Origin of the sequence: Acinetobacter sp. YH12095 (assembly GCF_013419245.1) — a bacterium.
GTDB classification, from domain to species: Bacteria; Pseudomonadota; Gammaproteobacteria; order Pseudomonadales; family Moraxellaceae; genus Acinetobacter; species Acinetobacter towneri.
Genome location: NZ_VPAL01000005.1, coordinates 1 through 115,343, shown reverse-complemented (window position 1 = coordinate 115,343; position 115,343 = coordinate 1). Strand labels below are relative to the sequence as shown.

99 protein-coding genes and 1 tRNA gene (1 of these 100 running past the window's edge) are annotated in these 115,343 nt (G+C 40.6%); 41 read left to right on the top strand and 59 right to left on the bottom strand.

Annotation, left to right across the window (positions count from 1 at the left end; genetic code table 11):
- Nucleotides 1–229 carry the start of an HAD-IB family hydrolase gene (locus FTU35_RS06080; protein WP_180064589.1) on the bottom strand. It extends 419 nt beyond the left edge of the window, so the window shows 229 of its 648 coding nt (coding positions 1–229); the start codon lies at nt 227–229; its stop codon lies off the left edge, out of view.
- Entirely contained in the window at nt 196–1,401 is a 1,206-nt protein-coding gene (locus FTU35_RS06075; RefSeq protein WP_179995146.1) for a DUF1615 family protein, read from the bottom strand. The genes FTU35_RS06080 and FTU35_RS06075 overlap by 34 nt, the downstream gene beginning before the upstream one ends.
- An 84-nt stretch (nt 1,402–1,485) precedes the next feature.
- Between FTU35_RS06075 and dusB the strand changes: the two genes are divergently transcribed.
- Nucleotides 1,486–2,511, top strand: a complete 1,026-nt coding sequence (dusB, locus tag FTU35_RS06070) for a tRNA dihydrouridine synthase DusB (RefSeq protein WP_004973043.1) — start codon at nt 1,486–1,488, stop codon at nt 2,509–2,511.
- A 42-nt stretch (nt 2,512–2,553) separates the two neighbouring features.
- Here the strand turns inward: dusB and FTU35_RS06065 are convergent, their stop codons facing one another.
- Complete coding sequence (locus FTU35_RS06065) at nt 2,554–3,600, bottom strand: nitronate monooxygenase family protein (RefSeq protein WP_004973046.1); 1,047 nt, start codon at nt 3,598–3,600, stop codon at nt 2,554–2,556.
- Nucleotides 3,601–3,759: 159 nt separating this feature from the next.
- Between FTU35_RS06065 and FTU35_RS06060 the strand changes: the two genes are divergently transcribed.
- The gene (locus FTU35_RS06060; protein WP_131260826.1) at nt 3,760–4,275 is read left to right on the top strand and encodes a hypothetical protein; all 516 of its coding nucleotides are present in this window, start codon (nt 3,760–3,762) and stop codon (nt 4,273–4,275) included.
- Nucleotides 4,276–4,678: 403 nt separating this feature from the next.
- Here FTU35_RS06060 and FTU35_RS06055 read toward each other — a convergent pair whose 3' ends face one another.
- Nucleotides 4,679–5,023 carry a hypothetical protein gene (locus FTU35_RS06055; RefSeq protein WP_179989569.1) on the bottom strand — a complete coding sequence of 115 codons (345 nt, stop codon included), beginning with the start codon at nt 5,021–5,023 and terminating at the stop codon, nt 4,679–4,681.
- A gap of 251 nt (nt 5,024–5,274) precedes the next feature.
- Between FTU35_RS06055 and FTU35_RS06050 the strand changes: the two genes are divergently transcribed.
- Nucleotides 5,275–5,493 carry a DUF1653 domain-containing protein gene (locus FTU35_RS06050; protein WP_180064588.1) on the top strand — a complete coding sequence of 73 codons (219 nt, stop codon included), beginning with the start codon at nt 5,275–5,277 and terminating at the stop codon, nt 5,491–5,493.
- An 87-nt stretch (nt 5,494–5,580) separates the two neighbouring features.
- On the opposite strand, the gene FTU35_RS06045 is transcribed toward FTU35_RS06050, so the two are convergent.
- The 3 genes from FTU35_RS06045 to ahpC form a co-directional block, all read right to left on the bottom strand.
- Nucleotides 5,581–5,787 (bottom strand): hypothetical protein, encoded by a 207-nt coding sequence (locus FTU35_RS06045; protein ID WP_004973053.1) that lies wholly within the window; start codon nt 5,785–5,787, stop codon nt 5,581–5,583.
- A gap of 249 nt (nt 5,788–6,036) precedes the next feature.
- Nucleotides 6,037–6,354: a hypothetical protein gene (locus FTU35_RS06040; RefSeq protein ID WP_225530638.1), complete on the bottom strand. Its 318-nt coding sequence runs from the start codon at nt 6,352–6,354 to the stop codon at nt 6,037–6,039.
- 345 nt (nt 6,355–6,699) lie between these two features.
- Nucleotides 6,700–7,263 (bottom strand): alkyl hydroperoxide reductase subunit C, encoded by a 564-nt coding sequence (gene ahpC, locus FTU35_RS06035; protein WP_004973058.1) that lies wholly within the window; start codon nt 7,261–7,263, stop codon nt 6,700–6,702.
- A 375-nt stretch (nt 7,264–7,638) separates the two neighbouring features.
- Between ahpC and FTU35_RS06030 the strand changes: the two genes are divergently transcribed.
- From FTU35_RS06030 to FTU35_RS05975, 12 genes are all read left to right on the top strand, one after another.
- The gene (locus FTU35_RS06030) at nt 7,639–11,598 is read left to right on the top strand and encodes a DUF3418 domain-containing protein (protein ID WP_180064587.1); all 3,960 of its coding nucleotides are present in this window, start codon (nt 7,639–7,641) and stop codon (nt 11,596–11,598) included.
- Between the two features lie 30 nt (nt 11,599–11,628).
- Nucleotides 11,629–12,741, top strand: coding sequence for a beta-ketoacyl-ACP synthase III (locus FTU35_RS06025; protein ID WP_154320667.1), 1,113 nt, complete (start codon nt 11,629–11,631; stop codon nt 12,739–12,741).
- 199 nt (nt 12,742–12,940) lie between these two features.
- Complete coding sequence (gene cysS / locus FTU35_RS06020; protein WP_154320668.1) at nt 12,941–14,362, top strand: cysteine--tRNA ligase; 1,422 nt, start codon at nt 12,941–12,943, stop codon at nt 14,360–14,362.
- Between the two features lie 65 nt (nt 14,363–14,427).
- Nucleotides 14,428–14,503: transfer RNA gene (locus tag FTU35_RS06015), tRNA-Gly, on the top strand.
- Nucleotides 14,504–14,906: 403 nt separating this feature from the next.
- Nucleotides 14,907–15,884 (top strand): KpsF/GutQ family sugar-phosphate isomerase, encoded by a 978-nt coding sequence (locus FTU35_RS06010; protein ID WP_004973067.1) that lies wholly within the window; start codon nt 14,907–14,909, stop codon nt 15,882–15,884.
- Between the two features lie 3 nt (nt 15,885–15,887).
- Entirely contained in the window at nt 15,888–16,427 is a 540-nt protein-coding gene (locus FTU35_RS06005) for an HAD family hydrolase (RefSeq protein ID WP_004973069.1), read from the top strand.
- Between the two features lie 40 nt (nt 16,428–16,467).
- Nucleotides 16,468–17,010, top strand: coding sequence for an LPS export ABC transporter periplasmic protein LptC (lptC, locus tag FTU35_RS06000; RefSeq protein WP_004973071.1), 543 nt, complete (start codon nt 16,468–16,470; stop codon nt 17,008–17,010).
- Nucleotides 17,000–17,566, top strand: coding sequence for a lipopolysaccharide transport periplasmic protein LptA (gene lptA / locus FTU35_RS05995; RefSeq protein WP_004973072.1), 567 nt, complete (start codon nt 17,000–17,002; stop codon nt 17,564–17,566). Before lptC ends, lptA begins: the two co-directional genes overlap by 11 nt.
- Nucleotides 17,566–18,333, top strand: a complete 768-nt coding sequence (gene lptB / locus FTU35_RS05990) for an LPS export ABC transporter ATP-binding protein (RefSeq protein ID WP_004973074.1) — start codon at nt 17,566–17,568, stop codon at nt 18,331–18,333. Before lptA ends, lptB begins: the two co-directional genes overlap by 1 nt.
- Before the next feature lie 222 nt (nt 18,334–18,555).
- Complete coding sequence (locus FTU35_RS05985; RefSeq protein ID WP_096900925.1) at nt 18,556–19,155, top strand: YigZ family protein; 600 nt, start codon at nt 18,556–18,558, stop codon at nt 19,153–19,155.
- Nucleotides 19,148–19,774, top strand: coding sequence for a DapH/DapD/GlmU-related protein (locus tag FTU35_RS05980; RefSeq protein ID WP_180064586.1), 627 nt, complete (start codon nt 19,148–19,150; stop codon nt 19,772–19,774). The genes FTU35_RS05985 and FTU35_RS05980 overlap by 8 nt, the downstream gene beginning before the upstream one ends.
- 126 nt (nt 19,775–19,900) lie before the next feature.
- Complete coding sequence (locus FTU35_RS05975; RefSeq protein WP_154320670.1) at nt 19,901–20,743, top strand: universal stress protein; 843 nt, start codon at nt 19,901–19,903, stop codon at nt 20,741–20,743.
- A 180-nt stretch (nt 20,744–20,923) separates the two neighbouring features.
- On the opposite strand, the gene FTU35_RS05970 is transcribed toward FTU35_RS05975, so the two are convergent.
- From FTU35_RS05970 to FTU35_RS05935, 8 genes are all read right to left on the bottom strand, one after another.
- Nucleotides 20,924–21,589: an O-methyltransferase gene (locus FTU35_RS05970; RefSeq protein WP_004973089.1), complete on the bottom strand. Its 666-nt coding sequence runs from the start codon at nt 21,587–21,589 to the stop codon at nt 20,924–20,926.
- 151 nt (nt 21,590–21,740) lie between these two features.
- On the bottom strand, nt 21,741–22,460 hold the full coding sequence (locus tag FTU35_RS05965) for a D-Ala-D-Ala carboxypeptidase family metallohydrolase (protein WP_004973092.1): 720 nt from the start codon (nt 22,458–22,460) through the stop codon (nt 21,741–21,743).
- Between the two features lie 142 nt (nt 22,461–22,602).
- Entirely contained in the window at nt 22,603–22,926 is a 324-nt protein-coding gene (fdxA, locus tag FTU35_RS05960; RefSeq protein WP_004973093.1) for a ferredoxin FdxA, read from the bottom strand.
- A 213-nt stretch (nt 22,927–23,139) separates the two neighbouring features.
- Complete coding sequence (gene mutS / locus FTU35_RS05955; RefSeq protein WP_180064585.1) at nt 23,140–25,779, bottom strand: DNA mismatch repair protein MutS; 2,640 nt, start codon at nt 25,777–25,779, stop codon at nt 23,140–23,142.
- Between the two features lie 549 nt (nt 25,780–26,328).
- Nucleotides 26,329–27,588: an OmpP1/FadL family transporter gene (locus tag FTU35_RS05950; RefSeq protein WP_136144655.1), complete on the bottom strand. Its 1,260-nt coding sequence runs from the start codon at nt 27,586–27,588 to the stop codon at nt 26,329–26,331.
- A 235-nt stretch (nt 27,589–27,823) separates the two neighbouring features.
- Nucleotides 27,824–28,081 (bottom strand): DNA-binding transcriptional regulator, encoded by a 258-nt coding sequence (locus FTU35_RS05945; RefSeq protein ID WP_004973099.1) that lies wholly within the window; start codon nt 28,079–28,081, stop codon nt 27,824–27,826.
- A gap of 145 nt (nt 28,082–28,226) precedes the next feature.
- Nucleotides 28,227–28,721: a DUF2946 domain-containing protein gene (locus tag FTU35_RS05940; RefSeq protein WP_171287380.1), complete on the bottom strand. Its 495-nt coding sequence runs from the start codon at nt 28,719–28,721 to the stop codon at nt 28,227–28,229.
- Nucleotides 28,722–28,885: 164 nt separating this feature from the next.
- Nucleotides 28,886–29,293 carry a rhodanese-like domain-containing protein gene (locus FTU35_RS05935; RefSeq protein ID WP_004973106.1) on the bottom strand — a complete coding sequence of 136 codons (408 nt, stop codon included), beginning with the start codon at nt 29,291–29,293 and terminating at the stop codon, nt 28,886–28,888.
- A 187-nt stretch (nt 29,294–29,480) separates the two neighbouring features.
- On the opposite strand from FTU35_RS05935, the gene FTU35_RS05930 reads away from it, so the two are divergent.
- From FTU35_RS05930 to FTU35_RS05920, 3 genes are all read left to right on the top strand, one after another.
- Nucleotides 29,481–29,837, top strand: a complete 357-nt coding sequence (locus FTU35_RS05930) for a rhodanese-like domain-containing protein (protein ID WP_178865795.1) — start codon at nt 29,481–29,483, stop codon at nt 29,835–29,837.
- A gap of 161 nt (nt 29,838–29,998) precedes the next feature.
- Entirely contained in the window at nt 29,999–30,178 is a 180-nt protein-coding gene (locus tag FTU35_RS05925; protein WP_096900920.1) for a hypothetical protein, read from the top strand.
- A 237-nt stretch (nt 30,179–30,415) separates the two neighbouring features.
- The gene (locus FTU35_RS05920) at nt 30,416–31,483 is read left to right on the top strand and encodes a maleylacetate reductase (protein ID WP_180064584.1); all 1,068 of its coding nucleotides are present in this window, start codon (nt 30,416–30,418) and stop codon (nt 31,481–31,483) included.
- A gap of 74 nt (nt 31,484–31,557) precedes the next feature.
- On the opposite strand, the gene FTU35_RS05915 is transcribed toward FTU35_RS05920, so the two are convergent.
- The 16 genes from FTU35_RS05915 to FTU35_RS05840 all read right to left on the bottom strand — a co-directional run bounded on the left by FTU35_RS05915 (nt 31,558) and on the right by FTU35_RS05840 (nt 51,908).
- Entirely contained in the window at nt 31,558–33,552 is a 1,995-nt protein-coding gene (locus tag FTU35_RS05915) for a triacylglycerol lipase (RefSeq protein WP_180064583.1), read from the bottom strand.
- Nucleotides 33,553–33,680: 128 nt separating this feature from the next.
- Nucleotides 33,681–34,583 (bottom strand): ABUW_2363 family tetratricopeptide repeat lipoprotein, encoded by a 903-nt coding sequence (locus tag FTU35_RS05910; RefSeq protein ID WP_004973117.1) that lies wholly within the window; start codon nt 34,581–34,583, stop codon nt 33,681–33,683.
- A gap of 174 nt (nt 34,584–34,757) precedes the next feature.
- Nucleotides 34,758–35,555, bottom strand: coding sequence for a serine O-acetyltransferase (cysE, locus tag FTU35_RS05905; protein WP_004973118.1), 798 nt, complete (start codon nt 35,553–35,555; stop codon nt 34,758–34,760).
- The gene (locus FTU35_RS05900; protein WP_004973119.1) at nt 35,548–36,396 is read right to left on the bottom strand and encodes an RNA methyltransferase; all 849 of its coding nucleotides are present in this window, start codon (nt 36,394–36,396) and stop codon (nt 35,548–35,550) included. Before FTU35_RS05900 ends, cysE begins: the two co-directional genes overlap by 8 nt.
- Nucleotides 36,397–36,424: 28 nt before the next feature.
- The gene (gene dnaE / locus FTU35_RS05895) at nt 36,425–39,988 is read right to left on the bottom strand and encodes a DNA polymerase III subunit alpha (protein ID WP_180064582.1); all 3,564 of its coding nucleotides are present in this window, start codon (nt 39,986–39,988) and stop codon (nt 36,425–36,427) included.
- Nucleotides 39,989–40,232: 244 nt separating this feature from the next.
- On the bottom strand, nt 40,233–40,928 hold the full coding sequence (locus FTU35_RS05890; protein WP_004973122.1) for a methionine ABC transporter permease: 696 nt from the start codon (nt 40,926–40,928) through the stop codon (nt 40,233–40,235).
- Nucleotides 40,925–41,950 (bottom strand): methionine ABC transporter ATP-binding protein, encoded by a 1,026-nt coding sequence (locus FTU35_RS05885; RefSeq protein WP_004973123.1) that lies wholly within the window; start codon nt 41,948–41,950, stop codon nt 40,925–40,927. The genes FTU35_RS05890 and FTU35_RS05885 overlap by 4 nt, the downstream gene beginning before the upstream one ends.
- Nucleotides 41,951–42,024: 74 nt before the next feature.
- Nucleotides 42,025–42,897: a MetQ/NlpA family ABC transporter substrate-binding protein gene (locus tag FTU35_RS05880; RefSeq protein WP_096900915.1), complete on the bottom strand. Its 873-nt coding sequence runs from the start codon at nt 42,895–42,897 to the stop codon at nt 42,025–42,027.
- Between the two features lie 784 nt (nt 42,898–43,681).
- Nucleotides 43,682–44,965, bottom strand: a complete 1,284-nt coding sequence (gene purD / locus FTU35_RS05875; protein WP_004973125.1) for a phosphoribosylamine--glycine ligase — start codon at nt 44,963–44,965, stop codon at nt 43,682–43,684.
- Nucleotides 44,966–45,136: 171 nt separating this feature from the next.
- Nucleotides 45,137–46,711, bottom strand: coding sequence for a bifunctional phosphoribosylaminoimidazolecarboxamide formyltransferase/IMP cyclohydrolase (purH, locus tag FTU35_RS05870; RefSeq protein ID WP_004973127.1), 1,575 nt, complete (start codon nt 46,709–46,711; stop codon nt 45,137–45,139).
- A 92-nt stretch (nt 46,712–46,803) separates the two neighbouring features.
- Entirely contained in the window at nt 46,804–47,073 is a 270-nt protein-coding gene (gene fis, locus FTU35_RS05865) for a DNA-binding transcriptional regulator Fis (protein ID WP_001086304.1), read from the bottom strand.
- Nucleotides 47,074–47,462: 389 nt separating this feature from the next.
- Complete coding sequence (locus tag FTU35_RS05860) at nt 47,463–48,317, bottom strand: DUF3426 domain-containing protein (RefSeq protein ID WP_180064581.1); 855 nt, start codon at nt 48,315–48,317, stop codon at nt 47,463–47,465.
- Nucleotides 48,318–48,333: 16 nt separating this feature from the next.
- Nucleotides 48,334–49,236, bottom strand: a complete 903-nt coding sequence (gene prmA, locus FTU35_RS05855; protein WP_004973131.1) for a 50S ribosomal protein L11 methyltransferase — start codon at nt 49,234–49,236, stop codon at nt 48,334–48,336.
- A 254-nt stretch (nt 49,237–49,490) separates the two neighbouring features.
- A complete protein-coding gene (locus tag FTU35_RS05850; protein WP_004973133.1) occupies nt 49,491–50,372 on the bottom strand; it encodes a bile acid:sodium symporter family protein in 882 nt (293 codons plus the stop codon).
- An 83-nt stretch (nt 50,373–50,455) separates the two neighbouring features.
- Nucleotides 50,456–51,367 carry a bile acid:sodium symporter family protein gene (locus FTU35_RS05845; RefSeq protein ID WP_179989550.1) on the bottom strand — a complete coding sequence of 304 codons (912 nt, stop codon included), beginning with the start codon at nt 51,365–51,367 and terminating at the stop codon, nt 50,456–50,458.
- Nucleotides 51,368–51,551: 184 nt separating this feature from the next.
- Nucleotides 51,552–51,908 carry a hypothetical protein gene (locus FTU35_RS05840; RefSeq protein WP_004973135.1) on the bottom strand — a complete coding sequence of 119 codons (357 nt, stop codon included), beginning with the start codon at nt 51,906–51,908 and terminating at the stop codon, nt 51,552–51,554.
- A 242-nt stretch (nt 51,909–52,150) separates the two neighbouring features.
- Here FTU35_RS05840 and mnmG point away from each other — a divergent pair, with 242 nt between their 5' ends.
- Nucleotides 52,151–54,031, top strand: a complete 1,881-nt coding sequence (mnmG, locus tag FTU35_RS05835; RefSeq protein ID WP_096900911.1) for a tRNA uridine-5-carboxymethylaminomethyl(34) synthesis enzyme MnmG — start codon at nt 52,151–52,153, stop codon at nt 54,029–54,031.
- Between the two features lie 347 nt (nt 54,032–54,378).
- On the opposite strand, the gene FTU35_RS13345 is transcribed toward mnmG, so the two are convergent.
- Nucleotides 54,379–55,377 (bottom strand): YafY family protein, encoded by a 999-nt coding sequence (locus tag FTU35_RS13345; RefSeq protein ID WP_004973137.1) that lies wholly within the window; start codon nt 55,375–55,377, stop codon nt 54,379–54,381.
- A gap of 398 nt (nt 55,378–55,775) precedes the next feature.
- On the opposite strand from FTU35_RS13345, the gene FTU35_RS05825 reads away from it, so the two are divergent.
- A complete protein-coding gene (locus tag FTU35_RS05825) occupies nt 55,776–56,375 on the top strand; it encodes a hypothetical protein (protein ID WP_179997417.1) in 600 nt (199 codons plus the stop codon).
- 168 nt (nt 56,376–56,543) lie between these two features.
- On the opposite strand, the gene FTU35_RS05820 is transcribed toward FTU35_RS05825, so the two are convergent.
- The 5 genes from FTU35_RS05820 to alr all read right to left on the bottom strand — a co-directional run bounded on the left by FTU35_RS05820 (nt 56,544) and on the right by alr (nt 62,452).
- Nucleotides 56,544–57,722 carry an acetyl-CoA C-acetyltransferase gene (locus FTU35_RS05820; protein WP_179988648.1) on the bottom strand — a complete coding sequence of 393 codons (1,179 nt, stop codon included), beginning with the start codon at nt 57,720–57,722 and terminating at the stop codon, nt 56,544–56,546.
- An 82-nt stretch (nt 57,723–57,804) separates the two neighbouring features.
- Nucleotides 57,805–59,577: a class I poly(R)-hydroxyalkanoic acid synthase gene (locus tag FTU35_RS05815; RefSeq protein WP_180064580.1), complete on the bottom strand. Its 1,773-nt coding sequence runs from the start codon at nt 59,575–59,577 to the stop codon at nt 57,805–57,807.
- A 125-nt stretch (nt 59,578–59,702) separates the two neighbouring features.
- Nucleotides 59,703–60,047 (bottom strand): phasin family protein, encoded by a 345-nt coding sequence (locus FTU35_RS05810; RefSeq protein ID WP_004973142.1) that lies wholly within the window; start codon nt 60,045–60,047, stop codon nt 59,703–59,705.
- Nucleotides 60,048–60,098: 51 nt separating this feature from the next.
- Nucleotides 60,099–60,845 (bottom strand): beta-ketoacyl-ACP reductase, encoded by a 747-nt coding sequence (locus FTU35_RS05805; protein WP_004973144.1) that lies wholly within the window; start codon nt 60,843–60,845, stop codon nt 60,099–60,101.
- Nucleotides 60,846–61,375: 530 nt separating this feature from the next.
- A complete protein-coding gene (alr, locus tag FTU35_RS05800; RefSeq protein ID WP_096900907.1) occupies nt 61,376–62,452 on the bottom strand; it encodes an alanine racemase in 1,077 nt (358 codons plus the stop codon).
- A 466-nt stretch (nt 62,453–62,918) separates the two neighbouring features.
- On the opposite strand from alr, the gene FTU35_RS05795 reads away from it, so the two are divergent.
- Nucleotides 62,919–63,485, top strand: a complete 567-nt coding sequence (locus FTU35_RS05795; RefSeq protein WP_180064594.1) for a hypothetical protein — start codon at nt 62,919–62,921, stop codon at nt 63,483–63,485.
- Nucleotides 63,486–63,505: 20 nt separating this feature from the next.
- Here FTU35_RS05795 and dnaB read toward each other — a convergent pair whose 3' ends face one another.
- From dnaB to ppsA, 11 genes are all read right to left on the bottom strand, one after another.
- Nucleotides 63,506–64,951: a replicative DNA helicase gene (gene dnaB / locus FTU35_RS05790; RefSeq protein ID WP_004973149.1), complete on the bottom strand. Its 1,446-nt coding sequence runs from the start codon at nt 64,949–64,951 to the stop codon at nt 63,506–63,508.
- Between the two features lie 232 nt (nt 64,952–65,183).
- Complete coding sequence (gene rplI / locus FTU35_RS05785) at nt 65,184–65,630, bottom strand: 50S ribosomal protein L9 (RefSeq protein ID WP_004973150.1); 447 nt, start codon at nt 65,628–65,630, stop codon at nt 65,184–65,186.
- A gap of 9 nt (nt 65,631–65,639) precedes the next feature.
- Nucleotides 65,640–65,867, bottom strand: coding sequence for a 30S ribosomal protein S18 (rpsR, locus tag FTU35_RS05780; RefSeq protein ID WP_004719336.1), 228 nt, complete (start codon nt 65,865–65,867; stop codon nt 65,640–65,642).
- Nucleotides 65,868–65,878: 11 nt separating this feature from the next.
- The gene (gene rpsF / locus FTU35_RS05775; RefSeq protein WP_004973153.1) at nt 65,879–66,268 is read right to left on the bottom strand and encodes a 30S ribosomal protein S6; all 390 of its coding nucleotides are present in this window, start codon (nt 66,266–66,268) and stop codon (nt 65,879–65,881) included.
- A 358-nt stretch (nt 66,269–66,626) separates the two neighbouring features.
- Complete coding sequence (cyoE, locus tag FTU35_RS05770; protein WP_167846069.1) at nt 66,627–67,505, bottom strand: heme o synthase; 879 nt, start codon at nt 67,503–67,505, stop codon at nt 66,627–66,629.
- A 10-nt stretch (nt 67,506–67,515) separates the two neighbouring features.
- Nucleotides 67,516–67,842, bottom strand: a complete 327-nt coding sequence (locus FTU35_RS05765; protein ID WP_004973158.1) for a cytochrome o ubiquinol oxidase subunit IV — start codon at nt 67,840–67,842, stop codon at nt 67,516–67,518.
- Complete coding sequence (cyoC, locus tag FTU35_RS05760; protein ID WP_096900905.1) at nt 67,842–68,459, bottom strand: cytochrome o ubiquinol oxidase subunit III; 618 nt, start codon at nt 68,457–68,459, stop codon at nt 67,842–67,844. Before cyoC ends, FTU35_RS05765 begins: the two co-directional genes overlap by 1 nt.
- Nucleotides 68,460–68,462: 3 nt before the next feature.
- Nucleotides 68,463–70,451: a cytochrome o ubiquinol oxidase subunit I gene (gene cyoB, locus FTU35_RS05755; RefSeq protein ID WP_096900904.1), complete on the bottom strand. Its 1,989-nt coding sequence runs from the start codon at nt 70,449–70,451 to the stop codon at nt 68,463–68,465.
- Nucleotides 70,452–70,454: 3 nt separating this feature from the next.
- Nucleotides 70,455–71,528 (bottom strand): ubiquinol oxidase subunit II, encoded by a 1,074-nt coding sequence (cyoA, locus tag FTU35_RS05750; RefSeq protein ID WP_180064579.1) that lies wholly within the window; start codon nt 71,526–71,528, stop codon nt 70,455–70,457.
- Between the two features lie 302 nt (nt 71,529–71,830).
- Complete coding sequence (locus FTU35_RS05745; RefSeq protein ID WP_180064578.1) at nt 71,831–72,628, bottom strand: RDD family protein; 798 nt, start codon at nt 72,626–72,628, stop codon at nt 71,831–71,833.
- A 74-nt stretch (nt 72,629–72,702) separates the two neighbouring features.
- Nucleotides 72,703–75,081: a phosphoenolpyruvate synthase gene (ppsA, locus tag FTU35_RS05740; protein ID WP_004973175.1), complete on the bottom strand. Its 2,379-nt coding sequence runs from the start codon at nt 75,079–75,081 to the stop codon at nt 72,703–72,705.
- A 155-nt stretch (nt 75,082–75,236) separates the two neighbouring features.
- Here ppsA and FTU35_RS05735 point away from each other — a divergent pair, with 155 nt between their 5' ends.
- Nucleotides 75,237–76,073 (top strand): pyruvate, water dikinase regulatory protein, encoded by an 837-nt coding sequence (locus tag FTU35_RS05735; protein WP_004973178.1) that lies wholly within the window; start codon nt 75,237–75,239, stop codon nt 76,071–76,073.
- A gap of 114 nt (nt 76,074–76,187) precedes the next feature.
- On the opposite strand, the gene FTU35_RS05730 is transcribed toward FTU35_RS05735, so the two are convergent.
- From FTU35_RS05730 to FTU35_RS05715, 4 genes are all read right to left on the bottom strand, one after another.
- Nucleotides 76,188–76,742, bottom strand: a complete 555-nt coding sequence (locus FTU35_RS05730; RefSeq protein ID WP_004973179.1) for a hypothetical protein — start codon at nt 76,740–76,742, stop codon at nt 76,188–76,190.
- 244 nt (nt 76,743–76,986) lie between these two features.
- On the bottom strand, nt 76,987–77,991 hold the full coding sequence (locus FTU35_RS05725) for an LLM class flavin-dependent oxidoreductase (RefSeq protein ID WP_004973182.1): 1,005 nt from the start codon (nt 77,989–77,991) through the stop codon (nt 76,987–76,989).
- A gap of 221 nt (nt 77,992–78,212) precedes the next feature.
- Entirely contained in the window at nt 78,213–78,737 is a 525-nt protein-coding gene (locus FTU35_RS05720; protein ID WP_179988644.1) for a hypothetical protein, read from the bottom strand.
- A 250-nt stretch (nt 78,738–78,987) separates the two neighbouring features.
- Nucleotides 78,988–79,413, bottom strand: a complete 426-nt coding sequence (locus tag FTU35_RS05715) for a glycine zipper 2TM domain-containing protein (RefSeq protein WP_154320690.1) — start codon at nt 79,411–79,413, stop codon at nt 78,988–78,990.
- Between the two features lie 385 nt (nt 79,414–79,798).
- Here FTU35_RS05715 and prfA point away from each other — a divergent pair, with 385 nt between their 5' ends.
- Together prfA and prmC are read left to right on the top strand one after the other, a co-directional pair.
- Nucleotides 79,799–80,887, top strand: coding sequence for a peptide chain release factor 1 (gene prfA / locus FTU35_RS05710; protein ID WP_004973192.1), 1,089 nt, complete (start codon nt 79,799–79,801; stop codon nt 80,885–80,887).
- Nucleotides 80,887–81,717 (top strand): peptide chain release factor N(5)-glutamine methyltransferase, encoded by an 831-nt coding sequence (prmC, locus tag FTU35_RS05705; protein WP_131260809.1) that lies wholly within the window; start codon nt 80,887–80,889, stop codon nt 81,715–81,717. Before prfA ends, prmC begins: the two co-directional genes overlap by 1 nt.
- A gap of 114 nt (nt 81,718–81,831) precedes the next feature.
- On the opposite strand, the gene FTU35_RS05700 is transcribed toward prmC, so the two are convergent.
- The 3 genes from FTU35_RS05700 to FTU35_RS05690 form a co-directional block, all read right to left on the bottom strand.
- On the bottom strand, nt 81,832–82,743 hold the full coding sequence (locus tag FTU35_RS05700; protein WP_004973196.1) for a bestrophin family protein: 912 nt from the start codon (nt 82,741–82,743) through the stop codon (nt 81,832–81,834).
- 204 nt (nt 82,744–82,947) lie between these two features.
- Nucleotides 82,948–83,298 (bottom strand): hypothetical protein, encoded by a 351-nt coding sequence (locus FTU35_RS05695; protein ID WP_180064577.1) that lies wholly within the window; start codon nt 83,296–83,298, stop codon nt 82,948–82,950.
- 260 nt (nt 83,299–83,558) lie between these two features.
- Nucleotides 83,559–84,584 (bottom strand): AraC family transcriptional regulator, encoded by a 1,026-nt coding sequence (locus tag FTU35_RS05690; protein ID WP_178865887.1) that lies wholly within the window; start codon nt 84,582–84,584, stop codon nt 83,559–83,561.
- Between the two features lie 142 nt (nt 84,585–84,726).
- On the opposite strand from FTU35_RS05690, the gene FTU35_RS05685 reads away from it, so the two are divergent.
- From FTU35_RS05685 to FTU35_RS05650, 8 genes are all read left to right on the top strand, one after another.
- Nucleotides 84,727–85,497, top strand: coding sequence for a 3-hydroxyacyl-CoA dehydrogenase (locus FTU35_RS05685; protein WP_004973201.1), 771 nt, complete (start codon nt 84,727–84,729; stop codon nt 85,495–85,497).
- A gap of 148 nt (nt 85,498–85,645) precedes the next feature.
- Nucleotides 85,646–86,782, top strand: coding sequence for an acyl-CoA dehydrogenase family protein (locus FTU35_RS05680; protein ID WP_004973203.1), 1,137 nt, complete (start codon nt 85,646–85,648; stop codon nt 86,780–86,782).
- Between the two features lie 276 nt (nt 86,783–87,058).
- Nucleotides 87,059–88,705: an AMP-binding protein gene (locus tag FTU35_RS05675; protein WP_131260808.1), complete on the top strand. Its 1,647-nt coding sequence runs from the start codon at nt 87,059–87,061 to the stop codon at nt 88,703–88,705.
- A gap of 255 nt (nt 88,706–88,960) precedes the next feature.
- A complete protein-coding gene (locus tag FTU35_RS05670) occupies nt 88,961–89,671 on the top strand; it encodes a hypothetical protein (RefSeq protein WP_004973205.1) in 711 nt (236 codons plus the stop codon).
- A 163-nt stretch (nt 89,672–89,834) separates the two neighbouring features.
- On the top strand, nt 89,835–90,563 hold the full coding sequence (locus FTU35_RS05665) for a HesA/MoeB/ThiF family protein (protein ID WP_180064593.1): 729 nt from the start codon (nt 89,835–89,837) through the stop codon (nt 90,561–90,563).
- A 58-nt stretch (nt 90,564–90,621) separates the two neighbouring features.
- Complete coding sequence (locus FTU35_RS05660) at nt 90,622–91,920, top strand: AarF/ABC1/UbiB kinase family protein (protein WP_096900942.1); 1,299 nt, start codon at nt 90,622–90,624, stop codon at nt 91,918–91,920.
- A gap of 152 nt (nt 91,921–92,072) precedes the next feature.
- Nucleotides 92,073–92,453, top strand: a complete 381-nt coding sequence (gene folB / locus FTU35_RS05655) for a dihydroneopterin aldolase (protein WP_004973210.1) — start codon at nt 92,073–92,075, stop codon at nt 92,451–92,453.
- The gene (locus FTU35_RS05650) at nt 92,410–92,847 is read left to right on the top strand and encodes a 2-amino-4-hydroxy-6-hydroxymethyldihydropteridine diphosphokinase (RefSeq protein ID WP_004973211.1); all 438 of its coding nucleotides are present in this window, start codon (nt 92,410–92,412) and stop codon (nt 92,845–92,847) included. Before folB ends, FTU35_RS05650 begins: the two co-directional genes overlap by 44 nt.
- A 315-nt stretch (nt 92,848–93,162) precedes the next feature.
- On the opposite strand, the gene coq7 is transcribed toward FTU35_RS05650, so the two are convergent.
- Together coq7 and FTU35_RS05640 are read right to left on the bottom strand one after the other, a co-directional pair.
- On the bottom strand, nt 93,163–93,798 hold the full coding sequence (gene coq7 / locus FTU35_RS05645; RefSeq protein WP_004973212.1) for a 2-polyprenyl-3-methyl-6-methoxy-1,4-benzoquinone monooxygenase: 636 nt from the start codon (nt 93,796–93,798) through the stop codon (nt 93,163–93,165).
- Between the two features lie 4 nt (nt 93,799–93,802).
- Nucleotides 93,803–95,122, bottom strand: coding sequence for an MFS transporter (locus tag FTU35_RS05640; RefSeq protein ID WP_180064576.1), 1,320 nt, complete (start codon nt 95,120–95,122; stop codon nt 93,803–93,805).
- A 175-nt stretch (nt 95,123–95,297) separates the two neighbouring features.
- On the opposite strand from FTU35_RS05640, the gene FTU35_RS05635 reads away from it, so the two are divergent.
- The 7 genes from FTU35_RS05635 to FTU35_RS05605 all read left to right on the top strand — a co-directional run bounded on the left by FTU35_RS05635 (nt 95,298) and on the right by FTU35_RS05605 (nt 108,844).
- Nucleotides 95,298–98,102, top strand: a complete 2,805-nt coding sequence (locus FTU35_RS05635; RefSeq protein ID WP_167846058.1) for an autotransporter assembly complex family protein — start codon at nt 95,298–95,300, stop codon at nt 98,100–98,102.
- A gap of 21 nt (nt 98,103–98,123) precedes the next feature.
- Nucleotides 98,124–102,635 carry a translocation/assembly module TamB domain-containing protein gene (locus FTU35_RS05630; RefSeq protein WP_180064575.1) on the top strand — a complete coding sequence of 1,504 codons (4,512 nt, stop codon included), beginning with the start codon at nt 98,124–98,126 and terminating at the stop codon, nt 102,633–102,635.
- 114 nt (nt 102,636–102,749) lie between these two features.
- Nucleotides 102,750–103,109: a hypothetical protein gene (locus tag FTU35_RS05625; RefSeq protein ID WP_104852111.1), complete on the top strand. Its 360-nt coding sequence runs from the start codon at nt 102,750–102,752 to the stop codon at nt 103,107–103,109.
- 200 nt (nt 103,110–103,309) lie between these two features.
- Nucleotides 103,310–103,579: a hypothetical protein gene (locus tag FTU35_RS05620; protein WP_004973220.1), complete on the top strand. Its 270-nt coding sequence runs from the start codon at nt 103,310–103,312 to the stop codon at nt 103,577–103,579.
- 296 nt (nt 103,580–103,875) lie between these two features.
- Entirely contained in the window at nt 103,876–106,515 is a 2,640-nt protein-coding gene (locus FTU35_RS05615) for a bifunctional aconitate hydratase 2/2-methylisocitrate dehydratase (protein ID WP_180064574.1), read from the top strand.
- A 416-nt stretch (nt 106,516–106,931) separates the two neighbouring features.
- Nucleotides 106,932–107,900 (top strand): IS30 family transposase, encoded by a 969-nt coding sequence (locus FTU35_RS05610; RefSeq protein ID WP_230245640.1) that lies wholly within the window; start codon nt 106,932–106,934, stop codon nt 107,898–107,900.
- Between the two features lie 212 nt (nt 107,901–108,112).
- Nucleotides 108,113–108,844, top strand: a complete 732-nt coding sequence (locus FTU35_RS05605; RefSeq protein ID WP_004973230.1) for a hypothetical protein — start codon at nt 108,113–108,115, stop codon at nt 108,842–108,844.
- A 114-nt stretch (nt 108,845–108,958) separates the two neighbouring features.
- Here the strand turns inward: FTU35_RS05605 and FTU35_RS05600 are convergent, their stop codons facing one another.
- Complete coding sequence (locus FTU35_RS05600; protein WP_004973232.1) at nt 108,959–110,116, bottom strand: hypothetical protein; 1,158 nt, start codon at nt 110,114–110,116, stop codon at nt 108,959–108,961.
- A gap of 371 nt (nt 110,117–110,487) precedes the next feature.
- Between FTU35_RS05600 and pepN the strand changes: the two genes are divergently transcribed.
- A complete protein-coding gene (gene pepN, locus FTU35_RS05595) occupies nt 110,488–113,097 on the top strand; it encodes an aminopeptidase N (RefSeq protein WP_179988639.1) in 2,610 nt (869 codons plus the stop codon).
- Between the two features lie 78 nt (nt 113,098–113,175).
- Here pepN and FTU35_RS05590 read toward each other — a convergent pair whose 3' ends face one another.
- Complete coding sequence (locus tag FTU35_RS05590) at nt 113,176–113,430, bottom strand: hypothetical protein (protein WP_180064573.1); 255 nt, start codon at nt 113,428–113,430, stop codon at nt 113,176–113,178.
- Nucleotides 113,431–113,759: 329 nt separating this feature from the next.
- Between FTU35_RS05590 and gorA the strand changes: the two genes are divergently transcribed.
- Entirely contained in the window at nt 113,760–115,112 is a 1,353-nt protein-coding gene (gorA, locus tag FTU35_RS05585) for a glutathione-disulfide reductase (RefSeq protein ID WP_096900890.1), read from the top strand.
- Nucleotides 115,113–115,343: the final 231 nt, after the last annotated feature.

Here is a 115,343-nt window from a genome sequence, read left to right as displayed (position 1 = left end):
TACTCGCATCTTTAAACATGGCACTAAACAATTTAGGGCGCATGGCATGCGCAGGATAGACTTTTAAATAATAGGCCTGAATCCACGGTAAGGTTTTTAAACCTTGTTTGATAATGTGTCGTTTAGACAAGGCATAGAAAATGAACCCTGTAAAACTGTCTTTGCTACACAGAGTCCCATCAAAATCAAATAAGGCTAGATTTTTATATTTTTGGCTTTTTGCATGCATGTTTTATAACGTCCATTGACTCGTGTTGCGAACCAATTGGTGTTGTAATCTCGACTGAGTTTAGGCCCTGAAATCACCACTTGTGGCATCATGGCATAAAATGGCTCTTTGCCCGTTTGAGCTTTATACAGTTTAGTTACAGCCAGATAGGTCGCGGTATCTTCAAATTTCTTTTCTTTTTCTTTTTTTAAGTCTGCACGAATTTGTCGTGGTGTAACCAAAATATTATGTTTGGCAAAAACAGCAATTAATTCACGTTCAGATTCACTCTTTGCATTACGCACGCCGCCATCTTTAGCGTAAAGAAGTAAATCACCATCTAAATCGAGTTCAGCTTCGGTTAAATCATTCAGCATACTTTGGAATGCTGCATTGCGACTTGAATACATGCCCGAGTTATAGTCAGCAAAGCGGTATAGCGGTTGATCATAGTCGGCAGGGTACATCATTAAACGATGAATCCCATAATATAAGCCACCATACTGGGTATATAGATCACTGCGTAACTCTGCGATGTTACCGCTTTGGCGTTTATGCTCTTTGGCATAGCTAATATGTACTTGCATCGAGCCTAAAGTAGTAATTGGATTAAGTTTTTCGCCAATATTTTGTCCAAACAGTTTGGCAGCACCTGTTAGCGCAGACACGTGATAATGTTTGGCCATATAGTCAAAAATTTCACGATACAATTCATCCAGTTCACGTTCGGTTTTCACACGACGCATTTGGCTTAAATAGTTATCTTCAGGGCTTGGGTGGTTTTTCAGTACATCCTGAAAATAGCCTGCAACCGTACCACCAATGGCTTCGCCCAGTTTATCTTTAAATTTCTCATCCAAACGGTCTTGCACTTCTTTAACTGCTTTTTCACCCAGACCATAGACTTGAGGGTCGGCTACAAAGTTCGATTCCTGATCCACCACGGCAATGATGGTGCACATATTTTCTTTGGTTTGTGGGATGCCCAATTGCTCTGAAATATCGTAAATATCTTTTGCCCAAGCACTACGCTCACTGACCCTATTCGGAATGAGTTTGCGGATTTGTTCTGCTTCAAGGGTTGGCTCATTGTCCTTAGACCACCATGCGCTATCTCCACAGGCAGCCAAGCTTAATGATAAAGCAAGCACGCTGAAGGGTTTCATCAAAGAAGTGAATACAGTGTCTTTCATAGTATAGGGAAAACTCGTTCCAAATGGATGAGCCCAAAGGGCAGATGCAGTATACTATGCCAATCGTTAAAGTTAAGAATATATATGTATATTGGTCCCTATCAACTGTCAAATAATTTGATCGTTGCCCCGATGGCAGGTGTCACTGATAGACCCTTTCGCTCACTGTGCAAGTACTTTGGTGCAGGGCATGCGGTCAGTGAAATGATGACCTCTGACAAAACTTTGCGCATGAGTAAAAAGAGTTTGTATCGTGCCAACTTTGATGGGGAACTTGCACCAATTTCTGCACAAATTGCTGGTTCAGACCCGCATGATTTGGCCGAAGCCGCACGTTATCAAGTCGCCAATGGTGCACAAATTGTTGATATCAATATGGGATGTCCTGCCAAAAAAGTCTGCAATAAGTTGGCTGGTTCGGCTTTATTGCAAGATGAAGATTTGGTGGCACGCATTTTAGATACTGTGGTTGCCGCGGTGAATGTGCCTGTGACACTGAAAACTCGCTTAGGTTTTTTGAATGGGCAGGAAAATATTTTACGGGTTGCCAAACGCGCAGAACAAGCAGGCATTGCTGCATTGGCATTGCATGGGCGTACCCGTGAAGATATGTATTTAAACCGTGCACGCTATTCACTGATTAAAGAAGTGAAAAGCATGCTCAATATTCCTGTGATTGCCAATGGTGATATTGATAGTCCTGAAAAAGCCAAATATGTCTTGGACTATACAGGCGCAGATGCGATTATGATTGGACGTGCTGCGCAAGGACGTCCGTGGATTTTTCGGGAAATCGCACATTATTTAGCAACAGGTGAGCTGTTAGCAGCACCGAGCATTGCAGAAGTTCAAAAAGTATTACTTGGACATTTAGCTGAGCTGTATGAATTTTATGGTGAATATTCAGGTTGTCGTATTTCACGTAAACATATTGCTTGGTACACCAAAGGTTTACGTTCAAGTAATGAATTCCGTCAAAGTATGTATCAAGTAGAAAGTACTGCAGAACAATATAAAGTGGTGGAAGATTACTTTAATCAGCTACTTGCGCATGGTGAAATCATGAGTGATGTGCAGGTTGAAGCGGTGAACTTATTAGATACAAAATAAAAACCCAACCGTGATACACAGTTGAGTTTTTCGTACGTAAACTTAGCGTGCGTGAATCATTTCCAAAACCAACTGATTAATTAAATCTGCGGCCTCTAATTCACGAATCTGACTGACATTACTGCCTGCCCAAAAAGGGGCATAACCTTGCTCGCCTTGTGTGACGGCTGCTGAATGCAACTGTTTTGCAAGATCATACGTATATGGATAGGTGGGCACAGTTAAACGATTTGGTGTATCTACCTGTGTATGCCAATGATTAATTAAACCACGGGCAGAGCGTCCAGAGATGCTGTCGGTAATTTGAGTAATGTTTTGCTGAAATAAAGCTTGTCGATAAGCTGGATTGGCATTGGAACTTTTACATTGCACAAAAGCTGTACCCAGCTGTACCGCAGAAGCGCCCAATTTCAGCATTAACTGTGCTTGCTGACCATTCATAATGCCACCTGCTGCAACCACTGGCAGGGTACAATGTTCACGAATTAGTTGTACTAAATCGCTGGTTTTAATTGCACTATCAAAGGTTTGGTTAAAGATACCCCGATGTCCACCTGCCTCAATGCCTTGGGCGATAATGACATCAATTCCCGCTGCTTCAATGGCTTGAGCTTCGGCTAAGTTGGTTGCTGAAACCATAGTAATGATTCCTGCATCTTTTAAAGCCTGAATTTGATGCGCATGCGGAATCCCGAAGTGAAAACTGACGGCTTGTGGTTTAGTTTCTAGTACAAGATCTAAATATCCATCATGGTCTTTAAAACTTGGATAAATACAATTTAGTTGACTCGGTGCAGTTGCGCCATAGCGTTCAAAGATTGGCTGAAAATGTGCAATCCACGCTTGTGCAGCGACTTCATCTAGTGGACTTGATTCATGGCAAAAGAAATTGACCTGAAATGGAAAATCAGTCAGTTCTTGAGTGCGTAAAATTTGCTCACGTGCAGCATCTACCGTGTTTGCACCTAAACCGAGTGAGCCAAAACCACCTTGATTAGAAACCTCGGCTGCAAGTTCGGGAGTAGAAACGCCAGCCATTGGAGCAAGAAAAATAGGATGCTTTATATTCAGTTGTTCTAATAAGGTCATATTATTTACTCCATGTTTTTATCTACTTTGCCCAACTCTAGGTAGATTGGCAAATCATATCCGTCATTTCTTTATGAAATATTAAGATGAGCGATATCATTAAATTTGCAGATGCTTTCAGGCATAATAAGCCTGATGTATGAATTGATGAGTAAATTAATGAAGCCTTTCGTTTATGGTGGTTTGCTTGTGGTGTGTGGATTAAGTGCGTGTAGCAATCCACAGCAAACTCAAGTAAAAATTGATCCAAAGCAATATCAGGTTCAGGATGCGACTGCATTACAACAGCGTATAGATGCTTTAAATGTCAAATTGGCGCAAGACTTCAAACAATTTAAACAAGTCGAAAATATCGCATTTGCGCATCAATTCCCTTTAGATGTAAATAACTTACAAACTTTGAATCAGCATTTGGTCGCCAGTACTGCTTTAAAGCCGACTAAAATTGCTTATTGCGATATGATGAATGGTTATTTTGCTGAGTTATATCGCTTAGGACATAACAATCTAGATTTTCTTAAAGATGTAAAATTACCGCGTGCAGAGCAGGAAAATTTGGCTGAAAATTTTGCCAATGCAGAATCTTATTATGATTTTATTTTGAATCGTTACACCAGTTACCGCCAAGTACAACAGACCATGGGCTATGGTTGTAATTTAAAAGCGGCGTTATAGTTGCGGCAGGATTTAGGTTTACTAGGGTCTGTTGATATTTCATAAATGGCTTGCGCTGTAGGCTAAAACTGAGCAGATTAGGCATGAAACGCAGGGAATAACGGGTTTATTTTCAAGTTTTATAACGCAATCTGTGAAAGTTTTAGCCACATGAGCAAAAACAAAGCACTGCTTTGTTTGCTGCGCAAGGATACAAGCATATTTTTTGCTGCTATTACGTTATGTGCCAGTCATTTAGAATGAGTAAATTTCCTGTCCCATGCCTTATATCAGCTAAAAAACCTTGCGAGATATATCTCTCATGTCGCAAACATAGACGAATTGTCAACAGACCCTAATTAAATCGTGCTGAATAAAAAACTCCTGAGAACTTGCTCAGGAGTTTTTGTTTTATACAATCAAATTATTGTTGTGCTTTTTCTTTCACATTTGCAGCACCTTGTTCAACCGCACCTGCAGTCGCAGCAGTTGCATCTTTAGCAGCTTGTACAGTCGTATCAGCTGCGTTTTCTGTTGCTGTTGCAACATTGTGTGCAGCATTTTCAGTTGCTTGCGCTGCGTTATCTACCGCAGTTGCTGTAGCAGTAGCAGCTTCATGTGTTGCATCTTTGGCATCATGTGCAGCTTGAGCCGCAGCGTTTTCTAAGTGTTCACCCGTAGTTGCCCCTGTTTCTGGTGCTTTTTCTTTTGCACAACCTACAAGTGCTACAGTGGCAGCAAGACCTAAAGCAATAAGAAGTTTATTCATTATCATGTTTCCTTTTTTTACATCCACTTAAGATGGGATAATGCGAATATAACCAAAAAACAATCAATTTGAAGCTTAAAATTGTTCAAATAATGTAATGGGTTTAGATATTTTTTTGTTGTGTAGATTAGAACGATAAATTAGAGAAAAATATGCCGATGCGATTCATTTTTTCTGATAAGGTGAAATCTTGAGAATGGTTACAGTTTTTATTGTACAGTAATGCCATTCTGTAAGATTGGGATTGTAAAATGCTTAAAAAAGGGATTTATCAACATTATAAAGGGCAATTGTATCAAGTGCTGCATGTGGCTACACACAGTGAAACCCAAGAGAAATTGGTGGTTTATCAATGCTTATATGGCGATTATTCTATTTGGGTCAGACCGCTTGATATGTTCACGGAGAGTATTACTTTGGATGATGACCGTGAACAGGAACGCTTTAAATTGATTCAGGAAGTGCATTAAATATTTAAAATCATTTGCTTGTTTAAAACGATCCAATCTATTTTAGATTGGATCGTTATGTGGGTGATCAAAGTTTAATCAGATCAATTATTGAATGGAAATACGGTTAAAGCTTAAATCGTATGCTAAATATTTACTCACAAAAGCTGCTTTATCACTGCGTCTTAATAAGTTGTCATAAATAAATTGTGGTACAGGATGGAATAAATCCCCAGAGCCATTTTCGTAAAATATTTTTAAATAACGTGAAGATGCACTGTATGTCCAGGATGTCACGGCAAGTGTTTTACCCATAAGCAACTCCTTTATTTTTTATATTATTTTTCACAGAATAAATCTGCTTATTTTGAACATAAGTGAAGTGCTTACTAAAAAGTATTACAGAATTGTAACTTTTGAATATAAGTTTTTTGCGCAACCTATACGTGCCAAAAACGACAAAACTATTATGAAGCGAAATAAAACACCACATTTAGGATGTGGTGTTTATGCTTTGCACATGAATAGTCATTCATTTAAATAAAATGATTGAAAGACTAGATTTTATAGATGACGACATTGATCTTCTTTGTCACCAGAAACACGGTTTGTGCCGCCAGTCGGTTTTACGCGGTTATCTTCACATTCTAAATTGCCATTCACGCGGTTATTTTTTACAACGATTGAGCCTGAATTATCTTTAAGTTGAATATTGCCATTTACACGGTTTGACGTGAGTTGGATGTTACGCCCATCTTCGAGTTGGATATTGCCATCAATGCGGTTGGCATGTGCATTAACCTGACTAAAGTTTCCTTTAGATTCTAAATTGCCATCAATCGTACTATTTTTAATTGCCGTATGTGAGTTGGAATGCAACATTAGGTTGCCCTTAATAGTCACATGATCAAGAACACATTGTTTATGCACTTTGACATTATCATCAATAGTTCGATTTTTAATGCTGCCATTACAGTTGAAATCAGCTAAAGCTGGCACTGAAAATGCTATTAATGTTGAAAGTAAAAATAATTTTTTCATAGAACAGCCCTCAAAAATAAATCTCACAACTGTTACCGGTACAGATTCGATTGTAGTGTTGTAATGTTTTTACATTTTCTATTCTAGAGATGAAATATGAATAAATAAGGTAGAAAAGGGTGATGTTCTGATTAAAAAAAACCACGCAAAATATGCGTGGTTTTTTTGAGTGGTTTAATCTAAAACTTAGATTTTACCTACTAGGTCGATAGATGGGGCTAAAGTTGCATCACCTTCTTTCCATTTAGCTGGGCATACTTCACCTGGGTGAGCGTGAACGTATTGAGCTGCTTTAACTTTACGAAGAAGTTCTTGAGCATCACGGCCAATACCGCCAGCATTGATTTCGATGATTTGGATTTTACCTTCTGGATCAATTACGAAAGTACCACGGTCAGCAAGACCAGCAGATTCGATTAATACTTCGAAGTTTTTAGAAAGCGTCCAAGTTGGGTCGCCAACCATTACGTATTGGATTTTTTTGATTTCTTCTGAAGAATCGTGCCAAGCTTTGTGCGTGAAGTGAGTGTCAGTAGAAACTGCATAGATTTCAACGCCTAATTTTTGGAATTCTGCGTAGTTGTCTGCAAGGTCACCAAGCTCAGTTGGGCAAACGAAAGTGAAGTCAGCAGGGTAGAAGAATACTACAGACCATTTGCCTTTAAGATCAGCTTCAGTTACTTCAATGAATTGACCGTTGTGGTATGCATTTGCTTTAAATGGTTTAACTTCAGTATTAATTAAGCTCATCATTGTCTCCATGATTAAGGTTTGTATTTCGTTGGCAATAGAGTATCTAATTTTGTTTTATTGCTGAAATGGTATTTTTACATTACTAGCATCGGAAAAACAAATGAGTATGTAAAAAGCGTACACTTTCATCACAGCATTATTGAGTCTTTATTAGGCCTCAAAATGATGATGATTGCATGACAACCTATTTTTCAGGTTCAAATACAACCCATTTCAAGCAATTGGTGAACATACATCTATATGGGGATGCTATTTTGAAATTCAAGGGGGGATTTAAAACTTTTTAAATACGCATTCTAAATCACTGTTCTTTCGCTTAAAGGCATTACAGCGTAAAATACGCGTTTGTGTTTTGGTTAGGAAGCGTATTCTGTGCAGAGTCATTTAAATGTAGACCACCTCGTTTTGGCGCGTGATCGTCATCGTTTAAATCGACTACGAAAAGGCAAAGATGCCAATCCAAAGCAATATCAGGAATTATTTGAAAAATCTAATTTAAAAGTGTTGGAGCGTGCACAGCGCATTCCCAACATTAAGTTGAATCCAGATTTACCTGTGACTCAATCTGCCGAACAGTTGATTACTGCAATTCAGCAACATCAGGTCATTATTGTGGCGGGTGAAACAGGTTCAGGGAAAACTACACAGTTACCACAAATTGCAATGTTGGCAGGTCGTGGTTTAACGGGGTTAATTGGTCATACTCAGCCACGACGTCTTGCTGCGCGTAGTGTATCGCAGCGTATTGCCGAAGAAGTTGGCGAAAAGTTAGGTGAGTCCATCAGCTTTAAAGTTCGTTTTAATGAACAGGGTTCGCAAGATTCAATTGTCCGTTTAATGACCGATGGTATTTTGTTAGCAGAGCTTGCCAATGATCGTTATTTAAATAAATACGACACCATTATTATAGATGAAGCGCATGAGCGTTCTTTAAATATTGACTTCATTATGGGTTATTTAAAGCAACTTTTGCCACGTCGCCCTGATTTAAAAGTCATCATCACTTCTGCAACTTTAGATGTGCAGCGTTTTAGTAACTATTTTAACGGCGCACCTATTTTTGAGGTCGAAGGTCGAAGCTATCCTGTCGAAGTACGTTATCGTCCAATTTCTGAATTAAGCATTGGTGGTAGTGATGATGATGAGTTTGATGACTTTGAAGAAAACTTGCCACGCGCAGTGGTGCAAGCGGTAGAAGAATGCTTTGCCGATGCACAGGAAAAAGGTCATCCTGAACATGCCGATATTCTAATTTTTGCCAGTACCGAACAGGAAATTCGGGAACTGCAAGAAACCTTGCATAAGCATGGGCCGCGTCATACTGAAATTTTACCGTTGTATGCGCGTTTGGCTTTGGCGGAACAACAAAAAATCTTTAATCCTTCTGGTGGCGGGCGCCGTATTATTATTGCCACCAACGTCGCTGAAACTGCACTTACTGTACCCAATATTCGCTATGTGATTGATAGCGGTTTTGCACGTATTTCACGCTATAACTATCGCTCCCGCGTGCAGCGTTTACCGATTGAAGCAGTATCTCAGGCAGCAGCGAATCAGCGTAAAGGACGTTGTGGTCGTATTGCGCCAGGCGTTTGTATTCGCCTGTATTCAGAAGAAGATTTTTTAAGTCGCCTAGAGTTTACTGAACCTGAAATTAAACGCACCAACTTGGCATCGGTCATTTTACAAATGCAAAGTTTGGGCTTGGGTACGCTCGAAGATTTTGATTTTATTGAGCCGCCAGATCATCGTTTAGTCAATGATGGTCGTAAGCTGTTGATTGAACTGGGTGCGATGATTGAGAAGGGTAAAGCCCCTCTTTTAGACGGAATGAGCAGCTCTGCGACGCAAAAGGGAGACAATCATCCGAATAATTCCACTAAATCCACCGCTAATAAAGGCGAGCTTCAAGGCAGCAGCTTAACCAAAATTGGTCAGCAAATGGCAAAAATGCCGATTGATCCACGATTGGCACGTATGATTTTAGGCGGTGCACATTTTGGGGTGTTAAATGAAGTCCTGATTATTGTAGCGGCATTGGCGGTACAAGACCCGCGTGAACGTCCTGCAGACAAACAAATGCAAGCCGATCAAAAACATGCACTGTTCCGTGAAGCAGATTCTGACTTTTTATTCTATTTAAAACTGTGGGAAACTTTACACGAAAACCGTGATGGCATGAGTGAAAACAAACGTCGTACTTTTGCCCGTCAGCATTTTTTAAGTTGGTTGCGTTTACGTGAATGGAAGAAAACTCATGAACAATTGGTGGATTTGGCGCGTGGCTTAAAACTGTCGTTTAATGAGAAAAAAGCCAGTTATGAAAATCTGCATCGGGCGTTATTAACAGGGTTGCTTTCTTTTATTGCCAATAAAACCGATGAGCGCAATGTGTTTATGGCAGTACGCCAACAAAAAGCACGAATTTTCCCTGCATCGACTTTGCATAAAACCAATACACCGTGGGTCATGGCATTTGAGATGGTAGAAACTTCGCAAGTGTATCTACGCACCTTGGCAAAAATTGAACCTGAATGGATTTTATTGGCTGCACGTGATTTGCTGAAGCATCACTATTTTGAACCACATTGGTCTAAAAAAGCAGGCGTGGTGAATGCCTATGATCAAATTTCGCTGTTTGGTCTAATTATCGAGCCGAAACGTCCTGTCAATTACGAAAAGGTCGATCAGGAAGCCGCCCATGAAATATTCTTACGTGATGCTTTAACCACAGGCAACTTGGGCATTACCCCACCATTTTTAAAACACAACCTGCTTAAACTGGAAGAAGTGGAACGGGTTGAAGATAAATTACGTCGTCGTGATTTAGTTGTTGATGAAGAAACTATTTATCAATTTTATGCCGCCAAAGTACCTGCAGAAGTTGCAAGCCGTCGTTCCTTTGAAGATTGGCGTGCCACAGTAGAGCCGCAAAATCCACGTTATTTATTTGTGGAAGATGATGCACTTTGGCTGAATGATCGTCCGACCACGCAGCAATTTCCTGACTATTTGCGTAATGGTGAGCTGCGCTTGGCGGCCAGTTACCGTTTTGACCCCAGCCATGATGAAGATGGCGCAACCGTTAAAATTCCAGTGCAAGCGTTGGCACAGGTCGATGAAAATATCTGGTCGTGGGGTGTTCTGGGTTGGCGTGAAAATTTAATTGAAGCCTTGCTCAAGACTTTGCCTAAAGATAAGCGTCGTCATTTGGTGCCTATTCCAGACACAGCTCGAAAGTTGCTACAACGTGTTGATGCGGTAAATTTACGCGAGCACATTTTTAGCTTTTTGGCATTTCAATTACGTGCTGAACACATCACCGAAAAAGACTTTAGCTTTGAGCGGGTAGATGCGTATTTATTGCCGTTCATTAAAGTGCTAGATGAAAAAGGGCGGGTGATTGAGCAAGGTCGTGATTTATCTGAATTAAAAGCGCGTTGCCATACCGAAACGCATAGTCCTGTAAAGCAGGTGCACGGAGAATTTCAAACTTTTCCTGAACGATTTGTATTTGAAGCTTCGCAAAAAGTTACGGGCGTAGTGGTTAAGCAATATCAGGCGTTGGTACCAAGCAAAACATTTGCAGAGCTTTTACCAAAAGATGAATCGGGTGTGGTGATTCAAACCTTTAATGATCAGAGTGAGGCGATTCGTCAGCACCGTGAAGGCGTGATTCGTTTGCTATATGTGCAATTGGGTGATTTATCACGCCAATTGAAAAAACAAATTGATAAACCCTTGGCTTTGGCGTATTCGCCTTTGGGTGATAAAGCTCAACTTGAGCAAATGTTGATCTATGCAACATTGCAAAGCATTATTGGTGACTTACCAGTCAACTTGGAAGAGTTTCAAAAGTTGCAGCTTGAGGTAAAAAAGACTTTCCTCAGTCATGGTCAAACCACGCTGCGTATCTTTAATGAAATTTATATTGCATGGCAAGACATCCGCCGTCAGCTCCTTATGCTAGATGAAGCCGTGTTTGCCAAAAATATGGATGATATAGAAGATCAGCTGGACTTAATGCATCTGGCAGACTTTGTGTATAGCAAGCCTGTAGAGGTGTGGAGCGAATATCCGCGCTATTTGAAAGCGTTGTTATTACGTTTAGACCGCTTACCCAACAACTTGCAAAGAGACGATGCTGCCATCGCCCAAATTGACCCTTGGATGGACAAATTGTTTAAACACAAACAAGATGCCCGACTCAAGGAATTGTACTTTATGGTGGAAGAATTACGCATATCGCTGTTCTCTCAACCCATGAAAACCAAAATACCAATTTCTGCAACTCGGCTGCAAAAAGTATGGGAAAAGCTCGGAATCAGTTAAGATATTAGTAATTTCTAGAAGGAGTTTTACATGGGCATTCGCATTATAGGTACTGGTCTTTATCACCCAGAAGATGTTATTACCAATGAAGAGTTGGTCGAAAGTTTAAATGCTTATGTGGAACAGTATAATCAGCTCAATGCTGACAAAATTGCAGCAGGTGAGCTTGAAGAACGTCGTGGCTCAAGTGCTGACTTTATCGAAAAAGCCTCTGGGGTAAAACGCCGTTACGTGTCAGAAAAAACAGGTATTCTGGACATTAACCGTTTACGTCCAAATTTGCGTGAACGCGGGGATGATGAAATTTCGCTACAAGCAGAATGGGGTGTAATTGCTGCAAAACAAGCCATGCAAAATGCAGGCGTGACCGCAGAAGATATTGATGTGGTGATTTTGTCTTGCTCAAACTTGCAGCGTGCTTATCCTGCGGTGGCGATTGAAATTCAAACTGCGCTTGGTATTCAAGGTTATGCCTATGACATGAACGTGGCATGTTCTGCTGCGACTTTCGGCATTAAGCAAGCGCATGATGCGATTAAAGCAGGTGCGCGCCGCGTACTGTTGGTGAATGTCGAAATTACCTCAGGTCATAACGATTTCCGTTCACGTGACTGCCACTTTATTTTTGGTGATGTAGCAACCGCTTCAATTTTGGAAGACACTGAAACCAAAGCAGGTTTTGAAATTTTGGACATGAACCTGTTTACTCAGTTCTCGAATAATATCCGTAATAATTTCGGTTTTTTAAACTTAAGTGAAAATGCAGATATTGACGATAAACGCTTCCATCAAGATGGTCGCAAAGTCTTTAAAGAAGTTTGCCCCTTAGTTGCCAAAATGATTACTGCGCAATTAGAAAAGAATCAGATTGCGCCAACCGAGGTGAAGCGTTTCTGGTTGCACCAAGCCAATGCCAGCATGAACGAACTCATTTTGAAATTGGTGGTTGGTAAAGAAGCAGCACAACCAGGTTTAGTACCTATTATTTTAGATGAGTTTGCCAATACTTCTTCGGCAGGGGTAATTATCGCTTTACACCGTACTGCACACGAAGTCGAAAACGGTGAATATGGTGTCTTGTGTTCATTTGGCGCAGGCTATTCAGTTGGCGCGATTTTGGTACAAAAACGTGATGCTGCATAAGCTTTGCCAAACCGTATAAGATCAGCAAACGCCTAAGTACAGGTATTAAAAAGTTCCTTCTCCTTCGGGAGAAGGCTTGGATCATCCGCGATATTCTCTTTACACAGACACATACAGAATAAAAACATCGAAAAACTTTATGAAAAATAATGCTTAGGTTAAGATGGAGCATCTTTTAATAGACCTATTTTGAAAACCTATGCAACCATTTGTTCTATATAACTCAGAGCAACGAAAAAAAGTTGAATTTGTTCCGCGTAAAGAAGGACATATCGACATGTATGTCTGTGGCATGACGGTTTATGATTACTGTCATATCGGGCATGCGCGGGTTATGGTTGCATTTGACTACATCATTCGCTTTTTGCGCAGTCAAGGTTGGAATGTGAAATATGTCCGCAACATTACCGACATTGACGACAAAATTATTAAACGTGCCAATGAAAATGGCGAGAGCATTCAAGCTTTAACAGATCGTTTTATTCAAGCCATGAATGAAGATGCGGCAAACTTAGGCTGTGTTGAACCTGATGCTGCACCACGTGCCACTGAATATATTGATCAAATGCAAAATATGATTGGTAATTTGGTCAATAAAGGCACAGCTTATCCTGCAAGTAATGGCGATGTTTATTTTCAGGTTGAAAAATTTGACAAATATGGCCGTCTTTCAGGTCGCAAGCTAGAAGACATGCAGGCGGGCGCGTCTGAGCGTGTTGATGTTGAAGTCGACAAAAAGCATCCATTTGACTTTGTTTTGTGGAAACATGCCAAAGAAAATGAACCATCTTGGGCTTCGCCGTGGGGCAATGGACGTCCGGGTTGGCACATTGAATGTTCTGCGATGTCGACTTGCTGCTTAGGTAATCATTTTGATATTCATGGTGGTGGTTCAGACTTAATGTTCCCACACCATGAAAATGAAATTGCCCAGTCTGAAGCATCAACAGGTGAGCAGTATGTAAATTACTGGATGCACGTTGGCTTTATTAATGTCGATGGCGAAAAAATGTCGAAGTCATTGGGTAACTTCTTCACCATTCGTGATGTGATGGAAAAATTCCATCCTGAAGTGATCCGCTACTTTATTGTGTCATCGCATTATCGTAGCCCTGTAAACTTCTCCGATGTAGCACTCAAAGAAGCCAAAACCGCATTATCACGTTTCTATCACTCATTTAAAGCTTATCAACAAGCGTACGGTACGCAAACAGTTGAGCAGTTAGATGAGGCTTTGGTGGAACGTTTTAATGCCGCAATGCGAGACGACTTTAATACAGCCGAAGCAATTGCAGTTCTGTTTGAAGTCAATAAAGAGCTGAACCGTTCAGTAAAAGAGCAGCAGGCAGATCAGGCGGCGGTGTACTATTCGACTTTGCGTCATTTGACCAATATTTTAGGTTTGGTGCAGCATGATGTTGACGAATTCCTGAAGTCTGATATTGGTCAGGACGCTTTAGGTTTATCTGAACAAGCCATTGCAGACTTCATTCAGCAACGTCAGGATGCTAAAAAAGCCAAAGATTTCGCCCGTGCTGATGAAATTCGTCAGTCTTTGCTCGATCAAGGTGTGGTCTTGGAAGATACCCGTCAAGGTACAGTATGGCGTCGTGCTGATTAATTGAGCACTTGGGAGCATAGAGAGTTGACAGTTGTATGAAATTCTCTATAATTCACTTCAATATTGCGGGAATAGCTCAGTTGGTAGAGCACAACCTTGCCAAGGTTGGGGTCGCGAGTTCGAGTCTCGTTTCCCGCTCCAAAATTTTAAAAAACGCTTATCGAAAGATAAGCGTTTTTTTATGGCTGTTTGTTACAGCTTGCTTGCAGTCAGCTTTATAGATGGGTTTGATCCATAATTTTTAGAGCATTTTCGTTGAAATATGCTTCTGAGCTAGTTCTATCTTTAGCTTTATCTGCAACTTTGAATCAATAAAATAAATAGCCTAAGCTCAAATATGATTGTTTTTCATTTGAAACTCGAGTCAAAAAGCGAGTTAATTAAAACAGCATACAAAAATGCGTTAAAACAAAAAACACACGCAGAATCAAAGTGTAGAATTGCATAGATATGCTAAAATTGCGAAAATTAAATGTGCTTCAATAAATCACTTTTATTGAGGTGTAGAAAATACTCAATTTAAGTTGAACGTTGAATGCCAAACATGTCAAATACCATTGATTTCCAATCTGTAGCCTTAGACACTTTAAGAATAGAAGAACAAGCATTACAAGTCTTGGCGACGCAAATTGATCAGCGTTTTAGCCGTGCCTGCGAAATCATGTTGCATTGCAAAGGGCGTGTTGTGGTCACAGGTATGGGAAAATCAGGTCATATTGGTCGTAAAATGGCTGCGACGTTTGCCTCTACAGGCACGCCGTCTTTCTTTATGCACCCGGGTGAAGCAGGGCATGGTGATTTGGGAATGTTGGTACGGGGTGATGTTTTAATTGCCATTTCCAACTCCGGCAAAAGTGATGAAATTATGATGTTGATGCCACTCATCAAACATCTGGAAGTTCCTCTAATCACAATTAGCGGTGATGATCGCGGGCCGATGCCACAAAATGCTGATGTCGCTTTAACATTAGGCAATATTCAGGAAGCTTGTCCACTTGGTTTAGCACCAACCTCAAGTACGACTGCAACCTTGGCATTAGGTGATGCATTGGCTGTAGCGTTACTTGATGCACGTGGTTTTACTGCCGATGATTTTGCTCGTTCACATCCTGCAGGCGCTTTGGGTAAGCGCCTGTTATTGCATGTGAAACATTTGATGCATACCGGTACAGAATTACCTAAAGTTGCACCAGATACACCAATGAACAAAGTGTTATACGAAATTTCAAACAAACGTCTAGGTTTAACCACAATTGTCGATGAAAATGACGTCTTGTTAGGCATTTTCACCGATGGTGATTTACGACGTTTAATTGATAAACAACAGGGCTTTGATGTGAATTTACAAGTTGGGCAAGTGATGACTCAACATCCTGCAACGATTTCACAAGAAGCACGTGCAGTTGAAGCTTTAGAGCAATTACGTGACCGTAAAATCAATCAGTTTGTGGTGGTGGATGATGCCAATAAAGTCATTGGTGTGATCAGTATGCATGACTTGATTCAAGCAGGGGTAAACTAAACAATGGCATCTTATATTTTATTAGAGCAAGCGCGTCATATTGAAGCTTTGGTTTTAGATGTCGATGGAATTCTAAGTGATGGTTTTGTCACCTTAACCAACAGCGGTGATGAAATTAAATCATTCGATATTCGTGATGGTTTAGGTATGAAACTGGTGCAACAAGCAGGTGTTAAAGTCATTATCATCACGGGTCGTAAAAGTAATATTGTCGAAAAACGCATGTCCGATTTAGGTGTAGATTTGGTCTACCAAGGACGTGAAGATAAAGGCACTGCATTGCAGGAAGCCTGTGCCAAGTTAGGTTTATCACCTGCAGATTGTCTCTATATGGGCGATGACTGGCCTGATCTTTCAGCGTTTTCGATTGCAGGGATGAAAGTCACAGTGCCAAATGGACATATTGAAGTGCGTCGTCGTGCCGATTTAGTCACACAGGCCATGGGTGGGCGCGGTGCGGTACGTGAAATCTGCGATATGATTTTAACCGCCAAAGGTGTGTACCAAAGCTTACTTGAAAAATATCTCAGCATCCCTCATTAATTAAGTCATACATTCAAAGGTTTGAGTTACAGCCCCACTTATGGATACTAAAGTTTTATACGTTACTGCGATTGCAATTGCAGCTGTAAGTGGTGGTTATTACTATTACAGCGGTAAAGGCAAAAAACTGGAAACTGACGCTGCTCGCTCTATGACTTATAGTGCAGAGCAAATTCATCTGACCCAAACAGATGAGCAGGGCAATTTATATGTGCGTGCGCAAATTGACCGTTTAGAGCAAGACATGCAGCAAAAAACCTCTAAGCTGGAAAATTTGAATGCCTCTATGTATAAAGCGGGCGCGGTGGATGCCACTTTTTTTGCTAAACAGGCACAAGGTTTTAATGACAATGAAAAGGTTGTGTTGTCAGATCAAGTGCTAGCAACCAAGTTACTCGCTCAAGGCAAACTGACGCTTGAAACAGTCGAGTTGAATGTGTTTCCTAAAACACGTGAAATCAGTACCGAAAAACAAGTGACTGTACAATCTCCACAGGCTGATTTTATCAGTCAGGGCTTAAAAGCCAATTTAAATGATGGGCAATACGAATTTTTTAATATTCGAGGAAAGTATGAACCATAAATCTAAGCTTACAGCTCCTAAAGCGTTGATAAAACAAGCAGCACTTGTGGGCTTGGCGGTGCTTTCATCGGCAGGTGCATGGGCAATTCCGTCAGACCGCAGTCAGCCTATTACTTTATTGGCAGACCGTGCGACCTTTAGTGAACGTACTGGCGTCACCACTTATACAGGCAATGTGGTGATTGAACAGGGCACCATGAAACTGCAGGCAGATTCGATTGTTGCTAATCTGAACAGCAAAAAAGAAATTAGTGTCATTACGGCAACGGGCAGACCTGCGCAATTCCAGCAAAAGACTGATCCAGCCAAAGGGCTTGCCAAAGGTCAGGCGCAAAAGATTGTTTACAATGCTGAAACAGGCATTATCACCTTAACGGGTGGCGCACTTTTAGAGCAAGATGGAGCCAGTATTCGTGGTAATACCTTGCGTTATAGTATGAACAAAGGCGATGTTGAAGCGATTGGTACACCGAACAAAACTGGTTCTGAAGCGGGTCGTGTAAAAATTGTGATTCCACCATCAAGTTCAAAATCATTCCCGGGAGCGCGTGATTAATGGATCAAACGAGCGCAGCACAGGACAGCGTCCAGCACGGTCAGCAGACTTTGTGTATTAAGCATTTAGCCAAAAACTATAATAAGCGCTGGGTGGTTAAAGACGTTTCATTTGAAATGAAAAGTGGTGAAATTGTCGGGTTACTTGGGCCGAACGGTGCGGGTAAAACCACCAGTTTCTACATGGTTGTGGGTTTGGTGCGCATGGATAAAGGCGAAATCCATTTAGATCAACTGGATTTATCTGACCTTGCCATGCATGAACGTGCGCGTAAGGGGATTGGTTATTTACCGCAAGAAGCCTCTATTTTCAGAAAGCTGACCATCGCTGAAAATATTATGGCTATTTTAGAAACCCGCAAAGATTTAAATAAACAGCAACGTCAGCAGCGTTTATCAGAATTGCTGGCAGATTTTAAAATCACGCATATTAAAGATTCATTAGGGATGAGTGTGTCGGGTGGCGAACGCCGTCGTGCAGAAATTGCCCGTGCTTTGGCAGCAGACCCTAAATTTATGTTGTTAGATGAGCCTTTTGCAGGGGTCGATCCTATTTCTGTCGGTGATATTAAAGATATCATTCGTACCTTAAAAGATCGTGACATTGGCGTATTAATTACCGACCATAACGTCCGTGATACTTTAGCCATTTGTGAACGTGCTTATATTGTTAGCGAAGGTTCAGTCATTGCAGAGGGTACACCGCAAGAAATTCTGGAAAATGAAATTGTGCGTGAAGTTTATTTGGGTGAAGACTTTTTTGTTTAAAGCTTGAATGTTCTAACCGTTATTGGTTTTCGTATGCTTACTGCATAAGTTGTAGAACAGAAAGTCGTGTAAACATTATTTAACCTTCTATACCTTTGAGGATAGAAGGTTTTTTCATGGTGGTTATCAGTCCAAATAAGCTATAACTCTAAATACGTTAGAGCGCTAAACACGTTATAATTATCAAGTTTTTATTTAACTGGTTGATTGATCTGGAGTGTTATGCCATTTACCATTGCTGCGCCCATCACTTTTGAAGAAGAAATTAAAAAAAGTCGATTTCAGGCAATTGCTGTGCCTGTAGATAATGAGCAAGCGGTAAAAACTTTTTTGGAACAGCAGCGTGATTCATCTACCACACATCAATGTTGGGCATGGAAAATCGGGCATCAATTACGTTTTAATGATGATGGCGAACCTTCAGGTACGGCAGGACGTCCTATTTTAGCCACGATTGAAGGCAATGAGTTGACTAATGTTTTGGTCTTGGTAAATCGTTGGTACGGCGGCATTAAATTGGGCACAGGCGGCTTGGTACGTGCCTATGGGGGATGTGCAGGGCAATGTTTGGCTCTAGCAGAAAAAATAGAACTGATTGAAAAAAAGACCGTGCAATTTTCCTGTCATTTTAATGAGTGGGCAATTTTACAATACGAGCTAAATAGTCAGCAGATTGAGTACAGCGAAGACTACACCGCCGAAGGCGTGTTGGTAAAGGCATTCATGCAAGTCGATCAAATAGACCCTTTAAAACTAAAATTACAAGATATTAGCCGTGGGCGTGAACAACTCAAAATCCTTGAGGATGATCAAGATGACTGAAGCAAATTCACCTGATCCATTATCGAAGTACCGTGAGCAGCATAAACACCGTTTAAACTACATGCCGTGGTTATATTGGTCATTAAAAGCTAAACATCGTGTATGGGCAGAAGCTTGGCAGCAGGAATATCAAGCTTATTTAATGGCAATGGAAACGGTAGAGATTGGCAAAAACTGTTTTATTTCACCATTGGCACATATTTTTGCAGAACCAGGACGTAAAATCAGTATTGGCGATAATACCTTTATTGCAGCCGATTGTACTTTGCATGGCCCTTTAGAAATTGGCAATGAAGTCGCGATTAATCACCACTGTATTTTAGATGGTGGCAGAGTTGGAATTAAGCTTCATGATCAGGTGCGTATCGCAGCATATTGTCATTTATATGCATTTGATCATGGCATGGCTTTGGATCAGCCCATTTATCAGCAAGCGGTGCGTTCACAGGGCATTGAAGTTGGTAAGGATGTTTGGTTAGGTGCGCATGTTGGTGTTAAAGATGGGGTGAAGATTGCGGCACATGCAGTCGTTGGTATGAATAGCATGGTCACCAAAGATGTTCAGGAGCGGGAAATTGTGGTAGGAAACCCTGCCAAATTGATTCGTTATCGTGAGTAAATACGATGCAGCAAGGCTAAATCTTTAAACTTCATTACATTTTTTCATGTCCCTGCAACACGAGTTGTGTTAAGTTAAAAATAACAACTAAAAAATAGCCTGCAAAAGGCAGTAAGAGAGGCAATAATGAAACGTGTAATTGCTTGTATTGATTCTTCGCCTTGTATTAATGCGCTTGCTGAAGCTGCTGCGTGGATTGCAACACAAACTCAACGTGAATTGGTGTTATTACAAGTTTTGGATTATTACCCCGCCAGTTATCATTTGGGGGAAATTAGTGGCGTGATTGGTTTTGAAAGTAATGCGATGTTACTCAAAGAATTAGCTGAGTTGGAACAAAAACAAAGTGAATTAGCACTCGACTATAGCAACAATTTATTGCAGCACATTTCCAATATGATTCAGGAAAAATATGAAATTGTACCTACTCAAATTCAAGAAAAAGGCGATTTTCTAGAACAAAGCTTCAGTGTGTTGAATGAAGACGATATTGTGGTGATTGGACGCGTGGGCGAAAAATCTGCTGAACGCAATAAGGCTTTAGGGAGTAATGTCGAAAACTTTATTCGTGGTGCAAATTGTACCGTGATGACTGTGGGAGAGCATTTTAAAGCACCAACCCGCTTTATTTTTGCTTATGAATATTCCCCAACTTGCATCAAAATGATGAAGCGAATTGCACAAAGTGATTTGCTTAAATTACTGCAATGTCATTTGCTTTATGTGGGCGATCATCCTGAAGTTTTAAATGAACCTGCAGATTTTTTAACAGCAGCGGGTTTAGATGTGGTGGTTGAATATCGTTATGGTGATGTAGCTGAAAATATTTTAGATTATCAACGTGAACATGGTATCCAGTTGATTGTACTAGGGGCATTTAGCCACAGTAAAATTCATCAATTTTTCTTGGGAAGCATTACCACCAATATTTTCCGTAACTCAACTGTTCCTTTGTTGGTGGCAAAGTAAAAATCGTAAATGATTCAAAAAAGATCATTTCAAAAGATTGTTTAGTTGAACTGATGTAAATGCTTGCTGACTGTCCATGGTTATCCGCATAATTTGTGGATAACTGTATGGACAGTATATGTAACATTATAATATATAATGTAAAATTGCTTTAGGTTGTTTTTTAACCTTGTGTGGACTTTACTTTACAATCGCTAAAGCAAAGCCATCATGTCCTTTGCTGCCTACAGTTTGTAATGCTGTGCACGATAAAATTCGCGAATGATTTTGCATGGCTTTGAACATGTCACGAATCCCTTCAATGCTTGGTTTGTGATTGTCAGGATTTAAAATTTCCCCTGCACGAATTACATTGTCTAAAAAGATAATTGTACCTGAGCGTGAAAGTTTAAGACTCAGTTCCAAATATTCAGGATAGCTTTGTTTGTCGGCATCAATAAAAATAAAATCAAAAGCTTCAGTATCTTCTGGCAGAGCTTTTAGAATTTCTGCAGCACGACCAACTTTTAATTCAACCTTTTGTTTTAATTGAGCGCGGTCAATATTTTCCTGTCCCAAAGCTGCATGGGTATCACGTCCTTCAATCGTGAGTATATAACCATCTTCAGGCAGCGCACGTGCTAGCCACATTGTGCTATAAGCTGCGAATGTGCCCAATTCCAACACACGTTTGCATTGATTCATTTGAATGAGCATTTGTAGCAACATGCCCTGATTTGCCGCAACTGCAAGGTGATCTGGAAAACCTTTGGCATCGGTATTTTCTAAAGTTTGCGTCAAAATTGGGTCTTCGGGAATTAAATGTGATTCGATATAGTGATCGATATCCGTCCACATTTGTTGCATAGCGTGCTCACCTTTGTTGCGATGTGTGCATTGTAAACTTTTCTGCTCAGAGTGCAATTTATTCGCGGAATGGAGCCGGTGATAATCTATTTCGCAATAAAAAAAGAGGTCAATTTGACCTCTTTAGGATTTAATTCTAAACAACACTGAATTAGAAATTACACATAGATGAATGGCGGCTTAAATCTGGCCCCCAAGTTCGATAACCTTGTGTATCAATATGAATTTGTCCTGAAGCGTATAAGCCTAAGCCCATGTTTAAACTTTGACCATATTGCTGCCAGAACTGACACAGTCTGTATTTGGTACTTTCAATATAGGCATAGTCTTCGGCATTCGGGAATTGTGGCCCAATTCTAAAATCAATGGCTGAGTTAAATAAGTGACGCGATGAGTTCGCACCACCTGCACATTGATTCAGTGGTAAATCTCGATAGACAGAAGTGACTTCAAAATCAGTTAAGACTTTAGAGGCGACCAAATATTTAAATACACGCAAGGTAGGCACCTGATTTTGCCACAATTCACGACTTGGAATCATAAATTGCGAACGTCCACAGCGTTGCCAGTCACGTGCGGTACGCATTAATTCAAAACTTGGAATAATATTGCCAACACCGTTGTGTTCCAAGAAGCGTTCATATTCACGAACTTGGCGTAAATTGTCACTCACTGCCACCCATGCATTATACGAATAAGGCACAATTTTAGGTGCTACCTGACGCTCATAGGTGATTTTTTCTTGAGGAATGAAAATTCGTTTTCCATCGGGCGTGGTGATCGTTGTTGTTCTGTTTGGGGTTGAACTACAGGCAACCAAGATAACGGGAACAATGCTGAACGAAAACAGCGCCTTGAAAAATTTCTTCATTAGGCAAATCAGATATTTATTTAAAGTGGCAGTATTCTAATCGAAAATGCTGGTTAAAATTTGAAAATATTGCAATCAAATGTGTGTTTTAGGTATAAAAAAAGATCAGCACAGGACTGATCTTTTTCACAACAAGACGAACTTACTTTTCTAAGTATTGTAATTTGTCTGGTTTGCCATTCCATTCTTCACGATCAGCAGGTTGATCGCCAATTTGTGTAATGTTTGGCCAAGTCTGTGAAAGTTCAGCATTTAGCTCGATAAACACTTCCTGACCTTCTGGTAATTCATCTTCAGAGAAAATAGCGTTGGCAGGACACTCTGGTTCACATAATGCACAGTCGATACATTCGTCTGGATTAATGACAAGGAAGTTCGGACCCTCGTAGAAGCAGTCTACAGGACAAACTTCAACGCAGTCTTGATATTTACATTTAATACAGTTTTCAGTGACAACAAATGTCATGGCGACAGCTACCTAAAAATATGGTTCTAATTCAGAATAGTCTATTTTAGGCAAAAATCACTACAACTAACAATCGCTTTTACTGATATTTGATATAGACAGTGCTGCTAAATTTGATAAAAGGGGGATAAAATCATCAAAAAAACTTATAAATGACAAAGACTCTCAATTGAGAGTCTTTGTTTAGCTCAAATATTTTAGAAATAACAGCGGCTAAGCGTTCAATTGTTCCTTTAAAGCATACAATTGTTCCAGCGCTTGTCGTGGCGTTAAATTATCGACATCTATACTGCGTAATAAATCTAAAGCAGGTGATGGTTTTTCTACCTCTATTACACGTTCAATCACTTCTGGTTCAGCTGAGCTTGTTGCTGGTGCAAATAGGTCATCTTGAACGGCTAAATTGACATTTTTGTGCTGCTGTTTTTCTAAAATTCTTAAACGGTTTTGCGCTTCTTTAATCACATTGGCTGGAATGCCTGCCAATTTTGCCACTTGCAAACCGTGACTTTGGCTTGCAGGACCTTGTTGAACTTTGTGCAAGAGAATCAGGTTGCCATTCATTTCTTTGGCGGTTACGTGGTAGTTATCCACCCCAGATTCTTTGTTTAATTCGGTCAATTCAAAATAATGCGTTGCAAATAGGCATAAACATTTGATGCGTTTGCTTAAATCCAACACACATGCCCATGCCAAAGATAAGCCATCGTAGGTACTGGTTCCGCGACCAACTTCATCCATCAGCACCAAAGACTGTGAGGTTGCATGGTGTAAAATTTGTGAAGTCTCAGTCATTTCGACCATAAAGGTCGATTTACCTGTCGATAAATCATCGGCAGAACCAATACGGGTAAACACGCGATCAATAGGACCTAATACGGCTGTTTGGGCAGGCACATAACTACCACAATAGCCAAGTAGGGCAATGAGTGCGGTTTGACGCATATACGTTGATTTACCGCCCATATTCGGGCCAGTAATAATTGCCAAACGATGATTGTAGTCGAGTAAAGTATCATTCGGTGTAAAGGCGGTTTTACTCAAGGCCTCAACAACAGGATGACGTCCTGCAGTAATTTTAATTCCAATTTCAGGGCTATATTCAGGGCGTGCCCAATTGCGTAAACGTGCTTGATGGGCAAAGTTTGCCAATAGATCAATTTGTGCAATCGCGCTGCTCATCATTTGTAATTGAGCAATGTCTTGGCGTAATTCATCCAATAGCATTTCAAATAGCATCTTTTCACGGGCTAAAGCACGGGACTCGCTAGACAGGACTTTATCTTCAAAACTTTTTAGCTCTGGGGTGATGTAGCGTTCTGCATTTTTTAAAGTTTGACGACGGATATAGTGTTCAGGTGCTTGCTCGGCTTGGGCGCGAGTGAGTTCAATGTAGTAACCACTGACACGGTTGTAGCCAATTTTTAACGTTGGGATACCGCTTTCTTGGCGCTCTTTGACTTCTAAATCAATCAGGAATTGCCCCGCATGATCACGGATTTTGCGTAGTTCATCGAGTTCACTGTCAAAACCCTCTGCAATGACATTGCCATCACGCAATAGTACAGGTGGGTTTTCTACAATTGCCTGCATCAGCCGTTGATGCAGTCCATGAAAATCGCCCAGTTCTTCATTCAGGTTTTGAATGAGTGCGGATTGTTGTGCAGAAACAATGGGCTGTAAGGCATGACGCAAATAGGGAATTTGCGCACAGGCCTGACGTAGTTGTACCAAATCACGTGGGCGTGCGCTACCGAGTGCGACACGACTCAGCACACGTTCAATATCACTAATTTCTTTCAGTACCAAACGCACAGGCGACTCATGGTAACCTTGTATTAAGGCTTGAATTGCATCCAGTCTTGCATCTAACAATGCCGTGTCACGCAAAGGTTGCATCAAGGTACGACTCAGTAAACGGCTACCCATGGCAGTTTGGCAATCGTTAATCAGTTGGAATAAAGAAGTGCCGTGTTCAAATAATGGTTCAACCAATTCCAAATTACGTCGGGTCACAGGATCAAGCGCAATAAAATTGCTGCTTTGTTCTAATTGAATACTGCGAATATGTGGTAAAGCCGTTTTTTGGGTTTCTTTGGCGTAGTGTATTAACGCTGCCGCTGCTGCTTTGGCTAAGGGCAAATGATCAATACCAAAACCTGAAAGTGTCGATACAGCAAACTGATCACAAAGCGTTTTTTGCGCATTGTTTAGGTTGAAATCGACATTTGGGCGTTTGGTCACAGGGCAGTCAAGTTGCTTTTTAACCTGTTCAATAATATTCGGATCGACAATATCTTCATCGACCACAATTTCGCTTGGCATTAAACGAGAAAGTTCAATCGCGAGTTGTTCAGACAAATAATCCATTTGCTGAACTTTAAAAATCCCTGCACTTAAATCCAGCAACGCGATACCAATTTGGTTTTGCTGTAAGCATAAAGAGACCAAGTTGGAAGATTGATGACTGTTGAGCAGGGCATCATCGGTGAGCGTACCAGGGGTGATAATCCGTACCACTCCACGCTCTACAGGACCTTTGCCTGTTACCTCGCCAATTTGCTCACAAATTACCACGGTTTCGCCTTTTTTAACCAAGCGAGCGAGATAACCTTCGGCAGCATGATACGGTACGCCTGCCATTGGGATAGGTTTGCCGCTGGTTTTACCTCGATGGGTGAGGGTAATGCCTAAGAGTTTGGCGGCTTTGTGTGCATCATCAAAAAATAATTCGTAGAAATCGCCCATGCGATAGAACATTAAAGAATGTGGATGTTCCATCTTCACCCGTAAGTATTGCTGCATCATTGGAGTGTGTGAAGATAGATCAGCCATGATTTCTGTCATGTTCATGCAGTTGAAGTCCTTTAATTTGAAGCGTAATTTAAGTGTAAGTATGTGACTAGCTTATTTTACGCCATCTTAGTCAAATTAGTGAACCTGCATGTCATTGTTGCTCGCTCTCTAACGAGTCGAACATCGAGCGGTTTAAGCTTTTAAATGGATAATATTCAATTGATCTGGTGTGTTAGTGAGCACACAGCCATAAAAAATATCGCCCATAAAATCTAAACCGACAGTTTCAAAAATGATATCGCATAGCTCAAAGAGCTTAGCTGTTGAAAATGTATGATTTGCGAAGTTAAAAGTGAAAATTATTGTGTCATTTGGCTGAATTTTACTGAGTTTTTCGTGTAATTCATCGTTATAAAAAGCATCGAAATTTGATTGTTTTCTATGGATTCATTTAGAAAGTAGTGCATGTTGTAACATTATGCTTTGCATGGTCTTATTTCTAGCTAAAGCCGTACTTTGGAAAAACTTCATCACAATCAAAGTAAAAAAAGCCATCATCTTTTCAGATCATGGCAAGCTATTATTCAAACTCAAGCTATGTAGAATTTAAAAATTCAAACTATATGACACGCCCAAAATATTTTGGCTCATGCTTAAATTGGCTTCGCCACCACCAAAATCAGCGGGGATAGAGTTGTTACCTTGCACTGTTTCTTTGAGTGCGTGTGTATAAGCCACACTTACATTTTGTTGATCATCGAGTCGCCAAGTTGCACCAACACTTAAATGCTCTTGTACCACACCTGGTGCCAAAATATTTAGGAAGGTTTGATCATTTTTAACAGGCTGATCGTTATAGCTATAACCCGCACGTAAAGTCAGTTTTTCTGAGGCTTGATAAGTCGCTGAAATTTTATAGACATTGATGTCATCCCATCCAAAACCAGGACCTTGTGTTGTGCCAAATTTATTGTTTGCGAATAATTGATCCAGTTTATTGCCAACAGAATCTACATCTGAATAATTAATGCGTAAGTAATCTGTCGCGACTGATAAAGCAGGGGTAAGTTGATAATTTAAACCTACACCATAGCTTTCAGGTACGTCAAAATCACCTTGTTTGGCAAATAAACCTTCATATTTCTTAAAGCGGCTGGCATTAATTTTAGATGAATAGCTTGCACCAAGGGTCAGTTTATCATTTGGTTTTGCCGACCAGCCAATACGTGCACCTACGCCGTATGAATCGTCATTGCCACGATCGCTAATTGCCGCACCGTTTGACGAAGCACCACCAAAGACATCACCAGCAAAACCTTGTGCACTAAAACGTTGATATAAAATATTTGCAGCCAAGGCTATAGATTGATTTTCTGCATATTTCCAAGATAAAGCAGGTGAAATAAAGGCTTGGGTTAATGAAATACCTGCGCTTCCTGTATTATCATAAACTGCATAAGGATTATTTTTATAATTGGTATTCATGCCACCATTGCCATAAACCGCAATACCCGCAGTGACTTGTTCATTCACTGGGTGAACATAACCTACATCTGGAATTACAAAGTATTTACGGCTATTGCCATCATACTGACCATTTGCTCCATAACCATTTCCTGTAATTTCAGACTCACGATCTGGAGAGAAAATAGTTAAACCTGCATCAACACGCTTATCTAACCAGCTCAAACCCGCTGGGTTGCTTGCAATAGTCAGACTGTCCTGAAAATTGGCAATGGCTGTGCCTGCGTTTCCTTGAGATTTCACACTATATGCATGCATGAAATATCCTGTTGTTGCAAAAGCAGATGTTGAAAACAAAGGTGCGATAACAGCAATTGAGATAAAAGAAGATAGATATTTCATGAGAATATAGATCGAGTAAAAACAATATATGCGGCAGTATATTGAAAAGTTGTATTCTTGTATTTGAATATAAATTCATATCTTTATTCTATTTTTGAATATATAGCTATGAAACAGCAAGGGTATTCATTCTATATGTATATCAAAATGATGCTTCAACTCTTTTGACCAAAGAAGCTCCCTTGGGAGCTTCTTTATTGTTTTTCATTGCTTTAATTCATCATCATAAAGTGCTTTATGCCAAGTTTTCTAACACAAATTGTGGCGATTTAATAAATAATCGAATCAATGCTTGAGCAGAACTCGACGGTTGACGGACACCACGTTCCCAACTTTCTAAAGTTCGGGCAGAGATACACAATTTTGCCGCAAGTTCAGTTTGTGAAATATTCATTTTTTGTCGAACTTTAATGATCTGTTGTGCTAAATCCAAACAAGCCGTTTGCTCTACAGTATGATTCACATGATTATGACTGTGTTGAAGCAGATGCATAGTTATCTCCTCCTTAGGGTCGAATAAACAAGTCAATGAGTTATTAAAATAAGTATTGTCCTACAGCTGCATAAATTTGATACTGCAAAATTTACACTTTAGAGTGAAGCAAAGATGGCAACACTGTAAGAAATGATAAGAAAATTCAAAAGTCAAAACGAGGCGGAGCACGACCTTGTGGTAGAATAAAAAGCGGCTCAGTTTGAAATAGTGTTGGTGTAAACGATGTTTTAAAAGACAAAATCCGAATTTGTGTTCGGATTAACACGTATCTAAGCTTGGTATCTAGTAAGGGAAGTGCAAAGCTATAGACTAAACAATATTCACATTCATGGTTTTCATGTGCATCTTGTTTGGATGATTCATGCGCATGTTGAGCTGAATGCCGTGTGTCAACTTTGTCTGTATGCGGTGAATGAGCCGTATGACTTAGATGAGATTCAGACGTAGATGTGCTGGCTGTGCGTTGTAGAAGATTTGCAGACAGCTGATTTGCAGAGCTTGGCTGATCAAAAAATAATGCTTGGGCAACAGTTTTACAGACAGAGGAAAAATGTTGTTTCTCTGGCAATAAAGGCTGTAGGAATACAGCGACTTGTAACAAGATTGCTGTTAATCCGAGCAATCTTCCCCACATCATCAACACTGCATACGTCTTTTATTGAATTTTCATGTAACACTATAACAAAAAATTTAACTGTTTAATGATAAAGCTTTGTTTATCACATGAACTGTGTAGTAAAAATACTGCTTTACTCAAGTGGTTTTGGGCTAAAGCAATGGATCGTTTCGTAATTTAGTCAATTAAGCTGTAATTGAGATTGTGGGTAAACCAGCTTCAATCCAAGCCTGCATGCCGCCTTGTACAGAAAATATTTTTTCAAAGCCCATACGCTGCAAAGATTGAGTTGCCAAAGCTGAGCGTGCACCTGTACCACAGATCAAATAAATATCTTTTTCAGCTAAATCGGCAAGTGCGCGTTCAACTTCACAGTAATGATTGACAACAGGGTGTTGTGCAATTTTCATTTCGAGCATGCCACGCGGAAAGTTCACAGCACGATCAATTGCACAGGCTTGATGTTCTTCTGGTTCACGTACATCAATCAAAATAATATCAGGATGTTTGCTATACACCTCATAGACATCTTGAACACTCATTTCGGTAATTTGGCTTTTCGCTTCGGTAATCAGTTGATCTGGTGTTTTCATGAAATCACTCACATTTTTTTTGATCCTATATAATATAAACTAATATATTAATTAAGTTTTGATTATTGTTAGCAAATGTGTCTATATGATTTCTCTTTGGAAATAGCCACAGCTAGATAAAATTAGACATGCTATGGTTTAAATCATTTGTTGGAATTTTCAAGTTTTATTTGCTTTGGAGTGTGCAATGTTTAATTTGATGATGTATCTGCCGTGGGGTAAAGTGCCTGAAATAAACGCACAGGATTTGTTACAACAACAGCAAGATGTGCAAATTGTAGATGTACGTACCCGAAAAGAATTTTGTGACAGCCATATTCAAGGTGCGTTGCATTTGCCTTTGAGTCAAATGAATGAATCTAATGTCAAAGCATTATCTTTAGCTCCTACAAAGCCTGTAGTGACTATTTGTCTATCTGCACATCGCAGTATTCCTGCAACCAGAAGATTGGCTAAAATGGGTTATCAGGCATCGCAGTTGCAAGGTGGCATGAAAGCATGGTGGAAACAACAAATGCCATGCGTGTCCTCTCAGGTCAAATAAACAAGTGCATTGAGACTATACTTCAATATGCGCAATGTTGACATTTCTAATGCAGCTGATTGTATAGCTTTGTTAATCTTTGCTTAAAAAATAATATCTTATTTAATTATAAGGTATATACTAGATTTAACACTTTTGTTCGATTGTTCAGGGGACGTAAAATGCCTGCAAGATTTTTTGGAATTTTTCTGGGTTTAATTGCAGCGGTATTAATCATTGGTGGATTATTCATCAATATGATCAGTGGTGAAGCTACCGTCGTGGAATACTGGATTTTATTGTTGCTTCCATGTTTCGGTGTGCCAATTTTATCTGCAGTGTGCCTAAAAGAAATTGATTAAGCACAAAAGTACAAGTTTTCTTTACATTAAAATTGATAGCTGATTGATTCATCGCATTTGATTTTAATGATACAAAAACCCATGAGATCATGGGTTTTTGTTTTTTATAGCAAAAATAGTTGGTCTTGAATCTTTATTTGAATATTTGCAAAGCAGCGTTGCAGAATTGGGCTGTTCAGCAGCCTAGTCATAGTTATATGCTATTAAAATCTAACGACAATATTTAAGCTCAATAACATGCAAGCATTCCATTATCAGGCATTGCCAATCGATGTTCACTTTGGCGTAGGTCATCTGCAAAAAATCCAAGAGATTTTACGTCCTTATGCCTATCAGCGTATTTTAATTATTACTACTGCAGGGCAACAAGCCGCAGGCGAGCGTTTATTGGCACAAATCCAAGACATGGCTGTAGCGGTCTATCCTCATGCGGTGATGCATGTGCCAAAAGAGGTTGCAGATCAGGCCATTCAAGATGTGCAGCGTTTAGGAGTAGATTGCTGTTTGGCACTCGGCGGTGGCTCTGCGATTGGTTTAGCCAAAGCGATTGCCTTAGAAACTCATTTGCCGATTATTGCAATTCCGACCACTTATGCAGGTAGTGAAATGACAGCGGTGTATGGCATCACCGAAAACCAGCTGAAAACCACAGGCAAAGCAGCTCAAGTTTTGCCTAAAGTAGTGATTTATGATCCTGAATTGACACTCAACTTACCCACTGAAATTTCGGCATGTTCGGGCATGAATGCGATGGCACATGCAGTTGAGGCATTATATGCACAGGATAAAAATCCCATTGTAAGTTTAATGGCGCTAGAGGCGATTACTCAACTGGCACAGGCTTTACCTGAAATTGTGCAAGCGCCTCATAATATGCAGGCACGTGAACACGCTTTATATGGTGCATGGTTGGCTGGTGTGTGTTTGGGTTCGGTGGGTATGGCAATTCATCATAAAATTTGCCATAGCTTGGGCGGACGCTATCAGTTACCACATGCGCAAACCCACGCCATTGTGTTGGCGTATTCAGTGCATTACAACCGACATGCAGATATTGCTGCAATGAATCAACTGGCAGCGGCTTTAAATGTGTCAGATCGGGAACAGTTAGGCTTGGCGATTTATCAGCTTAACCAAAAATTGAATATTCCAATGGCACTTAAAGATTTAGGATTACCCGAAACAGCACCTGCCCAAGTGGCACGTATTATCTGTGATAGTCCATATTATAATCCACGTGAATATGACTATGCCGAATTAGAGGCTTTATTGACCAAAGCCTATTGGGGACAAGCACCGCTATAATGCTGCTAAAAAATAGCATGATAGATAAAAAACCGAAGCCACTTAGACTTCGGTTTTTTATTTGCCGTGACGGATTACGGTTTATACAAGCCTAAATCTTGCAAATGTAATCTAAGAATACGTCGCAGTTCCAATACAGCTTCTGGCGTTTCCTGAATGGAATGTCCGCCTTTAATAATTTTTTCTGAAACAGCGCCATCTAAGTGGGCACTGTTGTAATGCACCACATCGTCATTCATTAACAGATGCTCAGTGCTGTCGGTATTATTGCCAATAATACTGTGATATTTAAATCCTTTGACAGGCAAAATATCTTCAGTTAATTCCGTAAATTTGGAATTTTTACTTAAATCACTCGGTCCATTTTGAATGACGCCATGCCCAATTTCTTTGGTTAGATTTTTTAAATCGACTTCATGTTGCTGCAAGGTATCCGCAAACGCGCTTAAAAATGCAGTCGGTAAGCGAATGACTTTACGTGCTGCAAGGGTGAACCAGCGGTCTGCAAACTCTGTACCTTTATGCGGTGCAGCCAAGAATATTGCACGGTTAAAATTGGTGATGGGTTTAAGGCGCAAACGTGCTTGCAACAAAGGATCAGATTTAAAGCGTTCCAGACGTCGGTTTTTAAGCATTTGCATGGCAGGTTGAGTTAAATCAGTATCGCTGACCAACAAACGTGCCAAAATACCACCCATGCTGTGTCCAATTACTACAGCATCTTTTTTGGCTGCAGCAGAAGGACTGACCTGTTTAAAGCCTTGTTGAAGCAAGGCATAAATTTGGAAACGGCTTTCTAAAATTGGCATATTGGTCGAGTAAAACACTTGCCAGACTTGAAAGTTTTCCCGCAATACAGGATCGCCCATAATATCGTTGGTTAAGCGAATCCACGCTTCGGGGCTACTGGCCAAACCATGAATGAGGACAATGACTTTTTTATTCGGATTATACGGCTCAAGTAAGTACAAATGCGGCATACTGAGTCGTTCTTCACGATCAATTAAGGATAAATAAGCCGATTTACCTAAATTATTTTGCGCTAACCACAAGCCATAAGGTGCAGAAAAGTTAGCTGCAAGCGGGTAGTTCTTTTGTGCAATTTGGGCAGATTCATATTTATACGGATCATAAGCCTTGAGCTTAAAATGCGGCCGATTCAAAATATCTTCAATGGAATTGGCGCTATGTGGTTCTGCAGTGATTGTCGCGGCTAAATAGCGAGCTTGGTGAATATTTGGATTTTTTCCTGCAGGATAATCATATTTTAGCGGATCAATAATATATTTGCTTTTGCTCAGATCATCGTTTGGATTTTCAGGCAATACCACCAGAAATTCAGACCCAAAACCATCACGGCGCGTGACCGAGCGCAAACCCGAAAAGTTCAGGTTATAGGTTGACATCAACTGCTGAATTTTTTGTTGTTTCAGCTGCGGGTAGTACTCAAAATTAATGTCATAAATGCTGTTGCCAACACGAATTTGTTGTTGCAATTCATCGTGTTTATAGCGCAGCGCATAGCTGCTGACCAATTTGGCAATCGCCTGATTATAAAAATCCCGAATTTGGACTTGTCTGTTATCAAAAAGACGGTCTTGCGGCGCACGTTTGGTTTTAAACATGTAGGCGTAACTATAACGAATACTTTGATCGAGCATGTGCAATTGCTGATCTAAACATTGTTCATAATTGGCCTGATGAATTTTTTGTTGTTCTTCCGATCTTTTGCTGTTCAGAATACTGATTTTACAGGACGATGAATTTTCCAGTTCAATCGCTTTCGCTAAATATAATTCACTGGCGGTTGAGAGCAGTTGTTCATCCTGAATTTGTGGGATTTGTTTGAGTGCACTTACACATTCTTCAGGTTTTTCGGCACAAATATTGGCTTCACGTCCTGTCATCGACAAGACATTTAAACTGGCTTCACTCAGTTTTTTGCGCGATAAAATACTATCACGTTCATTGGCAATACTAACTTTTAACGCCTGATTTTTAACACTGACCACCTGACAACCAGACAGCAGTGTTGTACTGAGCAATGCAGCAATCACAATTTTATTCATGGAAAGTCTGGCTTAATTTTTAAGATTTTTTTCCATCATACGTTTTTTTAAAGCTTTTTCAATTGCGTAGAAAGCAAAATAGACCGTCGAAACGGTCTATTTTTAGGTATTTTTGTATCGATTTTTTATTAAGTGCGTGGTGCGATCACTTGCCACACATTCCAGCGACCTTGCTTTTCAATTTCAGCAATCAAACGGTCAGCCACTTCGGCTTCTTGCGGGTATTTGATTTTATAGTTTTTCAAAGTTTGTACTGCATTTTTCTTTTGTTCCATGGCAATATAATTGTTTGCCGCAGACAAATAAGCTTCCTGCACACCTGCTTTCATGGCTTTGTCTAAATAAGGAATGGCTTCACGATGACCGCCACCTTCAGACAGACCGAAACCAAACCAGAAATTCGCTTCGGCATCTTCCTGATTAATTTTTAAGATACGCTGCGCATAGTTAAGTGAGCGTGTGGTGTAAACAGAGCCTAAGTCTAGGTTACGTGCCATAACACTGGCTTTAAATGCACGCATCAAAATATCAAAAGAGGCATTTTCATTGGCTGCCAAAGTGTCTAATTGTTGAGTCACTTCTTTGAGCTTTGCCTCGAAACCACGACGTTCCTGACGTTCGCTAAAACGTGGTGGATAGTGACGTGCTTTGCCTTCGACCAATTGTAAGAAGTCATCAATTTCGGTGATGTCAATTTCGTTTTCACCTGCCAAAACTGCAAACTTCAAGCTACGGGCATTGTTATTGACCGTAGGTACAATCAATTTGTTTTGATCTAAGGTAATGCTTTTGCTTGGATCATTTGGGTTAGTAACCACCATTTTAGTCACAGGCTGTGCTGCTGCTTTTTGTAGGTTAATTTCAAATGGTGGTGGGGCATCATAATTAAATGGATTTAAGGCATAGAATGGTGCACTTAATTCAGGTTCGGTAAATACGATAGGTGGTTTTACTTCTTGTTTTGGTGGTGCAACACAGGCGCTAACGAGCGTTGCGGCTAGAATACTGAGTGCCAAAGGCTTAAGAGTCATGGTGTTCTTCCGTTCAATTTATTTTAAAAGTGAGAGGTGATTGTGTCGGATTAAAATATTGCATGTCGGTCAGTCTAAGAAATCTGTTCCGAACATGCAATACAATTGAGGGGGCTTAGTTACACAGTGATACGAAGTTTTTTTAAGTATGTAGGATTGATCAAATAAACAGCCCTATTTACTTTGTGCTTCACACTCACGTCTAACATCTTCAATTATTTTTAATTCTTCTGCACTATAAGGTTGTTCATTTTGCTGTGGGTTTTTAAAGCTTGGGTCAAGTAAAGAGAGACGCTGACATAATAAATTCATACGTTTTTCATTTTGTTCCAAGCGATCTAGTAATACTCGCATGCCGTCCAATACTGGGTCAGATTGGTCCTGCGTTGCTGCATAAGGTTGGAAACCAATACTGGCAGCATAATCACGACGACGTGCTTCCTGATCATCGGCAGGTTTATTTTTCATAATAAAGCGCGCAGGGTTACCCACAGCAGTTGCGCCTTCAGGTACTTCTTTGGTCACAACCGCATTAGAGCCAACTTTGGCATTTTTATGTACGGTGAATGGGCCTAGAATTTTCGCGCCTGCACCGACTACTACGCCATCTTCCAAAGTTGGATGACGTTTGCCTTTATTCCACGTTGTGCCGCCTAAAGTCACGCCATGATATAAGGTGACATCATCACCAATTTCAGCAGTTTCACCAATCACCACGCCCATGCCATGGTCAATAAAAAAGCGACGACCAATTTTTGCACCGGGATGAATTTCAATTCCTGTAGCAAAACGGCTAAATGACGAGAGTAGACGTGCCGACCCCTTGCAGTCTTTGTTCCATAATTCATGCGCCACACGATGCATAATTAAAGCGTGAATTCCTGGATAAGTGGTTAAGACTTCAAGTGTATTTCGAGCAGCAGGATCGCGCGCGAAGACAGCTTGAATGTCTTCTTTGAGCTGTTTAAGCATTAGTTTGATCCTCGTCCTGTGTTGATGTAGATTTTTTCCATGAACCGTTATTCATTGCTTGTACGCGGCTAAAAATACCGCGAAGTAAATGGTATTCCATACGATCTAATTGTATACGTCCGAAAAGCCGACGCAAGCGCAAAGGCAATAATCGTGGATTTTTTGGATCCATAAATTCAATTTCTGCCAGCATTTTTTCTAAATGTGGATAGAACTGTTGCATTTGTTCATGGTTGACCAAAGGTTCATCCCATTGCATCGCTTCAGAATCTGTCACTTGCATCGTCGCTGCAGGATCGGCAATTTTTCCGACAATATCGATGGCAGCCATACGCATTTCATAGCAAATCACTTGAATGGCTTGAGCAACATTGAGCACACCATATTCTTCATTGACAGGAATCGTCACGTGATAATTCGCCAAAGCCAGCTCTTCATTGGTTAAACCACGATCTTCACGTCCAAAAATAATGGCAACATTTTGCCCATGCTGTGCCACAGCATTTAACGACTTTTCTGCCGCAGGGCGTGCATCTAAGAGTGGCCAAGGAATAGTACGACTACGTGCACTGGTGCCAAAGACCAAATGGCAGTCGGCAATTGCATCTTCGAGCTGTTCAACCACTTCAATCTGTTCAATTAAATCGGTTGCACCTGCCGCCAAAGCATCAATATCTGGATGCGGATAGGTTTTTGGATCAACCAAAACCAATTTACATAGCCCCATGGTTTTCATGGCGCGTAAGGCGCTACCGATGTTGGCAGGCAGGGTGGTATTCACCATGACAATACGCACGTGGGAGAGGTGTGCGGCAACAGCTGCATTGTCGGTTTGACTCATAACAAATCCAGATGGGTTAAATTTTTAATTAAGAATATTGATCAACTTCGGTATGGTATAAATCCATAGCATCATCCATGCTCATATCAGCAGGTGGTGGAGCAATCGATGCAGGTTTCGCCACATCGACAGCTTTCGCGGCTTTGGATTTCACTTGATATTCGATATGCAGGCTTTCTTTACCAAAATAGTCACGCAATTTGACCAAGGCTTCATCTAAGGGTGCGATTTTCCACTGAATGCCCAAATGTAATTCTGCAGTGGCATAAGCATAGTCAAGGTGCAATAAAACAGGAATATGCGTGCATAAATCCACATTACAATAAGGCAGCAACATATTTTGTAAGTCTTGACTCAAGGTCTTGCTTAAATGTTCTGCATGCAAGTGAATTTGAATACTATTGGCGCGTTTTTGACGAATTTCATTCAAGCTAAACGCTTTGGTTAAGCGTCCCATTGGGCGGTCAAAACCTTCACGTTCGTAAATTTCGCCTTCAATCACCACCACTTTTTCAGTTTGTACAATATCTTTAAAGCGTTGGAAGCGCTCATGGTTGGCAGATACTTCAATACGTGCCGTACCATCATCTAAAGTGACCACCATCCGATTTGGGAAGTTGGCGACATCCACCACCAAGCCTGCAAAGACGGTGGTCACGCCACGACGGGTTGGCGTCAGTTCATTAATTTTACTTGGAATAAAGGCTTTTAATTCATTGCGATAGACATCAATCGGGTGACCAGTGAGGTAAAGTCCAAGTGTGTCTTTTTCACCTTTAAGTCGGACTTCATCTGACCATGGTTTTACAGGTTTGGCAGGCTTACGTTGTACTTCTTCAACTTCACCAAATAAATCCATGATGCCTGTTTCACGGTTGGAACGTGCTTGTTCCGCCGCTTGTACCGCTTCTGGCAATTGTGCCATTAAACTTGAGCGTTCGATGCCTAAACAGTCTAATGCACCCGCACGAATTAAGGCTTCAAGGGTTCGTTTGTTGATTTTTTTCAAATCAATACGATGACAGAAGTCAAATAAATCGCGGTATGGGCCTTCTTTTTGGCGAGAATCAATCACCGATTGCATGGCTTGTTCGCCCACGCCTTTAATTGCGCCAAGTCCGTAGACAATGGTGCGTTCATCGCTGGCGTGGAAATGATACAAAGACATATTTACCGAAGGTGGTAAAACTTCCAGACCATTGTGGCGACAGTCATCAATCAGGAACACCACGTTATCGGTGTTTTGCATTTCCGACGACATTACCGCAGCCAAGAATTCGGCAGGGTAATGTGCTTTCAGCCATGCCGTCTGATAGGCAACGAGGGCATAAGCAGCCGCGTGGGATTTGTTAAAACCGTAGCCTGCGAACTTTTCCATATAGTCGAAAATATGGTTGGCTGTGGCGGCATCAATGTCTTTTTTCGCAGCACCTTCAATAAAGATTTGGCGCTGTTTCACCATTTCTTCAGGTTTTTTCTTACCCATAGCACGACGTAGTAAGTCCGCACCACCGAGGGTATAGCCTGCACAATACTGTGCCGCCTGCATTACCTGTTCCTGATAAACCATAATGCCGTAGGTTGGTTCAAGCACACCTTCTAGCAAAGGATGCAGATACTCAAACTCGCCACCGTGCATACGGTGAATAAAGTCTGGAATGAGATCCATCGGGCCGGGACGATACAAGGACACGAAAGCAATAATTTCTTCAAATTTGCTTGGACGTGCTTCTTTCAGCATCTTTTTCATGCCCACGGATTCAAACTGGAATACCGCTGTGGTGTTGGCATTGGCAAAGACTAAATAGGCATCTTTATCGTCCAGTGGAATATGTGCAATATCTAGCGGTGTATCGGCTTGGATGCGTTTATTGATATTTTGTACAGCATCTTCAATAACTGTCAGGTTACGTAAACCCAAGAAGTCAAATTTGACCAAACCTGCCGATTCAACATCGTCTTTATCGTATTGTGCAACACGGGCGGTTCCATCAGCATCGCACATAACCGCAGAAAAGTCGGTGATTTTGGTGGGTGCAATCACCACACCACCTGCGTGTTTGCCTGTGTTGCGGGTAATGCCTTCAAGTTTTAAAGCCATTTCCCAAATTTCTGAAGCATCGTCATAGTCTGGGTTAGATGGATTGGTCACCACATCTTTCAGCTGTGGTTCGGCTTCAATTGATTCTTCCAAACTAAGCCCTAAGGGTTTAGTTGGAATCAGTTTAGAAATACGGTCTGCCAAACCATAAGACTTGCCCAAAACCCGTGCGACATCTCGAATCGCACCTTTGGCGGCCATAGTACCGAAAGTGGCAATTTGTGATACCGCATCACGTCCATAGGTGCGTGCCACATAATCAATGACTTTATCGCGTCCTGCAATACAGAAATCGACGTCAAAGTCGGGCATGGATACACGTTCTGGGTTTAAGAAACGTTCAAAGAGTAGTTCATAACGCAATGGGTCTAAGTCGGTAATTTTTAAGCTATAAGCGACCAATGAGCCTGCGCCTGAACCACGACCCGGCCCAACAGGTACGCCATTATTTTTAGACCATTGAATAAAGTCCATGACGATGAGGAAGTAACCCGGGAAGCCCATCGAGTTAATAATATTAATTTCGTATTCAATTCGTTCATCATAAGGTTTGCGAATTTCTGCCCAGTCTTCATCGCGCTGTGTGACAGGATAGAGCACATTTAGACGTTCTTCTAAACCTTGTTTGGATAGGTGCGCGAAGTAGGTATCAATGGTGTGTCCGTCTGGAATTGGATAATCTGGAAGGAAATATTTACCCAATTGCAGCGTGACGTTACAGCGTTTGGAAATATGATAGCTGTTTTCAATAGCACTTGGAATGTCGGAAAATAATTCCGTCATTTCTGCAGTAGTTTTAAAATATTGCTCAGGACTATACGTTTTAGGACGACGGTTATCCCCTAAAACATAACCATCGGCAATACAAACTCGCGCTTCGTGCGCTTCATAATCTTCACGGCGGACAAAGTGCACATCATTATGTGCCACCACGCCAATATTATATTTTTTAGCTAATTTAACCGCTTCGGCAATAAAAGCATCTTCATCGGGACGATCTGTACGGGTCAGCGCCAAATAGACCCGATTACCAAATTTTTCTATCCATTCTTCTAGCAACGGTTCGGCTTTTTGTGGATTGGACGTGATCAGCATTTTGCCGACATCACTTTGAATGCCGAGTAACAGAATCAGATCATCGGCTTGTTCTAAAATCCATGCTTTATTGACGCAAGGGATATTGAGTTGCTGACCTTCAATATAGCCACGCGACACCAGTTCGGTCAGATTGCGCCAGCCGTGATTGTTCATCGACAATAGCGTCACACGATGATCGGCATCATTTAAACGCAGCACTGAACCTAAAATCGGTTTGATGCCTTGCCCCAAACATTTGCCATAAAACTTTACGGCAGCGTGCAGGTTAGAGAGATCGGTCAATGCCAAAGCAGGCATTTCTTCATTGACTGCAGCTTTAATCAAGTCAGGTACGCGTACAATCGACTCGGTAATCGAAAATTCTGTATGTATACCTAAATGAACAAAGCGCATGAATCAGTCCCTTAAAAAATCACGGGTTAGTTTAGCATGCTCTGCTCAAGACAAAACATGCTGCAAAGTTTTTCCTACGGTTTTCGATGATCTTGACCGTATATCAAAATTTCAGTTTTTTGGATGTTGATATGGCGTGAATCACGTATGCATGGAGAAGGAGTGTGGTTTTAACCCCTTACACACTCATACGAGTAGCAAGGAGTTAAATGGTGAATCTATTTCTGATGTGTAGATGAAAGATTTATCTGAGTTTAGATAACCAATCGCCTAAACTTTGCACCAATTGCACTAAAATTAATAAGACCACCACGGTTAGCATCACGACACTACTATCAAAGCGTTGATAACCATAAGAAATAGCAAGGTCACCAATGCCGCCTGCACCGACTGCGCCTGCCATAGCAGTTGCGCCAATTAAGCTAATGGTGGCTGTGGTTAGGTTCAAAATGAGTGAGCTACGTGCTTCAGGTAAAATAAATTTGAAGATAATCTGTAAGGGTGTAGCACCCATTGCCTGTGCAGATTCGACAATCCCTTCATTGACTTCAAGCAGTGAAGTTTCTACCAAACGACCAATATACGGGCCGACATAAATGGTCAGTGGAACAATGGCTGCCCAAGTTCCGATGGATGTACCCACTAACAATTTAGTCAGCGGAATCACCGCAATCAATAAAATAATAAAGGGTAGGGAGCGCAGTGCGTTTACAATCGGGTTAAGCCCGTGATAAATCACACGGTTTGGCAAAATACCTGTCGGACGAGTCACTACAAGGGTAATGCCCTGAATAAAGCCCCAGATACAACCAAACAACATGGCAAAGAACACCATGTGAAAGGTTTCTTGTAAGGCTGTAACAAACTGGTCAATAGATAAAGAGCTTTTCCAGAAAGGCGCAGTTACTGAGGTCAGCCACTGTACAATTAAATCTCTCATGCTTGTACTCCTGACTGTTCAACTTCAACACCATTGGCTTGCAGAAATTCAAGTGCTTGTTGAATGACGCTTGCATCACCGAGCAATTGTATAAACATTTGCCCAATCACAGCGCCATCAATTTCGGTCATATTGGCAAATAAAATATTCAGGCTGATATCAAACTGTTTAATGACGGCTTGAATTACGGTTTCCTGAGCTGATTTACCTAAAAACTTCAGACAATAAATGCTGTGCTGATTTTGATTTTCCAGATTATTCAAAATATTGATAGGCAATTGCTGCTGCAACACGGTTTGAATAAAGCTTTTGGTGGTCGGATGTTGCGGTTGACTAAATATTTCTAGGGTTGAACCTGTTTCAATGACTTTGCCTTGTTCCATCACCGCCACATAATCACAAACCGATTCAATCACATCCATTTCATGTGTGACCATTACAATGGTAATGCCTTGTTCGCGGTTAATTTTTTTCAGTAATTCCAGCACAGATTTGGTGGTTTGTGGATCAAGTGCTGAAGTTGCTTCATCGCAGAGTAAAATTTTAGGATGATTGGCTAGCGCACGCGCAATACCGACACGTTGTTTTTGTCCGCCTGAAAGTTCATCAGGGTAGGCGTCTTTTTTATGTTTTAAATCAATAAACTCAAGTAATTCATTTAAACGCTTTTCGCGTTCGGCTTTGTTCCAGCCTAACAGTTTCATCGGCATTTCAATATTGGCAGCCACAGTTTTGGTCTGCAATAAATTGAAGTGCTGAAAAATCATTCCAATATGGGCACGTTCTTGACGTAATTCGCGGGCATTGAGTGCAGTAAAATCTTTTTGATGAATGATGACTTGCCCAGCATTTGGACGCTCCAACAAATTGATCAAGCGGATTAACGTACTTTTACCTGCACCACTATAGCCAATAATGCCAAAAATACTGCCTGTTGGAATTTGTAGATTAATTTGATCCAACGCACGCAGTGTTTGACCTTTGAGCTGATAGTGCTTTGAAATGTTTTTAAATTCAATCATATCGTCAAGAAATGTCCATAAATGAAAAAACAGGCAAAGTTCGCTTTGCCTGTTTTGTTTAACGCATTATATTACTATTTTGCTGCTTCAGTGAAATAGCTGACAGGTTTATTTACCGCAACTTTTGTTCCGCCAAAGTGCTGATCAATATATTGCTTCACCGCTTCGGTATGATACAACGCACCTACTTTTTGCAAGATTGGGTCATTTTGACGATCTGCAGCAGTCGCGAGAATATTGACATTCATTTTTGTGCTTTGGTCAATTGGTTCGTAATAAATTGAATCTTTCAGTACGTTCAAACCACCTTCCATTGCAAGGGTGTTGCCCAAGACAATTGCATCGACTTCATCTTTTACACGTACAGCCGTTGCCATTTGAATTGGTTTGATTTGAATTTGCTTAGCATTTTCTACGATGTCTGCAGGCGTGCCTTGAACATTGTCAAAACCATCTTTCAGTTTAACCAAACCAGCCGATTGAAGTAATAACAGTGCACGTGATTCATTGGCACCATCATTTGGAATAGCAATGGTTGCACCTGTTTTGAACTCATCCAACTTTTTCACTTTGCTTGAGTAAATACCCATTGGCTCTAAGTAAGTTGTCGCTACTGGTGCAATTTGATCTTTATTGTTGGCATTAAATGCCACCATATAGGCATAAGATTGGAATGCGTTAAGATCAATTTCTTTATTTGCTACCGCCGTGTTCATTGACACGTAATCGGTGAAGTTTTTCACTTCAAGTTGAATACCTGCTGCTTTGGTTTCAGGTAAGTCGGCAATAAAACGCCAAATATCTGCATCTGAACCAGTCGATGCCATAGTGACAGTGTGTAGAGCAGAAGAATCTTTTTGTGCCGCGTCAGTCGCAGGCGCTTCTTGTTTGCCACAGCCAGCCAAGCCAACTGAAAGACCAAGTACAAGACCAAGGAGCTTTTTCATGAATATATCCCGAGCAAGTTTAAGCAGTGCCTAAAGTTGCCAATGATTGAGAAGAATCAAATCAGCACGATGGATGGAATCGCATGATGATGATTTTGTATGTTTCTCAAATATGTTGTAGGTATTGTTTGAGTACTGAAAAAGTCAGCCCACAGCTCAATCAATAATTTTGAGATGGATGGGCAATTCACTTTTTCAAAAGATGCACCATCATAACAATAAAAAATAATTCTATATAGTGCTGTGTATGTTATGCATATCACTGTTTTACAACAGAAAGCGAATAAGTCAAAATAAGTTCTTATAAATAAATATATTCTGTAAAGATTAAGGATTTGAACAAGTGTTTAAATATTTAGGTGCTTTAAAATTTATTCTGCAATCGATAGTAAAAAACGAGATATGAAATTGTCGGTATGAAATCGGCTTAGTTACAAGAATCAGAACATGGCTGTAAATACATAAAAGAAGTTATGAATGATTTTTCCAACGATAATATATCGCCCATATATAAGGCAAACAGAGTAACAATGAACCTATCCCTATAAAAACATAAGCCAAATATATTAATCCTGCAAAAATAAAAAGTATTTGCAATGTAAACTCAACGAATATTGAAATTAAAAATTCTTTGAAGCTTTTTATTTTTTGCATGTTTATTGATCTAAAGTATTTTATAAACGTAGATCATCACAATGTACATGGGTTACAACCTGATAAACAAAAAGCTCGTACAGTGACGAGCTTTTTTATGGACTTAAATTTTTAGGCTAAACTAAAAATTTTAAGCATTTTCACGAGCAATGGCACGATAGCCAATATCTTTACGATATTGCACACCATCAAAGGTAACTTTTTCGCACAGTTCAAGGGCTTTAGCTTGCGCTTCGCCAATGGTATTACCGAGCGCAGTTACACACAGTACACGACCACCATTGGTCACAATCTCACCATCGGCATTGCTTGCTGTACCTGCGTGGAATACTTTCGCATCTGCCATTTGTGTTTCTAAACCAGAAATCACATCACCTTTGCCTGAAGTTTCAGGGTAACCCGCAGTCGCCAATACAATCCCGACAGTTTTGCGTTCATCCCAGTCTGCTTCGGCAGGTAAGTTGCCAGCAATACCTGCTTCAACCAAATCTACCAAAGATGACTTTAAGCGCATCATAATTGGTTGTGTTTCTGGGTCACCAAAACGGCAGTTAAACTCGATCACTTTTGGTTGACCTTTGTCGTCAATCATTAAGCCTGCGTATAAGAAACCTGTATAAACATGACCGTCTTTTTTCATACCTTCAACAGTAGGACGCATCACTTCATTCATGGTTTTTTCAAATACGTCTGCAGTCACGACAGGGGCAGGAGAGTATGCACCCATACCACCAGTATTTGGACCTTGGTCGCCTTCAAAAATACGCTTGTGGTCTTGTGAAGTTGCCATAGGAAGGATGTTGTCGCCATCAATCATACAAATGAAAGAAGCTTCTTCACCTGCAAGGAATTCTTCAATGACTACACGTGAACCTGCATCACCAAATTTGTTGCCTGCTAGCATGTCATCAATTGCATCAAATGCTTCTTGATTGGTCATCGCCACGATCACGCCTTTACCTGCAGCAAGACCGTCCGCCTTGATCACGATTGGAGCACCATTTTTTTCAACAAATGCTTTTGCCGCATCAACTTCGGTGAATACGTCATAGAATGCAGTTGGAATGTTGTGACGTTTTAAAAAGTGCTTGGCAAAGGCTTTAGAACCTTCAAGCTGTGCAGCAAACTGGGTTGGGCCCCAAATTTTTAAACCCGCTTCACGGCAGGCATCTACTACACCATTGACCAGTGGTGCTTCAGGGCCAACAATGATTAAATCAACAGCATTATTTTTGGCAAAGTCGATGATTGCAGGGTTATTTTGAATATCTAACGCTACATTCTCGCATTTGTTTTCTGTTGCCGTACCTGCATTACCCGGTGCAACGAAGACTTTAGCGACTTTGTCATCTTGTGCGATTTTCCATGCCAACGCATGTTCACGACCGCCGCTACCTAAAACTAAAATATTCATCTAAAAATCCCTCAAAGAATAAAATCCCCCTAGCGAAGCTATGCTTTTCACCCTTGAAAAGGAAGGAGATTGTGCATAAAAACACAGTTCCCTTACGTGAAAAGTCCCCCTTTTATAAAAAAGGGGGATTTCGGAGGATTATTAAATACGACTTCTAATTAATGAGTTTAATTAGTGACGGAAATGACGCATGCCAGTGAAGACCATTGCAATACCAGCTTCATCTGCTGCTGCAATCGTTTCTTCATCACGCATAGAACCACCCGGTTGAATAATGCATTTGATACCAGCTTTAGCTGCGTTATCAATACCATCACGGAATGGGAAGAATGCGTCAGATGCCATTACTGCACCTTCAACCACTAAACCTGCATGTTCTGCTTTAATGGCAGCAATACGAGCAGAGTTTACACGGCTCATTTGACCTGCACCAACACCAATGGTCTGACGGTTTTTTGCATAAACAATTGCGTTCGATTTTACGTATTTCGCAACTTTCCAAGCAAAGATCATGTCGTCAATTTCTTGTTCAGTTGGTGCACGTTTGGTCACAACTTTTAAGTCATCTTTAGTGATCATGCCCAAGTCTTGATCTTGAACCAATAAACCGCCGTTGACACGTTTGTAATCCATTTGTGGAGCGCGTGCATCAATCGCAGGAAGCTCACCACATACCAGTACACGTACGTTTTTCTTCGCGCCAGTCACTTCAAGTACGCCATCAGCAATGCTTGGTGCAATGATCACTTCAACGAATTGACGGTCTACAATCGCTTGTGCAGTCGCAACGTCTAACTCACGGTTAAACGCAATGATGCCACCAAATGCAGATTCAGGGTCAGTTGCATAAGCAAGGTCATAAGCTGCTTGAATACCGTCTAAAGAGACAGCAACACCACATGGGTTCGCGTGTTTTACGATCACACAAGCAGGTTTTGCAAATGATTTCACACATTCAAGTGCGGCATCAGTATCTGCAATGTTGTTATAAGATAATTCTTTACCTTGAAGCTGTTTCGCTGTAGAAACAGAAGCTTCAGTTGCAGCAGGGTCTACATAGAACGCTGCAGATTGATGCGGGTTTTCGCCATAACGTAAATCTTGCGCTTTGTTCAATTGTGTATTGAATGTACGTGCAAATTGGTCAGCAGTACCTTCTTCTTTACCTACACGTGCACCTAAGTAAGAGGCGATCATGCCGTCATATTGTGCAGTGTGTTCAAATGCTTTCACTGCCAAATCAAAACGAGTTTCGTAAGACAATGCACCGTTGCTTTTCATTTCTGCAATAACAGTCGCATAGTCAGAAGCATTTACTACAATACCTACAGAAGCATGGTTTTTCGCTGCAGCGCGAACCATAGTAGGGCCACCAATGTCGATGTTCTCAATCGCATCTGCAAGTGAACAATTTGGTTTTGCAACAGTCGCAGCAAATGGATAAAGGTTAACAACAACCAAGTCGATGGCATCAATATTGTGTTCTGCCATGACTGCTTCGTCTAGACCACGACGAGCCAAGATACCGCCATGAATTTTTGGGTGTAACGTTTTTACACGACCATCCATCATTTCAGGGAAACCAGTATGCTCTGATACTTCTACGACAGCAATATTGTTGTCTTTAAGCAACTTATAAGTACCGCCAGTAGATAAAATTTCTACCCCAAGAGCAGCAAGGTCTTGTGCAAATTCAACAATACCTGTTTTGTCAGAAACAGAGATTAAAGCGCGTTTAATAGTCATGATCTTCGTCACAGTTTTCAATTACAGATTAAAACAAACTAGCAAAATGCAGGTAAAAAAAATGCCTGCGGAGGTCGCAAGCATTTTATCACTTATTCACTCATTAAACCGTGAGCTTTTAACTTTTTACGTAAAGTACCACGGTTTAGTCCAAGAATTTCAGCAGCGCGTGTTTGGTTACCGCGAGTGTATTCAAGAACAACAGATAAAAGAGGTTTCTCCATTTCTGCTAACACCATGTCATACACTTGTGAAGGTTGTTCACCTTGTAGTTGTGCAAAATAATGGCGAACTGCGCGATCTACGTGAATACGTAAAGCAACATCAGATTGTGCAGTAAAAATAGGAGATTTGCTATTCATGCGAATTAATCCGAAAATCAGATATCACTGGGATAAAGTGATATATCAATGTGGTCTATAAATTAAATGAACTCCGTTTTAGATCCTAAAACGGGAAGTTCTAAAACTGGAACATTTAGCTTGCCACAACTCTAGGCATTGGTCGAAATTTAAGCGTAACAATACATTAATAATTGTTACAGACCAAAATCAAAACAAAAAATCTACTCTGTACGCGATATATAAAAATAAAGCGCATTAGACAGATCTATATTTGTTGTGAATCTTGCGAGGAGTTTGCAGCACAAAGCTTTCGTGGCGCGTATGATACCATTGTATGAGAAAAAGTGAGCAAGAAAACTGCAATTTTTTTAATTTTTTTCGCTATTTTTTCACTATTTTTTTGTGAATTAAGGCTTGATAATTTCTAAAGTATAGGCATCGAAGTCGTTTCGTGATATTGGAACTAAAATGTCAAACTTAAATGGACTGTTTTTAGGAATACGTTGAATGCTCGAAAGACTTTCGACCAAATACTCCTGTGGGGAATAGATGTAAGTCGATAATGTTTGTTGTTTTTCTTTTAAAGTGACTTTGATATTAGGCAAAGCCAAGCTTTTATCATAGTAATTGATCAGCTCACCCGTAAATTGTGTATTCATACGATCTACACGTTTAACCTTCACGCGATTTGCTGAAATTAAGCTATAGCGTTCTTCTAAACTGCTACAGTTAAAAAATTGACAGACTTGGGTAAACACAGAATTCAGTGCAGGGCTGCTGTTTAAAAACTTTGGGTTAAACCACAAAATTTGGAAGATCAACAAGCCAATCAATAAAAGATTAATAATTCCCCAAAGTAAGTAGTAACCATTGCCATGCTTTTTTTCACTTTCAAGATCAGGCGCAGACAACTTCATGGCAGGAATGTTGCCAATCGGTTCAGTACTGAAATAATTGAGGTTATTCAGATAGGTTTTCAGATCAATATTGGAATGTTCAACTTTACGCTGAAAAATATCTAAAATATGTTGCGGTTGCGCAAGTTCAGCAGTTGCCTGCATAAAACTGCGGTTTTGAATGTGATGTAATTGTGATGTGACTGAGTTTTTATTTTGAGGAAAGACAAATACCAAATGCGAAAGAGCATTAAAGGTATTGTCGCATTTAGGACAACAAACCATCCCTTGCGCAACGGTCAGCTGCGCAACGGATACTTTATAAACAGTTTGGCATTCAGGGCACTTGGTTTGCTTGTCACTCATAACTCAAAAATTACAGTTAGTGGGGATGGCGTTTCCCAGAAATTCGACACCAGTTTTCTTCACGTTTTTCGACTTGTACTATATCAAAAAATTCAGAATAAACACTAGAAACTTCAGCAACTTGCTCTTCAATTACACCTGCAAGTGCGAACTCGCCCTCAGATTTAATTAAAGTTGCAAACTCTGGCGCAAGCATCATCAATGGGCCTGCCAAAATATTGGCAACTAAAATGTCTGCTTTTTCATTACCGATGGTTTCATTGAACTCTTCTGGAAGTCCCACATATAAGTTTTTAAGTACACCGTTGAGTTCTGCATTTTGTTTGGTCGCTAAAACTGCTTGCGGGTCAATATCAGTCGCATAGACTTTTTTTGCACCGAGCAACAAAGCCGCTACTCCTAAAATACCTGAACCACAACCGTAGTCGATCACGACTTTATCTTTTACATTGGTTTTACCTAACCATTGCAGGCACAGGAACGTACTGGCATGGTTACCTGTACCAAAAGCCAAACCTGGGTCAAGTTTAATATTGACTGCATCTGCCTCAGGTGGTTCTAACCATTCAGGTACAATCCAGAATTTCTCTGCAATCTGGATTGGCTCGTAGTAATCCATCCATGAGCGTTCCCAAACCTGATCTTCCAAAAATTCACTGCGTAAAGGGGCATCTGGCATTTGCGCACGAATAAAGGTTTCTAAGGCTGCAACATCAATTTCTTCACCTTCGTCTTGTGCATAAATACCTGTCACAATGACTTTGTTCCAAAGTGGTGTTTCACCTGGCAGTGGCTCAAGTAAGTCCTGATTTTCCGCATCATCTAAGGTTACGCTGACTGCACCCAATGAACTGAGCAGGGTTTCAGTAAAATCGACTTGCGCTTGATCAACAGTAATATGTATTTGTAACCACTTCACGGAGATAACCTAAAATTTAATGCGTAAGCGCTATTGTAACTGAACTGCTGCAGGCGCTGTTATTTTTTATTAGGATTGCGAAAGGGAAAACTCTATACGATTGGAAGTTTCAAATTCGCTTTATGCTTATAGTCGAATAATGTGACAAAAATATAACTCTAAAAAATATAAGTTAAGAATTTGTTTGAACCATCATCGCTCAATCATCCCCAAAACAGTCAAATTGCTGGATTGGGGATGATTGAGAGACTTGTTTAGGATGCAGATTGCTCCGATGCAGGTGTCGGCACAAATTTATTTAGTAATGTGCCTAAAATTGCGGCAAAAATATACATGAAAATAGAATAAACCGCAGCAGGCATGGCAATGGTTGAGCTTGACATAACGGTTAGGGCGATAGTCATTGCAAGGGTACTGTTGTGAATGCCAATTTCAAAGGCGCAGGCTCGGGCTTGTTGGCTATTTACGCCAAAGAAACGCGGGACAAAATAACCAATCAATAAACTGCAGGCACAGAACAGGGCAGTGGCAAGTCCTACATCTGCCAAATAAAGCATGATGTTGTTTCGCTCTTTGGCAATTGCGCCAATAATAATCACAATTAGAAAAACCACAGCAAAAATACGCACAGGTTTGTTTAAGCGGTCTGCCGTTTGAGGGCTAAAATGGCGTACTAACATCCCTAAAGTGACAGGGATAATAATAATTAAAAACACCTGCAATACTTTGGCAAATTGTAAGCCAACTTGTTGCCCATCCTGCATAAAATGTTGAATGGCAAAGTTGACAATCAGGGGCAAGGTAAATGCTGCAATCACGGAATTCACGGCAGTGAGGGTGATGTTTAGTGCAATATCACCTTTATATAAGTAGCTAAATAAGTTGGCTGTTGGCCCACCTGGAGATGCTGCTAGTAGCATGAGTCCGACTGCAAGCAGTGGTGGTAAATTCAGCAGTTTACAAATAAAGAATGCAATTGCTGTCAGGACGACCAATTGACAAAATAAAGCAATAAACACTGCTTTGGGGTGTTTGCTCACCCGTTTAAAGTCGTTAGGAGTGAGTTCTAAGCCAAGTCCAGCCATGACCACGGCCAAAGCCAGCGGCAAAAATATTGTGATTAATCCTGAATCCATAAACACTCCTTTGTTTTTACATCTACAATAATTTATTTGATATTTAACTGTTTGTTTAATATGTAGTTAATTTTGCTCACGTTTTAAATTGTATTTTTATTGTGGTTTAAACTCTGCTCCTGTTTGTGTTGATGGGCAAGTTTGGCAGATTGTCTAGCTAACATACTCCCTAAAATAAAGCTGAACATATACATAAAAATGGTGTAAATCGCAGAAGGAATGGCAATTTCAGTGCTTTGCAAAACTGATAGTGCAATGGTTAAAGCAACGGCAGTGTTATGAATGCCAATTTCAAAACAACAGGAGCGTGCTTGTTGATCAGGCACACCCGCCAAATACGGCACCAGATAACCAATAAGTAAACTTAAAAAGCAAAATAGTGCAGTTGCGATGCCAATTGCACTGAAATAGTCAAAGACATTGGCGCGTTCGCGGAAAAGCGCATAAAAGAATAAAGCGAAAATGAAATAAATGGACATCAAACGCATAGGTTTGCCCAACTGTAATGCAATTTGTGGCATCGCATTACGCACCGCCATTCCTACACATACAGGCACAATAATCAGTAAAAAAACCTGTGCCATTTTTTCAATAGGCATGCCAATTTGTTGTTGATCGGTCATAAAATATAGAAAAGACAAATTAACAATAAAAGGCAGGGTAAAGGTTGCCATCACAGAGTTCATTGCGGTTAGGGTAATATTTAGGGCAACGTCACCTTTATAGACATAGCTAAATAAGTTCGCAGTAGGCCCCCCTGGTGAGGCAGCAAGCAGCATTAAGCCAATTGCCAATAGCGGTGGCAATTCTAAAAATAAACAAATTGAAAATGCTAAAACAGGCAAAATGACCAATTGTGAAAAAAGCGTTAAAAAAATGACTTTAGGAAATTGATTGACCCGAATAAAGTCTTTAGGCGTGAGTTGTAAGCCTAAGCCCATCATCATCACAGCCAAGGTCAGTGGTAGAAAAAAGGTAAAAAAGCCTGAATCCATAGCACATCCTTTATTTTTTTCTTATGGGTATAATTTTCCCTCTCTTTGCAGTGTAATTGTTTTTTGAGCTTGTGCAATAAACAAAGCAGTCACTTCTTATAAATGACTGCTTTGGTGTTATTTTCATGCTTTCAGTTTGAATGAATACCCGATCTGTTCATGAAAATATAGATTAAGTGATTGATCACATGGCAGCAGGGCGTGGTGGCGTAAAGCCTAAGGCACATTTGCCTTTTAACTCAGTACCATTGACTGTAATGACGGTACTTTGCGCATCTGCCATACAAGAACGGTATAATTCAGGCTCATTGCCTTGTAATTGCACTGCTTTAGATGAACTAAAGAATTGTGGTTCACAGGTACCATTCCAGATAATCCCACGATAAGCAAAGCTTACAGGTGCGCCCTGAGTTTTACCTTTACAGACTTGCTGGAATTTTTGCGCGTTATAGACGGTTTCTACTTTATCATTTGCCTGCACTGCAAATGGACTGAAAAATAAGCCACAAAGCATAGAGGACAGCAAAATTTTCTTATTCATGATGTTTCCCTTTGTTTCTCATATCTGTGCTATTAGGATAAAAAATAGACAAATTAAAACAACGGTGATCTGGTTAATTTTTAGGTCTAAATGTTTTTATGTACAGTAAAAATGCAAATTTGGATTACAAAATATTAATTTTGTAGCGCGGTTAAGCCAATAAAATCGACTGAATCTGTCAACTTATGCCACAAGTTTTGCTATAATATTCCGTCTTTATTTTTTATCTCTCATTGACCATTATGCACTATCCTAAAGTTTACGATGTCATTGTTATTGGTGGCGGTCACGCAGGCACCGAAGCGGCGCTTGCAGCAGCACGTATGGGTCGTCAAACCTTACTCTTAACTCATAACATTGAGACTTTAGGGCAGATGAGCTGTAACCCTGCAATTGGCGGGATTGGTAAGTCACATTTGGTACGTGAGATTGATGCCTTAGGCGGCGCAATGGCATTGGCTGCCGATAAAAGCGGGATTCAATTCCGTATTTTAAACTCGCGTAAAGGTGCTGCTGTTCGTGCAACACGTGCGCAGGCAGACCGAGTTCGCTTTAAAGCTGCGATTCGCGCCACTTTAGAAAACCAAGCCAATTTAGATATTTTCCAACAAGCAGCCGATGACCTGATTGTAGAAGGCGATACTGTAAAAGGTGTAGTCACTCAAATGGGGATTCGTTTTGATGCGAAAACCGTGGTATTGACCACAGGTACATTCTTGGGTGGTGTGATTCACATCGGTTTAGAAAAATCGAGCGGTGGTCGTGCAGGCGATCCTCCATCAATTGCTTTGGCGGCACGTTTACGTGAATTAAATTTGCCTGTTGGGCGTTTAAAAACAGGTACGCCACCACGTATTGATGCACGCTCAGTCGATTTTTCGGTCATGATTCCGCAGCCAGGTGATTTCCCATCACCAACCATGTCATTCATGGGTGATGTGTCGATGCACCCTGAACAAGTGAACTGCTATATCACCCATACCAATGAACGTACTCACGAAATTATTCGTGGTGGTTTAGATCGTTCACCGATGTATACAGGTGTGATTGAAGGTGTTGGCCCACGTTACTGCCCATCGATTGAAGATAAAATTCACCGTTTTTCTGATAAAGACTCGCATCAGGTATTTTTGGAGCCTGAAGGTTTAGATACACATGAATTGTATCCAAACGGGATTTCAACCTCTTTACCGTTTGATGTGCAGTTCGAGTTAGTTCGTTCAATTCGTGGTATGGAAAATGCGCATATTTTGCGTCCAGGTTATGCGATTGAATATGATTACTTCAATCCACAAGCCTTAAAATTCACTTTGGAAACCAAAGCCATTAATAACTTGTATTTTGCAGGTCAAATTAATGGTACGACTGGCTATGAAGAAGCGGGTGCGCAAGGTGTGTTAGCTGGTTTGAATGCGGCACGTCGCGCTTGGGATCAGGAACAATGGACACCAAAACGTGACGAAGCTTATATTGGTGTATTGGTTGATGACCTGATCACACTAGGTACCAAAGAACCGTACCGCATGTTTACCTCACGTGCGGAATACCGTTTGATGTTGCGTGAAGATAATGCCGATCAGCGTTTGACGCCAATTGGTCGTGAGCTTGGTTTGGTGGATGACACTCGTTGGGCAGCTTACTGTGAAAAAATGGAAGCAGTAGAACGTGAAACAGGGCGTTTACAACATTTGTGGGCTGCACCAAACAATCCAATGGGTAAAAAATTTGTTGAAATGACAGGTGCAGATTTATCCAAAGAATGTTCTGCGATTGATCTGTTAAAACGTCCAAATATCAGTTTTGCGCAAATCGCAGAATTAACGGGTTCAGACGTTTCTGCACAAGTGGGCGATCAAATTGAAATTGCAGTGAAATATGCAGGTTATATCAACCGTCAGCATGAAGATGTCGCACAATTAAAACGCTTGGAAGAAACCAAAATCCCTGCCGATTTTGATTATGATGCAGTGTCAGGTTTATCGCGTGAAATCACGCTAAAATTGAAGCATGTTTTGCCTGAAACTTTGGCACAAGCCAGTCGTATTCCAGGTGTGACACCTGCCGCAGTTCAATTGGTGATGATCACCATTCGTAAAAATGCACAGTCACGTAAATCTGCTTAAGGTTTGATGGATTGATGAAGAAGCCCACAATTTAAATTGCGGGCTTTTTTATGCGCCAAAGTAAATCAGATGCTAAGCAAAGAAGAAGTTGCGTATAAGAATAAATCTGATTTCGACTGCATATCTTATGATTTCACAGCTAGATCAGGAGCATTTAAAGTGACACTTATCAACATAGATAGGAGCAAAATATGACTTTAAAAAGCATTCGTTATAGTACAGCTGAACTGGCATGCCCACGCTGAACGATGCCGAGTCAATTTTAATTTTAACTTCAATCAGCAATCACAATAATTTGATTTAAAAGAGAACGATAATGCTATCGCCCCAATATATTTGGGGCTTTTTTATTCCTGAGTTTGATGCACCGCATTGGCAACTTCTACAGGTTCAATCTGAATTAGCTTTTTACCAAAACTACGCAACCACCAAACCAATTGTGAGGTAAACGGCACAGTGGCAGTCACCAACACATTACCATTTTCCAGTGTTTCCATAGTTTGATCTTTGCTTAATTGGCTTTCATCGAAGTATATGGCATCAGCTTTTTGCATGGTAAGTTTGAGCTGAATATTTTCAGTAGCTTTACTGAAATCGACTCTAAAACCTAATTCGCCAGATTCAATATAGGCATCAATATCAAAATTAACAGGATGCAAGGCGCGTGAATCTAAAACTTTGGCTGCTTTAAAACGATGCAGGGCAAAGGTTTGAATGTCGGTTTTGTCAAATCGAGTACAGATTAAATAAATCACCGCACCTTTTTGCACCAAAGCCAAAGGATTCAGCACATAAGTTTTTTCTTCGCCTGAATTGCTGCGTGATTGATAAATACATTCTAGTTGTTTGTCTTGGAGCAAGCCTTCATATATCGCCTGTTGTGCATTGCGGTCTACGACTGGTGGAATTAAAGGTTGTGTTGCAGGCACAATTCGCACACGATTAATCCATTGGCGGACATTGTTTTGGGTCGATAGACTGCGTCGTGCCAAATCAAACCATGGGTTCATTTCTTCAATCAAACTTGGCGGCAGCAGATGTTTTAAATGTTCCTCGACCATCATAAACGTTACCGCTTGAGAGCTGGTCATGTGCGGTAAACTTTGAATCGGTGCATCTGAACGCCAGCGCCAACCTTGTGGTACGGTACCATTACTTTCAATTGGAAAGCGCTGAGAAATTTGATTTAAGTCACGTTGAATCGTACGCAAACTAATGTCGATACCTTCACGTTGCAGGACATCGTGTAATTCACGTGTGCCCATCCATTTACCTGTAGAAAGGCGCGATAAAATTTGCCATTGGCGATATAAACTATTCGATGTTTCTTTTTCTTGTATAGACATATTCAATATTTACTAGGTCAATTCATACGGATGAAAACTTGTTCTTCCACACAATAAGAAAACTCGGAATGATTAGCAAGTTTTTTACTGAAAAAGGGCAAAATATAACCGCAGATTTTGCAGTAAATATCACAAAATTTGGACGGGCAAAGTTAATCAAATAATAGAAGTGAATCAGAAACTATGACCTCAAGCCATACTTGGATCAATTAGAAAAGCAAGATTGAATAGTTGTGTTTAAGTGAAAACCCGTCATTGTTTTGTATGGTAGATACAGGTTTATGTAAATAAAAGCGATCTGAGTGGATGAGTGCTGTAGGTTAATTGGGCAAGGCGATTGAGGTGCTTTATCGCGATGAATTATCAACAGACCTTAGAGTTAGGAGGATGAAACAACCGTGAATTTATCTAGCAGCGATGCGCGAGAAATTTTTTGGTTAGCCCGATATTTAACCCGTATTCAATATGTATGTCAGCAATTTCCATTTAAACAAAATGATGCTGCTTTGACTTATGCACATGCCTTTTGTTTGCCTGCATTTGATGCAGCTTCTTTAAATGAATTGATTTTAAACGAAGAACAGCCTGCTTCATTTGCGATGCAGTTTGAGCAAATACGGACAAAAATTCAAAACTTGGCACAGGTTTTCTCTAAAGCCACTTATGTTGAATTACAGCAATGTATTCAAAATGCGTGCGATAACGCGAGTTATATTTGTGATGTAGTACAAGACTGTGAAGCATTATTAGATGCTGAACCACAGCAGATATATTTATTTTTCCAGTTGGGGCAAAAAATTGAACAATTAGACCGACAAATTCGGTTAAAACAATCGACTGAAAAGACTTTGTCGCAATTGGAAATGATTGTGCAATGCCTAAAAGATTTAGGTTGGACGTCGCTTGTAGATGCATGGCAACAACTGAAACAGCAACCCGATACTATGCATTTTTATCACTTTAGTGATCATATTCAGCACTTGCTTTCGGTGGATTAAGTCGTACTTGTCATATAAAACTGATCGGCAACAATGTTATTTATAAGCTCTGCGTAGCTAAAAAATAATGGAAGCCGAAGCTCCCATTAGGTCTAAAATTTATTGCTGGCATTGAGTAGCTGCCAAATTTTACAGATTTGACTCGTGCAGTACTTTCGGCTCGGTTACTTAGTCGCGTTCAACCGCAAGTGCAACCCCCATGCCACCGCCTACGCAAAGCGTTGCGATGCCTTTTTTCGCATCACGGCGTTGCATTTCGTGTAGTAACGTCACGAGGATACGGCAACCTGAAGCACCAATCGGGTGACCGAGAGCAATTGCGCCACCATTCACGTTTACTTTATCTAGGTCTAAGCCTAATTCTTTGGCAACACCTAGTGCTTGTGCGGCAAAGGCTTCGTTGGCTTCAATTAAATCGACCTGATCTAAGCTCCAGCCTGCTTTATTTAAGGTTTTCTTAACCGCTTCAACAGGGCCAAGACCCATAATTTCAGGCTCAATACCCGACATTGCATAGGCTTTAATACGTGCTAAAGGTTGTAGGCCTAATGCTGCAGCTTTGTCTGCGCTCATCATTAACACTGCTGCTGCACCATCGTTGATACCAGAAGCATTACCTGCGGTTACGCTGCCATCTTTTTTGAACGCAGGGCGCAATTTATTCAAGCTTTCAAGGGTGGTATTGGCTTTGATGTATTCATCTTCAGCAAATACAATTGGGTCGCCTTTACGCTGTGGAATGCTTACAGCTGCAATTTCATCTTTAAATTTACCAGCCGCTTGTGCTGCAGCCGCGCGTTGTTGTGAAGTCAGTGCCAATTGGTCTTGTTCTTCACGGTTTAAACCAAGCTTTTCTACAATATTTTCTGCAGTAATACCCATGTGATATTGGTTATAAGCATCGGTTAAACCATCAGCCACCATACTGTCGATCAACTGGGCATTCCCCATTTTTTGACCGTTACGCAACTGCATATAGTGTGCGCTTTGTGACATTGATTCTTGACCACCAGCAACTACAATTTCTGCTTCATCACACTGAATCGCTTGTGCAGCCAAATGTACGGCACGTAATCCCGAACCACACACCACGTTTAGCGTTGATGCAGGCACTTGTACAGGAATACCTGCAGCAATTGCGGCTTGACGTGCAGGGTTTTGTCCTACACCTGTAGTGAGTACGTTACCCATAATCACCTGATCGACTTGTTCAGGCTGTACTTTAGCACTGTCTAAGACTGCACGAATTGCTGTTTGCCCCAATTGTGGTGCAGATAAAGAAGCGAGACTACCTAAAAAGCTACCAATTGCAGTACGTTTTGCAGCAACAATGACAACATCTTTCATTTTATATCCTTAAATTTTATGTTTACGTTTCTGTGGATGCACATGATATATAGCATGTGCATTGCTGTTGTTATATGACTGATTAAAATAAATTTACCAAAACATAGCGACCTGGTGCTGCTTCTATTGTTGGATATTGTGCATTACCTAAGGCACGGGCAGGGACTTGTTCGCCTGCATACGGTGTGACCCAAGCCTGCCAGCGTAGCCACCAAGATTCAGGATGATACTCTGCACCATCAAGCCATTGCTTGGTATTTTCAAACTTGGCAGTATTGGTATAGCAACCGTATTTATTACGACTTGGCGGATTCACAATGCCTGCCACGTGTCCAGATTCACCAAGTACCAGTGTAGATTCACTACCTAAGTAATCTGCACCACGGAAGCAGGTATCCCAAAGCGCGATATGATCTTCCTGCGTAGCAATAAAGAAGCTTGGAGTTTTGACACGAGAAAGGTTGAGTCCAACACCGTTCACTTTTACTGCATTTGGTGAAATCAATTCATTATTCAAATACAAATTACGCAATAAGAAATTATGAATTTTGGCAGGAATATTGGTGCCGTCGCTGTTCCAATACAAAATATCGAAATCTGAAGGCTCTTTGCCTTTTAAATAGTTCTCGATGTAGTAGTTCCAGTACAGGGTATTTTCACGTAACAAACTGAACGTGACTGCCAACTGGCGACCATCAAAATAACCCAATTGATTATTTAAGGTTTCTAAACCACTAATCACAGGTTCATTAATAAATACGCCTAAGCTGCCTGGGTTTTCAAAGTCGATAATGGTTGCCATATACGTGGCAGATTTCACATGACTTTTCAGGCGTTTTGCCAGGTAATAAGCCTGCGTTGCAGCAAGTAAAGTACCACCAATACAATAGCCGATACAGTTGGCTTCTTTTTCGCCTGTAATTTCTTCAATAACACGCAAAGCTTCAACTGCACCTGCGGTAATCAGATCTGCGAAAGTGAGTTCTTTTTGTTCAGCATTTGGGTTACGCCAAGACATTAAAAAGACCGTATGACCTTGCTGACGTAACCAGTTCACCAACGAGTTTTGTTCGCGTAAATCCAGCACATAATATTTATTAATAAATGGCGGCACGATTAGAATCGGAGTTTGATATACATTTTCTGTGGTTGCTTCATATTGCAACAACTGGAAAATTTCATTTTCAAATACCACTGCACCTGGCGTGTAGGCTAAATCTTTACCCAAGCTAAAAGAGTCACTATTGACCATGCGAATAGATAAATATTTTCCGCTATTGACCACATCATCATGGAAAATTTGCATGCCACGGACAAGGTTTTCACCTTGTTCGGTAATGGTTTGCTGAATCACTTCAGGGTTAGTCCAAAGAAAATTGCTTGGTGATAAAGCATTAATCATTTGGCGGGTAAAAAAGTGAAGGCGGTAACGCACTTTGTCTGGAATGCCTTCTACGACATCCACCATATTTTGTACCAGTTGGCTAAACAACAAATATGACTGCGATAACAGGTCAAAATTGGGTTGTTCTTGCCATAATGGGCTGTTAAAACGACGATCACCACTTTCAGGTTGAATGAATGGTTCGATGTCTTTTGCCACACTGCGCATCATCACATTTTGGTAGATTTGCATTTGACCTTGCCACCAGCTCCATTGCATTTCCATCAAGCGTGCTGGATTTTTAGACAAAGCTTCAAAGAACATCGACATATCTTCTTTGTTGAGCTGTGTTAAGGCGTCATTAATAGGGCTTTGCCCATAATAAAATTCTTGTAGTTTTTTCCAGATATCATCGTGGCTAGAGAAAAATTGTAATATATTTTCTTTGAATTGAAATGAGTTCTGTTTCATTTCATCGCTCCATAGCACATGGCTTTTAGCAATCAAATTGAGTGCAAGGCTGAAACTAAAACGGGGAAATTTTCACACTTCCCCGTAACATTCGTCCTGATAACGCATGGTTTTCAGAGCAGTGTTTATTTATTATTTGGCATTGAATCGCTGACTAACTTTTCAAATTCTGCTTTGACTTCTGAAGTCAGTGTTGCTAATTTTTTGCCATCTTCAATCATTTGCTGACTGAGTTTGTTCATAGTTTCTAATTGCTTGGTGGTGCAGTTCACCATGCTTTGCATGTCTTTCACTTCGCTATTGGCAAACATTTGTGCTAAACCAATGTTGGCATAGTTGCGTGCTGCTTCTAATTGTAGGTTGGTTAAGTTAGCAAAATTTTTTGCAACTATACTGTTGAATTTGGTGTACGGTTCAAACACGTTTTTGTATTGAGCATTCATGTTTGAAAATAAGTCGCCGTATAGCATGGGTGTCACTCCAGTAAATAAACTTGTAGATTAAAATGAGGTGTTACACGCTTAGTGCATGTATAAGCCGCCGTTGATTGATAAGGTTTCGCCTGTTACGTATGCAGCATGATCACTCACTAAATACATAACTGCTGCCGCAATTTCGGTAGGGGCGGCAAGACGTTGCAGAGGAATTTGTGCTTCAATGCTTTTAATTACTTCTTCGCGCATGGCTGTGACCATCGGGGTTGCGGTATAACCTGGTGCAACGACGTTCACGCAGATATTTGAACGTGCGCCTTCTTGCGCCAAAGCTTTGCTAAAGCCGATGATGCCTGCCTTAGTTGCAGAGTAGTTGGCTTGACCAAATTGACCTTTTAAACCGTTCACCGAACTAATGTTCACAATGCGACCAGACTTTTGTTCTAACATTTTGTTAAATACAGGCTGAGTCACGGTAAAAAGTGTTTTTAAGTTGGTTTCAATCACTTCAGACCACTGCGTATAGCTCATTTTTTTGAAAGTTGCATCGCGGGTAATACCAGCATTGTTGACCAACACATCTACACGACCTTCAGCATCAATTGCTTCTTGAATGGCTGCTGTAGCCGCTTCATGCTCATTTAAGTTGGTTAAAACAAAGCGCACATCACTTTCTGTAAAGCCTTCGTCTTTAAGCCATTGCTTTTCGCGATCTTCTTCTCTTGGTACAACCGTTGCAATAATTTTATAGCCTGCTGTAACCAGTTGACGGCAAATCTCACTGCCAATACCACCTAATGCACCCGTCACTAAAGCTACTTTTTGTTCAGACATATTCTTTTCCTAAGCAGAATAAGGTTATAAAAATTAAGGAGTTTTTCCTCTTTATTCTTGTTTAGAAATTAAGCGTTTTATATTTCAAAGAGGCTGCAGTTTGATGATGCTTTGAAGTCAAAAGTAAACAAATATTGGTAATAGATTATTTTCTTATCATGTGGATGCTTTTATAAATGGCTTAAATAGTCGTGAAGTCATTGATTCATCGTAGCGCGCAGCACAAACTTCTGAGAACTGGTGAAATGTGATTAATCCATGAATTTGAAGCGATGTGGCAGTTTAAAGACAGTGCGCGAGCATATTGTTTTTTCTTGAGATTTTGAGTGTGATTTTCAGCTAAATATTTGGATGACTGTAAAGCGCTAAATGCAAATGTGGGTGACCACAAATTTTTATCAATATGAATGGAAATAAAGTGAATTTAAGAAAATAAAAAGCGAAAAGAAAAATATAAGAAAGAAAAAGAGAATGGCTTAGACGATTGCATGCAGCAAAACTGCTACATGCAACAGATCGAAAAAAGAAAGTTAAATGCTGGTTGCCTTGCGCTGTGGGCGAGGGCTTAAACGACACAACAACTCATAGCCAATGGTACCATTGGCTGTGGCAACATCATCCACCAAACGGTGTTTGCCCCATAGTTCAACTTGTGTGCCTAATTCAACGTCTAAACCTGTGACATCAATGGCAATCATATCCATAGACACACGACCAAGCACAGGCGTTAATTTTGCACCAATCGCAACAAAATTTGGCTGAACAAATGTACGTGGATAACCATCGCCATAGCCAATTGAAACAATCGCAATTTGCATGGCTTGTTCTGCAGTAAAGGTTGAACCGTAGCCGACGTGTTCGCCTGCATCAATTTCATTTAGTGCGATCACTTCTGCGCTTAAAGTCATCACAGGCTTTAAGTCGAGTGTATGCACATTATGTGCGGCAAAAGGCGTTGCACCGTAAAGCATAATGCCTGGGCGTACATAATCAAAATGCAATTCGGGATAACGATAGATTGCAGCAGAGTTGCAGCAAGAAGCAAGAATAGGGCTGCAATTGTCTTTGACATGCAAAAATTGTGCGACTTGTTGATCATTCAAAGCATGGTCGCCATCGGCATTGGCAAAATGCATGGTCAACACACAGGTAAAACCTTCGGCTTTGAGCATGTGAATCACATCAATAATTTCAGGAATTTTAAAACCTAAACGATTCATGCCACTGTTGAGTTTGACCCAGACTTTTAAGCCTTGTGTGATGTAATCAGCTTTATGTTGTAGCAGCCAGTCGAGCTGTGCTTGATGATGCACCACACATTCTAATTTGTGTGCTAACACACTTTGCATTTCATCGGCAGAAAAAACACCTTCAATCAGGGTGATGGGCTGCGTATATCCCAATTCACGAATTTCTAAGGCTTCTTCAACGCAAGCGACACCAAAGGCATCGCTGTCTTTTAAGGCTGCTAAGCAGTCTTTTACACCATGTCCGTAAGCATTGGCCTTGACCATGCTAACAATTTTCGCTGTTGGGGCAAGTTGTTTGACACGGTTTAAATTATATTGCAGTGCCTGACTGTCAATATAAACTGTTGCTTGGCGCACCCTCGTTACTCCTTGGGAATGACAATTGGTAATTTGTGTTAGATACACTGTGGAGTGATAAATAAATACTAAAAATAGTTCTATTTAAAAATATTCACTATTGTAGACCTATCAACCTCAAATAGACATGAACATTTAAGTTTTTGATCATAAATTAACTTAAGATCGAAAAATCTATTAGGTTATTGATTGCAAATAATTTGTAAAAGTTTCAGACTTTATTTTTCATATAAAACTATACGTTCTAAAAGCTATTATGGTGTTAGATGCTCTCACTCAGGAAATTCTAAACTGTACGAGTTATGGCAAGATTCAGATGATTGTGGAGAGTGGGTTCGTAATTTAAATGAACTCAAAGAGAGATTAAACAATGCATTTTAAACTTGGATATGTTGAATAAATAATGAAAATATTTTGTTATCTGGGATGGAGTACTTTATTTTTTTGTCAGTCAGTTATGGCTTGTATGCCACATTCACCCAATGACGTATTTATTGCCCGTTACCAAGGTTCACTGGCAGTACAGGGGAGTTCAGACTTCATCTTTCAACTTAGTTCAGGTCAATTTATTTTTCGCTCAATACTAGATGAAGTTAAATATAAAAAGCCCACCCAATGGTACAGTGGATTTTCAGGTAAAAGTACAGCTAAAAACCAATTAATTATTGGTTTAGCTTATGCACCAGATGGTGCTAAACCCCAGCAATATCGAGTAATTTCATTTGCAGCATTAAACTGTAAGAATGACCAGTTTGTTTTATCTAAACCGATTGCCCCATTTTTAGCTTGGAATAAGCAGACCTCAAATTGTTCTACAGGCGATAGAGCAGAGGTTGGGATTTTAGATGGTTTTATAGACTATGATCAGACACATTATTTGGCGCAACTGCAACAAAAGTATCCGACATGCGAGCAACTAAATAAAGCATTTCCATCATTTGAAATGGAAAAAAATAGTCAAGATTATAATTTACTCTCAAGTTGGAAACTATGGTGGGCAAAGTTAATAAGTCAGATTAAAACATGGTTTTAATAAAAAGAGCAATGCAAGCATTACTCTTCATCATCATACTGAGCATAATACTCAGGAGATAAATTACTAAAACGGGTATATTGCCCTTCAAAAGCAAGACGTACCGTACCAATTGGGCCGTTACGCTGTTTACCAATAATAATTTCGGCAGTACCTGCTTCTTTAGATTCTTTATTGTAAACTTCGTCGCGGTAAATAAACATGATTAAATCCGCATCCTGCTCAATTGCACCAGATTCACGCAAGTCAGACATCACAGGGCGTTTATTAGGTCGGTTCTCTAATGAGCGGTTGAGCTGTGACAAAGCAATCACAGGGCAGTTCATCTCTTTGGCCAAGGCTTTTAAGCTACGTGAAATTTCTGAGATTTCGCCGACACGGTTATCGCCCATGCCTGGAACTTTCATTAACTGCAAGTAATCGACCATGATGCAGCCAATTTTACCGCCATGTTGTTTGGCAATGCGTCGTGCACGTGCACGTACTTCCGTAGGTGGTAGGGCAGATGAGTCATCAATATACAAATGCTTTTCTTGCAGTTGTAAAATCGTGCCTGTGACTTTTGACCATTCATCGCCACTGAGTTTACCTGAACGTAAGTTCCCTTGATGCACTTTGCCGTATGCAGAAATCAAACGCATTGCAATTGAGTCTGCAGGCATTTCCATAGAGTAGACAAGGGCCGGTAAGTCATTGTTAAACAAAACACTTTCAACCAAATTCATGGCAAAGGTGGTTTTACCCATAGATGGACGCGCAGCGACAATAATCAAGTCACCCGCTTGCATGCCCGAAGTTTTATTATCTAACTCCACAAAGCCTGTGGTTAAGCCTGTGATGTTACCTTCCATTTTAGAAAGTTCATCAAGTTTGTCGAATACATCGGCAACCACGCTCGAAATGGCTTTTGGGCCTTGTGCTTTGGCATTGTTATTATGTTGTTCGGCAATTTGGAAAATATTGGTTTCGGCCAAGTCTAAAATTTCACTTACGCTACGACCTTTGGTGTCATAGGCATTTTGTAAAATTTCAGAACTGACTTTAATCATGTTTCTGAGGGTCGAGAATTCTTTAATTTTCGTGGCATAGGTTTCTAGGTTATAAAAACTAGAAGGCGAGTCTGCCATGAGCTGCATTAAGTATTCTTCCCCGCCTGCAGCTTCAAGTAAATTTTGTTTAATCAGCCAGTCATTCACCAATACGGCATCATAAGGTGAGTTTTCTTTAGACAAAGAATCAATGGCGCGGAAAATATATTTGTGGCGTGTCGCGTAAAAATCAGATTCTTGTAGCACATCACCCACTTGTTCAAAAGATTCGGCCACAGTCATTAACGCAGCCAAAACAGCTTGTTCGATGGCTAAGTTATGCGGTGGGGTACGAAACTCTTTAAGCGGGCTGTTCTCATTTGGTTTTAGATCAGACTTTGCAGTATGTTGCTTTGCGCTAGCAGTCGCCTGTGACATATAAATCCCTGATTTTTAAAACAGTAAATGCTGAATAATGCACGGGGATAGAATTTGAAACTCATATTCTTTCCACTTCCCGATGATACGCCCTCTAGAAAAAAAAGCGAGTAGATTTTGGCGAAGGATAAGTCAAAGCGTGCAGGACGATTTAGGAAAATTGTACTAATCGTATATTCTAAAGACAAAAAAAGAGCATGCGATTAGGCATGCTCTTTTCTTTTGCAGCAAATTACTCAGATACGATAGTAACGAGAACTTCAGCAACAACATCATGGTGCAATTGGATTGCGATGTTGAATTCACCAGTGTGACGAAGCGCACCGTTTGGTAAACGAACTTCTGCACGGTCAACTTCAAGACCAGCATTCGTTAACGCGTCAGCGATGTCACGAGTACCGATAGAACCGAAAAGTTTACCTTCATCACCAGCTTTAGCAGTGATTACGATGTTAACTTCGTTCAATTGGTCAGCACGTGCTTGAGCAGCAGCTAAAATTTCAGCTTCTTGCTTCTCAAGTTCAGCACGACGAGCTTCAAATGCAGCAGTGTTTGCTTCAGTTGCAGCAACTGCTTTACCTTGAGGGATCAAGTAGTTACGGCCGTAACCAGCTTTAACTGAAACTTTATCGCCTAATTTACCAAGGTTCTTAATGCGTTGTAATAAGATAATATCCACAGCTCAACCTCACTTATGATTGTCAGTGTAAGGGATCAACGCTAAGTAGCGAGCTTGTTTAATAGCAAGCGCTAATTGACGTTGGTAACGAGCTTTAGTACCTGTAATACGGCTAGGAACAATCTTGCCATTTTCAGTGATGTACTGTTTTAGTGTATCGATATCTTTGTAGTCGATGTACGTAACGTTCTCAGCTGTAAAGCGGCAGAACTTGCGACGACGGTAAAAACGTGCCATTGATGTTCTCCTTAAGCTTCAGCAGAGTCTTGGTTAGCGTGTTGTGCTTCTTCACGTTGAGCTTTACGCGCACGTTTTTCTTCAGCACTCTTAGCCAATAATGACTCTTCAGTGATAGCGTTTTCACGACGGATGATCAAGCTACGAAGGATCGCGTCGTTATAACGGAACAATTCTTCTAACTCGTCAAGCGTAGTTTGACCACATTCAACGTTCATAAGAATGTAGTGCGCTTTGTGAATTTTGTTAATTGGGTAAGCCAATTGACGACGGCCCCAATCTTCTAAACGGTGAATTTGACCTTCAGCTTCTTTGATGTGAGTTAGGTAACGTTCTACCATACCCACAACTTGATCGCTTTGGTCTGGGTGTACCAAAAGTACGATTTCGTAGTGACGCATTGTCAGCTCCTTACGGTTTATGCAGCCCCTGACTAAATTGAGCCAGAAGCAAGGAGTCACAACCGAAGTTGTGTCGCAAAATTGCGAAGCGTGAATTTTAGAGCTTTTACCAAGTAAATACAAGGCTTGGTCTAAGAAAAGATCGGCTTGGGCAAAAAGGGAATGTAATATTTTGCATCTATGATTGGAATTTAAATTTTATACTTTGTATTTGTATGTCACTAACTTTTAGAGTGTTTAATTCGAAAATTATTAAGGACGAATAAATCAAAGACAGATAAATTGTTATTATTTAAATATTGAAGTGTGGAGAGGGTAGGCAGGCACTCCATTAAAAGATAGAGCTAAACTCTATCTTTTAAAAAAGTATGATTTGCGTGCTTGGTGCGGTTGCTGTAAAGCTAAAACATAAACTCACAACAGTAATTAAAATAACCGAAAATAGGAAAAAGCGTTTTGCCCATAATTGATCATTTTCTGCTTTGAAGCCAATGACGCCAATATAGAACCAATAAATACAAAGTGTATTCAAAATAACCAGATATAGCCAGTTTGCATAACCAAATACAAACAGTCCATTCATGGCAACGGTAAATAACACCACATAAATTAGTGATTCAATTTTCGTTCGTAAAATTGAACGAGCAACTGGCAAAATTGGAATCCCCGCATTTTTGTAATCATCAAAACGGTAAATTGCAATCGCCCAAGAGTGGGGCATTTGCCAAAGTGCATAACCTAAAAAGATAAGTAGTGCAGCTAAGTCAAATTGATTTGCAACAGCGGTATAACCAATGACAGGTGGGCTTGCGCCTGAAATACTGCCAATAATGGTTTGATGAATTGTTGTGCGTTTGGTCCATAGACTGTAAAAGCCGACATAAACCACGAAACCAATCAGTGCAAAAAGAAAAGCGTATGCGTTAACTCCAAACCATAAAATGCTAAAACCAATTATGCCCAATACCACTGAATAAATCAGCGCAATAGGAACAGAAACAGTTTTTTTCACTAAAGCACGGTTTTGTGTGCGTTGCATTTTTTGGTCGATGTCTTGGTCAATAATATTGTTGACCACACATCCTGAGGCGACAACAAGCGTTGTACCAAGCAGAGTAAGCAGTAGGAGAAGGAAATCTACAGAACCTTGGGCAGCTACAAAGTAGCCACCCAAAGTGGTAATAAAATTACCAAAGAGAATTCCTGGCTTTGTCAGGAATAAATACTTTTTCAGCATGACAACCAGTTTAGATCATCATGTTGTAGTGTAGGTAGTTCATGATCCATACAGAACCAACCAAAAGGATGGCAATGGTCAGAATGGTATACACGAATGCAATCACGTTCCAACGTTGCTCTGAAGAAGAATTCATATGCAAGAAATAAATTAATTGAATAAGAATCTGAGCAACTGCTGTAATCGAAATAACAGTAATCAAAATACCACGGCCAAAACCACCTGCCATAACCATACCAAAAGGAATAATGGTAAGGATAACAGAAAGGATAAAGCCAATCGTATATTGCTTAGTGTTACCGTGTGATGCACCAGCAGAGTTGTGATCGTGACTCATTAGAGAACTCCCATCAAGTAAACTACGCTGAATACACAGATCCAAACGATGTCAAGGAAGTGCCAGAACAAGCTTAGGCAAGCTAAACGACGCATGTTCGGAATAGTCAAACCATATTTCTTGATTTGAACCATTAACACGATCATCCAAACTAAACCTGAAGTTACGTGAATACCGTGCGTACCAACCAAAGTAAAGAACGCAGATAAGAACGCACTCGTACTTGGACCATGTCCAGCGTGAACTAAATGGTTGAACTCATAAAGTTCCATACCAATAAAGATCGCACCGAAAACCCAAGTCACGCCTAACCAAGTTAGAACTTTAGCAACATCTTTCTTGTAAGCAGCTAAAACGGCAAAACCGAAAGTTACAGAAGAAATCAACAGGGCAAAAGTTTCTGTTAAAACGAAGCCTAATGACTCGCCAAACAAATCTTTAGCTGTTGGAGTGCCTACTGGAACGTGGCTACTTAATACAGCGAACGCGATGAAAAGTGTACCAAAAATTACAAGGTCACTCATCAAGTAGGTCCAGAAACCAAAGACGGTGATGTCTGTATCATCGTGGTGATGATCATCGTGTCCGTGGTTGTCGTGATGAAGTACTTCAGCCATGTCTTAGTCCTTCTTCAAGTGTTTTTCAAGGATCGCATAGCGTTCGTTTTCAATACGCTCAACTTCAGCAGCAGGAACATAGTAGTCCACTTTCTTCGTGAAAGAACTCACGATGAAGCTGATGATTGCCGCAATGAACGTAACGATTGCTAGCCACCAAATATGCCAGATTAATGCGAAGCCCATAGTTGTAATAAACATTGCAATTATGAAGCCAGCTGCACGGTTAGTTGGCATATGGACATCTTCATACTTCGTTGGACGAGCGTATGCAACACCATTTTCTTTGTCAGTCCAGAAAGTATCAATACCATTGATCTTTGGAAGGTGAGCAAAGTTATAGAACGGTGCTGGAGAAGAAGTAGCCCACTCAAGCGTACGGCCATCCCATGGATCTCCAGTAAGGTCTAAGCGTTGGTTGCGTTGTAGGAAGCCAACCACAATCTGCATAACGAAGCAGAATAGACCAATAGCAATTAACACAGAACCGAAGAACGCAATTGCCAAGTATGGATCCCATTCTGGGTTGTCATATGTATTCAAACGACGAGTCATACCCATGAAACCAAGGATATAAAGTGGCATGAATGCAAAGTAGAAACCGAAGAACCAGAACCAGAATGCTGCTTTACCCCAAGTTTCATTGAGTCTCCAACCAAACATTTTTGGCCAGTAGTAAATGATACCTGCGAACATCGCGAATACTACACCACCAATAATTACGTTATGGAAGTGAGCAATTAGGAATAAAGAGTTGTGTACAAGGAAGTCCGCTGGTGGAACTGCCATTAATACACCTGTTAAACCACCGATACCAAAAGTCACAAGGAAGCCAAGTGTCCAAAGCATTGGGGTAGTGTAGGTAATACGACCCTTGTACATGGTGAATAACCAAGAGAAGATTTTCACACCAGTAGGAATCGCAATAATCATGGTCATGATACCGAAGAACGCGTTAACGTTGGCACCTGCACCCATGGTAAAGAAGTGGTGAACCCATACAACAAGTGATAACACACCAATTGCAACAGTTGCGTACACCATTGATTTGTAACCGAACAATGTTTTGCGAGCAAAAGTCGCAGTTACTTCTGAGTAAATACCAAATGCTGGTAATACTAAGATATAAACTTCTGGGTGACCCCATGTCCAAATCAAGTTTACATACAACATTGGGCTACCACCCATGTCGTTCGTAAAGAAGTGGAAACCGAAGTAACGGTCAAGCGTTAACATTGCAATTGTCGCAGTTAAAACTGGGAATGTTGCAATGATAAGTACCGCAGTAACTAATGTTGTCCAAGTGAAAACAGGCATGTCCATAAGTTTCATGCCAGGCGCACGCATTTTGATGATGGTAACGAAGAAGTTAACACCAGTAAGAAGCGTACCTAGACCAGAAACCTGAAGTGCCCAAATATAGTAGTCAACACCAACACCTGGAGAATATTCGATACCAGATAGAGGAGGATAAGCCATCCAACCTGTAGCAGCGAATTCACCTAATGCAAGTGAAACCATCATTAAACCTGCAGCACCAGCGAATAACCAGAAGCTTAAAGAGTTTAATAACGGGAAGGCTACGTCACGAGCACCAATCTGTAATGGTACAGAGATGTTCATTAAGCCAACAACAAGACCCATTGCCACGAAGAAGATCATGATCACACCGTGTGCGGTGAAAATCTGGTCATAGTGTTCTGGGTGTAAATAGCCTTCACCACCACCTTTCGCAAGGAACTGTTGAAGACGCATCATGATCGCATCTGCGAAGCCACGAAGTAACATGACTACAGATACAAAGATATACATGATACCAATTTTTTTATGGTCTACAGATGTGAACCATTCGTTCCACAAGTAGCCCCATTTTTTGAAGTAGGTAATACCAGCAATCGCTGCAAGACCACCTAAGATCATCGCTGCAACAGTTACCAATACGATTGGATCGTAAGGAATTGCATCTGGACCTAACTTACCTAATAAGCTCATGTCTTATTCCCCTTGAGAAGCAGTCGCATGTTCAAATGCTACATGAGTTTCAGAAGCAGGCGCTTCACCAGCCACTACAGGAGCTGAATGGTCAGCACCATGGTAGTTACTCATATAGTTATTGATCACTGATTCAAACAAGCCTTGCTCAACAGAAGAGTAATAAGTCACAGGATGTGGCTGAGTCTTATATGGACCTTCTTTTAAAGCCGTTGCAGCAAGTTTTTTCTCTAATTCAGTTTTGGCGTTACGAACCATTGCATCAATTTGTTTCTGTGAACGGTTACCGTCACGTAAAGAAGCAAATTCAGCTTGATCTAAAACTGTTTTTTGAACAGCTTGAGGATTGATAGTCGTACCTTGACCTGCTTTAACAGCTGTTACCCATTGCTCAAAATCAGCTTGAGTTACAGAGTGAGCTTTAAAGCGCATTTGCGAGAAACCATAACCTGAGTAGTTAGATGAGAAACCACGGAATTCGCCCGTGTTGTCTGCTAAAACGTTCAAGTGAGTTTGCATACCCGCCATTGCATAAATCTGACCAGATAATGCAGGGATAAAGAACGAGTTCATTGTGAAGTTAGATGTTAAACGTAAGCTTACAGGCGTTTGCTCTGGGAAGCGTAATTCGTTAACAGTAGCAATGTTCTGTTCTGGGTAGATGAAGATCCATTTAAATTGTTCAGCAATAACTTGAACAGTTAAAGGAGCTTTTTCGGATTCTAGCGGACGGTAAGGGTCGTACTTGTGGGAACCCCACCAAGTTAACCAAGCTAAAATACAAATAATAATAACAGGTATACCCCATACTACAATTTCAATTGCAGTAGAGTGTGACCATGTTGGTTGATAGTCTGCGTCTTTATTCGATGCGCGATATTTCCAACCGAACCACAATGCCATAATTGCAGATGGAATAACCACCAATAGCATTAGGTAAATCGCAGTCATCATCAGGTTACTTTGACCTGCTGCAACTGGACCTTTTGAGTTCAGAAGTACTAAATCACCGCCACACCCAGTTAAGAGTGCAGCCATCGTAGATAAAGACAATACAGCTAAAATCGTTTGTCTCATTTTACAACCTCGGTGAAGAGTCCCATTCCCTAATTTAATATGGGATAGCGATTAAAGTGTCGCATGATTAAAAAGACATCAAAATAGATGAAAAAGTCTTCTTAATCATCGGACACCGCTACGTTGTAGGGCATTATGCCTGATATCGACAAACTAAGCTACACATAAAGCGGCTTTAAGTGGAGGGAATAAAAACCAATTTTTATACTCGGAATTATTTGTACTAATTTTAATTTATTTATATTTATCAATATTATAAGAAAAAAGGGATGATCAATCATCCCTGAATAAATAAAATCAAATTATTGCTTTACGACTTTGGTTTTGGCGAGTTTATCGTGTAACGCTTGTCGTTTTGCACCAAATGCAAAGCCGTAATCTAAAATTGTGATAAAGGGCATAAACATCATATTCAAAATAATGAAAATGATAGAGCGAATAGTAAACACACGCATTAGGCTGACTTTTTCATCGGTTTCAGCATCGACAATTTTAATTTTGGTCAGACGTTTGCCAATACTTTGTCCAGTTTTAGCCAATAGGAAGGCTTGTATGCCCAGCATAATCAATAAATAAATTGCCACGGCTTGCCAAGCTTGCATTGGAATGAGCTGAAAGAGTTCAGTTTGCAATTGCATGGCTTGATCAGATGTTGTAGCGGCCTGCATTTTTTGTTGCAAACCAGACAATTGTTCAAACTGGTCAGCATTTAAGAAAAAAGAGGGAAGTGCCGCTGCAGGTAACCACAGCAACATGTCTATAATTTTGGCTAAAGCACGTTGGTTAATGCTCGCCAATTCATTTTTCGTTGCCTGTGTTCTGGAGTTTGACGATGCTAAGCTTGGTCGTGATGTGTTTGTAGCCGTGTAATCTGTATTTTGAAAAGGTGAATGTTCAGGGGCAGGTGGTGTGCTGACGTAGCCTTGTGGTTCATATACAAGTTTACCTTGGGTGAGTTCACCTAAAGCTTTCCATTCGCTCATGCCTTGGTGCCAAGCCAAATCTGTCAGCAACACTTGTTGGCTGGCGAGCATTTGGTTGAGCTGCTCTAAGGTGTATGGCCCAGCTTGTTGATTATTTCGTGCCAAGTAAATTTGCATAAATATAAAATCTCAAAAAATGAATTTGAAAAAAAACCCACGCAGGTGCATGGGTTTTCTTTTAACACGTTTTACTACGCTTGTTGAGCTTTTTCTTCAGAAAGGAAGAACCAAGTGTCTAAAACTGAGTCTGGGTTTAAAGATACAGATTCAATACCTTGTTCCATTAACCAACGTGCAAGGTCAGGGTGATCTGAAGGGCCTTGACCACAGATACCGACATATTTACCTGCTTTACGGCATGCGTGAATTGCCATAGAAAGTAATGCTTTCACTGCAGGGTCACGTTCATCGAACAGGTGAGAAACAATGCCTGAGTCACGGTCTAAACCAAGTGTTAACTGAGTTAAGTCATTTGAGCCGATAGAGAAACCATCGAAATGCTCAAGGAATTGTTCAGCCAACAATGCGTTGGTTGGTAATTCACACATCATGATCACTTTCAGACCATTTTCACCACGTTTTAAACCATTCAGCGCAAGCAATTCGATCACACGTTTTGCTTCAGCAACGGTACGTACAAATGGAATCATAATTTGTACGTTGGTTAAGCCCATTTCGTCACGTACTTTTTTCAAGGCACGACATTCAAGCTCGAAGCAGTCACGGAAATTGTCAGACACATAACGACTTGCACCACGGAAGCCCAACATTGGGTTTTCTTCTTCTGGCTCATATAACTTACCACCAATTAAGTTTGCGTATTCGTTTGATTTGAAGTCAGACATACGCACAATCACTGGTTTGTCAGCGAATGCAGCAGCAAGGGTAGAAATACCTTCAACCAATTTTTCTACATAGAATTCGATTGGCGATGAATAGCCCGCAGTACGCGCCATAACTGCTGCACGTGTTTCGCGTGGTAAGCTGTCAATATTAAGCAATGCTTTAGGATGCACACCAATCATACGGTTGATGATGAATTCTAAACGTGCAAGACCAATCCCTTCGTTTGGAATTTGAGCAAAGTCAAATGCGCGGTCTGGGTTACCAACGTTCATCATGATTTTGAACGGAAGTTTAGGCATAGATTCGATTGAGTTCTTTTGAACTTCAAAATCTAAAGCACCTTCATAAATGAAACCTGTGTCGCCTTCGGCGCAAGAAACTGTAACTTCCTGACCATCAGTCAAAACTTCAGTTGCATTACCACAACCTACAATTGCAGGTACGCCTAATTCACGGGCAATAATTGCAGCGTGACAAGTACGACCACCGCGGTTAGTGACAATTGCAGCAGCACGTTTCATCACTGGTTCCCAGTCTGGATCAGTCATGTCTGAAACAAGAACGTCACCTTCCTGAACTTTGTCCATTTCTTTAATAGACGTTACAACGCGGACTCTACCAGAACCGATACGCTGACCAATTGAACGACCTTCACAAATGACCGTACCTTTTTGTTTCAATAGGTAGCGTTCCATAGTACCGACGTTTTCACGGCTTTTTACAGTTTCAGGACGTGCTTGAACGATGTAGATTTGACCGTCATCACCATCTTTTGCCCATTCAATATCCATAGGCGCTTGATAATGTTCTTCAATAATTAACGCTTGTTTCGCTAATTCTTGTAGTTCGTGATCATTTAAAGAGAACTGTTGGCGATCTTGTTTTTCAACATCGACCACAACTACAGATTTACCAGCCGCGCCTTCTTCACCATAAATCATTTTTTGGTGTTTAGAGCCAAGGTTACGACGTAAAACTGAGTGTTTGCCTGCTTTTAATAAAGGCTTAGAAATATAGAATTCATCTGGGTTAACTGCACCCTGAACCACCATTTCACCCAAACCATAAGAAGCAGTAATGAATACAGCATCACGGAAACCAGATTCTGTATCTAGGGTAAACATTACACCAGCAGCGCCAGTTTCTGAACGTACCATACGTTGTACGCCTGCAGACAAAGCAACGACATCGTGGTCAAAGTTTTGGTGTACACGGTAAGAAATCGCGCGGTCGTTGTACAAAGATGCAAAAACTTCTTTAATGGCAATTAATACGTTGTCAATGCCACGGATGTTTAGGAATGTTTCTTGCTGACCTGCGAAAGATGCGTCTGGTAGATCTTCTGCAGTTGCAGATGAACGAACGGCAACCGCGATGTTTGGGTTGCCGTTAGAGAGTGCTTCAAAAGCAACTCGGATTTCTTGTTCTAGTGATGCAGTAAGCGGAGTGTCGACAATCCATTGACGAATTTTTGCACCAGTTTCAGCAAGCGCATTCACGTCATCTACATTGAGTGTTTTTAGCTCTGCTTGAATTTTAGCGTTTAGGCCACTTTGCTCGAGAAATTCACGATAAGCAGCAGCTGTTGTTGCAAAGCCACCTGGTACCGATACACCAGCATTAGATAAGTGGCTGATCATTTCGCCCAAAGATGAGTTTTTCCCACCCACGAGCTCAACATCGTGTTTCCCTAATTTTTCCAGACCAATTACGCGCGCTTCCAAAGTTGTTACTCCACTTTTGCAGTATTAATCACTATCTTGTCATGAAATTATAATAAATCTACTTAGCAATTTGGTTTTACTAAGCGACAGTCATGTAAGATCGGTTTACTATAAAGATTATATAGCACTAAGACAAATGTTTAAGGAGAATTTTAATGTCAGATGGTAAACAAATTAAGCGGAGTGTTTTTTTTATTTCCGATGGAACTGCAATTACGGCTGAAACCCTTGGACATTCACTCTTAGCGCAATTTCCAAATGTGGACTTTGATATTCATATTCATCCTTATATTACGTCTGAAGAAGCGGCTATGAATGTGGTGGCAGAGATTAATGCCCGAGCACAAATTGATGGTCAATTACCTTTGGTGTTTGATACCTTGGTTGACCAATATGTGCGTGACATTATCAACACTGCCAAAGCAATTAATTTAGATGTATTTGAAGGCTTAATTAGTAAGCTTTCTGAAGAGTTAGGAACACCACCAACCACTTTGGTCGGGCAGACGCATGCCGTAACAGATTCTGAATCTTACAAGGCACGTATTGATGCGGTGCATTTTGCCTTAGATAACGATGATGGCGCACGTACACGCCATTACGACAAGGCCGATCTGATTCTGATTGGGGTGTCGCGTTCGGGTAAAACGCCAACTTCCATCTACCTTTCTTTACAGTTCGGGATTCGTGTGGCGAACTATCCATTGACTGAAGAAGACCTCGATGACAACCGTTTGCCAGCCGTATTAAAGCCGCATAAACATAAGTTATTTGGCTTGATGATTGATGCTGAACGCCTTGTGGCAATTCGTACTGAACGTAAAGCCAATAGCCGTTATGCAAGTTTTAATCAATGCCAAATGGAATTGCGTGCGATTGAAGGTATTTATATTTCAGAAGGGATTAAATATTTAAATGTTTCAGAAATGTCGATTGAAGAAATTTCAACACGTGTTTTACAAATGACAGGTTTAAAACGTCGTATTGGTTAATGAAACTATATGTATTAAAAGAGCCAAAATTTTATTTTGGCTCTTTTTTATTGGATTTAAATAGAATAAAAATCAAGCTACTATTTATTTAAATGATAATGCTTTTAGTGTGACTTAAAATGTAGTGATAATGGTATCAATTGGATGTTCTTGTCCATCAATACTATGCACGCTATGTGCACAGACTTTGACAATTGGCCAAGTAATCAAATGGCAATTTTCGCGTTGTAAAGCTGAATAATAATGATCAGATTTAAAATAGCGTTGATGTGTATCTGCAATGTTTGGTGTGAGTTGACGTTTAAGCCACGTGTCTTTGACTTGAGCATCTAAAAAGCGTAAAGCCAAAATATTTTTGACGCGGTTATTAAACAAACGTCGATTTTTAAATACCAAAGGATGGCTAATTAGGCGATGGATGCCACGTTCTGTACTTGGCAGGACAAAATGCGGTGCAATTTGAAAGACTTGAACAGATGTTGCTTGCTGACAAATTCTATCGAGTTGTGCCACGCTGTCCTGATTTGCACCAATAACTGCAACGCGTAAACCTGTGAAGTCATGCTGTTTGATTTCAGTTGCAGGAATGCATTCGCCTTGGAATTCTTGAAAATCTGCCAAGCAGTTTTGAAAAGCGTGTCTATGTACGTCGTGTTTAGGACTGACCATGCTGAATCTCTTGATATATTCATTTTATAAATTAGAACATTTACTCTATTTTGTTGGGACAGTACTGTTTGGTAAAGTCTTTTGTGCAGGCGAGCCAGTCATTCCTAAAGATTGAAAATTAATTCAACTGAGATTACTGAGATTTAAGCGAAAGAGAACAAGAAAACGGATTTAAGTTATTTATTTTAAATGTTTTTAATTGATGAAACCTTGTAGCTCAATAGAACTACAAGGTCGGAGCTAATTAAGTATCTAACTTCATTTGCATGAGCAAATCAAAGTTATGTAAGCGTTTTTCTGTGTCATAGATGTCACAGGTAAAAATAAACTCATCGACATCATACTTCGCCAATAAGTTTTCCAATCCTGCTTTGACAGTCGCCTTTGAGCCAATTTGCGCCATGGCATAAAAACTATCAACTGACATTTTTTCTGCAGGTGACCATAAGCCATCCATACTTTCGACTGGAGCTTTGAGTTTTAGGCTTTGTCCACGCATTAAACCTAAAACACGCTGATAGGCACTAGTCGCCAAAAATTCTGCTTCTTGGTCGGTATCTGCAACCACTGTTGGCACACCCATAGACACATAAGGCCGCTCTAAATATTCTGAAGGCTCAAAATTGTCACGATATAACTGAATGGCTTGAGCAAGCATACGCGGGGCGAAGTGTGAGGCAAATGAGTAGGGTAGTCCTAATTTTGCAGCAAGTTGTGCGCTAAATAAACTTGAACCAAGCAACCATACAGGAACGTGTGTCCCTTGTCCTGGCGTAGCAACAATACGTTGTTGTGGTTCTGCATCTTTAAAATAATGCAAAATTTCTAAAACATCTTGCGGAAATTGATCTTCAGTTTCCTGTCGCCCACGACGCAGCGCACGCATGGTCACTTGATCTGTACCTGGTGCGCGACCTAAACCGAGTTCAATACGGTTAGGATATAAAGTCGCTAAAGTTCCAAACTGTTCAGCGACCACTAACGGTGCGTGGTTGGGGAGCATAATACCGCCAGAACCGAGTTTAATTTTTTGCGTATTTGCTAATAAATAACCCAAAAGAACTGCGGTTGCTGAGCTGGCAATGCCATCCATATTATGATGTTCCGCCAACCACAAACGGTCATAGCCGAGTTGTTCTGCGTGTCGTGCTAATTCAAGTGCATGATGCAGTGAAAACTGTACTGATTGATCATCACGTACAGGTGCGAGTTCAAGAATGGCAAATTTTGTGTCTTGCAGGGAACGCATCATTTATTCCAGCTTGATTAAAGAGAGTTTTATCATACGATGCTGCACTGATTTTGTATATCGAAAAATTTCGATATATGGGTGGGGTATGGGATATTGCCACTTAATAACGCATGACATTCATCAAAAAAGCATGCTTCATAAAAATATTTATCCAAAAAAGTTACCAGTAAATAAAAAGCACCCGAAGGTGCTGAAGATGTTAGAAGTATCGTGAGAAATTAACGACGTTTACCATTTTTATAGTGACCTAAATGTAAGCCATTGTCTTTGCGGTAACGGTCATTATAACGGTAGTCATTGTAGCGATAGCCACGGCTATCATAGCGGCGGTCATAACGATCAGCGTAGTGTTTGTTGTCATAGCGGTCATCTCGACGGTCTTCGCTAACTTTTTGACCTAATACTGCACCACCTGCAGAACCGAGTCCTGCACCGACATAGCCACCATTGTTGCCTGCCATATTGCGACCAACGCTATATCCACCTGCACCGCCCAAGGCAGCACCAATCATGGCACCGTTACGGTCACGTTTATTGGCAGAAGCTGCAGCACCGCCCGCACCACCAATGGCTGAACCAATCATCGCGCCTGTTTGTCCACCCATTTGTTGACCAATTGCTGCTCCGACAGCACCACCCAAGGCAGAACTTACGGCAACACGTGTATCGTTCGCATGCGCAGTGCTCATAAGCAAGGCAGAACTTGCGATAACGCTACCCAATAAAATACGATTAAGTTTCATGCGGATGCTCCAAATATTGATTAATATGTTTTGTAATGAAGATATAGAAACAGATGGCAAAGATCGTGAAGGGCAATGAGGTAAATCTGCAAAGTTTAGTAAAGACTTTGTAATTGCACTGCTAAATTTCTTCATATTGACTGTGGTCATTTTTGAATTGATATATAAAAAACGAATCCTATAAAAAAGCATCAAACCTGTGTTGATGCTTTTTTACCGATCTATATCATGCTTTATCTATTCTTTAGGATTAACGACGGTTGCGTTTTTTCTTCCATTTACGTTCTTGATAGCGGTCATATTCTTTATCTTTTGAGATTTTATTGCCGAGTGCTGCACCACCTGCTGCACCTAAAGCTGAACCAATATAACCCCCATTGGTGCCGCCCATATTTTTACCTACGGTATAGCCAGCACCGCCACCCAAAGCACCACCAATTGCAGATTCAGTACGATGACGTTTATCACTCGCCACGGCTGCACCACCAGCACCGCCTAAGGCAGCGCCTAGTGTTGCACCCGTAGTACCACCCATATTTTTACCAATAGCTGTACCTGCAACACTGCCTAAAGCACTGGCTGCGGCAACGCGCGTAGTATTGTCTGCATAAACGTTGGCAGTGAGCATTGAAGCTGTGGCTAAAGCTGCTGTCATTAACATTGCATTAAGTTTCATGTTGAACTCCATGTCCCTTACAGGACTTATTTATGATCAATTTTGATGGGCTCAATTTAACAAAGCGCCGCTTTTAAAATGTGGAGAGTGCAGACGAGATTGGTGTGCTTTGGTGTGGGCTTTGTATGAGTTTGATTAAAATTGCTAAAAAAATGTCCAAATGCGGATGCTAATTGCGGTACTTGGTGAGTTGTACATTCACCGCAATGCACAGCATCATCACACAGAAATACTGCTAGAACATCTGCAGATAGGCATTTCAAACATCGTACAGACGTAATAATGATGTTATTTGGGTGGTAGAATCGGTAAACTATGCGCAATTTTTTATTTCGCTGTGCTGCGTGTTGCATGTAACAGCCTTTGCATTGAGATTTTTTAAACAATGAAAGAATCGTTACGTTTACGATTAGATCAGCTTTCTGACCGCCATGAAGAATTGACTGCTTTGTTGGCAGATGTTGAAGTGATTTCAGATAACAAGCGTTTTCGTCAATTATCACGTGAACACAGTGATTTAGACGAAATTACGGCAGTGTGGTCACAATACACACAAGCCGAAGCCGATATTGAAACAGCCGAAGCAATGTTGTCTGATCCTGACTTTAAGGAAATGGCGCAAGAAGAAATTAAAGACAATAAAGCGCTGATTCAGCAACTTGAAGCTGACTTAAATATTTTAATGATTCCAAAAGACCCGAATGATGCCAACTCGGCTTATTTGGAGATTCGCGCAGGGACAGGTGGCGATGAAGCCGCGATTTTCTCGGGTGACTTATTCCGCATGTATAGCAAATATGCCGAAAGTCAGGGCTGGAGAATCGAAATTTTATCTGAAAATGAAGGTGAACACGGCGGATATAAAGAAGTCATTTGCTTGGTGAATGGCGAAGGCGTGTATGGCCGTTTGAAGTTTGAAAGTGGTGCGCATCGTGTGCAACGTGTTCCTGCGACTGAATCGCAAGGTCGTGTGCATACATCAGCGTGTACTGTGGCAATTTTACCTGAAGTAGATGTAGACACCACGGTAGATATTAACCCTGCCGATTTGCGTATCGATACCTATCGTGCTTCGGGTGCGGGTGGTCAGCACGTTAACAAAACCGACTCTGCAGTGCGTATAACCCACATTCCGACGGGTACTGTGGTGGAATGTCAGGAAGAGCGTTCACAGCATAAAAACAAAGCGAAAGCGATGGCGTTGTTGGCATCACGTTTGGAAAATGCCAAACGTGCTGCAGCAGATGCAGCAACTTCAGAAATGCGTCGTGATTTGGTGGGTTCGGGTGACCGTTCTGAGCGTATTCGTACCTATAACTATCCGCAAGGACGTATGACAGATCATCGTATTAACCTGACTTTATATAAGTTGGATGCGGTGATGGAAGGTGATTTAACTGAACTACTAGATAGTCTGCATCGTGAATATCAGGCAGATCAGTTGGCGATGCTTGCTCAGCAAAACGGTGGTTAATGAATATTGCACAAGCCTTGGCGCTACGTGGTGAAGTCGATAGCTATGAGCGTCAAGAAAATATTTGGTTGTTAGAGCATTTTTTAGGACTCAGTGCGCTTGAATTAAAATATCGTGCAGATCAGGAATTGAGTGCCGCGCAAGAGCAGATGTATGTGCAGGCTTTGGCACGTATAGCAGCAGGCGAGCCTTTGGCGTATATCACAGGTTCACAGCCATTTTGGACACTGGATTTAAAAGTCACGCACGATACTTTGGTGCCACGTCCTGATACCGAGGTTTTGGTCGAAACTGTGTTGGCTTTGTCATTACAACGTGATGCTGTAATTGTCGATTTAGGCACAGGTACAGGGGCGATTGCTTTGGCTTTAGCATCAGAACGTCCAGATTGGCAGGTAACCGCAACCGATATTTACCTGCCAACGCTTGCAGTTGCTCAAGAAAATGCAAGCAAGCATGCTTTAAATCAGGTGCAATTTGCCTGTGGTGCATGGTTTGAGGCATTGGGTTCAGCAGCCGAGCCACGTTTTGATTTAATTGTATCTAATCCGCCGTATATAGATGCTAATGATGCACACATGTCTGCTTTGGCAGCAGAGCCTGAACGTGCATTGGTGGCAGCAGATCAGGGTTTGGCAGATATTCTGCAGATTATTTCGCAGGGTAAGCACTGGCTGAAAGCAAATGGATGGATTGCACTAGAGCATGGCTATGACCAAGCTTTAGCAGTGCAAGCGATTTTTGCAGAACACGGTTTTTCTGACATTCGTACAGTCAAAGATTATGCAGGCAATGATCGGGTGACTTTAGCACAATGGCTTGCTGGCTGATGTGTTATATCAGTTAAAAATCTTGTGAGATCTATTTATCAGCTTGCAAACATAGACGAATGATTAGCAAAGTTTAAGTGCAAGACCAATTTATGAGCCTCAACTCAACTGATGTCAGCTTAGGTTGCCTTTCACTGCCAAAATTGCAGGTGGCAGTTCTTCGCCAAGTGAACTCAGCATTTCCCGTTCAATTAATCGCACCATGGAGTTGAGCGGTAAATCATTGTCTTGCAGGCCAAAAGGTTCTTCAAGTTGTTCGCTGAGAGCATCTAAACCTAAGAATAAATAGGCAATTAAACCCACCAAAATTGGTGTCCAGATTCCTAAACTTGCTTCTAAACTAAAAGGCAGAATAAAGCAGAAGCAATACACAGTGCGGTGCAACAAGACTGAATAAGAAAAAGGCAAGGGTGTGCTGAGAATTCGATCGCAACCTGCTTGCACATTACCCAATTCAACAATATGTTGATTCAAGCCTTGATAAATAATATCGGAAATTTCACCTGTTTTCAGTGCGCTGACTAACTCTTTTTGAATGCTTTCTAAAATAAACTGTGCGGCATTAATATGCGGAAATAATGCTTCATAATCTGCAGATGTGAGGTTGACTTTGTTTTGATAAAAATCGATAGGTTGGTTTTGATTGCGTAAACGGTTACGCAATAAATTACTAAACAACATGACCCGATACATCAAGACCCGACGCTGTTGATCTGGCAGTACGTATGAGTCACGTGAAATATGCCGTGATGTTGCAATTAACGTCCCCCACAATTTTCGACCTTCCCACCAACGTTCATAACTGGCGTTATTTCTAAAACTGAGGAAAATAGACAAAATAATACCGAAAATGGTAAAGCCAATGGCTGGTACGCTCGGCACTTGAAAAAAGTGGTGAGAAGATAAGTACACCAAAACCGTAGAAAGGAAGACCACAATTGCAAGCGCAGGTAAGACCGTAGGTAAAATTGTCCCATACCATGCAAACAGTAGGGTAAAACTGTTGTTTTTATTGCGAATAATCATCTTGATGCATCCTTGAAGCTGTCTTTAGTGTTTCATAGACAAACAACGCTTGGCAAGATGATAGCTAGCTTTTGATTTAAAAAAGCAGCAAGCGGCTTAAAGTCAATTTTTCTTATTTATTATTGCAACAGCCAATAAAAAAGTGATGCCATGAAGACATCACTTTTTAAATACTTTCAGCAACTGAATGCTCAAAGTTTTAGCTTACATCGGGTAATCTTGCAAACAGTCTGGAATTTCAACTTGTGCCAAACTGTCTGTTTCTAAAGCTAAATATAGTGCAACAATTTTAGCGGTATCGCACAGGTGTTCATCTTTGAGTGCTAAACCTGCTTGTAAAGATTGTAAATCTTCTTGGCAAATATCTAGGGCTTGCGCTGCTTCAAGTGCATCTTCACGTTTGAAAAACGCAGACATGACATTGCGTAACTGTTCTTCTGAGGTATTTAGAATACTTTGATTGAGTAATTCATCTAATTGTTCAGAAGCTTGGTTGAGGGAGTGAGAGAAATTTTGAACTAGATTGTGTTCAAGTACATCCATCATCTTAAGCATGGGGAAACCTCCAAAGATGCTCGTACATTTAATATTACAGGGGGAGTATGACAGCCGAATTGCATAAAATTTATGCTTTAAATTGATTGAAAAGTAAACTAAATTTAATACTTTGACAATGCTGTGCCGATGAACGTCCAGTTCACTGCTCAACCTTGAAATCACAGCGATGAGTTTTCTTTTATAATTAAGTTGTTTGTAAAATACACAAAATAGTGGCTGAGTAGTAGGTGATAAGTCACGCAATTATGAGCTTTCAATTATGAGCTTTCGGTATATTGTCGATATGCACCAGGATTGACCCCAGTCCATTTTTTAAAGGCACGATGAAAAGCGCTAGGATCATGGAAATTTAATTGATCGCTAATTTCCTGAAGTGATTGTTGGGTTTTGCTCAACAATTCAATTGCCGTATCTCGACGGATTTCATTTTTTAATTGCTGATAGCTGGTGCCTTCCTGCTTTAAACGCCGTTGGAACGTCGCTTCAGACATATTGAAATGTTGGGTTAATTCGTTCAGTTCTAACCACTCACTCGGCGGCAATCGCATTAATTGTTTACGGATTTTATGACTCAGCGCATGTGGGTTTTTATAACGCACCAAAAGGTTAAAAGGTGTTTGTTTTAAAAAGCGTTTCCAACTTTTTTTATCCTGCTTGATTTTTAAATCAAGATGTTTTGCCTCAAAATAAATCTTATGCGCTGTACACGCATATTCAATTTCATCACAGAAACGGACACGATAATCAGCATCATCCTGCGGGGCAGCACATTTGAGTTGCATGTTTAAAATAGCGATACGTTGTCCTGTCAGCCAGCACATCAAGCCATGAATCAGCATTAAATAAGTGGCATAACTAAACATCGGTTTCACTTGATCTTTATCGTGAATGGTTAAGATTGCATATTCACCATCTACGTTTAATTCACCTGAAAAATCATCCAGTATTAAATTAAAGAAATTTAAAATGTCCTGTAATGCGGCCTTTAAATGCTCTGCTTGGTACACCCATTTAGACAAGAGTTGATAACTGCCACGACGCATAGCATGGCTGTCCATGCCAAAAAATTCATCGTTCATGGCATCTGCCAGTGCAATCCACAATTGACCATATTGCAGAATTGACACCCTCGCTTTGTTGGAATGTAACAGCTCTGCAGGAATACCCGCCGTCTGCAAAATCGCATGCGTATCCATACCGCGTTGCTGTGCAGTATGCAAAGCTTCATGGACTAAAGCAATTGAAATTGTACCTTTGCTGTAAGTGAGCTGAGTTGCATTCATGGGATGGCGTGGTATTCCATTTACAAGTTGAGTGTTCAAATACATCATAGTCGATGCAGGGTTTGGAAATTGTACTCTAGCTTGAGTGTGATTAATCTGTTTCTTAAGTTGTATCAACCTGAAAATTTATAAGGAAAATAAAATGAAAATTCAAGGAAAAGTCTGTGTGGTCACGGGTGGTGCATCGGGTTTAGGCGCTGCGACTGCACAACATTTAGTTGCGCAAGGTGCAAAAGTTATTTTGGTTGATATGAATCAAGAACTTGGGCAGCAGCTTCAACAGCAATTGGGCGAAAATGCAGACTTCGTAGCTGTAGACGTGACCGATGAAAACCAAGTACAGCAGCTTTTTAACCATATTGAGCAAAAATACGGACAGTTAAATGGCTTGGTGAATTGTGCAGGCATTGCACCGTCTGCCAAAGTCTTGGGACGTGATGGTTTGCATGATTTGGCAATGTTCCAAAAAGTGCTGAATATTAATGTCACGGGCAGTTTTAATATGATCCGTTTTGCGGCACAACTGATGGCGAAATATGACTTAGCCGCCGATGAAGAAGAGCGTGGTGTGATTGTGAATACTGCTTCGGTTGCAGCATTTGATGGGCAGATTGGACAAAGTGCGTATTCTGCATCGAAAGGTGCAATTGTGGGGATGACGCTGCCTTTGGCACGTGAATTGGCACGTGAAGCCATTCGGGTGATGACGATTGCCCCCGGTATTATGGAAACCCCGATGCTGAAAGCATTTCCACAGCATGTGCAAGATGCTTTAGGGCAAATGGTGCCATTTCCACCACGTTTGGCAAAGCCTGAAGAATTTGCGCAATTGGTGGGTCATATTTTTGAAAATGGTTATTTAAACGGTGAAGTGATTCGTTTGGATGGCGCAATTCGTATGCAACCGAAATAAGTTATGACGATGCTATATCCATAAAATAGCCTAAGCAAAAATTCAAGTATTGAAAAACTGGATACTAAAAAACCGTTGCAATACAGCACAAGGATGTTGCGCGCATTCCTGACAAAAACAACATCTACCATATAAACAGAGGGTCACCATGATTTTAAGCCATGAACAAAAAATGATTCAGGATATGCTGCGCAGTTATGCACAGGAAAAGCTTAAACCAACTGCAGCGGCACGTGATAAAACTGCTGAATTCCCTGCAAAGGAGTTAAAAGAACTGGGTGAGCTAGGTGCTTTGGGCATGACCGTTGCAGAAGAATGGGGCGGTGCAGGTTTAGATTATGTATCTCTCGTTTTAGCCTTAGAAGAAATTGCTGCGGGTGATGGTGCAATTTCAACGATTGTGAGTGTGCAAAACTCATTGCCATGCGGAATTACACAACGCTACGGCACAGAGGCGCAAAAACAAAAATATTTAACTAAACTGGCAACAGGCGAATGGTTAGGCTGCTTTTGTTTAACTGAACCACAAGTCGGCTCTGATGCCAGCGCGATTGAATGTAAAGCTGAAAAAGATGGCGAGGATTGGGTTTTAAATGGCACCAAGCAGTTTATCACCACAGGCAAATATGCAGATGTTGCTTTAGTTTTTGCTGTAACGGACAAAACTGCGGGTAAAAAAGGCATTTCCTGCTTTTTAGTCCCGACGAACACACCAGGTTATATCGTGGCACGTTTAGAAGACAAAATGGGACAGCACTGTTCCGATACCGCCACCATCGTGTTGGAAAACTGCCGTATTCCTGCAGAAAACCTATTGGGGCAAGAAGGTGAAGGCTACAAAATTGCACTCTCTAATTTAGAGTCGGGGCGTATTGGTATTGCCGCGCAATCGGTGGGTATGGCGCGAGCAGCTTTAGATGCAGCCGTGGACTATGCCAATGAGCGTAAAGCTTTTGGAGTTGAAATTGTGCAACATCAGGCAGTCGCGTTTCGCTTGGCAGATATGGCAACACAGATTGAAGCTGCACGACAGCTTATTCTACATGCCGCAAGCCTCAAAGATGCAGGCTTACCGTGTTTAAAAGAAGCATCTATGGCCAAGCTTTTTGCTTCAACCATGGCAGAGCGTGTGTGTTCAGATGCGATTCAAATACATGGGGGCTATGGCTATGTATCTGATTTCCCAGTTGAACGTATTTACCGTGATGTGCGCGTTAGCCAAATTTATGAAGGTGCATCCGATATTCAGCGTTTGGTGATTGCACGTGAAGTGACTAAGCGTTAAAGCTGAGTATCTAAAACTTTAGTCGGTGTCCAAAGCTTGCAAGGTTATTGCAGGATGTGGAAATTGAGAAAATGTTCAAATCATGTTTAGCTAACTTGATTGAAAAATACGCGAAGATCATGTCGTGATTGCGTTGCATGATCGACTTCAACACAGCAAACCTAATTTAAATTTTAAAGAGCGATTCAATCCTAACTTGTAAAAACGGTTAAAACAATAACGCATATTGCTGCAAATGAATTGCAGTGTCATCAGTTTAAGACGGAGCTTAAAAGAATGAAAACTTTGCAAGAGGCATATCAACAGTTTGATATTGAGCAACTGATTCAAACCCAATTGGCAGGAACGCCAACGGCACTTAATGCCTATGAAGAATGTTGCGGACGCTATACGGGTACTCAACAAACTGCCTTAATTTGGGAAGGCAAACACGGTCAAACTGCATCGTGGACATTTGATCAACTGGCAGAAGCATCTGGAAAATTGGCAAATTATTTTACTCAACTGGGCTTAAAAGCAGGTGATTGTATTGCAGGATTATTGCCGCGTACGCCTGAATTGTTAATTACGGTTTTTGCCACATGGCGCATTGGGGCAGTGTATCAGCCTTTATTTACAGCCTTTGAATCTAAAGCGATTGAGCACCGTATTCAAACTGCAAAGACGCAGCTCATTGTGACCAATACTGAGCAGCGTCCAAAACTAAATGCCTTGTCTAATGTGAAAATTTTAACTGTGGACGCAGCAAATCAAGCTCAAAACCATGATACAGATTTTTGGCAAGTTCTAAGCACTCAAGACACTTACTTTGAAACCGTGTATCGCAGTTTTGAAGATGATTTTCTGATGATGTTTACATCAGGCACTACGGGTTTAGCTAAATCTGTACCTGTGCCTTTAAAAGCCATTGTGGCATTTAAAGGTTATATGCAGCATGCAGTCGATTTAAGAGCAGAAGATTCATTTTGGAATTTAGCCGACCCTGGTTGGGCTTATGGCTTGTATTACGGTATTACAGGGCCACTGAGTTTGGGGCATAGCATTATTATGGATGAACGTCCATTTAGTGTTGATCATGCACTGGAAATTATCCGTAAATATCAGGTGAGTAATTTAACAGGTTCACCAACCGCATTTAGAATGTTCTTTGGTTTTAAAGAAAAGTTTGATGGTGATATTCAACGACATCTGCGTGTGGTTAGCAGTGCAGGCGAGCCGCTCACACCAGAAGTGATTCATTGGTTTAAGCATGATTTACAAGTCAATATTTATGATCAATATGGACAAACCGAATTGGGGATGGTGATTGCCAATCATCATGCACTGGAACATCAGAAAAAAGTAGGTTCTGCGGGTTATGCTATTCCCGGACATCGTTTCGCGGTTTTAAATGCACAGCATCAGGAAGTCGCTCACGGCGAAATTGGCACACTTGCACTGGATGAATCACAATCGCCTTTAATGTGGTTCAAAGGTTACGATGGGGATGACCGTAAATCATTTGTGGGACAGTATTATTTAACGGGTGATACGGTACGTTTAAATGAATTTGGTGGGATTGATTTTATTGGTCGTGCAGACGATGTCATTACAACTTCGGGTTATCGTGTCGGGCCTTTTGATGTAGAAAGTACTTTGCTTGAATGTGAGGAAGTGCTTGAATCCGCAGTAATTGGTAAGCCAGACCCAGAGCGTACAGAAGTGGTAAAAGCCTTTGTGGTGTTAAAAAATCAATATCAACCAAGCACTGCATTGCAGGAAAAGCTGCAACAGTATGTGCGTTCACGCTTATCGAAACATGCCTATCCTAAAGAAATTGAATTTGTCAGCAGTTTGCCTAAAACATCCAGTGGAAAAATTCAGCGTAATTTATTGAAGCAACAAGAAATTGCAAAACAAAATGCTTTTAAAAAAGTGAGCTAAATTCAGCCAATAGGCCCTGTTAATTATTGCGCCATAAGAAAAACGCCATTCATACAGATTGGCGTTTTTTTAAATCTGTATTCTTTATTTAAACCACCCGATTATGCAAGCACGAACTCAATCGATAGAAAATGTGTGCATCATATTGGTGATGTGATATTTTCAACTTTATGCTGACACAATGAACAAGGCTGCATGTACTTCGATTACGATAAAAGCATGTAGGCAGCGCAATACATATTGGGGGAGAACATCATGGTAACAGCTCATTTAAATTTCACGCAGCCGTCAAAGCGGATATTTACGAAGTCGATATGGATGGGCGCAGCTTTACTGTTGTGTGCCTCTGGCAGTTATGCACAAAACTGGAACCCAGCGCCAACTGCTGAAAGTACAGCCTATTCCAGCTATCCAGCAGCAAAAACGCCACAAAAAAATTATGCAGTCTTTGCCGAATACGCCAATTTTGAAGCAGATTTTGACAGTGGCGATACAGTAGAACTAGATGGTTTTGCTTTGGGTGTTTCCACCACGCCACATCGCTCAGGTTTTTATGGCAGATTGGAATTCTTAAAAAACAATGAATACGATTTGGATTATTATGAATTCAATATGGGCGGGAATTTAAACCTGATCAGCTATCATGGTTTTTATTTCAATACATACGCAGGTCTAGGTTATAGCGGCGCAAGTTCAAAGCTGCTTGCCAATGATGTCAATTTTGTCACTTTACCTGTGGGCGTAGAAGTCGGTTTGAACTTTGTTCCTGATTTCTCGATTTACGCCACTGCCGGTTATAAATGGTTATATGACAGCACCTCGAATACCACCTGTAAAGATGGGACAACCTCAGACAAAGTCGGGAATACGGCATGTTACTGGAATGGTGGAATTGCCTATTATAATGAATATATAGGCGATGCCGATGGCGTTACTTATAACGTAGGCATGCGGATGCACTTTTAAGCAAGTCGTTGCACATCTCCATCTGTTCAAATACGCAACAATTCAACCGCCGTCATGGAGGTTTGCTTTGAATAACCGTTATACTTGGCGTTTTGGTTTTGCAGAATAGGGTATTTTCTTGGAAAGCATATTCGATACTCAGTTGGAATTGAGCGATGCAGAAATGCATCTATATAGCCGACAAATTTTATTGGATGGCTGGGATATTGAAGCACAAGAAAAATTAAAACTTGCCAATGTACTCATTGTAGGTTGTGGCGGGATTGGTTGTTTAAGCGCAGAATTACTAGCGCGTGCAGGCGTAGGTAAAATCACCCTGATTGATGCTGATGTGATTGAAACCAGTAATTTGCAACGACAAATCGCCTATACCCCCGCAGATTTAGGCTTTTATAAGGCCGAAATTCTCGCAAAAAGATTAATGCAAATTAATCCTTATATCGAGATTGTTTGTTTAACCACGCTGTTAGATGCGCAAAATGCAGGCACTTTAGTTGCCCAACAAGACCTAGTTTTAGATGGTTGTGATAATTTCAGTACCCGATATTTGGTCAATCAATATTGCCGACAATTGAATGTACCTTTACTCAGTGCCTCTGCCATTGGTTTTCAAGGGCAAATGTTCATGGTCGAAGGTGATTCTGCTTGCTATGAATGTCTGTTCCCGAAAGAACAACATGCCAATGAAAGTTTGCGCTGCGCTGACAGTGGCGTATTGGCAACCACTCCCAACGTCATGGCCAGTTTACAAGCGCATCATGCCTTATTGTACTTGGGTTTAGGCAACACCGCGCTGAAACAAAAGCTATTACTTTGGGATGGTTTAAGCATGAAACAACGCTTATTGTCGTTTGATCAAGACCACAACTGTCCAGTTTGTCAGGCAAGATAGCCTTTTTACTTGGCAATTTTTTGATAAACTCACACTACTTTAATATGACTCAGACATGATGAAAAATAATATCTGGTTAGATGGTTTACGTTCAGTTGCTCGCATGGGTGAAACTGCCGTAGTGGCAGCCAAAGCAGGCATTAAATATGCCACTGAAAAGCCAAGTAATGCCAAACTCATGCGCGAAACATTTGAATCTTTAGGTTCAACCTACATTAAACTTGGGCAGTTTATTGCCAGTACGCCGTCATTGTTCCCACGTGAATATGTAGAAGAATTTCAAGGTTGTTTAGACCAAACCCCAACTTTACCGTTTAGCTATGTGCAGCAAGTATTGGCATCTGAATTTGCAGGGCGCAATTTAGATGAAATATTTGCCTCAATAGATGAAAAGCCTCTAGCTTCAGCATCTATTGCACAAGTACACGCTGCAAAATTGGTGAGTGGCGAAGATGTGGTGATTAAAGTGCAAAAACCGGGTGTAGAAACTATTCTCTATACCGATTTAAACGTCTTGCACTGGGCGACTAAACTGCTCGAAAAAGCAGTACCTAAAGTCAAATTTGCGTCATTGGCCGATATTGTCGAAGAAATCAAAACTCGTATGGTGCGTGAAGTCGACTTTATTGAAGAAGCGCGTAACCTAGATGATTTTATTAATTATCTGAATTTGACCCAAAACAAAAAAGCCACTGCACCTAAGGTCTATCATCAATATTCCACCCGTCGCGTATTGACCATGCAGCGTTTGTATGGCGTACCTTTGACCGATTTTGACGTGGTGAAACAAGTATCTAACGACCCATCGCAAGTATTGATTACTGCCATGAATACATGGTTCGGTAGTTTGATGATGTGTAACAGTTTCCATGCCGATTTACACGCAGGCAACCTGATGTTGCTTGAAGATGGGCGTGTCGGCTTTATTGATTTTGGTATTGTCGGACAGCTAAATCCTGAAGTGTGGACTGCTTGTATGGCCTTTATGGATGCCTTGCAAAATACCAACTACACGCTTATGGCGGAAAATATGCTCAAAATGGGCATGACTGACACGCAAATTGATACTCAGGTTTTGGCAGCAGATTTAGAGCGTTTATTTAGTGGCGTATTGCTGGCCGATCCTCAAGAGTTGCTGACTTCTAACCCTGCAGATTTAAATGACATCATGCTTGATATGGTTGCTGTGGGTGAGCGTCATGGGATTCGTTTCCCACGTGACTTTGCTTTACTGTTCAAGCAAATGTTGTACTTTGACCGTTTCATGCGCGTTTTAGCACCTTATACCGATATTTATGCCGATCAACGACTGCAGATGGTACAAAGCATTGATCCGAATTTGTTGTTAAAGCATTAATTATCCATATTGGGCGAATCAAGCCTTCTGGTTGCATGTTTTAAAGCCACCGATCTTTTGTTTTATGAGTTCAGTGTGGCTTTAAAATACGGCAAATATCCCTTTCAATAGACAGAGATAGAAGGATTTAAAATGAAATATAGAGTGTGGTCATGGATGCAATTATCATTGAAGGCTTAAAGGTAGAAACAGTCGTCGGCTGTTTTGCATGGGAGCGTCAGATTCAACAACCGCTTATGTTGGATTTGATTATTGCCACCAATTTAAGCCAAGCTGCAGCTTCAGATGAGTTGCAAGACACGCTCAATTATGCAGAAATTTGCAGCATTTCAGCGCAAGTGATTCAGCAGGCTGCGCCCAAATTGATTGAGCATGCCGCACAATTGGTATTGGATGCACTTTTTACGACTTTTGCCGCCATTGAATCCATTACCATCACCATTCGCAAACCTGCCATTATTCCAGAAGCCAATTCTGTAGGAATTCGTCTTGAACGCCACCGAAACGATTTTTGCCCTCGCTCTGGCGAGTAACTGCGAAGCACCGCGTCAGTTTAAAAATGCCTATCAGCAAATTGCTGCATTGGGTGAAGTGCATTTTTCGCACATTTATCTGATTCCATGCCGTGATGGAATTGGTGCAGACTATTGGAATTCTGCTTGTTTGCTAAAAAGCCGTTTAAGCTTTGAGCATCTAAACGTCATCCTTAAGGAATTGGAAGTTGCAGCAGGGCGTGTGCGCCCATCGCATGATATTCCGCTGGATATTGATATTATTGCGTGGGGTGAAAATTTAGCTCAAATGCAATTCAATCCGAAAAAAATGCCACTTGCTTTAGATGTTAAAATTCCAATGTGGGATATTTGGCAAGATGAGGCTTTTGTGCATTCTGCGCATGACTATCCCATTGTGAGTTGTGAAGAATAAATCAGCCAATAAAAGGGGTAGATTCGTACTACACATCTTTAAATTTTGGCTGTGATCTGTGATCTCGTTTCGGTTAACATCACCGTGTCATATCTTTCTGATATATTTGTATGAAAAACCATCAAAAACAATATTGTTCTGTATTTATACGGCTTTGCACTTAAAAAATATCCACAAAATCTGCGGATAAATCTTGGGATAACTCAAGATCGGCTCTTTCTCTGTTATTTTTTGATCGTTTTAATCGAGATGTTTTCTATTCCAATGACATAAAAAAACGCCCACAATTGTGAGCGTTTAAGTGTTATCAATTCATTAAATATAATAACTGGTCTTGGTCATGAGCTTGGAAATCGCAGTCATGGTCAAACGTACAGGTACAGGCAAATCTACACCACCTGCTTTGAGCGCCGTATCGCGATGATGCAATTCATCTTCATTCATTTGGACTAGAATTTTACGTGAACGATCATCTTGTTCAGGCAATTGGCTAATATGATGTTCTAAATGCAAGCTGACTTGACGTTCAGTTTCTGCCACAAAACCCAAACTGTATTTATCGCCCGCAATACCTGCAATTGCACCCATCCCAAAAGACAAGCCATACCATACAGGATTAAGCAAACTGGTGTGACTGTCTAACTCTTTTAAGCGGTCTTCGCACCACGCCAAATGGTCTTGTTCTTCAATTGCAGCCTGTTCCATTTCACGACGTACATTGGGCAATTTCGCAGTTAAAGCCTGACCGTGATATAAGGCTTGTGCACAGACTTCACCACTATGGTTTACTCGCATTAAGCCTGCAACATGACGTGCTTCACTCACAGCCAATTTGGTTTCAACCGTATTGCCCGGGTTTTCACGTTGAGCCGAAGTTGTGCCAGGTACTAAACTACGTAAGGCTTGGTCAAATGAATGAATAAACTTGTCGATGCCTGTGTAATGACGCATGAAATTAATCCTCCAAAGAGTCCTGTGCAGTATCTAACATTGGCTTGAGCTTTAACAAGAGCCAAAAGGTGAAAACAGCACTTAAAACAGCCGTAATACTAAATAAAATTTTTAAATCAATTTTTAAAATGCTTAAAATTAAAATCGAAAAAATGGCAGATGACACCATAAATACCGCATTTAAAATATTGTTGGCTGCGACCACACGTGCGCGGTGCGAGCGAGGGGAATAGGCTTGCATCATGGCATACAAGGGCACAATGTAAAAACCGCCACTAATGCCCAGTAAAGTGACTGCACACATGACATGATAATAACTCCAGCCTTGCTGAAAGACTTCGGCTAAGCCCAGTAGTGTGCCTGTTTTTTCTGGTACAAAAGCCAATGTGCCTGCCAAATAAAAAGCAAAGACGGTTAAACCGACTGCGCCAATAGGCACCATTTTAATATTGACCTCGGTACCGCCTATTTTACGGCAGAGCAAAGAACCTACGCCAATACCGACAGAAAAGAGTGTCAGTAATAAACTCACCACATTTTCAGAAGCATGCAAGTTTTGTTGAGTGAGCTGTGGAATTTGGGTTAAATACGTTGCCCCATAAAACCAATACCAAGAATTGCCCAATAATATTAGAAAAATCATCGGCAGGCTTTTGGCATATTTTAAAGTCTGGAAACTGGTACGGAAAAAATTCCAGTCAATTTGAATGTCGGGTGCCGTGACGCGCTGCGTCAGCACAAAACGACTTGAGGCATAACCAATTAGTGCAATAATCACCACAGTTAAGCTAATCCAGACTAAATTGCCTGCAGATACCGAAATCACTGCACCGCCTAAAATCATCCCCAATAAAATTGCAATGGATGTACCTGACTGGAAAATTGCATTGCCCGACATCAGTTCATGCGGTTTGAGTACTTCAGGCAAAATGGCATATTTGATTGGGCCAAAAAAGGTCGATTGTGCGCCCATTAAAAATAAGGCAATCAGCAATAGCCACAAATTTCCTAAAATAAAACCAACGGTACCAATCAGCATGATGACAATTTCAAGCAGTTTGATGGCACGCACCAATTGGACACGTTCATACTTGTCTGCTAATTGTCCTGCGGTGGCAGAAAAAATAAAATACGGCAAAATAAACAACAAGGCTGCTAAATTATTCAAGGTGCTGACATTTGCAGATTGTTGGCTAATCCAGCCATAGGTAAAGACCAAAAGCAGCGCTTGTTTATACACGTTATCATTGAGTGCGCCAAAAAATTGAGTGAGAAACATCGGCAAAAAGCGACGACTCTTTAACAAATGTTCATTTTTTTCCATGCGTGATTAACTTCGTTTAGTTTTATTAAGAAATGTGACCGCTTGATATAATAGTACAGAAAATCATGTATGATGTTTCAAGTCTTTTCACTGATGAAAAAATCAAATAAATTGGTGTTTGTACGCGGGTTCATTGGGGTTTTTCCATAAAAATTAAATCAGTTTAGAGTTTTTTATGCTTGTAAATACAAACTTTAAAAAATCAGTACTGTGTTCCAGTATGCATGCAATTTTATGCTGGAATATGCCGAAAAAGCTCGGACTAAGTCTGTTTTTAGGTTTAGTTGCATCTTCAAGTTTTGCAGAAAGTCTTACTGTACCCAATTCAAACGCTCAGCTTGCTGAAAATCCTGTACCGCTACAGACTCCAACTGCAGAAGAAGCACAAAATTTAGCTGCAGAAATTAAACAACTGGCAGCAGCACAAGGTAAAGACAGTGCCCAAGATCTACAAAAAATAGAAGAAGCTTTAGAGCAAGCGCAAACACCTGAATTTAATAGTCTAGAAATGCTGCAACAGCAACAACAGGCAGGGGCATCTTTTGCTGAATTTCAGCCTATCGAATTTGAAGACTTAGAAGATTTACCCATTGCACCTGTAGATCAGGGGCTTGCCAATGAAATTTTTCAGGTGGCAGAACAAGCCAAACAAGAAGCGATGCTAGACCGCAATGGTCAAGTGCCAGAAACGTTGGTTAAAGACGCAACACAGCAGGAGCTACTGCAAATTGATCAAGCGCCTGTAAATGTCGATCAGCTCATAACCAATATTCAGGCAGACAGTAATTTTGTAGTGGAAGCCAATCCTAACGATACCTTAATGACTGAATTGGGCTGGATGACGCAGGTCGAAAATGCCGATAAACCCGGTTTTTTCAGACGTTTACTGTATAAAGTCCGTCCACCGCGTGAGCTAAACACAGCCAAAGTGCCGCGTATTAGTGCAGATGTAGTCATTACCGCAAATGGCGCCAATGGTACACAAAACTCAATTGGAGAAGTGTCGCCCGATGCTTATCGTACAGCGGTGGATCATTTAAGTGCCAATATTAAGGCCAAACTTTCCAGTTTTACCCAGGAATCTTTTGCAGATTTTCCATCGGCATTGCCGCAACTGCGTACGTTGTCAAATCAGGCTGCGCAGGCGGTGGGTTTTTATAATGCCGAGTTTAAGTTTGAAAAACTCAGTGATAGCCGCGTGCGTGTGCAGGTTGTGCCAAATCCACCTGTGGCGATTAAACAGCAAAATATTGAATTTACAGGTGAAGGACAATACGAGGCACAATTTCAGGTTATTGGTGTCTTGCCTGATCAAGAAGTAGATGATGTGTTTAATCATGGTTTGTATGAGCAAACCAAAAAACGAATTACCGATGCCGCTTCAGATAACGGTTATTTTGACAGTTACTGGCGTTTGCATGACGTTAAAGTCGCTCAACCTCAAAATACAGCCGATATCAATTTACGTTATGAAACAGGCGAGCGTTATAAACTCGGAAATGTTGAATTTCGTATGAGCGATCCAAATCAAGAATTCCCTTTGGATATGGATATTCTGCAAAGTATGGTCACTTGGCAGGACAATGCTGACTATACTTTTTGGCGTGTAAATGGTTTGGCCAATAACCTCACCAACTCGCGTTATTTCAACTACACCTTGGTTGATACAATTCGCCCTGATCCTGTCGAGTATCCTTTGGAATTACCGCCTGATATTCAGGCTTTGGTCGATCAACAAAAACTCTCTGTTTACGATGCCACAGTCGTCGATCAAAAACGGGTGGTGTCATCTCAGGAAGTGACGCAATCTGTGGTGAATGAAGCTGAGTTTGCAGGCACAGAAGAAGGTGCGAGCAACGATAAGCTGCACATGCTACAAGCACAGCAAGAAGACAAACAATCAGAAGAAGAACGCTTAAAACAACAGGCACGTATCGACAAAAAAATTCCTGTGATTGTGACTTTAAATGCAGACCGCTTAAATAGTGCCGAAGTCGGTGCGGGTTACGGAACTGACACAGGCGTACGTTTGCGTGGGCAATATCGCCGTGCCATTGTCAATAAACGTGGTCACTCTTTCGATGCCAACTTGGAGCTTTCACAAATTCGTCAAGCCATTGATGGACGCTATAACATTCCTTATAACCATCCACTGAATGATTATGTCGCGTTGGTTGGCGGTTATGAGCGTGAAGAACGTGACGATGTTGCACAAGGTGGCGGCTTGATGATTGAATCTGCGGTTGCAGGTGTAGACCGTGTGATTAAAAACCCAATGGGCAGTTGGCAACATACTTTTGGCTTGCGTTATCGACTGGATCGCTTAACTGAAGATGGCACTGTATTTTTGGAAAAAGTGCCTGATGCCTTTATTGCCAATGGTGATGTCGAGCAACAATCGTTATTGCTTGGCTATGAAGTTTCACGTACCGACAGTAACCGTCGTGTTAACCCAAGCAAAGGTTTCCGCCAAATTTATAAAATAGAACTGGGGAGTGAATCACTGCTCAGCGATGCAGATTTAGCCATTCTAAATGCAGGTTGGCGTTTTATTTATTCATTGGGTGAAAATGACGATCATCAGTTTGTCGGACGCAGTGACTTAGGTTATATCTACACCGAAGATTTTAATAAAGTGCCTTATAATTTGCGTTATTTTACTGGTGGTGACCAGTCTTTACGTGGCTTTGACTACAAGTCTTTAACACCACAAATTGAAGGCTTTAAAATTGGAGGTCAGGCTTTGGCGGTTGGTTCATTAGAATATAACTATCAATTTAAAGAGGGGTGGCGCGCAGCAGTATTTAGTGATTTTGGTAATGCTTACGATAAAGACTTTAGCAACGACACCGAATATAGCGTAGGTTTGGGGGTACGTTGGGCATCACCAATTGGCCCAATTCGGATTGATGTGGCTTCTGGTATTTCAGATGATAACCATCCAATCCGTTTACATTTCTTTATTGGCTCTCAACTATAAATTTAAGACTTAGAGAACATTATGGCTGAAGTTGAACAGCAACCAGAAACTCCAGTAACGCCACCTAAAAAGCGTCGAATACTCAGGAGTGTTTTACTGTCACTGCTGTTGATGCTGGTTTTATTGGTGTCCGCTTTGGTGGTGATGTTCTCAACAGACCGTGGCTCAAAGTTCTTATTAGACAGCGTATTGCAGCGCCAAGAAATTATTCATTATGAATATGAAGGCGGTAATTTATGGCGCGGGATTATTCTGCGCAATATCATCGTCAGTTTAAAACCTGTTGATGTCAAAATTGACCGTGCCGATGTCATTCTTGGTTGGCGTGCCATTTTAGATAAAGAAATCCATCTCAATCGTGCCGATGTGCGTAATCTGAGGATTTATCCGAAAGGCCCACCAAGTGATGATCCATTCAAATTCAATGAAATTCGCTTACCTTTTGTTTTGCGTTTAGATACTGCCGATGTCGATCATTTATTGATTCAAACCGCCTCTGGTACGCAGGTCGATTTTTACGATATTGATTTAAATAATGCCTTGTGGTCGGGTACAGAACTGAAATTTGAAGATTCCAATATGGATATGGGATATTTGAATGTACGCAATGCCACAGGCGATATGAAATTTGAAGGTAAATATCCGCTTAATGTGGTGGGTGATTTAAATATTCCCTCTTTACATGACAGCTTAAATATTCACGATATTAAAGTGGTGGGTAAAGGCACACTCGACACGATTCAGGCGGGTGTTGCAACAAATACGCCTGACTTGCTCACGGGATGGGTGGTGCTGCATCCAATGCGTAAGCAAGTGCCAATGTTTGGTGAGTTACAATTTAAAGACTACCGTTGGCCTATTTTGACCGAGCAGGAGCTTTTTACCCAAGCAGGTGCAGCCAAATTTAAAGGTGATATCAAGCGTTTAGATATTGATGTCAATACAGATTTGAGCGGTAAACACATTCCTAAAGGTCAATATACAGGTTTGATGTATACCGACTTAGTTCATCAACTGAATATCAGCAATTTAAATGCACAACTTATGCAAGGTGCTGCCAATGTAGCGGGCATTGTCAGTTGGGATAAAAAAGTCAATTGGGATTTAACAGGACGTCTGGATAAAATTAATCCTAAAGATCCACTAATTCCTCAAGTGGTCAAAGACTTTTTACCGCCAAGTTTAGATGCCAATTTAGCATCTAAAGGTCATTTGGAAAAAGGCACACACTTAACTGCACAAGTCGATTTTGACCAATATGAAACTTGGAATTTAAAACTCGATCAAAAACCTGCGCAGGGCAAAGCGGCAAATCCGATGTTGCTTGATGTGCGCTGGAACAACATAGACCGTGCTGTGCCGTATGTGGGTTGGTTAAAAAGTGAATTGGGTGATGTGCAAATGGCCTTGGTAGAAGGTCAGCAAGATATTTTTGTGGCGAGTAAAGTCAGCACACATGAAAAAACCATGTTACCTGCGGGCATGTACCAAGCCAAATTGAATTTAAAGAATAATCGTTTAAATATTCCTAATTTTAAATTTGATACTGCAGATAGTCATTTGGCAGGCAGCGCCGTCATTGATTTACCAACTGATAAACGTCAGTTGAAATGGAATGCGGTATTGGCTGCGAAAAACTTTAATCCGCAAAGTATCAGCACCGCAGCACCTGTTAATGTGTTAAATGGGCAGTTTAAAGCCAATGGTTTTGCATTGCCGAATCAGCAAATTATTCATTTGAAAGATATTAATTTGACAGGGCGTTTGGTCAATCAAAATGAAAACGTACATTTAACTGGGCAAAGCACCATCGCTTTATTGTTCCATGATGTGAAAGCTGGTGGTGGCTTTAAAAGTTTTGCCGTGAATTATGATGGTGGGTTAAATGCCAGTGCCATTCAAGGCAGTGAAGGACATTTAAAACTAAAATTATCGGGTACGCCGGAACTAATTAAAATTAGCGACTTACGCCATAATGGTGTTGCAGGGCAAATTGTGGCGGATGGTTTGCTGCATTTGAATCAGGGGGTGAGCTGGAATTTAAACGCTTCTTTAATTCGCTTTAAGCCGCACTATTTTGTGTCCAGTGTACGTGGTGAATTATCGGGCAATATTCGCACTCAAGGTATTTGGTCAGACACTCAAAAACGGATCAACATTGAACGTCTGAATTTGGCAGGCATGCTCAATAATAAACCTGTACGTGGTACGGGGAATTTAGCCATGTTGATTGATGCTAATCAAAAAGGCTTTTTACCACAACAGTTTGAAGCCAATAATCTATTTTTGTCTTATGCCAAAAATCAGTTACAAGCAACGGGGAATGCACAAAATCTGCGTATTAAAGTCAATGCGCCTGCTTTATACGAAATCTATTCAGGTTTACGTGGACGTGCGTATGGCTATATCAATGTGCAGTCGCAGCCACGCTTACAAGCCACTGCCAATTTCGCTGTTGATCAGTTCAGTGTAAATAATATTTTCAGCGTGCGTAAATTGCGCCTACAAGGTGAATTGCCAACCTCTGAAAATACGCCAACGCTGATGACGGCATCCATGGAAAATTTACGCAGTGGCAACCGTGGCATCGAGCAAGGGCAGATTTCTTTAGCAGGTACACGTCAGGCACATATTTTAAAACTAGAAGCCGAAAATAAGCTGAGTAAGTTTTATATACAATTGGCGGGTGGTTTAAATGCACAAAATGATTGGATGGGACAAATCCAGAAAGGAGATTTTGACTCCTTAAGAACCCACTTGGCACAGCGCCAAAACGCGGCCGTGATATATCAACATAGAACCAGTGAGTTGTATGTTGGTGCGCATTGTTGGATGAGTCAGCAAAGCCAATTGTGTTTTGATCAACCTATTCGTGTGAGTAAAACCAAAGCCAATGCATCATTTGTGACTCAAAACTTAGACTTAAATGACTTTTCTGCATTTATGCCTGAAGGTTTGGCGATTACAGGCAAGGTTAATGGGTATGCCAAAGCGGCGTGGGCAAAAGGACAGAAGCCAAAAATTGATGCACATTTGGTCACGCGTGATGGCGTCATTGGACTTGCTGCGGACGATCCACAAGATATCGGCTCTACCTTGCGTTATGAACAAGTGGCAGTGGTCGCAAAAAGTATTGCCGAAGGCTTGAAATTACGTATAGATGTGAAAACGCCTGAAATTGGTACGGGTTATGCCAATGTGCTGATTGATCCTTACACCAAAAATATGCCAATGCGCGGCGAAATTGCCTTTGATCAGGTACAACTCAAAGTCTTTAAACCGTTTATTGCCGATGTGCGCTCAATGGCAGGCATTTTGTCCTTTGCTGGCAAGATCAATGGGACTTTAACTTCACCATTGCTCACAGGTGAAATGCGCCTGAAAGATGGTGCGATCAGCATGATTTCGTTACCTGTAAATCTGACCAATGTGCAGGTCTATTCCTCTATCCGCCAAGATCAAGCCAGCATTAATGGCGCATTTAACAGCGGTGGTGGTGTAGGGCGTTTAACGGGCAGTGTGGATTGGAAAAATGATCCGCGTATTCAGTTAAATTTAAACGGTAAAGACTTATTAATTCGTCAAGCACCGCTAATTACTGCAATGATTACGCCAGATGTATCCTTAGATGTTTTACCTTTCCAGAAAAAACTGAGTTTAAAAGGACGTGTAGATGTACCTCGGGCTTTAATTTCTATGCCTGAAGTGTCTGCACCTGTGGTTAACGTGTCTTCGGATGTGCGTGTGGTACATGAAGGACAAGATCAACTGGCATTATTACGTTCAGCTCGTCCATGGGATATTCGTGCCGATCTTGAATTGAATTTGGGTGATCTGGTCATTTTCCAAGGTTTTAATAGCCGTATTCCACTGATTGGACGTTTGTATTTATCTCAACGTGGTTTAGAAACTGCGATGCGTGCCAATGGTGCGATTGGGGTCAGCCAGCGTGTGAAAATTGAAGCCTATGGACAAAGTCTGGATTTGAACCGTGCCATTGCGCGTTTTAATGGCCCAATTTCTAACCCAACTTTAGATATGGATGCCAATAAAAATGTACAGGGCAGCATGGTCGGCTTTAGAGTTACAGGCACAGCCAGCAGTCCGAACATTCAGGTCTATAACGATGCAGGCTTATCTGAACAAGAAGCATTAAATGCTTTGATCACAGGTCGTATCAATGAAGGTACCAGTGGTTTAAGTCAGACCGAAAGCTTTAAGTCAGACGTCAACAATACTATTGCAGCGGCAGGTATTAGTATGGGATTGGGTGGTACACGTGCCTTGACCAATCAAATTGGACGTACCTTCGGTTTAAGTGGTTTGGCACTTGATGCCCAAGGTACAGGCGATGATACCCAAGTCAGTTTGACGGGTTATATCACCCCAGACTTGTTTATTCGTTATGGTGTGGGGGTTTTCACACCTGTCAATAAATTGACTTTGCGTTATCAAATGAATAAGCGACTGTACTTAGAAGCCAGCCAAGCTTTAGAACGCGCAGTGGATATTTTCTATAACTGGCGCTTCTAACGGCAACCTCACTTAAAAATGCGTTCTATCAGAGCGCATTTTTTAAGCTTGTGCATGGATAGTTTCGTATTTATGTCAACTTTTGATTATCATAAGCACAACAGGAGAGCTTCAATGAAAAAGATTTTGGTGGTGACTGCAGTGCTTGCATTAATGGGTTGTGCAGAAAAGAAACCCTTAACCCCTGAAGAACAATGGCAAGGCTATTGCCGAAGTGTTGGCAATGCTGCGCGTACCATCATGCTAGATCGTCAAAATGCGATTGAAAAAGAACGTGCCATTGAGCATGCCAATAAAATTGAAGATGACATTACCCGTAATTTTATCTCAGAGATTATTGAGCAAGTATATGCATTACCACTTGAAGAAATTAATGGTGATGTTGATGCGGCACGTGAAAAAGTCCGTACGCAATTTACTGAAAAATGTATCGCGACCCCGCATGATAAAATGCCTGATTACAAACCGTTCTAAAAGAACGGTTTTTTTATGAATTAAAATTGAAATATGTTTTGTACCTCTATATCTTTTATCAAAAATAGCCTAAGTAAATAAAACGTCTAAAACTAAAATAAATAACAAATAAATTGTGACAAGTTCTAAATCTTAAAACTGGCAAAGCTTATCTTTTTCATGAATAATTAAAAAGATAACAAAAACAGTAGGAGCGCATAATGGAAGTGGTTGCTTACCTGCATAATGCAGATTTGCTCTTAGAAGATGAACAAGGTGTCGCAGTGATTGGCGGCAGTCATTATGTTTTAAGTTTAGGTGATCGGGTGTATTTACGTCAGCAAATTGATGCACCTGCAAAGATATATCAAGTTCAAATTTCGTTTACCAGTGCAGAACATTGCATGCTGCATGAAGATGAAATTCAACTCAAGTTTGAAGGTAGTCGTGAACAATTACAGCACTATCTTCAAGCTACGACAGTACACTAAGGTGGAATATCATTCATTCATTAGAACAGGCAACATGAGCGTTGCCTTTTTTACGAGTTAAACTTTAGGCGAAAAGTTAGTGTACATACAGACAAAGTTAAAATTAAGTCGTGTTTTGCCTGTAAATTGAACAATATGCGCATCATTTAGTTATAAAATAATGGGCATCACAAAGAAACACTCTAGTTGCATTAACTTTTAACCTGAAGTTTAGTAAAATTTTGCAGTCCATATTGTTTGTGATGCTTTAAAAGCAGGAATTCACAAATAATTTTTTAAAAAAGAGGAATAACACCGTGCTAGAAGCTTACCGCCAACACGTTGAAGAACGTGCCGCACTCGGAGTCCCACCGAAGCCACTTGATGATGTGCAAACAGCTGCATTAGTTGAATTATTAAAAAATCCACCAGCAGGCGAAGAAGCTTATTTGGTTGATTTGATTGAAAACCGTGTACCTGCAGGTGTTGACCAAGCGGCATACGTTAAAGCTGCTTTCTTAGCTGCTGTAGCAAAAGGTGAAGCAACCTCTCCACTCGTTTCTAAAGAACGTGCAGTTTACTTACTAGGCACAATGCTTGGTGGTTATAACGTAGCACCTTTAGTAGAGCTTTTAGACAATGCTGAATTGGCTGGCTTAGCAGCTGAAGCATTGAAAAATACTTTGCTTGTATTTGATGCGTTCCATGACGTAGCAGACAAAGCAAAAGCAGGTAACGAAAACGCGAAAGCAGTTTTACAATCTTGGGCTGATGCTGAATGGTTCACTAGCCGTAAAGATGTACCTGAAGAAATCAAACTTACAGTGTTTAAAGTTACTGGCGAAACCAACACTGACGACTTGTCACCTGCACAAGACGCATGGAGTCGTCCAGACATTCCATTGCACGCAAATGCAATGTTGAAAAACGTACGTGATGGCATCAACCCAGAAGTTCCTGGTGAAGTTGGTCCATTAAACCAAATCAAAGACCTTATCGCGAAAGGCAACCAAGTTGCTTACGTGGGTGACGTTGTTGGTACAGGTTCTTCTCGTAAGTCTGCAACTAACTCTGTACTTTGGTTCTTCGGTGATGAAATCGCGCACATTCCAAACAAAAAAGATGGCGGCTACTGCTTAGGCGGTAAAATTGCGCCAATCTTCTTTAACACAATGGAAGATGCGGGTGCTTTACCAGTAGAAATCGACGTTTCTAACATGAACATGGGTGATGAAATCACGCTTAAAATCGACCATGCTGCTGCTAAAGTAACAGCGTTCAAAGACGGCGCACAAATCGCTGAATCTGAACTTAAAACTCCAGTGCTTCTAGACGAAGTACGTGCAGGCGGTCGTATTAACTTGATCGTTGGTCGTGGTTTGACAGCTAAAGCGCGTGAAGCTTTAGGTCTTGCACCATCTACTTTGTTCCGTACTCCAGTACAACCTGAAAACACAGGCAAAGGCTTCACTCAAGCTCAAAAAATGGTAGGTCGCGCTTGTGGTCTTCCAGAAGGTCAAGGTGTTCGTCCAGGTACTTACTGCGAACCTAAGATGACTACTGTTGGTTCTCAAGATACAACAGGTCCAATGACACGTGACGAATTAAAAGATTTAGCTTGTTTAGGTTTCTCTGCAGACTTAGTAATGCAATCTTTCTGTCACACAGCTGCGTATCCAAAACCAGTTGACGTTCAAATGCAACACACGCTTCCTGACTTCATCATGAACCGTGGTGGTGTTTCTTTACGTCCAAGTGATGGTATTATCCACTCTTGGTTAAACCGTATGCTTCTTCCAGATACAGTAGGTACTGGTGGTGACTCGCATACTCGTTTCCCAATTGGTATTTCTTTCCCAGCGGGTTCTGGTCTTGTAGCGTTCGCTGCAGCAACTGGTGTTATGCCACTTGACATGCCTGAGTCTGTACTTGTGAAGTTCAAAGGTAAAATGCAGCCTGGTATCACTTTACGTGACCTTGTACATGCGATTCCTTACTACGCAATTAAAGAAGGTGACTTAACTGTAGAGAAGAAAGGTAAGAAAAACATCTTCTCTGGTCGTATCTTAGAAATCGACTTAACAGAAATGGAAACTGACTTAACAGTTGAACAAGCATTTGAATTGTCTGATGCTTCTGCTGAGCGTTCAGCTGCAGGTTGTTCTATCACACTTTCTGAAGAGAAAGTTGCTGAATACCTTCGTTCAAACATCACCATGCTTAAGTGGATGATTTCTGAAGGTTATGGCGATGCGCGTACTATGGCTCGTCGTGTTGAGAACATGGAAAAATGGTTAGCGAACCCATCACTTCTTAAAGCTGATGCTGACGCTGAATACACTAAAGTGTATGAAATTGACCTTGCAGACATCAAAGAACCAATCCTTTGCTGCCCGAACGATCCAGATGATGCAAAACTTCTTTCTGACGTTCAAGGTGACAAAATTGATGAAGTGTTCATCGGTTCTTGTATGACAAACATCGGCCACTTCCGTGCTGCTGGTAAGTTATTAGACAAAGTTCCTGGTGGTTCTTTATCTACTCGTCTATGGTTAGCGCCTCCAACTCGTATGGACGAGCGTCAACTTATGGAAGAAGGCTTCTACAACACTTATGGTAAAGCGGGTGCGCGTACAGAAATGCCAGGTTGTTCATTATGTATGGGTAACCAAGCACGTGTAGCACCGAACACAACTGTAGTATCTACTTCTACACGTAACTTCCCGAACCGTTTAGGTCAAGGTGCAAACGTTTACTTAGCTTCTGCTGAGCTTGCATCTGTTGCAGCGGTACTTGGTAAGTTACCAACACCAGAAGAATACCAACAGTACGCTTCTCAAATCGACAGCATGTCTGCTGACATCTACAAGTACTTGAACTTTGACCAGATGGAAAGCTACACAGACGCTGCTGCGAATGTAGACACCAAGAAAATTGCTGCTGCTCAGTTGACCTAAGTTAGGAAAAGCAAACGCAAGAGCAAATCTATGATTTGTTCGAGTGTTGAGCGATAAGCAAGATCAAATAAGGGCTGATTATTCAGCCCTTATTTTTATGTGTAAAATTTCAATCTAATAATGAATGACATTTAAAACAGCATAGATTGTGATATTTCAGCTTGCCTAGCTGATTTTAAAAATAGGGGCGTAAGCTATGAAATAAATTAGGATTTAACTTATTAAAACAATATAAATTTGCCTATCAATACCGTTCGTCATAAAATAATGTAAACTGCGTCACAAAATATAATGGATTAATGCTGGGCAGAGTAAAACTTGAAGTGCGACATAAACCACCTAATTAATTTAAAGGGTTTATGGAGTATATAAAATTGTCATACCATCATCTTAACTTTGAAGATCGTACTGCATTAATGCTTGAGTCAAGAAAAGAAGGCTTTTCACCCAGAAAATTTGCTGAACTTATTAAAAGACATCCTAGTACGATCTATCGTGAACTTAAAAGAAATAGCATCAATGACGTTTATCAAGCTCAATATGCTTCTGATAACACCTTCGCTAGACGTAGACGTGGTCATAGAAAACTCAAAATCGATTCAATCCTCTGGAAATTTATTGTTGAAGCGATCCGTTGTTTATGGTCTCCTCAGCAAATAGCAAAGCGTTTAAAGAGATTTCCTGATTTGGATCAAACAATGAATGTAAGCCATACAACGATTTATTCAACTATACGAGCATTACCAAAGGGTGAGCTGAAAAAAGACTTACTATCCTGTCTGCGTCATGAAAATAAAAAGCGAAAAGCTAACGGTGAACCTAAAAAAGATTCTATATTACAGGATATTAAAACTATTCATGAGCGCCCAGCCGAAGTTCAAGAAAGAAAAATACCGGGTCATTGGGAAGCCGATTTAATTAAAGGTAAAGACAATAAAAGTTCGATAGCAACACTTATTGAACGAAATACACGGCTCTGTATCTTGGCAACATTACCTGATGCAAAGGCAGAATCAGTGCGCAAGGCTTTAACTGAAGCTCTGAAATATTTACCCGCAGAACTGCGTAAAACATTGACCTATGACCGTGGACGTGAGATGTCAGAACATAAAATTCTCGAAGAAGATTTAGGCATAGATGTATATTTCTGTGACCCACATTCGCCATGGCAGAAAGGCACATGCGAAAATATGAATGGTTTAATTAGGCAGTATTTACCTAAAGGGATTGATTTAAACCAGGCAGATCAGCATTATTTAAATCAAGTTGCCATGTCACTGAATACTCGCCCTAGAAAAGCGTTAGATTGGCTTACACCATTAGAGAAATTTGCTCAGCTTGTTGATTATCATAAGGCTTTTGAAACTGTCGCACCTCATGTTTGAATTCGCCCTGGTATTCAATTTTAATTATAATTTTTGGTAAAAACTTTATTGAAATGAACTGCTTAGTTTTAATTTTAATGAAATTGGATATTTTTTAATAACTTACTATAATGATTGTAAAATTATGTAATTAAAATGTGTCATATTATTAATGCATTGACCAATTAAAAAAATTTTGCGTCTCTCTTTAAATATGAAACTGGGTTGTTTTTATGAATTTAATAGAAACAGTTTTTGACTTTAAAGCGCTTTCAATGCAGCAGCAATCGTATTTTTTTGAAAAAATTTATCAATTCGATCAAAAAATCTTTCCAAATTCTAGTTTAGAAGAATTTAAAGCCTTTGTTTATGACCCCGATGCAATCGCAGTCACGGTTATTCAATATCATGATCGAGATCAAGTGGTTGGGCAAAATGTTATTCCTTTTATTTTGATTCATTATAATGAACAGCCTATGCATGTGGTCAATTCACGAGCGGGTTTTTTGTCTGAATATCAAAAACAAAATTTGACGATTCCAAGTGCAGTCAAAGCCATGTTGAATCGACGCTTAAAAAATCCATTTATTCCATTGTGGTTTGTGATTAGCATTAATCAACCGAAGATTTATTCTTTGTTTGCTTCGCGTTCTAAAAGTTTTTTCCCAAGAGTCGGGAAAACTATGCCTAAGGAATATCATGAAGTTTTGCAGCTTATGGCGGCACGGTATCCTGAAATTCAAAAGCGCGGTGAAGGCGTATATGTGCATGAAACTCATTCTCCAGCACGAAGTTTTGAGCAACTGATGCATTTGAGAATTCCGCAAGATGTACATTCCAATTTCTTTTTGCAGCACGCGCCTGATTATTTTGATGGTTGGGGCATTATGTGTATTTGTAAATTAGACGGTAAAACTTTATCTGAAACGGCACTCAATTTAGCACTAAACAGAAAAGTGGATTAGGTGCTTATCACATCGAAAAACTGTAATCCTCTGTACGTATCCTGTTGACTCTATACTGCAGTAGATGATGAATTTGGGCAGTGATGGGGTGTAACCATCATCTTCACCAAAGTTTTATTGAGTGAAATAATGATCTTGATGTTTGCAGTTGCGACAAAATAAGGACACATAATTTTCTGCGTCATAATCGACAGTCAGTTCATCCGATCCGCAGTGCATACAGCGTTTAAGTGAATAAAATTTAAGTCGTGCTTCAATTTTTCGCCAAGAACGCCACACAGGTTGAAAGAAAATCCTTTCGTCATAACCCAAAAAGCGGAAGAATAAAATTTCGCTCATATAGCTGAAAGGCAAATTAGGCGGGCGTGGCAGGGTAGAGGTCTCCCATTTTTCAGCCACTGACCGTTCTCGGTATTGCTGCACAGTCTTTTTCAGTAAATTGGTATTAATAAAGTTTTCATTACGCGGTTTGAGTGCTTTTTGTTGGTATAAAAATTCCAAAGCAGTTTGCACCAAGTAATAAATTTGCCCAACCGCCAAGACATCTAAAAGTCGGTAGCAAAAGCTCTGAAAACTATGGTTGCCCGCAATTTGTATTCCCCAAGTCCGACAATAAAATTGCATAAACTGCACAATCTCTTGATACAGCAATAAATACAGCGCATCTTTGACTTCATCTGCTGTTTTGAACGGTGTGCCCATACTCAGATTTTCATAAAACCAATAACGTAATTGTTGTGCAATGCTGAATAAGCTTGGTTCAGAATAACCATCTAAACGGACATTGATATAATATTGCTGCGCATTTTCCGCAAAATCTTTGGCAATTAATATTTGCTCTTTTAGCAAATGTTTGATCATGCCGTGCTGGAAAAAATAGTTGGGGGTAATATTTAAATACTTGATTTTTTCCCAATCTATAAATTCTTCATGTGGAATATGTTCCTGTGCATGCTGATCTAAAATACTCAATAAAAATAATTTATCTATAAAACGCAGCTGATTTAATTCGCGTTCAGGTGCATCCTGTTTTTTGAATTTTTGTTGTTCTTGCAAGCGGGTTTCCGCCATGATTTTTTTGCGTTGTTGGGTACAGCTTGCGCAATGACAGTTTTGTTGTTGGCTATTTTGAAAGATGCGATGTTCACAATGACTACATTGGTGAAAATTTAATTCCTGCTCATATTGTTCTGCTTCTACCCAATACATAGATGCCTGACACAAAGGGCATAATGTGCTTTCATCTAATTGTTTTTGCAGAATTTGTAGCATTGTGAAATAGAAGCTCAAGTAAATCGTGATATGTCATTATACATGGCTTGTGTACTGAAAAGTGGAAGCTTCTGTGCTTTTGATCATCATCAAAATTAGCCTGTGTTGGTCGTATTTGAAGTGAAGTTGCATATCAAAATATTAAATTTACGCGTAATAGCAATACAGGTATTGATTTAAACAGTCTGCTTTTATGTTACTTGTACAGGATTAATCCAGATAGGATTGAAAAGCTTGGGTTGAGCGCCCATATAAATCAGCATTGTTGAATAAGACTGAAATAGATTGTGCGCAGACAGATGTTGAAAGTTGTCGTATGATCATTGCAACTTTACAAAAACAAGCGCATCGCCACAAAGAATGAGGACAAGATGAATATTGCAGCAAATCCTATGGTTGAAGCCAGCCAAACTATCTATTTAAAAGACTATCAAAAACCTTCATTCTTGGTAGATGCTGTAGAGCTAGATATTCAAGTCTATGCAGATTACACCCAAGTGGGTGCAACATTGAAAATGCAGCGTCAGACTGCAGGCGATTTGGTGTTATTGGGCCGTGATTTAGAATTGAAATCTATTATTTTGAATGGCACGGAATTATCGGAAAGTGACTATCAATTAGATAGTGAGCAGCTTCGCATTGCAAATGCACCTGATCAAGTCACGTTAGAAACCATCGTGATCATTCATCCTGAAAGCAATACGCAACTTGAAGGCTTATATCAGGCAAGTTCTGATTTATTTGTTACCCAAAACGAGCCTGAAGGTTTCCGTAAAATTACCTTCTATCCTGACCGCCCAGACGTATTGTCGGTATTTACCACACGTGTTGAAGCCGATAAAAAATATCCTGTGTTATTGGCAAACGGCAACTTGTTAGAAACAGGTGAAGCAGGCGAAGGTCGTCATTATGCGATTTGGCAAGACCCGACCAAAAAGCCAAGCTATTTATTTGCTTGTGTGATTGGCGATTTGGCAGTCATGAAAGACCATTATGTGACATCTGAAGGGCGTAATGTTGCACTGGAAATTTATGCAGAAGAAAAAGACATTCCAAAATGCAAAATTGCTATGCAAGCGTTAAAACATTCGATGCGTTGGGATGAAGAACACTATGGTCTGCCGTATGATTTAGATAATTATATGATTGTGGCGACCAGTGCCTTCAATATGGGCGCAATGGAAAATAAAGGTCTGAATATTTTCAATACGTCATGTGTATTGGCCGATGAAGAATACACCACAGATGCCGCAATTATGCGCGTACAGTCCGTGATTGCGCATGAATATTTTCATAACTGGACAGGTAACCGTATTACTTGCCGCGATTGGTTCCAGTTGTGTTTAAAAGAAGGTTTAACGGTGTTCCGTGACCAATCTTTCTCTGAAGATTTACAGTCTGCCGCAGTACAGCGTATTGATGATGTGGCGGTGCTCAAAGCACATCAATTCCCCGAAGATTCTGGCCCGTTATCGCACCCGCCACGTCCAGATCATTTTGTAGAAATTAATAACTTCTATACCGCAACAGTCTATGAAAAAGGTGCGGAAATTAACCGCATGATGTCGACTTTACTCGGTAAAGAAAAATTCCGTAAAGGTAGTGATGAATATTTCCGTCGTCATGATGGACAAGCAGTCACGGTTGAAGATTGGGTCAATGCTTTAAGCGCAGGTTCAGGTGTTGATTTATCTAATTTCCTGACTTGGTACAATCAACCAGGCACACCAAAGCTTGAAGTGCAGGGCGAATACGATGCGGCTGCGCAGGTTTATCGTTTAAATTTAAAACAAAGTCTGAAAAGCAATGCCAAATATCCAAACTTAAAAGCATTGCCTATTCCTGTTGCATTGGCATTGTTCAATGCAGAAACAGGCGAGCAATATATTTTGCAGTCTGAAGCTTTGGTTGAAAACTCAGTAAAAGATGGTGTGTATTTGTTTGATCAGGCACAAGCAAGTATTGAATTTAGCGGTATAACTGCGCATCCCGTTGTTTCTTTATTGCGTAATTTTTCTGCACCTGTGAATTTAGAATTTAACTATTCTAATGATGAATTGGCATTTTTAATGCAGCACGAAACCAATGGCTTTAACCAGTGGCAGGCGACTCAGACTCTATTGGAACGTATTTTATTGGAAGAACATGCAGCAGATACTTATTTGCAAGCCATGAAAAATACAGTACCTGCTTTAATTGAAAAAGATCCTTTGTTGGCATCACGTATTTTTGATGTACCTTCTGAAGGCTATTTGGGCAGCCGTATTGATCAAAATTATCAACCTGAAAAAATTCAGCAACAACGCAATGCGCTGTTAGATACATTGGCGCGCGAACTTGGTGCATTCTGCAAAGAAACCTATTTAAGCCTTGATCCAGACATGCAGCAAGATTTCTCTCAGGCAATGGGTGTACGTGCTTTAAAGAATATCATGTTGGCGTTAATGGCACGTCAGGGCGATGCCAAAGCGTTTGAGCTGGCACAGCAGCAATACCATACCACTCGAAATATGTCTGAGCGTTTAGGGGCATTGCGTGTCTTGGTGTGGAATGATGCACCGCAAGCCAAAGCTGCTTTGGAAGATTTTTATACACGTTTTAAAGATGAAGCTTTAGCACTTGATCAATGGTTTATGGTTCAAGCTTCACATCCAAAAGCGACAGCTGAAACCATTCAGGCTTTAACTGCACATCCTGATTATGATTTGGGTACACCTAACCGTATTCGTTCAGTCAGTGGTGGTTTAAATAGCAACCCTGTGAATACATGGAGTTTTGGTGTTCAGCATTTTATTGACTTAGCCAAGTATTTAGATGAGAAAAACCCAATTGTAGGTTCGCGTTTATTGCAGGTGTTGTCGCGTTGGTACACTTTGGCAGAGCCACAACGTAACCAAGTGCAAGCAGCGTTGCTAAATTTGCAGTCTGTGGTGAAATCTAAAAACGTGGTTGAAACCCTAAATAGTATGTTAGAGGTTTAAGTTAAAAAACTAAAAGCCATTTCATCAATTCGTTGAAATGGCTTTTTTGTGGCTGGAATACATTAAAAATAATCTAGCTTAGTCACAGCGAATTTGATATTCATTTTTATAGTTGGTGTAAGTTTCATTTAATTCAGCAAGTAATTTTTTCTCGTTATATTGCCGATCTTCAGGTTTAGAATTTTTAAGTACAATTGGCATATATTCATGTTTGTAAATCTGCGTATATTCTTCACAAATAATATGTTTGCGCTCATCTGCAGAATAGTTATCTAAATTGCGAAGCAAGATTTCATTCATTTTGGTATTGATGAGATCGAGTTCATCAAACATGCTTGGGGCTTGATCTGACGGTTGGGATGGGGAACAGCCGAAAGTGATAAAGCTACATATCAGAACGTAAACCCACTGCTTCACATTGACCCCAATGATAAAAAATCAAATTTATATTATAGCCTTAAAAGCGTAAAATTTAAGTGAATAGTCAGTTTTATTGGCAGTGAAATCAATTGAATGACAGTGTGTCGATTTTGTGTATTTAGACAATATGGCTGACTTGGGAAATGCAGTTTTATGTGTTAGTTTTGATGAAAATGAATGTTTTTCTGCGCTGAATTTCTGCAGATGAGTATCTAAAAAATCACGAAAAATTGAGGCATGAAATGGCTAAACATTATGACTATTTGGTAATTGGGGCAGGAAGTGGTGGTATTGCTTCGGCCAATCGCGCGGCGCAATATGGTAAAAAATGTGCATTAATTGAAGTTGCAGATTTGGGCGGGACTTGTGTCAATGTGGGGTGTGTGCCTAAAAAAGTGATGTGGTATTCTGCGCAAATCGCCGATGCTATTCAAAAATACGGCCCAGATTATGGTTTTAATACTGAATTAAAATCGCATGATTGGAATACGTTAATTCAAAATCGTCAAGCTTATATTCAGCGTATCCATGCATCGTATCAATCAGGTTTAGCTAAAAACAATGTTGATGTGATTCAGGGCTTTGCTCGTTTTGTAAATGAAAAAACAGTTGAAGTAAATCAGCAGCAATACACTGCAGATCACATTTTAATAGCCACAGGAACTGAGCCAACACGTCCAGATATTGAAGGGGCAGAGCTAGGAATTGATTCAAACGGTTTCTTTGAATTGCAACAATTACCAAAACGCACGGCAATTGTCGGTTCGGGTTATATTGCCGTAGAGTTAGCAGGTGTTTTAAATGGGTTGGGTTCAGAAGTTGGATTGTTTATTCGTAAACAATTGCCGCTGCGTAGTTTAGATCAATTTTTAGGTGAAACATTACTTGAATGTATGCGTGATGAACATATCCAAGTGCATACGCAAGCCATTCCAAAGAAAGTCACTCGCCAAGCGGATCAGTCTTTGTTATTACATCTTGAAGATGGTTCACAGCATGAGGTCGATTGTCTGATTTGGGCAGTTGGACGTAAACCAAATACACAAGCATTGAACTTGGCTGCTGCAAATGTGCAGATTGATGAAAAAGGATATATCGCAGTAGATCAATTCCAAAATACCAGCCAAGCAGGTATTTATGCGGTGGGCGATATTATTGGAAAAATTGAGCTGACACCCGTTGCTGTTGCCGCAGGACGTAAATTGTCTGAACGTTTATTCAATCACAAACCAAATGAATATTTAGATTATCAAAATGTTGCCACGGTGGTCTTTAGTCATCCGCCTATTGGTACGGTGGGGTTAAGTGAAGCGCAAGCCATTGAACAGTTTGGGCAAGATCAGGTCAAAGTCTATCAATCTTCTTTTACCTCAATGTACACGGCTGTAACTCAGCATCGTCAAGTGTCTAAAATGAAATTGGTCTGCGTTGGTGATGAACAGAAAGTCGTGGGCGTGCATGGTATTGGCTATGGCATGGATGAAATTTTGCAAGGTTTTGCAGTCGCGGTCAAAATGGGCGCGACCAAGCAAGATTTTGACAATACTGTCGCAATTCATCCAACTGCTGCAGAAGAATTTGTGACTATGCGCTAATGGAGTAGCGTAGTCGCACACAAAGAGTATGGGTTAAAAAAATCCATACTCTTTTTTATTTTTGAAATTTGTAGATAAAAAATCAGAAGATAAACGTCAGAAAGACGCAGATTCAAATCCCAAGTGCAACACATTTGTAGTTAGTTGAAAAAGTTAGGTGTATTCATAGAATCATTAGACTTTTTCAACTCGCAATTGGAAAGCACACAATGAAGAAATACACCCAACTTT

Excerpts from the sequence above, each read along its gene's own strand:
- folB (WP_004973210.1), top strand. The coding sequence starts at position 92,073 with ATGGATGCAATTATCATTGAAGGCTTAAAGGTAGAAACAGTCGTCGGC.
- purH (WP_004973127.1), bottom strand. The coding sequence starts at position 46,711 with ATGACTATTAAACGCGCTTTAATCTCTGTTTCTGACAAAACAGGTATT.
- FTU35_RS05795 (WP_180064594.1), top strand. The coding sequence starts at position 62,919 with ATGCCACATTCACCCAATGACGTATTTATTGCCCGTTACCAAGGTTCA.
- FTU35_RS05730 (WP_004973179.1), bottom strand. The coding sequence starts at position 76,742 with ATGGTCAGTCCTAAACACGACGTACATAGACACGCTTTTCAAAACTGC.
- cyoA (WP_180064579.1), bottom strand. The coding sequence starts at position 71,528 with ATGAGACAAACGATTTTAGCTGTATTGTCTTTATCTACGATGGCTGCA.
- lptA (WP_004973072.1), top strand. The coding sequence starts at position 17,000 with ATGAACCATAAATCTAAGCTTACAGCTCCTAAAGCGTTGATAAAACAA.
- prmC (WP_131260809.1), top strand. The coding sequence starts at position 80,887 with ATGAATATTGCACAAGCCTTGGCGCTACGTGGTGAAGTCGATAGCTAT.
- FTU35_RS05885 (WP_004973123.1), bottom strand. The coding sequence starts at position 41,950 with ATGATTGAATTTAAAAACATTTCAAAGCACTATCAGCTCAAAGGTCAA.
- FTU35_RS05725 (WP_004973182.1), bottom strand. The coding sequence starts at position 77,991 with ATGCGTTCCCTGCAAGACACAAAATTTGCCATTCTTGAACTCGCACCT.
- FTU35_RS05820 (WP_179988648.1), bottom strand. The coding sequence starts at position 57,722 with ATGAAAGATGTTGTCATTGTTGCTGCAAAACGTACTGCAATTGGTAGC.
- FTU35_RS06045 (WP_004973053.1), bottom strand. The coding sequence starts at position 5,787 with ATGGGTAAAACACTTGCCGTGACATCCTGGACATACAGTGCATCTTCA.
- cyoC (WP_096900905.1), bottom strand. The coding sequence starts at position 68,459 with ATGGCTGAAGTACTTCATCACGACAACCACGGACACGATGATCATCAC.
- cysS (WP_154320668.1), top strand. The coding sequence starts at position 12,941 with ATGCAACCATTTGTTCTATATAACTCAGAGCAACGAAAAAAAGTTGAA.
- fis (WP_001086304.1), bottom strand. The coding sequence starts at position 47,073 with ATGAATAGCAAATCTCCTATTTTTACTGCACAATCTGATGTTGCTTTA.
- cyoB (WP_096900904.1), bottom strand. The coding sequence starts at position 70,451 with ATGAGCTTATTAGGTAAGTTAGGTCCAGATGCAATTCCTTACGATCCA.
- FTU35_RS05680 (WP_004973203.1), top strand. The coding sequence starts at position 85,646 with ATGATTTTAAGCCATGAACAAAAAATGATTCAGGATATGCTGCGCAGT.
- FTU35_RS05980 (WP_180064586.1), top strand. The coding sequence starts at position 19,148 with ATGACTGAAGCAAATTCACCTGATCCATTATCGAAGTACCGTGAGCAG.
- rpsF (WP_004973153.1), bottom strand. The coding sequence starts at position 66,268 with ATGCGTCACTACGAAATCGTACTTTTGGTACACCCAGACCAAAGCGAT.
- FTU35_RS05735 (WP_004973178.1), top strand. The coding sequence starts at position 75,237 with ATGTCAGATGGTAAACAAATTAAGCGGAGTGTTTTTTTTATTTCCGAT.
- dnaB (WP_004973149.1), bottom strand. The coding sequence starts at position 64,951 with ATGTCACAGGCGACTGCTAGCGCAAAGCAACATACTGCAAAGTCTGAT.
- ahpC (WP_004973058.1), bottom strand. The coding sequence starts at position 7,263 with ATGAGCTTAATTAATACTGAAGTTAAACCATTTAAAGCAAATGCATAC.
- FTU35_RS05915 (WP_180064583.1), bottom strand. The coding sequence starts at position 33,552 with ATGAATAAAATTGTGATTGCTGCATTGCTCAGTACAACACTGCTGTCT.
- FTU35_RS05850 (WP_004973133.1), bottom strand. The coding sequence starts at position 50,372 with ATGGATTCAGGATTAATCACAATATTTTTGCCGCTGGCTTTGGCCGTG.
- FTU35_RS05605 (WP_004973230.1), top strand. The coding sequence starts at position 108,113 with ATGAATTTAATAGAAACAGTTTTTGACTTTAAAGCGCTTTCAATGCAG.
- FTU35_RS05930 (WP_178865795.1), top strand. The coding sequence starts at position 29,481 with ATGTTTAATTTGATGATGTATCTGCCGTGGGGTAAAGTGCCTGAAATA.
- FTU35_RS05940 (WP_171287380.1), bottom strand. The coding sequence starts at position 28,721 with ATGATGTGGGGAAGATTGCTCGGATTAACAGCAATCTTGTTACAAGTC.
- FTU35_RS06060 (WP_131260826.1), top strand. The coding sequence starts at position 3,760 with ATGAAGCCTTTCGTTTATGGTGGTTTGCTTGTGGTGTGTGGATTAAGT.
- FTU35_RS05950 (WP_136144655.1), bottom strand. The coding sequence starts at position 27,588 with ATGAAATATCTATCTTCTTTTATCTCAATTGCTGTTATCGCACCTTTG.
- FTU35_RS05600 (WP_004973232.1), bottom strand. The coding sequence starts at position 110,116 with ATGCTACAAATTCTGCAAAAACAATTAGATGAAAGCACATTATGCCCT.
- FTU35_RS05890 (WP_004973122.1), bottom strand. The coding sequence starts at position 40,928 with ATGAGAGATTTAATTGTACAGTGGCTGACCTCAGTAACTGCGCCTTTC.
- FTU35_RS06055 (WP_179989569.1), bottom strand. The coding sequence starts at position 5,023 with ATGAATAAACTTCTTATTGCTTTAGGTCTTGCTGCCACTGTAGCACTT.
- FTU35_RS05715 (WP_154320690.1), bottom strand. The coding sequence starts at position 79,413 with ATGAAACTTAATGCAATGTTAATGACAGCAGCTTTAGCCACAGCTTCA.
- FTU35_RS05985 (WP_096900925.1), top strand. The coding sequence starts at position 18,556 with ATGCCATTTACCATTGCTGCGCCCATCACTTTTGAAGAAGAAATTAAA.
- FTU35_RS05805 (WP_004973144.1), bottom strand. The coding sequence starts at position 60,845 with ATGTCTGAACAAAAAGTAGCTTTAGTGACGGGTGCATTAGGTGGTATT.
- lptC (WP_004973071.1), top strand. The coding sequence starts at position 16,468 with ATGGATACTAAAGTTTTATACGTTACTGCGATTGCAATTGCAGCTGTA.
- FTU35_RS05665 (WP_180064593.1), top strand. The coding sequence starts at position 89,835 with ATGCATCTATATAGCCGACAAATTTTATTGGATGGCTGGGATATTGAA.
- FTU35_RS05860 (WP_180064581.1), bottom strand. The coding sequence starts at position 48,317 with ATGAGTGACAAGCAAACCAAGTGCCCTGAATGCCAAACTGTTTATAAA.
- FTU35_RS05695 (WP_180064577.1), bottom strand. The coding sequence starts at position 83,298 with ATGCTTAAGATGATGGATGTACTTGAACACAATCTAGTTCAAAATTTC.
- lptB (WP_004973074.1), top strand. The coding sequence starts at position 17,566 with ATGGATCAAACGAGCGCAGCACAGGACAGCGTCCAGCACGGTCAGCAG.
- FTU35_RS06050 (WP_180064588.1), top strand. The coding sequence starts at position 5,275 with ATGCTTAAAAAAGGGATTTATCAACATTATAAAGGGCAATTGTATCAA.
- mnmG (WP_096900911.1), top strand. The coding sequence starts at position 52,151 with ATGCACTATCCTAAAGTTTACGATGTCATTGTTATTGGTGGCGGTCAC.
- FTU35_RS05590 (WP_180064573.1), bottom strand. The coding sequence starts at position 113,430 with ATGTTTGATGAACTCGATCTCATCAATACCAAAATGAATGAAATCTTG.
- FTU35_RS05965 (WP_004973092.1), bottom strand. The coding sequence starts at position 22,460 with ATGAAGAAATTTTTCAAGGCGCTGTTTTCGTTCAGCATTGTTCCCGTT.
- mutS (WP_180064585.1), bottom strand. The coding sequence starts at position 25,779 with ATGAACATGACAGAAATCATGGCTGATCTATCTTCACACACTCCAATG.
- FTU35_RS05745 (WP_180064578.1), bottom strand. The coding sequence starts at position 72,628 with ATGCAAATTTACTTGGCACGAAATAATCAACAAGCTGGGCCATACACC.
- FTU35_RS05925 (WP_096900920.1), top strand. The coding sequence starts at position 29,999 with ATGCCTGCAAGATTTTTTGGAATTTTTCTGGGTTTAATTGCAGCGGTA.
- FTU35_RS05720 (WP_179988644.1), bottom strand. The coding sequence starts at position 78,737 with ATGAAACTTAATCGTATTTTATTGGGTAGCGTTATCGCAAGTTCTGCC.
- FTU35_RS06075 (WP_179995146.1), bottom strand. The coding sequence starts at position 1,401 with ATGAAAGACACTGTATTCACTTCTTTGATGAAACCCTTCAGCGTGCTT.
- FTU35_RS05880 (WP_096900915.1), bottom strand. The coding sequence starts at position 42,897 with ATGAAAAAGCTCCTTGGTCTTGTACTTGGTCTTTCAGTTGGCTTGGCT.
- FTU35_RS05640 (WP_180064576.1), bottom strand. The coding sequence starts at position 95,122 with ATGGAAAAAAATGAACATTTGTTAAAGAGTCGTCGCTTTTTGCCGATG.
- FTU35_RS05660 (WP_096900942.1), top strand. The coding sequence starts at position 90,622 with ATGAAAAATAATATCTGGTTAGATGGTTTACGTTCAGTTGCTCGCATG.
- FTU35_RS05620 (WP_004973220.1), top strand. The coding sequence starts at position 103,310 with ATGGAAGTGGTTGCTTACCTGCATAATGCAGATTTGCTCTTAGAAGAT.
- FTU35_RS05935 (WP_004973106.1), bottom strand. The coding sequence starts at position 29,293 with ATGAAAACACCAGATCAACTGATTACCGAAGCGAAAAGCCAAATTACC.
- dusB (WP_004973043.1), top strand. The coding sequence starts at position 1,486 with ATGTATATTGGTCCCTATCAACTGTCAAATAATTTGATCGTTGCCCCG.
- FTU35_RS05765 (WP_004973158.1), bottom strand. The coding sequence starts at position 67,842 with ATGAGTCACGATCACAACTCTGCTGGTGCATCACACGGTAACACTAAG.
- gorA (WP_096900890.1), top strand. The coding sequence starts at position 113,760 with ATGGCTAAACATTATGACTATTTGGTAATTGGGGCAGGAAGTGGTGGT.
- FTU35_RS05670 (WP_004973205.1), top strand. The coding sequence starts at position 88,961 with ATGGTAACAGCTCATTTAAATTTCACGCAGCCGTCAAAGCGGATATTT.
- FTU35_RS05610 (WP_230245640.1), top strand. The coding sequence starts at position 106,932 with ATGCTTGAGTCAAGAAAAGAAGGCTTTTCACCCAGAAAATTTGCTGAA.
- FTU35_RS05675 (WP_131260808.1), top strand. The coding sequence starts at position 87,059 with ATGAAAACTTTGCAAGAGGCATATCAACAGTTTGATATTGAGCAACTG.
- FTU35_RS05910 (WP_004973117.1), bottom strand. The coding sequence starts at position 34,583 with ATGACTCTTAAGCCTTTGGCACTCAGTATTCTAGCCGCAACGCTCGTT.
- FTU35_RS05815 (WP_180064580.1), bottom strand. The coding sequence starts at position 59,577 with ATGAAACAGAACTCATTTCAATTCAAAGAAAATATATTACAATTTTTC.
- FTU35_RS06025 (WP_154320667.1), top strand. The coding sequence starts at position 11,629 with ATGGGCATTCGCATTATAGGTACTGGTCTTTATCACCCAGAAGATGTT.
- coq7 (WP_004973212.1), bottom strand. The coding sequence starts at position 93,798 with ATGCGTCATTACACAGGCATCGACAAGTTTATTCATTCATTTGACCAA.
- purD (WP_004973125.1), bottom strand. The coding sequence starts at position 44,965 with ATGAATATTTTAGTTTTAGGTAGCGGCGGTCGTGAACATGCGTTGGCA.
- FTU35_RS05840 (WP_004973135.1), bottom strand. The coding sequence starts at position 51,908 with ATGAATAAGAAAATTTTGCTGTCCTCTATGCTTTGTGGCTTATTTTTC.
- FTU35_RS05630 (WP_180064575.1), top strand. The coding sequence starts at position 98,124 with ATGGCTGAAGTTGAACAGCAACCAGAAACTCCAGTAACGCCACCTAAA.
- FTU35_RS06040 (WP_225530638.1), bottom strand. The coding sequence starts at position 6,354 with ATGTTGCATTCCAACTCACATACGGCAATTAAAAATAGTACGATTGAT.
- FTU35_RS06005 (WP_004973069.1), top strand. The coding sequence starts at position 15,888 with ATGGCATCTTATATTTTATTAGAGCAAGCGCGTCATATTGAAGCTTTG.
- FTU35_RS06010 (WP_004973067.1), top strand. The coding sequence starts at position 14,907 with ATGTCAAATACCATTGATTTCCAATCTGTAGCCTTAGACACTTTAAGA.
- FTU35_RS06065 (WP_004973046.1), bottom strand. The coding sequence starts at position 3,600 with ATGACCTTATTAGAACAACTGAATATAAAGCATCCTATTTTTCTTGCT.
- FTU35_RS05975 (WP_154320670.1), top strand. The coding sequence starts at position 19,901 with ATGAAACGTGTAATTGCTTGTATTGATTCTTCGCCTTGTATTAATGCG.
- dnaE (WP_180064582.1), bottom strand. The coding sequence starts at position 39,988 with ATGCGCTTTGTTCATTTAGGTATACATACAGAATTTTCGATTACCGAG.
- fdxA (WP_004973093.1), bottom strand. The coding sequence starts at position 22,926 with ATGACATTTGTTGTCACTGAAAACTGTATTAAATGTAAATATCAAGAC.
- FTU35_RS05810 (WP_004973142.1), bottom strand. The coding sequence starts at position 60,047 with ATGCTATACGGCGACTTATTTTCAAACATGAATGCTCAATACAAAAAC.
- FTU35_RS05625 (WP_104852111.1), top strand. The coding sequence starts at position 102,750 with ATGAAAAAGATTTTGGTGGTGACTGCAGTGCTTGCATTAATGGGTTGT.
- FTU35_RS05700 (WP_004973196.1), bottom strand. The coding sequence starts at position 82,743 with ATGATTATTCGCAATAAAAACAACAGTTTTACCCTACTGTTTGCATGG.
- FTU35_RS05900 (WP_004973119.1), bottom strand. The coding sequence starts at position 36,396 with ATGAGTCAAACCGACAATGCAGCTGTTGCCGCACACCTCTCCCACGTG.
- pepN (WP_179988639.1), top strand. The coding sequence starts at position 110,488 with ATGAATATTGCAGCAAATCCTATGGTTGAAGCCAGCCAAACTATCTAT.
- FTU35_RS13345 (WP_004973137.1), bottom strand. The coding sequence starts at position 55,377 with ATGTCTATACAAGAAAAAGAAACATCGAATAGTTTATATCGCCAATGG.
- FTU35_RS05635 (WP_167846058.1), top strand. The coding sequence starts at position 95,298 with ATGCTTGTAAATACAAACTTTAAAAAATCAGTACTGTGTTCCAGTATG.
- rpsR (WP_004719336.1), bottom strand. The coding sequence starts at position 65,867 with ATGGCACGTTTTTACCGTCGTCGCAAGTTCTGCCGCTTTACAGCTGAG.
- FTU35_RS05945 (WP_004973099.1), bottom strand. The coding sequence starts at position 28,081 with ATGCATCTGCTTCAACACAGTCATAATCATGTGAATCATACTGTAGAG.
- prfA (WP_004973192.1), top strand. The coding sequence starts at position 79,799 with ATGAAAGAATCGTTACGTTTACGATTAGATCAGCTTTCTGACCGCCAT.
- cysE (WP_004973118.1), bottom strand. The coding sequence starts at position 35,555 with ATGCTTAAACAGCTCAAAGAAGACATTCAAGCTGTCTTCGCGCGCGAT.
- FTU35_RS05685 (WP_004973201.1), top strand. The coding sequence starts at position 84,727 with ATGAAAATTCAAGGAAAAGTCTGTGTGGTCACGGGTGGTGCATCGGGT.
- FTU35_RS05920 (WP_180064584.1), top strand. The coding sequence starts at position 30,416 with ATGCAAGCATTCCATTATCAGGCATTGCCAATCGATGTTCACTTTGGC.
- FTU35_RS05970 (WP_004973089.1), bottom strand. The coding sequence starts at position 21,589 with ATGCAACAAATGTGGACGGATATCGATCACTATATCGAATCACATTTA.
- FTU35_RS05690 (WP_178865887.1), bottom strand. The coding sequence starts at position 84,584 with ATGAATGCAACTCAGCTCACTTACAGCAAAGGTACAATTTCAATTGCT.
- FTU35_RS05845 (WP_179989550.1), bottom strand. The coding sequence starts at position 51,367 with ATGGATTCAGGCTTTTTTACCTTTTTTCTACCACTGACCTTGGCTGTG.
- cyoE (WP_167846069.1), bottom strand. The coding sequence starts at position 67,505 with ATGCTGAAAAAGTATTTATTCCTGACAAAGCCAGGAATTCTCTTTGGT.